The following is a 102445-nucleotide window of genomic DNA, read 5'->3' as shown; positions in this document are numbered from 1 at the left end:
GACGTCACTGCTGCTGACCGCCGCCGGCACCGCCGCCACCGGCGGTGCAGGCGGCGCCGCGTACGACCTGCTGGAGGAGGCGGAGACAACCGCGGGACGCGTACCGGCGGGACACGTCGGCGATCTGTTCACGGTCGAGGCGACCGCCGAGCAGTGCGCGCTGTACCGGATCGGCCTCGCCACCACCCTCGGCAACCCCGACGCCGGAGTGCAGCACGCCCTGGAACTCGACCCGGTACGGCTGCCGACCGGGGAACGACGTGCCCGGTACTTCACCGACACCGCCCGAATGTGGGACGCGCTGGGCGAGGACCGGCGAACGTTCGACGCACTGCTGGCGATGGAGCGGGTGGCACCCGAGGAGGTCCGCCGACCGTCCGTCCGGGCCGTCACCGCCCGCCTCGTGCACTCCCCGACGCGCCTACCCGGCCTGCGCCCCTTCGCCGCCCGCACCGGCGCCCTCGGCTCCTGACACAGCCCTCGCCCACGGCGCCCGCCCTTCTCCGCTCCCCGGCCGGGGAGCGGAGGTGAGGTCAGGCCAGGGGGTCGAGGCGGAACTTCTGGTGGTCGGCGTTGGTCCACTCCTGCTGGCGCACGGGGGCACCGTTGCGGGCGCCGTCGTTGCCGACGGCGACCTGCAGGACCCGGCCGCTGTGCCGGGCGACCAGGCGGTACCAGCCGTCGCCGACCGGCTCGGGGCGCCACTGCTGGTGCTCGCCGCCGCTCCACTCCCACTGGCGGACGGCGGTGCCGTTGTCGGTGCCGGCCTCGGTGACCTCCAGGACCTTGCCGCTGTGCCGGGCGGTGATCCGGTAGTAGCCGCCCTCCACCGCCTCCAGGTCGAAGCGCTGGTTGTCGGCGTCGCGGCGCTCCCACTGCTGGGCGCGGGCGCCGTCACCGAGGGCCTCGGCGCCGCCGGTGATCTCGACGAGCTTGCCGCTGTGCCGGGCGACCAGGCCCGCCTGCGCGGGGAGCGCGGCGCTGGCGGCGTCGTCCCAGGTGATGTCGTCGCCGTCGATGTAGATGCCCCAGAACGGCACGAAGTAGAAGTATTTGTAGCGGGAGTTGAAGGGCAGCTGCGGGTACCAGATGTAGGTCACGGCGATACCCCCGAACTGGCCGGAGCTGCCCCGGCCGTAGTGGCCCTGGACGACGTCGGTGGTCTCCGGAAGCCGCTCGCCGGGCTGGAAGTTGGGGCTGTAGACGTTCTCGACCATCTGGCCCGACTCGACGCGGTGGAAGTAGGCGGGCGCGCTCTTCCTGATCACGCCGACCGTGCGGGCGGGCCGCTCGGGCACCGGGGTCCGGAAACGGGTCGGCGCGGCCGCCGTCACCGCCGCGCACTTGAAGCCCGAGGTCTCGACCCGCTGGTGCTCCCACCGGCCGTCGCCGGCGGGAGTGGCGATGACGAACCCCCCGAAGGTGGCCAGGCACAGCGCGCCGTCGGGTCCGCCGGCCATCGCCCTGACCGGCATTCCCGATTTCCCTCCCTTCGGGGCCAGCGGGAACTCCCCGAGCCGTTCCAGGGTCCGGGCCGCCAGGACGACGCCCTCGGAGTCGTGGTCCGAGCGTCGGACGATGTGGACGCGCTGCCCGTCCCCGTCCGGCCACACCGCCTCGATGTCCCCCTTCCGTCGAGCCGTGACCGTCAGGGTGGCGGTATCGACCGCGGTCAGGGCCTTGTGGTAGCGGTTGAAGGTGTAGAGCAGCGCCCCGTCCTCACTCAGTGTCACCCCGATCCCGGGCGGACCGTACTCGAACCCCGCCACCTCGACGGTGGCGGTCACCGTGCCGTCGGCCAGGTCCAGCACCTTCACCGTGGGGGCGCCCCGGGAGCTGCCGGTGTACAGCCGGGTACCGTCCAGGGAGACCGCGATGCCCGCGTAGGTCTCGCCGGTCTCCAGGCGGCGCAGCACGGTGTTGGTGGTGGTATCGATCTCGACGACGCCGCCCTTGCCGACCGCGACGTAGAGGCGCTCGTGCCGGTGGTCGATGACAGCGTCCCAGACCGGCTCGGTCAGGATCCGACCGAAGTCCGCACCCTCCACCCACACCTCGGTGAGGGTGCTCGTCTCCACCAGGTGGATGCCGTCGTTCAGCCCCACGTACAGGTGGGTACCCCCGGAGCCCGCGCACAGGAAGCCCCGCCCCAACCCGCCCGAGGCCGGTTCCTCACTGATCACCTCGCCAAGGACTTCGCCCGACTCCGGGGACACCGCCGTCACCGCCCAGTGCCGTCCCATCTGCAGGTCCGTTTCGTGCAGGGCGTAGTAGTGGTACGTCCGCAGATCCGTCATCGGAGTTCCCCTCTCTCGTGGAATCGGCCTCGCTCGGATGATGCTCACCCGTGTGTAGGGAGATCCCGCTGTTTCGAACGCCAGCTTCACTCGGACGAGTGAAGTCGGCACTGAAAGGGCAGCCGTAGCAGCCTCGGGGGACCGCCGATTCGTGGTCCGTCCGGTTCGATTAGCCTGTCGACATGGTTGCCAATCAGCATGAAAATGAAGAAGTGGCCACGAACGACGCGGAGTTCATCTGTGCCCCCGCACTGATCCTCCGGTCCCTCTCCCGCGATCCCGAGCGGCCGGCCGTCACCACCGCCGACGGGGTCCTGATCACCGCAGGCGAGTTCGCCGCCGCCGCCTACCGACTCGCCCACGAACTCATCGCCCGGGGTGTCACCCGGGGCACCACCGTCGCCCTGCTCACCGGCAACACCCCCGAGGCGCTCAGCGCCCGCTACGCCGCGGGCATCGCTGGCGCCCGGGTGGTCAACCTGTACGACGGCATGAGCGCGCCCGTCCTCGCCGAGATCGTCACCAGCGTGGACACCGCCGTCCTGCTCGTGGACGCCGAACGGTACGCGACCGCGCCCGAGTTGCTCGCGCTGGTCGACGTGCCGACGGTCCTGGCACTGGGGCCGGGGGCGGACGCGATCGGCGAGGACGTGATCGCGGCCGCCGCACACCGGCCCGCCGAGCCGCCGGACGTGCGGATCGGCCCCGACGACGACCTGGGCATCCGGCACACCGGCGGCACCACCGGCATCCCCAAGGGCATCCTCAGTCTGCACGGCCCCTACCGCAGCGCCTTCGACTTCCCGTTCGGCCCGGACGACCTGCGGGACGGCGCGCCCCGATTCCTCGCCGCCACCTCGCTCGCCCACCTCGCGGGGGTGATCTCCGATCTGACCCTGCATCATGGCGGTTCGGTGGTCATCCAGCGCTCCTTCGACCCCGGCGAGGTGCTCGCCGCCGTCGAGCGGGAGCGCATCACCGACCTGTGGGTCCTCCCGCCGCTGCTGCACCGGCTGCTGGACCACCCGGCGGTCGCCGCCACCGACCTCTCCAGCCTGCAGCGCATCCTGTACGGCGGGTGCGCCGCCTCGCCGACCCGACTGCGCGAGGCGATCAAGGTGTTCGGGCCGATCCTGGCGAGCGGCTACGGAATGTCGGAGGCGCAGAACGTCGCCGTCCTCCAGCCGCACGACCACGACCGGGTCGGGCACGGCGGCCAGATCTCCGTCGGCCGCCCGCTGCCCGGCGTCGAGGTGGTGATCCGCGCCGCCGACGGCAGCGAACTGCCCACCGGCGAGCAGGGCCAGATCCACGTCCGATCACACACCCTGATGGCCGGGTACTGGAAGCGGCCCGACCTCACCGAGGCCGTCCTGCGCGACGGTTGGCTGAACACCGGCGACGTCGGGTACTTCGACGGGGACGGCTACCTGTATCTGGCCGACCGGCTCTCGGACAAGATCATCGTGGTCGGCGGACACGTCTACCCCTCCGAGGTGGAGGACCTGCTCGTCACCCACCCCGATATCGCCCAGTGCGCCGTCTTCGGCGTCCGCGACGCCCAGCAGGCCGAGCACGTCCACGTCGCGGTCGTGCCGGCAGCGGGGCGTCGGCCGGAGCTGGACGAGGTCCGTGCCTTCGTCACCGCCGGGAAGGGCCGGATCTACGCCCCGGAGGCGCTGCACCTGGTGACCGAGCTGCCGCTCACCTCGGTGGGCAAGCCGGACAAGAAGCGGCTGCGGGACACCTTCGCGAGCTGAGTCCGGTGGTGTCGCGGGGCGTGCCGGCTATGGCAGAGCGGGCACGCCCCGGCGTCGCGCGGGCGCTCCGTAGCGCCCGCGCGGTTCACGTCACGTCACGTCAGTCGAGCGCTGGGCCGCTGAGGCGGTGCACCGTCGCGTCGATGCCCTCGCCGTTCTGCTCCGTCTCCTCCAGGTAGAGGTGCCCCCAGGTCGCCTCTCCGGCGTGGATGCCCATGACGGTCACCCCTCGCATGTCGAACGGGGACCCGTCGAGCCGGGTGCCGTGCCAGTGCCACTCGGCCCACTCGACGTCCCCGGCCACCGCCGTCGCCAGCAGCTCCGCCCGGAGGTCGGGCACCTGGCGGAACAGCGCGGACCAGTTCCTCCCGACCTGCTCCCGTCCGGTGAACGCCCGCGCCAGGTGCGCGGGCTGCGCGCTCCGGTAGTCGGGGGCGAAGCACCCGGTGAACGCTTCCAGGTCGTGCGCGTCGATCGCCTGACGCAGTCGCTCGGCCAGCACTGCTGTCTCCCTTGCCTGTTTTGTCCGTGCTGTCGAGTGTCGGCGCCGCCAGGGCGACCCGCCATCGCAGTGCGCCGTCGACGGGACGGAAACGGCCTCTGACCGGCGTCTATCAGTTGTATACCGGCGGTCCCTAGGTTCGGCAGGTCCGCGCTCGCCGAGTGCGGGCCTGACCAGCACGCCTGCACGAAGGTGAGGTCGCCGCCGCTCATGCGCCGCGATTTCTTCAGATCCAGATTCCGCCCCCTCCGGTCCTTGGCGACCCTGTTGACGGCGGGGGTGATGGTCGTCCCGTTGGTGGGCGCCGTCGCCCCGCCGGCCCACGCTGCCGATGCGCCCGTGAACCCCGTTCTCCACCCTTGCTTCAACGTTCAGCGGGCCGTCCCCGACGTGGTCTACCGCGGGGCGTCGGAGTGGGTGGAACCTGCTCGGTTGATCCAGGACGAAAACGGCAAGTGGGACTATCAGAAGGACAAGGATGGCAATCCCATCGTCGGCAGGAGGATCGAGGGCCGGGGGATCGATCAGACTTTTGCCAACGGGTTCTCCGCGGCGGGCACCAATTACCACGTCAGAGAGCTGTTGGACCAGCGGAAGGGCGCGCTGCCGACCGGCTATGTGAGCACCACGACCAACCCGGTCGTGGCGCTCAAGTTCGCGTTCCAGAGCCCGGCGCAGGTCAGAACGAACGCGGTCAAGGAGATGGAGTACGTCTTCGAGGGCACGATCTACGAGATCAACGGCAGCTCCAAGAACATGTTCTACGTGGACGATCAGCTGCGCACGATCCCGCCGGACCCATGGCACAGCTTCGCGCCGCAGGAGGAGTGGGCGGCGATCAAGAAGATCAATCCGAACAGCGTCATCTCCGCTCGGTCGTACCGGTGGGTTCTCTATCGCAAGTCGGGTGGCAGTCCCTTCTTCACCGTCAAGGGCACCGAGCTGAGGTACCCGGATGACCGGTCGGAGGTCATGCCCTTCGCGCTCGGGCTGAACGAGACCAAGCTCACCATGGAGCAGTTGCACGACTGGGACCTCCCCACGGGTGACGTGAAGTTCAACCCGAACAGCACGAGGGCCCAGAACTACGACCCGTTCACCGACCCGCTCTCGGGCTGGAGCCGGAACGCGATGGTCGGCACCCGCGCCGACCTGCCGGCCGAGCCGCAGAACTGCGGGCGCAACGGTGAGGACCCCGAGAAGTTCCCCAAGGCCTGCGACCTGCCGCCGACCACCCCCGCCACCGTCCGGCGGACGGCACTGGCGGCGCCGACGCCCGCGCCCGCGGCGGCAGCCACCACGGGGCCGGCTGACGGCAACACCTACCAGCTGAGCGCGACCGCCGCCGCCGGCGGCCCCGTCCACGACCTCGACGTCCGTGGCGGGAAGTCCGGGAACGGCACGGTCGTCCAGGCCTACGGGCGCAACTGCACGCCGTCGCAGAACTGGACGCTGCGCGCGTCGGACAACGGGACGTTCATCCTGGAGAGCGCCCTGGCGATGGACATGGTCCTGCAGCAGGACGCCTACTCCCACGCCACGGTCCTCTGGCCGGTCCAGAAGGACGGCGCCGACCGTCCGACCGGCAGCGCCAACCAGCGCTGGACCCTGCGGGACAGCGGTGGCGGCACGTACAACCTGGTGAGCGCCGCGGACCAGCGCTGTCTCACCATGGCGGGCACTCAGGAGGCCGGACTCTCCGCACAGCCGTGCGACGGCGGCACGGCCCAGCGCTGGCAGCTGTCGGTGCCCTGCACCCCCGCGCAGCCGGGCGCGAAGCCGGTCCCCGGCTTCCCGGGCCTGACCTGGCCGACGATACCCCGCTACCCCGAGGTCACGTGGCCGTCGGTCCCCGGCCAGCCCGGGATCCCGTGGCCGTCCATCCCGGGTCAGCCCGGGATCCCGTGGCCGGGCGCCGAGGGCGTCCCCACGCTCCCGTGGGTGGGCTACCCGAAGCTGCCCAGCCCGCCGACCGTGGCCGGGCACCCCGATCTCCCGTGGCCGCGACTGCCCGGTGACGCCGGCATCCCCTGGCCGGAGATGCCGGGTGCACCGGGCGTGCCCTGGCCGGCCCTGCCCGCCGCCGGTTCCGAGGGCCCCTCGGCCGTCGTTTCCGTACCCGGGCTTCCGGCCGTCACCTGGCCGGTGATCGGCAAGCACCCGGAGGTCCGCTGGCCGGCCGTTCCCGGCCACCCCGATGTCCCGTGGCCCGCACTGCCCGGGCACCCGGACATCCCCTGGCCGGGCCTGCCCGGTCTGCCGGACGCCCAGTGGCCTGGCGCTCCCGCGATTCCGGCCTTCGACTGGCCGGCACTGGGCGGTGGCAAGGGCACCTGGCCGTCGGTCCCGGGTCGTTCCGACATCCCGTGGCCGTCGATGCCCGGATTCAACGACGTGCCCTGGCCGTCGGCCACGGACGTGCCGGGCACACCCGCGCCCGAGCAGCCGCGCCCGGCCGACAAGTGCGGACTGGAGCCGAAGCCGACCGACCCCACCAAGCCGACTGACCCGACCAAGCCCACCGACCCGACCGATCCTGGCACCAAGCCGACCGACCCCGGGACGCCCGGGGGCGGGGGCGGGGGGACCACCCCGACCGGGCCGGTGCCCGCGTTGCCCGGGATTCCGTTCCCCGGCTTCCCGTTCCTGCCGCTGTTCCCGCCGTTCGGCTGGAACCCCGGTGGGCCCGGTGGGCCGAGCCTGCCGGGTGGGGGTGGTGGCGGCTCGGGCGGTCAGAAGCCCGACCCGGCGCTGGGTGTCGGCGTCGTCTCGGCCGCTGATCCCCAGCTCGTGCCGGACGTGCGCGACGGGGTCGCGACCGCCGGGGCGGCCGTCCAGGCCTGGAGCCCGAACAGCACCGAGTCTCAGCGCTGGGCGTTCTGGGACCGGGGCAACGGCAACTGGCTGATCGAGACCCGGCTCACCTACGGCCGCAGCAAGGCGGAGGAGCGGCTCGTACTCGGCCACGACACCGCCACCCACCGCACGGCGCTCCAGCCGGTCGCGGACGGCCGGAAGGACCTGCTCTGGCGGTTCGCCGACGCGGGCGACGGCCGGACGACGATCAGCAACGGTGACGGCGGCGGCTGTCTCACCCTCGCCGCCAAGGGCCAGCCGCTGACCGTCGCGACCTGTGACGGCTCCGACCGCCAGAAGTGGCGGCTGAACGGCAAGGTCGCGGACGGTGGCGGGAACAACGGCGGCTCCGACGCGGGCGCGATGCCCGTGTACTCCGCCTTCCCCGGCAAGTGCCTGGACGTCGCCGGCGGCCTCACCGCCGACAACACCCCGACCGACCTCTACGACTGCAACGGCAACCCCTCCCAGCGGTGGACCCCGTCCGCGAGCAGCGGCGTGTTCACCCTGAAGGCGTTCGGCAAGTGCCTGGACGTGGCCGGTGGCAAGACCGCCGGCGGCACCCGGGTCAACCTGTACACCTGCAACGCGAGCCCCGCGCAGAACTGGCAGCAAGGCGCCGACCACTCGCTGGTCAACCCCGCCTCCGGCCGCTGCCTGGACGTGACCGGCGGCATCAGCACCAGCGGGACCGCCCTCCAGATCTGGGACTGCAACAAGAGCGACTCCCAGCGCTGGGGCCTGAACATCGTCCCGCCCCGCGAGCAAAAGCCGCCGGCCCCGCAGCCCGGCACCACGCCCGTGGTGAGCCCCGGCATCGCGTCCTCGCAGGTCGCCACCCTGCGCTCGGGGAACGCCGGCCTGGTCGCGGACCTGGACCGCTCGAACACCGCCGACGGCACGTCGATCAAGGCGCTCGCCGCCAACGGCAACGACGCGCAGCGCTGGGCGTTCTGGCCGACGGCCAACGGGCGCTGGATCATCGAGACCCTGCTCACCGACGGCAAGACGGCGGCAGGCCAGGGCATGGTCATGGACCACGACCCGGGCAACCACCGCACCCACCTCATCCGGACCGCGGACGGCAACGCCAACCAGCACTGGGGGTTCCGCGACGCGGGCGGCGGCTGGTTCTGGATCACCAGCGACACCGACAACGGCTGCCTGACCGCCGCCAACAGCGGTGAGCAGTTGGGCGTCTGGGCCTGCGACGGCTCGGACCGGCAGAAGTGGCGGCTCGACGACATCCGGAACGGGCCGACCCAGGGCGGGGGCAGCGGCTCCGGCGGCTCCACCGGCGGGGGCGGCAGCACGGGAGGTGGCAACACCGGTGGTGGCTCCACCGGCGGCGGGGGCGCCGTACCGGGCAGCAATGTGGGCCGCCCCGGCTCCCCGCAGGCCCCCGGCGGCAAGGCCCCCCAGCACGGGTTGTCCAGCACCCTCATCTCCGGCAACAACTGGATGGTCGCCGACCTCGACCGCGGCTCCAACGCCTCCGGCACCCGCATCAAGTCGCTCGACGCCAACGGCGGCACCGCCCAGCAGTGGACGGTCTGGCAAAAGCCGAACGACCAGTGGATCATCGAGACCAAGGTCGGCGGCACCATGGTCATGGACCACAACCCCACCACCCACCGCAGCCACCTCACCCGCGCGCAGGACGGCAACGTCAACCAGCTCTGGCGGTTCCAGCAGGGTGCGAGCGGCTGGTACCGGATCATCTCCGGCACCGACGGCGGCTGCCTCACCTCCGTCGCCAACGACCAGGACCTCGCCATCTGGCAGTGCACCGACACCACCGCTCAGTGGTGGAAACTGGAGGACTTCCCCGTCCCCCCCGTCCCCGGCGGCGGCACGGGCGGCGGGGGCGGCTCGACCGGTGGCGGCACGGGCGGCGGCTCGACCGGCGGCGGCACCGGCGGTGGGGGCCCCATCCCCGGTGGCAGCGCCGGCAACCCCGGTACGCCGCAGGCCCCCGGTGGCAGCGACGTCCGGCACGGCGTGACCACCACCCTGATGACCGGCAACAACTGGATGGTCGCGGACCTCGACCGGGGCTCCAACGCCTCCGGCACCCGGATCAAGTCGCTCGGTGCCAACGGCGCCCTCGCCCAGCAGTGGACGCTCTGGCAGAAGCCGAACAACCAGTGGCTGATCGAGACCAAGGTCGGCGGCACCATGGTGATGGACCACAACCCCACCACCCACCGCACCCACCTCACCGGCGCGCAGGACGGCAACGTCAACCAGCTCTGGCGCTTCCAGGAGGGCCCGCGCGGCTGGTACCGGATCATCTCCGCCACGGACGGCGGCTGCCTGACCGGTGTCGGCAACGACCAGGACCTCGCGATCTGGCAGTGCAAGGACACCACCGCCCAGTGGTGGAAGCTCGACGACTGGCCCGTCCCCGGTGGTGGCACCGGCGGTGGCGGCAGTGGGGGTGGCGGCACCGGCGGCGGTGGCACGGGAGGCGGCGGTACCGGCGGTGGCAACACCGGCGGTGGCGGCAACACCGGTGGTGGCGGGACTCCCCCGCCGACCTGCAACGGCCGGAAGTCCGCCGAGGGCTGGATGTGGCACGGGGACACCCTGTGCAAGGGTGACAGCCTCCAGTCCTCGGGTGCCGAGCAGTCCACCCGCCTCGTGATGCAGGACGACGGCAACCTGGTCGCCTACTACACCGAGGAGGGTGAGATCAACGTCCGCACCTGGGCCGTCTGGTCCACCAAGACCGAGGGCTGCGGGTTCAAGGCCGTCATGCAGGACGACGGGAACCTCGTCGTCTACGACGCCAAGGGCAACGACTGCTGGTCCTCCAGGACGAACGGCAAGGACGGTGCCTGGCTGATGGTCAGCCCGCGCGGTGACATCCAGATCTGGCAGAGCGGCGACGCCAACGGCGCCGCCATCGACGCGGCCCGCGCGGCGGCGGCAGCGGCGAAGGGCGACTACCTGGACGCGTTCATCTACGCGCTGCAGGCGATCATCAAGGCCGTCCCGAAGATGCAGTGGAACACGGGCACCGGCCACCCGCGCCTCCGCCCGCCGACCTGCAACGTGTCGGGCCGGCAGATCCCCTGTACCTGATCCCTCGTCCGATCCCTCCCTCGCAGGGAGCCGACCAGATGGCCTCCGTCCCGTTCCCGGGGCGGAGGCCACTGCCGTTTCCGGCGGGCCGGCGCGGCCGGAGCGGTCCGGGCCCGGATCCGTCCGGCGGTGAACGCTTCGCGGTGTCCTGCACGAGATCCACGACGACCCCGACGGCGGGCACGGCAACGCCGTCCCCGGCGTCGGCGGCAACATCACCAGCGTCGACTCCGACGCCCGACGGTTCATCGGGTCCGGGCCGCAAGGCCGCACCGGCCGGCCGCGCTCAAGGGAGCGGGCGGCCGGTGCGGGTGTCGAGGAGGGGACGGGCGGCGAGCGGGGCGCGCAGGTGGGCGGTGATCCTGGCGGAACCCACGCTGTCGGGTGGGCACTGGTAGTCCGGCCCCCTGAAGGCCTTGCGGCGCAGGACCACGTCCACCTCGTCGGCACTCTCGTGGGCCACGAGTTCGGGCCGCTGCTCGCAGGTCCAGCTGACGGTGAGGGTGAGGGTCCGGCCGTCCTCGCTCACTTGGGGCCGGAGCGGCACGGCCGCCTCGTAGGTGCGCCACTTCGAGGGGAGCCACCAGGTCTCCAGGGCCAGCTCGGTGGCCGCGACGCACAGCACCGCGAGGCCGAGGACGAGCAGGCGGGCGCGCCGCGATGACAGGCGGTGCGGTGGGCGGGTGGTGGGCCGCACGGTCGTCCTCTCCCCCTCCGGATCGGTCGGGGCAGTCTAGGGCCTGGTCCGGCCGGGGAAAGTGCGTTGCCGGCGGTGGGGCGGGTGGATAGCGTCGGCGGTCATGACGAGCTCGATTCTGCGCACCCGGCGGCTGGTTCTGGAGCCCTACGTCCCCGAGGACGAGGACTCCTTCGTCTCCCTGTTCCAGGACGGGCGGGTGTCGCGGTGGATGGGGGACGGCCTCAACCCCGAGGAGGAGGACCGGGCCATGTTCGGGCGGATCTTCAGCAAGGTCTACGCCCGGGACCTGTTCGACATCTGGGCGGTGCGCCGGGACGGGGTGTACGTCGGGCACGGCGAGATCAAGCCGGCCGAGCTCGTCGAGGGCCATGAGATCGTCTACGCGCTGGCCGAGCCCGCCTGGGGTGCGGGGCTGGGGACGGAGCTGGCCGAGGCGCTGGTCGACTACGGGTTCGGGACCCTCGGGCTGGCCGAGGTGCACGCCACGGTGGCCGCACCGAACGGTGCCTCGCTGCGGCTGCTGGCGCGGATCGGCTTCGCGCACGTCCGCGACGTCGGTGAGGAGGACGGGAGCGTCACCCGCGTCCTGACGGTGCGGCGGGGCGGCCGGGACGGTCGGGGAGCTGGTGGGTGAGGACGGCCTCGGTGGTGTGGCAGAGGGTGATGACGGCGCGGCGGAGGGCGCGGTGGGCGGCGAGGGCGAGGAGGAGGCCGACGGCGGCGGCCGGCCACCAGCGGAGGCCGACCAGGGTGAACGCCGCGCTCCAGACCAGGGCCTCGCACGCCGCGTCGTAGCCGTCCCGGGCGGCCGACAGGGCCTCGCGGGCGGCGTCGGGGGCGGTGAGCAGCAGCGCCGTCCAGCCCATGGCGACGTCCGTGCCGGTGGTCGCGCGGATCCGGTCCTCGGTGGCGCGCAGGCGGTCGCCCGACCAGGTCGGGCCGGTGGGCGGGACGGCGTCGGCGCGGGCGCGGCGGGCGTCCAGGCGGGCGGCGCGCAGTTCCCGGCCGGCCGCGCGGGCCCGGACCGCCTCGCGGGCGAACTCCTCCGGCGGCACCCAGCGGCGCTCCCGCCACCGGGTCAGCCGGCGGGCCGGCGGCGTCAGCCACCACGGCCAGGCGCCGGCGGCCAGCGCGCCGACCGCGCCCGCCGCGAACGGCAGCGCGAGCGCGGCCGCCACTGCCGCCAGCAGGACGAGGACCAGCCCGGCGGCGGCCGCCGGGGCCGGTTCCGCGCCCAGCGGCAGGGCGGCGGCGATCAGTTGCCGGGCCCGGGCGAGGTCGGACCAGTGGGCCCAGCCCAGGCGCCAACCGACGGCGGCCACCGCGACCAGCAGCAGGGCCGGGAGCAGCCGGCGCAGGAACCAGCCGTCGGGGACGCGCTGGCGGAGTTCGTCGAGGAGCAGGCCCATGCGGCGGCTCAGTCCACCCGGCGCAGCGGGTCGCCCGTCAGCGCGCAGCTGCCGCCGCCGCGGCCGGCCTCCTCGGGCAGGTCGACCCGGGCGCAGCGGCCGGTCGGGCAGACCCAGCCGGTCGAGCGCGGGGGCGGCCCGGCGGGCCAGTCGCCGACGCCCATCGTGGTGCGCAGGCCGATGCCGCCGGGGATCCCGGCCTCCTCCGCCGCCTCGTGCAGCGTCCGGACGGCCTCGCGCCAGGCGTCGCCGGCCGGCTCGGCGTCCCGGACGACGGCGAAGGGCCCGTCCCAGCGGGCGGCGCCGACCAGTTCGCGCAGCGCGGCGGTGTTGCGGCACAGGTACTCGACGGCGTCCTCGTAGACCCGCTGCGCCTTGGCTCCGCTCCCCACGGCCGCTCTCCTCTCCCCCGTGGATTCCGGTTCTCCCTGGTGGCCCCGGTGATCGACTTCATTCCCTTGAATTCACGATGTGTTGACGATACGTCAAGATACTGTGGCCCGATGGGCGAGCTTCACGAGCGGGTGACGGCAAGGCTGTTGGCGGCTCAGAAAGCGCGGGACGCCGGACCGCTGCGGACACCGGAGGCGGCGGACGAGGCGTTCGCCCTGCTGCGGGAGGCCGCGCCGGACCCCGAGGGCACCATCGACCTGGACGCGCTGTGGGCGGTGTTCTGGACGTTCTGGCTCCGGCACACCGGCCCGTACGCCGCGGACGCGGCCCGGAACATCGCCGTCATCAACGGCACCTTCGGGTTCCTGCACCCCCGGCTGCCCGAACACGTCGTGTTCCCGGAGCCGCTGCGGGCCGCCTTCGACCCGGCCGACCCGCTGCACGACGTGCGCTTCGCCTACCTGATCGCGGGGGCCCACGGCGACCTGATCGGGGAGCCCGACATCGCCGAGGCCGAACGCTTCGCCGCCTTGGAGCGCGCGCTCGCCTGGTCCGCCTGCGCGATCGGCTCGCTGCCGCCGGAGCACGCGGGGGACGTCGACCTCACCCTGCAGGCCGTCGGCCTCCAGCTGGCCCGGTACCAGCTCGCGGCCGACCCGGACGGGCTGATCGCCGCCGCCGAACACGGCCTGGTGGTGTGCGAGGCGCTGACCGGGGTCGACCCGGCGGACCTGGACCAGACCGCCGCCGAGGCGGCCGTGCTCGCCTTCGGTGCCGTGCTGGACGCGGCCCGGCTGCTCGGGGTGCCGTCGATCGCCAAGGCCGAGCGGCTGCTCGCGCTCGCCCCGGCGGGCCTGCTGCCGCCCGAGGCCGCGCAGGCGCTGCGGGGCGTGCGGGAGCTCCAGGAACGGGCGACGTCCTGGCCGGGGCAGTTCGGTCTGCTGATCGGGACCACGATCGCCGAGGCGGGGGTGGCGGAGCACGACGCGGCGCGGATCGCCTGCGCCGTCCGGCGGCTGCGGGCGGCCCTGGCCGCCACCCCGGCCGACCACCCGGCGCGTCCCGCCGTCGTCGCGGCGCTGGCCGGGGCGCTGGACGCGTTCGCGCGGGAGCGCGGCGAGGCGGCCGAGGCGGAGGGGGCAGCGGCGGAGGCGGCGGAGCTGCGGGCGGCGGGGGCCGGGGAGGTCGCCGAGGTCGAGCAGCAGAACCTCGCCCTGCAGCAGGCGGCGTGGGTGGCGACGTTGTCGCCCGTCCGGGCCGAGGCGTTCGCTCTGGCGACCGAGTTCCCCGACAACGAGATCACCGACGAGCGGATCGCCCGGTTCCGCGGCCTCCTCGCCGACGTCCCGCCGGAGGACCCCGGCCGGTACCTCCATGTCGCCCTGCTGGCCGCGCTCCTGGGGACGCGGGCCGCCGAGCTGCGGGCTTCCGACCCCGCCAGGGCCGCCGGACCGGCCGCGGAGAGCGCGGCGCTGGGCGAGCAGGCGGCCGCCCTCGCGGCAGGGGCGGGGACGGCGGTCACGGCGGTCGCGTCCGGCCTGTTCACGGTGCTGGCGGAGGGCCGCTACGACATGGCCCTGCCGCTCGCCGCCACCCTGGCCGCGTTCACCGAACCGGACGGCGGCTTCGCGGACCCGGAGATGACCCGGATGATCTCCATGCTGTCCCGGATGGCCGATGTCCGGGTGGACGGGCAGGGCAGCTACGACGGGGACATCACGATCATGCGGGACCTGATGGGGGAGCTCACGGAGGACGAGACCGTCGAGCGGGCCTACCTGTCCGCCGCCCTCGGCAGCGCCCTGTCGGCCCGGGGCTCCTCCACCGCCGACCCGAGCTCCCTCGACGAGGTCGTGTCCCTGCTGCGCTTCGCCCGCACCCACGCGCCCGAGGACTCCGCGGCCACCGACCGGATCCTCGCCCAGGCCCTCACCATCCTCTCGGCGCTGCGTTTCGACCCGGAGGCCGCTCGCGAGGCCGCGGCGGTCCTCGCCGAATCGGCGCGGGACGGGGACGGCGGGGGCGGCGGGGGCGCGGGCGGGGACGGCGAGGGCGGCCCGACCGGGATCGCGCACGTGGCCTTCGCCGCCCACACCGAACTCCACAGCGCCCTGCAGAACTACATACTCGGCCACGACCAGGAGCAGCTCGACCGGGCCCGGCAGGTGGCGCTGCGGCTCAAGGCGCTCGCCGCCGAACCGGGTGTCCGGGAAGAGGCGCCCGAGCTGGACCTCGACCTGCTGGCCGACAACTACCTCAACCTGCTGGACGGCCTGGGCCCAGGCGGCGGACTGCTGACCGGAATCACCGGGGAGCAGCTCGACCGGTGCCGCGCCGCCTTCGCGAGGTGTCCGCCCGGCCACCCCGGGCGCGTGAACGCCGCGATGACCCTCGTCCGCGTCCTCACCATGCACGCCCTGGAGCTCCGCGAGACCGACCGCGAGCAGGCGTTGCGGCTGGTCGGCGAGGCCGGTCACTGCGTCGACGCCATGACGCCGGACGTCACCCAGGACTGGACCGACCTCATGCGCTACCAGGTCACCCTGGTCGCCGCCCGGGTCCTCGGCCTCCCGCAGCTTCCGGCCCCGCCCGCACACCTGGCCGGCGACACCGGGCAGGACCCGGCGGACCCGGCGGACGCGATGGGCGCCATGGCGGCGCGCATGATCTCCGGCCTGTTCGGGGCGGCGGACCTCTCGGCGATCGGCGGCATCACGAACGCCGACGGCCTCACCGTGTCGCCGTGGTACCAGGCGCACCACGAGATCGGGCGGGCGGCCGGCGCGCTCAAGGGGCCGGAGCCCCGGGTCGACGTCGCGCTCGACCACCTCGAAGCGGCCGTCGAACTGCTGCCCCGGGTCACCGACCGGGGCAGCGACCAGCAGTCCGCCGAGCACGGGCTGACGTCCTTCGACGGCGACCTGCGCGGGATCACCGAACTGGTCCTGCTGCGGATCGCGCTCCGGGACACGGCGCGGCGCGCGGAGGAGTTCCGGTCGGTGCTGAAGGCCGGTGGCGAGCCGCCCGCGCTCCCGGCCGGGCTCACCCCCGAGGGCTTCAGGATCGCCGCCGGGCCCGACGTCGACCGGGCCGCCGAGGTGCTGGAGCGCGGGCGCGGGCTGCTGCTGTCTCGGCGGATCGAGGCCCGGGCGGACCTCGGCGGGCTGCGGGCCGTCCACCCGGAGGCGGCGGACGAGTTCGAGCGGCTCACCGACCTGCTCGCGGGGGCGGGGGCGGAAAGCATCGGCGCCGTGCCCGAGCGGGCCCGGCTGGAGCGGTTGCACGCCTCGCGGGCGCTCGACGAGCTGATCGGGCGGATCCGCGAACTGCCGGAGTTCGGCGACTTCCTGCGCCCGCTCACCGCCGGGCAGTTGCGCGGGCTGGCCGCCGACGGGCCGGTCGTGCTGCTCCACCAAGGACCGCACTACTGTCACGCCCTCGTCGTCACCGGGGAGTCGATCACCGCGCTGTTCCTCGAACCCGAGACGGCGGAACTCGCCGCCACGGCCCGCGAACTGCGCGGGGCCGTCGACGCGATCAACGCCCGGGGCGCCGACCGGCCGTCCCCGGTGGGCCTGGTCGCCGCCGCGGCCACCGCGCGTCGCAGCCTGTCCTGGACCTGGCACCGGATCGTCCGCCCCGTCCTCGACCACCTGGGGATCGACGGGACGACGCCCGCCGAGGGCCGGGCGGGGTGGCCGCGGATCTGGTGGGTGCCGACCAGGGCGTTCAACTCCCTGCCGCTGCACGCCGCCCAGTGCACGGGGGCCGACTGCGCCGCCGTGAGCTCCGGTGACGGTTCCCCGGAGCACCCCGACCGCTGCGGGGCGGCGCTCGACCTGGTCGTGTCCTCGTACGCCCCCGGGTTCCAGACCCTGGCGTATGCGCGCAGCCGCGCCGAGCACCGGGGGTCCGGGGCCTCGGACGGCGCCGCGCTGCTGGTCGCCGCCCCCGAGGAGGAGCTGCCCGGCGTCGCCGGGGCCGCCCGCTACGCCGCCGAACTGCTCCGCGCCCCCGCACCGCTGATCGGCGCGGCGGCCACCCGCGCCGTCGTCCTCGACGCGCTCGCCGGCACCCCGTGGGCCCACTTCGGCTGCCACGCCGCCGCCGACCCGGCGGAACCGTCCGGCGCCCGGCTCCACCTGCCCAGCGGCGAGCAGCTGTCCGTGCTGGAGATCTGCCGGGCCCGCCCGGACGCCGCCCGGCTCGCCTTCCTGGCCGCCTGCGGCACGGCGCGCAGTTCGGAGCGGCTCAGCGACGAGGCGATCCACATCACCGGCGCCTTCCTGCTCGCGGGCTTCCCGGCCGCCGTCGGCACGCTCTGGGAGATCGGCAGCGACCACGCGGACCACGTCACCCGCGACTTCTACCGCCGGGTGACCGCGGTGACCGCCGCCGACACCGGCCCCGGCGCGAGCGCGCTCGCCCTGCACCACACCGTCCGCGCCCTGCGCCGCCGGATCCCCGACGGCCCGCACGTCTGGGCGGCGTACGTCCACGCCGGTGCCTGAGCAGTCGGTGCCTGAGCAGCCGGGGAGCCGACTCGGGCTCAGGCCTCCGGGACGCCCGGCAGGCCCGGGGTGAAGTCGTCGAGGGCGTGGCCGCAGGCGCAGTCGCGGGTCACCGGCAGTGCTTCCAGGGCCTTGAACAGAACGGTGCGCAGCCTGTCGACGTTGCGGCCGAAGACCTCCAGGACCTCGGCGTGGGTGACGCCCTCGCCGCTCTCCACGCCCGCGTCCAGGTCGGTGACCAGGTTCAACGAGGTGTAGCAGAGGCCGAGTTCGCGGGCCAGGACGGCCTCCGGGTGACCGGTCATGCCGACCACCGACCAGCCGTTCGCCGTGAACCAGCGGGACTCGGCGCGGGTGGAGAAGCGCGGGCCCTGGATCACCACCAGGGTGCCGCCGTCCACCGGCTCCCAGGCCGCCTCCCGGGCCGCCCCCAGCACCGCCCGGCGCCCGGCCGGGCAGTACGGGTCCGCCATCGACACGTGCACCACGCCCGGCACCGAGCCGTCCGGGAGCGGCACGCCGTCGTAGAAGGTCTCCACCCGGCCGGAGGTGCGGTCGACGAACTGGTCCGGCACCAGCAGCGTGCCCGGCCCGTACTCCGGCCGCAGCCCGCCCACCGCGCACGGCCCCAGCACCTGCCGCACGCCCAGCGAGTGCAACGCCCAGAGGTTCGCGCGGTAGTTGATCGCGTGCGGCGGCACCCCGTGCCCCCGCCCGTGCCGGGGCAGGAAGGCGACCCGGCGGCCGCCCACCTCGCCGACGAACACCGAGTCGCTCGGCGCCCCGTACGGCGTCTCCACCGCCACCTCGACGACGTCGTCGAGCAGCGCGTACAGGCCCGACCCCCCGATCACGCCGAGCTCCGCGCGCACCTCTGACCGACTGCCCGTCATCTCCACGACCTCTCGACGAAGAAACGAAGATCCGCAAGAGCGGTCAGTCTACCCGCGTCAACCGATCAACGGCAGGGCGCCGAACCCGCTGACTGGACGGCATCGTTCGCAACCGGCCAACCGATTTCCGGGCGGTCGCCGTCCGACTGCCGCTAGGGTGACGGCTCTGTCCGCGCCCCGAGCCGAGGAGCACCATGGCAACTCCTCCCCACGAAGCGTTCACCTGGCACCGGCTACCGCCCTTCTTCCAGGACGCCGACGCCGAGTCGATCCGGTCGAAGCGGCGCTACTTCGGCCAACTCCGGCTGAATCTGGTCATCCTGTTCCTCGCCGCGGCCGTCGGCGTGGTCACCCTCCGGACGCACGACGACGGCCTCGACTGGGCGGGGTTCGCCGCCGCGCTCGCCTTCGTCTCCTCCATCCTGCTCCGGCTCTACATCGTCGAGCAGCGCGACGAGCGCCGCTGGTACGAGTGCCGGGCGGCGGCCGAGTCCTGCAAGACGCTCGCCTGGCGCTACGCGGTGTGCGGCGACCCGTTCCCCGAGTCGATGCCGGCCGACGAGGCGCGGCGGCTGTTCATCGCCCGACTCCGGGAGATCAGCCTGGGCCTGGACATCGTCGACGTGTCCGCCGGGCTCGACATCAACGAGGCGATGGAGCGCTGCCGGGCCGGCAGCCTGAGCGAGCGGATCGCGACGTACCGGGACAACCGGCTCGCCGAGCAGGTCGACTGGTACGCGCGGATGGCCAAGCTGCGCGACCGGCAGTCCCGGATCTGGCGGCGGCTCGCCTTGCTCGGGGAGATGATCGGGATCGTCGCCGGTGTCCTGAAGGCGTACAACGTGCTCGCCATCGACCTGCTCGGCGTGGTGAGCGCCGGGGTCGCCGGGATCACCGCCTGGGCCCAGTCGCAGCGGCTCGAAACCGAGGCCTCCGCTTACAGCCTGACGGCTCGGGAGATCCGGCACATCTACTCGCTCACCGACGACGGTGCCGACCCGGAGGGGTGGGCGGGGTTCGTCGACCAGGCCGAGGCGGCGATATCCCGCGAGCACACCATGTGGGCCTCGGGGCGGACCGGGAAGGTCGGGTCGGTCGACTGAGCACGGGCCGGCGTCAACAGCTCATGTCCCAGTGGTGGAGGGAGTGGAGGGCGGTGGTGCGGGCGGCCGGGGTGGGGGTGGTGGTGGGGGTCGCGAGGAGGTAGTCGGCGACGGGGGTGAGGAGGAGGACGGCGTCCGCGGTCGGGAGCAGGCGGGCCTCGTCCCAGGTGTGCCGGAGGACGGTGCGGCGCAGCAGGGTGCCGTGCCGGACGGGCAGGCGCGGGGCGGTGGCGGCCTCGGTGCGGCGGCGGTGTTCGGGGGCGAGTTCCGGGGTGAGGGCGGTACGGACGGCGGCGAGGGTGCCGAGCGGGAGGCGGGGGGCGGCGAGGTCGAGCAGGGCGGCGGCCTCGGGCGCGAGGCGGTAGGCGGCGAGGACGGCGGCGGTCTCGGCGGGCTCGAAGGGCTGGTCGGCGAGGGCGGCCAGGTCGAGCAGGGCGAGCGGGTCGCAGGGGGCTTCGGGGGCTCCCGGGGCGAGGAGGTGGGACTCGGCGAGGGCGATCAGGCACTCGACGTGGTCGTCCGCCACCAGGTACGGCCGGACCGGGACGGTCGCGCCGTCACCGGGCAGGGCGGCCGTGGTGAGGTGGACCCGGAACCAGGGGTCGAGCAGCGGGTCCTCGGCGGGCCAGCGGACCGTGACGGCGGTGTGGTGCGGGCGGTCGCCGAGCAGGGTGACGTCGATTGCCTCCACCGGGTGGTCGGTGACCAGCCGGACGACGGCCTGCCAGAGCGCGGCCTCGTCCGGGGCGACCAGGTCGAGGGAGTCCTGCGGCCGGAGCAGCCCGTCCGGGTAGTAGCCGGCCAGCGGCAGGCCGCGGATCGCGCGGACCCCGGTGGAGCGGGCGAGTTCGCGGGCGAGGCGGGTGTAGTGGTCGGCGCGGGCGCGGGCCCGGCGGAGTTCGGCGCGGGCCGGTTCGCCCATCCGGACCTGGTCGTCGGCGAGGGCGGAGAGCACGAGATGGGGCAGGTGACGGCTGCCGCGGGCGCGGTGGAGCAGTTCGGCCGGCCCGTCGGCCGGGTCGACGTCGAGCAGGTGGTACAGCAGAGCGGTGTTCACGGACGTCCGCCTCCGAAGGTATGGTCATGGCGCCCGACGCCTTCGGCCGAAGGCGGGGGCTGGCACGACCGGGCACAGGGGGTACCCGGTCGCGGGAGGTGAAGGGGGCGGACCGGACCGTCTCCGGCGAGCCCCGGCACGGTCATTCTCTCCGGTGGGGGTCAACGCCCGGTCACCACAGGCTCAACGGAGTCTCGACACCGGGAGGGCCCCTGTGGTTAAAAAGTGACACATCATCTGACATGTGCACGGGCGGGGCGGGCACTGTCCTGGGGCAGCTGGGGGCAGGTTTGGGCGATCTCCGTTTTTCCGTACTGGGTCTGATGCGGGCTCACCGCGGCGCGACGGCGCTCAAGGTGGGAAGCCCGCAGCAGCAGGCGATGCTGGCCGTGCTGCTCCTGCGGCCCGGCCACTCGGCGAGCGCCACCGATCTGATCGCCGCGTTGTGGGGGGAGGAGCCGCCCAGCGCGGCGATGACCACCGTACGGACCTACGCGTGGCGATGGCGCAAGGTGCTGGACGTGGCCGGCGTGGACAAATCCGCGGGCAGCGTGTTGATGTCGATGGGAGACGGGTACCGGCTGGTCCTGCCGAAACTCGCGGTCGACGCGGCCGAGGCGGAGTCGCTGGCCGCCGAGGCGGAGCGGACCGCCCGCGCGGAACCGCTGCGCGCCCGCGACCTGCTCAACCAGGCACTGGAGCTCTGGCAGGGCGAACCCTTGGCCGGCATCCCCGGGCCGTTCGCGGAGCGGCACCGGCAGCGGTTGGAGGAGCTGCGGCTGACCCTGCTGGAGGAGCGGATCGGCCTGGACCTGGCGCTCGGCCGCCACTCCCGCTGCATCCCGGAGCTGACCGCGCTCACCACCGAGCACCCGCTGCACGAGCGCGCGTACGGGCTGCTGATGCGGGCGCTGTACCAGGCCGGGCGGCAGGCGGACGCGCTGGCGGTGTTCCGGGGCGTCCGGCAGCTGTTCCTGGCGGAGCTGGGGGTCGGGCCGGGCGCGGAGCTGGAGCAGCTGCACCGGCGGATCCTGGAGGGTGACCCGGCGCTGGCCGCGCCGCAGCCGGCGGGCGGGGTGGGGGCGCTCCCGGCACCGGCGGTGGGGGTGCCGGGGAGAGACGCGAGGGGCGGGAGACCGGGGACGGGGCCGGAGACCGACCCGGAGGCGGGTTCAGGCGGGGACGAGGAGGGGGCAGGGTCGGCCGGACGGGCCGTCGCGGCGGGCGGGTCCGGGACGACTGCCGGTGGAGGTGCGGCCGAGGGCACGGCCGGTGACGGGGCGGAGGCGCCCGGCCGGGCGGCCCGTCCGGTCGCCGCGCCGCCGCGCCCCGCGCAGCTCCCGCCGGACGCCGCCGACTTCACCGGCCGGACGGCGCCGCTCCGGACGCTGTACGAGGCACTGGGCGCGGCGTCGGGTGACGAGGCGCCGGCCCAGCCCCCGGCGCGGGCGCTGGTGATCGCGACCGTGGTCGGGATGGGCGGGGTCGGCAAGACGGCGCTGGCGCTGCACGTCGCGCACCGCGTCCGGGACGCCTACCCCGACGGCCAGCTGTACGTGGACCTGCGCGGTTCGGACCCCGTCCCGGCCGATCCCGAGGCGGTGCTGAGCGGGTTCCTGGTGGCACTCGGCGTCGCGGCGGACGCGGTGCCGGACGGCCTGGACGCGCGGTCGGCGCTGTTCCGGTCGGTGGTGGACGGGCGGCGGCTGCTGCTCGTCCTCGACAACGCCAAGGACGCCGCCCAGATCCGGCCGCTGCTCCCCGGCGCGGTCGGCTGCGCGGTGCTGACCACCGGCCGCACCCGCCCGGCCGGCCTGCCCGCGACCGTCCAGGTCGACCTGGACGTGTTCCAGCCCGCCGAGGCGCTGGACCTGCTCGGCCGCACGATCGGCGCCGACCGGCTCGCCGCCGAACCGGAGGCCGCCCGGGAACTGGTGGTCGCCTGCGGGCACCTGCCGCTCGCGGTCCGGATCGTCGCCGCCCGGCTGGCCGCCCGCCCCGGGTGGACGGTGGAGACGCTCAGCCGCCGCCTCCAGGTGGAGCGGCGGCGGATCGACGAGCTGCGGATCGGGGACCTCGCGGTGGCGGCGGCGTTCGAACTGAGCTACCGCCAGCTCACCGCCGACCAGGCCCGGGCGTTCCGGCTGGTCGCCTCGGTGGACGGCCCGGACATCGGTCTGCCGGCCGCCGCCGCGCTGCTGGACCTCGACGAGTACGACGCCGAGGACCTGCTGGAGGCGCTGGTGGACGTGGCGATGGTCGAGTCGCCGTTCCCCGGCCGGTACCGGTACCACGACCTGCTGCGGGCGTTCGCGCGTCGGCGCCCGGCGGAGGGGAGCGGCGGGGGTGGTTCCGGCGCGGAAACGGACAGCGCGGACGGCGGGGAGGCGATGGCCGCGCGGGACCGGCTGCTGGACCACCTGCTGGCCACCGCGTGCACCGCGTTCCAGCACGCCGTGCCGGGTGACCCGGCGGCGGGCGCGCTCGGTCCGGCGCACTCCCCCGGTGTGCCGCTGACCGGCCGGGACGCGGCGCGCGAGTGGGCGACGGCGGAGCGGGCGGGCGCGGTCGCCCTGGCGGCGCAGGTCGCGGCCGAGGCCGGGGGTGGGAGCAGCGGCGTACCCGGGTCGGTACGGTGCGGCGCGGCGCTGGGGTCGGCGATCGACCTGCTGATCGCGCTGACCCCGTTCGTGCTCACCCCGCCGAGCCGGCAGCTCGCCGCGACCGCCGACGCGCTGGCCGAGGCGGCGGCCCGGTACGGGGACGGCCGGGCGGAGGGACGGGCGCACTTCCTGCGCGGGAACGTCGCGCTGGCCGGCACCCGGCTGGACGCCGCCGAGGCGGCCGCCCGGCAGGCGGTGGCGGCGGCGCGGACCGCCGGGGACACCGTGATCCTGCGCCAGGCGCTCAACGACCTCGGGCTGATCTGCCAGTTCCTCAGCCGCTACGACGAGGCGGTGGACCACTACGACGAGGCGCTGGTGCTGGCCAACGAGCTGGGCCACCGGTCCGGCGCGCTGGTGACCACGGTCAACGCCGCGCTGGCGCGGGTCCGCAGCGGGCGGGCGGAGGAGTCGGTGACGATCTGCCACGACGTGCTGGCGGAGCTGCGCACCCGGCAGGACGACCCGGGGCGGGCGTACACCCTGTACGTGCTGGGGCTGGCGCTGCACGCGCTGGGGCGGCACGAGGAGGCGGTGACCTGGTTCGGCGAGTGCCTGGCGGTCTCGGTGGGGGCCGGTCTGCGGGACCGGGCGGCGCACGCGCGCTACCGGCTGGCGGACAGTCTGCGCGAGCTGGGCCGGGCGGACGAGGCACTCGATCACGCGGGCCAGGCGCTGGTGCTCTGCGAGGAGCTGGGGGCCGAGCGGGACCAGGCGCAGGCGCTGGTGGTGCTGGGCCGTTCACTGGCGGACCTCGGGCGCGGGGCCGAGGCGGGGGCCAGGCTGCGGGAGGCGCACGAGATCTTCGCGCGGTTGGGGCTCCCGGAGGCCGCCGAGGTGGCGGGGCTGCTCACGGAGCCGGCGTTCGCGCTGGTCGATCCATGAGAGGCGGGCGGGGCGGCCGTGGCAGAAACGGTTCTGCTCGGTCTGGGCGGCGGGTGAGACCCGCTGCGGGGGCGGGCGGAGCTCAGGAGCCGGTGCTGTTCCAGTCCCCGTGACCACCGTCGGTCGGGGTGGCGGTCGGGGTCGGGGTGCTGGTGGGGGCGGTGGTGGTGCCGGTGCCGGTGGTGGCGCCGTCCGCCATCGCCGTCCCGGCCGCGCCGAGGGCCAGCAGGGCACCGAGGCCGAGGCCCGCGACGGCCAGCCGGATCCGGACGGTGGCGGTGCGGGCGACGGGGGCGGTGCGGGCGGTGGTGCGGGCGGCGGGGGTGGCGGCGGTGCGGGTGGTGGCGGGCTTCGTCATGGCTGCTCCCTGGGGGTGTCTTCCGGGGCTTCCCGGGCTGATGGGATCAGCATGGCAAGGCGCGTTCAACGGCAGATCGACGCACAAGCACCGTGCGTCGATCGCCGCCGTTGATCGTCTTGTTGATGCACCGTCATAACGTTGCCGCGGGCCGGCTACGGGCGGATTTCGAGGGTGCAGCACTTCACGCTGCCACCGCCCTTGAACAGCTCGGACAGGTCCATCCCGATCGGCCGGAAGCCGCGCTCGCGCAGCCGGGCCGCGACCCCGGTGGCCGCCTCCGGCAGCACCACGTTCAGCCCGTCGCTCATCACGTTGAGCCCGAACACCTCCGCGTCCGCCTCCTCCACCAGCACCGCATCCGGGAACAGCCGGCGCAGCACCGCCCGGCTGCCGGCCGAGAACGCGCCCGGGTAGTACATGATCAGATCGCCGTCGAGCACGCTGAGCGCGGTGTCCAGGTGGTAGAAGCGCGGGTCGACGAGGTCCAGGCCGATCACCGGGCGCCCCAGCACCTCCTGCGCCTCGGCGTGCCCGGCGGAGACGCTGCGGAAGCCCCGGCCGGCCAGCAGGTAGCGGTCGGTCAGCAGCAGGTCGCCCTCGCCCTCGTTGACGTGGACCGGGTCGTGGGTGGCGAAGCCGTTCGCCCGGAACCACTCCAGGTAGGCCGGGCCCTCCGCCGCCCGCTCGGCGTTGCGGAAGCGGGCGCCCAGCACCCGGCCGTCGACGACGGTCGCGCCGTTCGCCGCGTAGACCATGTCGGGCAGGCCGGGCAGCGGGTCGATCAGGTCGACGCGGTGGCCGAGCTCGCCGTACAGCCTGTAGAGGCGCTCCCACTGGGCGACGGCGAGGTCGGTGTCCACCGGCTTCGCCGGGTCCATCCACGGGTTGATCGCGTAGCTGACCTCGAAGTGGGTCGGACGGCACATCAGGTAGCGGCGGGGACGGGCGGTGCGGATCATGTCAGGCTCCAATGATGTCGAGGGTGTCGAGCGTTTGTGAGAGCTTCTAACGTTCGCGAGGAGGCGCAACTACTGCGAGACCCTCAGGAAGCCGGGCGGTCCGGGAAGTTGCGCAGGCCGCGCAGCGGGCTGGCCAGCAGCACCGCACCGGCCGAGAGCAGCACGCTCGCCATGATCCAGATGGTGGTCCGGGCGCCGAGCACCTCGCCCAGCCAGCCGCCGAGCAGGGCGCCGACCGGGATGGCGCTGAAGTTGACCGTCGAGGCGCTGGCCCGGATCCGGCCGATCATCGCGGGCGGGCAGTACCCCTGGTAGAAGCTGCCGGCGATCACGTTGCCCGCGATCACCCCGCAGACCGCGACCGACCACGCCACCGCGCTGACCGCGAGCGGCAGCCTCGTCCCGGCGAGCGGGAGCAGCAGGATGAACGGCGCCGCGACCAGTTCGCAGAGCAGCAGCCCGCGCGCCGTCCCGAACCGGCGGGCGATCCGCCCGGCCAGCGCCGCCCCGGCGAGACCGCCGACCGACACCACCGCGAACACCGCGCCGATGCCCCCGGGCGTCACCCCCACGCTGCGGACCAGGAACACCGTCTGCACCGCCTGGATGCCGTTGAGGCCGAGGTTGCCGACCGCCGCGAACGAGGCCAGCGTCCGCAGGTACGGGTCGTGGACCAGGAACCGGACGCCCTCGCCGATCTCGCGCAGGATCCCGCGCCGCTCGGACCGCGCCGGCGGCTTCTCCTCGGCCCGGATGCCACCCAGGCAGAACGCCGACACCAGGTAGGTGACCGCGTCCGCGAGCAGCCCGCTCGCGGCCCCGAACGCCTGGGAGAGCAGACCCGCCAGGCCGGGACCGGCGATCTCCGCCGCCGAGTCCCCGGAGCGCAGCTTGACGTTGGCCTCCAACAGGTCCGGCTTGGCGACCAGGGTGGGCAGCACGGCGCTGTACGCGGTGGAGAAGAACACCTTCACCGCCCCGGCCAGCAGGGCCACCACGATCAGCTGGGCCATCGTCAGCGCGTCGAACCAGCCGGCCACCGGCACGCTGCCGAACAGCACCAGCAGCAGCAGGTCGCAGACCAGCATGACCTTCAGCCGGGGCCAGCGGTCCACCCAGGCGCCGGCCAGCAGGCCGAGGAACAGCCACGGCACCCAGGCGGAGGCGGTGAGCACGCCGACCATGAACGGCGAGGCGTCCAGGGTGACGACGGCCACCAGGGCGAGGGCGACGTTCCCGACGGCGGTGCCGAGGCCGCTGGTCGTCTCACCGATCCACAGCTTGCGGAAGTTGCCCTGGGCCCAGAGGCCCCAGCGGCTCCGGGGAGGCGGACTGGACTGGTCCGCCGGGGCGGTACTCGTGGTCTCGGTACTGGTGGTCTCGGTACTCGTGGTCATGGCGGGTCACTCTCCAAGCTTCTCGGCCAGCACGGCGGCGATCCGTGCGAGGGGCGCGGGCTGGGTCAGGGCGCCGTGCGCGCAGGCGACGCGGTGAGCAGCGACCGGGCCGGTGATGTGCGGCGCCCAGGCGGCCTCGAAGGGCCAGTCGGCGGGCTTGTCGAGGGTGGCGCCGAAGAAGACGGCCTCCCCCCGGTAGCGGTCCGGCACGTGTTCGGCCATCAGCTTGCGGTGCTGTTCGAAGACGTCGGGCAGGACGGCGGCGGCCTCGCCGAGCAGGGCTTCCAGGTCGGCCTGACCGCGCCCGTCGGCCGGGTCGTAGCCGAGCGAGGCGAGCAGCTCGGCGAGGGTGTCGACGGGGTCGTCGGACGGCGGGGCGTCGGCGTACCGGGCCGGGTCGGCCGGCAGGCCGTCCAGCAGGGCCAGCAGCGCGACCTCCTGCCCCTCGGCCTGGAGCCGGACGGCCATCGCCTGGGCGACCACCGCGCCGAACGACCAGCCCAGCAGGTGGTAGGGCCCCTCCGGCCGGACGGCGCGGATCTGCCGCACGTAGTCCTCGGCGATCTCCGTGACGGCGGCCGGGGAGCCGCCGCGCAGGCCGCGGGCCTGGAGGCCGTACACCGGGCGGTCCCGGTCGAGGTGGCGCAGCAGGCCCGAGTAGACCCAGCTGATGCCGGCCGCGGGGTGGACGCAGAACAGCGGGGCCTTGGCGCCCTCCGCGCGCAGCGGGAGGAGGACGTCCAGGGCGTCGGCGCCGTTCCGGCCGGGGGTGGGTTCGCCGAAGCGGTCCGGGCTGCGGTCCAGACGGCGGGCCAGGCCCGCGACGGTGGGCGCCTCGAACAGGGCCCGCATCCCGAGGTCGGCGCGCTCGCCCAGCTCGGCGCCGAGCGCGGCGCGGATCCGGCCGAGCAGCTTCATGGCGAGCAGCGAGTGACCGCCGAGGTCGAAGAAGCCGTCGTCGATGGAGACCGGCTCCGGCAGGCCGAGGACCTCGGCGAACAGGCCGCAGAGGGTCTCCTCGTGCGGGGTGCGCGGCGGGCGGCCGGTCGTCGCGGCGGAGAGGTCGGGGGCGGGCAGGGCGCGCCGGTCGACCTTGCCGCTGGCGGTCAGCGGCAGCGCGTCGAGCGGGACGACGGCGGCCGGGACCATGTAGGCGGGCAGTGACTCGGCGACGAAGGCGCGCAGTTCGGCCGGGTCGAGCGCGTCGCTGCCGACGGCGTAGGCGACCAGGCGGGTGCCGCCGGCGCCGTCCTCGCGGGCGATCACGGTCGCGGCGAGGACCCGCGGGTGGCGGGTGAGCACGTGCTCGATCTCGCCGAGTTCGATCCGGAAGCCGCGGATCTTCACCTGGTGGTCGGTGCGGCCCAGGTAGTCGATGCCGCCGTCGCGGGTCCGGCGGACCAGGTCTCCGGTGCGGTACATCCGCTCCCCCGCCGCGAACGGATTGGCGACGAAGCGTTCGGCGGTGAGGGCCGGGCGGCCGAGGTAGCCGCGGGCCAGCCCGGCCCCGGCCAGGTAGAGCTCACCGGGGACGCCGGCCGGCACGGGGTTGAGCCGCTCGTCCAGGACGTAGGCCCGGGTGCCGAGCACGGTCCGGCCGAGGGTCGGGCGATCGGTGGCGGCGAAGGGGTGGGTGAGGGCGTCGACGGTGGCCTCGGTGGGGCCGTAGAGGTTGTGGCCGGTGGTGTGCGGGGCCTCGCGCAGGCGGGTCCAGAGCGCCTGGCCGACGGCCTCGCCGCCGAGCAGGACGACCTGCGGCGCGGAGGCGCCCGCCGGCGCACCCTCGTCCAGCAGGCCCTCGTCCAGCAGGCCCTCGTCGAGGAGCTGCTCGGCGTAGGAGGGGGTGACCTCCAGGACGCCGATCCGTTCCGTCCGCAGGTGGCGGACGAGCGCGGCGGCGTCGCGGCGGACCTCGTCGGCGACCAGGTGCAGCTCGTGGCCGGCGATCAGCCAGAGCAGGCCGTCCCAGGAGGCGTCGAAGCAGAGCGAGGCGGTGAGGGCGACGCGCCGGCGGCCGTGGGTCCGCTCGGTCGCGCCGATCGGGCCGGTGGCCGAGCGGTGCGAGGCGAGCAGGGCGGCGATCGAGCCGTGGCTCACCACGACGCCCTTGGGGCGGCCGGTGGAGCCGGAGGTGTAGATCACGTAGGCGGCGTCGGCGGGCTGCGGCGCGGCCGGGAGCGTCCCGGTCGGTGCGGGGTCGGTCGGCGAGTCGGCCGACAGGACCGACAGCGCCGGGAGCCCGTCGAGCAGTTCGGGCAGCGGCCAGCGGTCGTCGGTCAGGACGAGGGCGGGCGCGGCGTCGGCCAGCATCGCGGCGGTGCGGTCGGCGGGGTACTCGGCGTCCAGCGGGAGCGAGGCCGCGCCGGACTTGAGCACCGCGAGCAGGGCGACCACCGTCTCGGCGGAGCGCGGCAGGGCCAGGGCGACCACCGCGTCCGGTCCGGCTCCGGCTGAGCGCAGCCGGTCCGCAAGGCGGTCGGCGTGCGCGTCCAGCTCCGCGAAGGTCAGCCGGGTAGCGCCGAAGACCAGCGCGGTGGCGTCCGGGGTGCGGGCCGCCTGGGCCGCGAAGGCGGCCGGCAGCAGCGGGACGTCGATCGGCAACTCGTCACCGGAGTACAGGAGTTCGGCCCGCTCGGCGGGGTCCAGCAGGTCCGCCTCGCCGATCGGACGCTCGGGGTCGGCGGCCGCCGCGGTGAGCAGCCGGCCGAGGCGGACGGCGATCGACTCGACGGTCTCCCGGTCGAACAGGTCGGTCGCGTAGTCGATCGCGCACTCCAGCCCGGCCGGCGCGCCGTCGGCGTCGAAGGACTCGCCCATGCCGACGGAGAGGTCGAACTTGGCCACGTACCCGCCGACCGGTTCGACGGCGGCCGGCAGTCCGGCCAGGTCGAGCGAGCCGTCGGAACCGGCCCCGGCCCCGGCACCGGACCCCGGAGTACCGCCCTGGAGCAGCAGCATCACCTGGAACAGCGGGTGGCGGGCCAGCGAGCGCACCGGGTTGAGCTCCTCGACCAGGCGCTCGAACGGCACGTCCTGGTGGGCGTGGGCGTCGAGCTGGGTCTCCCGGACGCGGTGGAGCAGTTCGGCGAAGGTCGGGTCGCCGGAGGTGTCGGTGCGCAGCACCAGGGTGTTGACGAAGAAGCCGACCAGGTCGTCCAGCGCCTCGTCGGTCCGGCCGGCGACCACCGAGCCGATCGGCACGTCGGTGCCGGCGCCGAGCCGGGTGAGCAGCGCGGCGAGCCCGGCCTGCAGGGTCATGAACATCGTGACCCGGTTGCGGCGCGACAACTCGACCAGCGAGCGGTGCAGTTCGGCGCCGAGCGGGAGGACGACGCGGTCGCCGCGGTGGCCGCTGTCGGCGCGCCGGGGGCGGTCGACCGGGAGCGAGATCTCCTCGGGCAGACCGGCCAGGGCCTCGCGCCAGTAGCCGAGTTGGCGGGCGAGCAGGCTCTCCGGGTCGGTCTCGTCGCCGAGCAGTTCGCGCTGCCAGAGCGCGTAGTCGGCGTACTGGACGGTCAGTTGCTCCCAGGCGGGCGCGCTCGCGTCGTCGCGGCGGGCGGCGTAGGCGGTGGCGAGGTCGCGCAGCAGCGGCTCCATGGACCAGCCGTCGCCCGCGATGTGGTGCAGGACGAGGACCAGCAGGCTCCGCGCGCCGGGGTCGCCGGCGCCGGCCGGGTCGAGCGGGAGCAGGTGGGCGCGGATCGGGAGGTCGGTGGCGAGGTCGAAGGGGATCGCCGTGCAGGCGGCCAGGGCGGCGGCCGGGTCGGCGGGCACGGTGGTGTGGTGGTCGAGCCGGACGCGGGCCCGGTCGGCCGGGACGATCCGCTGGTACGGCTCGCCGTCCTGCTCGCCGATCAGGGTGCGCAGGCTCTCGTGCCGGGCGACCAGGTCACCGAGGGCGGCGGCCAGCAGTTCGGGGCCGAGCGGCCCGTCGATCCGCAGCGCGAGCGGGAGGTTGTAGAGGGCGCTGGGGCCCTCCATCCGGTCGATCAGCCAGAGCCGCCACTGGGCGGAGGAGAGCGGCAGCCGCTCGGGGCGCGGGCCGGCGGTCAGGGCGAGCCGGGCGCCGGTGCCGCCGTCGAGCCGTTCGGTGAGCCCGGCGACGGTCGGGGCCTCGAAGACGTCCCGGATGCCGAGTTCGGCGCCGAACACCGAGCGGACCCGGCCGGCCAGCTTCATGGCGAGCAGCGAGTGGCCGCCGAGGGCGAAGAAGTCGTCGTCGATGGAGACCGGCTCCGGCAGGCCGAGGACCTCGGCGAACAGGCCGCAGAACAGTTCCTCCCGGGCGGTGCGGGCGGTCCGGCCGCCGCCGAAGAGGGTGAAGTCGGGGGCGGGGAGGGCGCGGCGGTCGACCTTGCCACTGCCGGTCAGCGGCAGCGCGGCGAGCGGGACGACGGCCGCCGGGACCATGTAGGCGGGCAGCGACTCGGCGGCGAACCGACGGATCTCCAGGGCGAGTTCGGTGCTCGGCTCGACGGCGGTGGCGCAGTGCGCGACCAGTCGGCGGTCGCCCTCGGCGCCCTCGTGCAGGGTGACCACGGTGTGCCGGACGGCCTCGTGCCGGGTCAGCACCTGCTCGATCTCGCCGAGTTCGATCCGGAAGCCGCGGATCTTGACCTGGTGGTCGGTGCGGCCCAGGTAGTCGAGGTCGCCGTCGCGGTTGCGGCGGACCAGGTCGCCGGTGCGGTACATGCGCTCGCCCGGGGCAAAGGGGTCGGCGACGAAGCGTTCGGCGGTGAGGCCCGGGCGGCCGAGGTAGCCGCGGGCCAGGCTGTCGCCGGCCAGGTAGAGCTCACCGGGGACGCCGGCCGGCACCGGGCTGAGCCGCTCGTCCAGGACGTAGGCGCGGGTGCCGAGCACGGTGTGGCCCAGGGACGGGCGCTCGGAGTCGGCGTACGCCTGGACCAGGGTGTCGACGGTGGCCTCGGTGGGGCCGTAGAGGTTGTGGCCGGTGGTGTGCGGGGCCTCGCGCAGGCGGGTCCAGAGCGCCTGGCCGATCGCCTCGCCGCCGAGCAGGACGACGCGCGGCGGGGCGCCCAGGTCCGGGTGGGCGTCGTCCAGCAGGCCCTCGGCGATGAGCTGTTCGGCGTAACTGGGGGTGAGGTTGAGGGCGTCGATCCGGGTGGTGCGGACGTGCCGCACCAGCGCGACCGGGTCGCGGCGCAGGTCGTCGCCGATCAGGTGCAGCTCGTGGCCGGCGATCAGCCAGAGCAGGCCGTTCCAGGAGGCGTCGAAGCAGAGCGAGGCGGTGAGCGCGGCGCGCAGCCGGCCGTGCCGGCGGGCCGGCTCGCCGAAGGCCTCGGCCTGCTGGACGGCGAGCAGCCCGGCGATCGAGCCGTGGCTGACCACGACGCCCTTGGGGCGGCCGGTGGAGCCGGAGGTGTAGATCACGTAGGCGGCGTTGGCGGGGCCGACCCGGACGGGCGGCTGCTCGGCGGGGCGGTCGGCCCAGGCGGCGGCCTCGGCGGGCAGCACGGTGAGGCCGTCCAGGGCCTCGGGCAGCGGCCAGCCGTCCGTGCTGAGGACGGCCGCCGGGCGGGCGTCGGCCAGCATGTGGGCGGTCCGCTCCAGCGGGTACTCGGCGTCCAACGGCAGGAAGGCGGCGCCCGCCTTGAGCACGGCCAGCTGGGAGACGACGGTCTCCGCCGAGCGGGGCAGGGCGAGCGCGACCACGTCCTCCGGGCCGATGCCGGCGGCGGTCAGGCCGTGTGCGAGCCGGTTGGCGCGGGCGTCCAGCTCGGCGTAGCTCAGCCGGGTGTCGCCGGACACCAGCGCCGTGAGGTCGGGCGTCCGGGCGGCCTGCTCGGCGAAGGCGGCCGGGATCAGCGGCAGGCCGGCGGGCAACGGGCGGTGGCCGCCCAGGAGTTCGGCGAGTTCGCCGTCGGCCAGCAGGTCGGCCCGGCCGATCCGCTGCTCGGGGCGCGCGGTCACGGCGGTGAGCAGGCGGCCGAAGCGGGCGGCGATGGACTCGACGGTGTCCCGGTCGAACAGGTCGGTGGCGAAGTCGATCGCGCAGTCCATCCCGGCGGGCGCGCCGTCGGGGGTGCGGAACTCCTCCAGGGTGACGTTGAGGTCGAACTTGGCGACCCCGGTGTCGGAGGGCAGCGCCTCGACCACGAGGCCGGGAAGCTCCAACTCCCCGCCGCCGTTGGACTGGAGGACCATGGCGACCTGGAACAGCGGGTGCCGGGCCAGCGAGCGGGCCGGGTTGAGCTCCTCGACCAGGCGCTCGAACGGCACGTCCTGGTGGGCGTAGGCGCCGAGGCCGGTCTCCCGGACCCGGGCGAGGAGTTCGGCGAAGGTCGGGTCGCCGGAGGTGTCGGTGCGCAGCACCAGGGTGTTGACGAAGAAGCCGACCAGGTCGTCCAGGGCCTCGTCGGAGCGGCCCGCGACGACGGAGCCGATCGGCACGTCGGTGCCGGCGCCGAGCCGGGTGAGCAGCGCGGCCAGCGCGGCCTGGCAGGTCATGAACAGGGTCACCCGGTGCTCGCGGGACAACTCGACCAGTGCCCGGTGCAGTTCGGCGTCGATCGGCAGGGCCACCCGGTCGCCCCGGTGGCCGGAGCGGGCGCCGCGCGGGCGGTCGGCCGGCAGCGTCAGCTCCTCCGGCAGGTCGGCCAGGGTCTCGCGCCAGTAGGCGAGTTGGCCGGCGACCAGGCTCTCCGGGTCGGTCTCGTCGCCGAGCAGTTCGCGCTGCCAGAGCGCGTAGTCGGCGTACTGGACGGTGAGCGGGGCGCGGACCGGCCGTTCGCCGCCGAGGCGGAGGGTGTAGGCCTCGGCGAGGTCGCGCAGCAGCGGGCCCATCGACCAGCCGTCGCCGACGATGTGGTGCAGGGCGACGACCAGGACGTGGTCGTCCGGCGCGACCCGGAGCAGGGTGACCCGGACCGGCGGTTCGGCGGCCAGGTCGAACGGGCGGCGGGCCGCGCGGTCGACCTCCGTCTCGACGGACTCCGGTGCGCAGTCGAGGAGTTCGACCGGGACGGGGGCTTCGGCGGGTGCCAGGATCCGCTGGTGGGGCTCGCCGTCGTGCTCGGCGATCACGGTGCGCAGGCTCTCGTGCCGGGTGACCAGGTCGGCGAGGGCGGCGGTGAGCGCGTCCCGGTCGAGCTCGCCGGTGAGGCGCAGCGCGAGCGGCATGTTGTAGAGGGCGCTCGGGCCCTCCATCCGGTCGATCAGCCAGAGCCGCCGCTGGGCGGAGGAGAGCGGCACCCGCTCGGGCCGGCGGACCGCGGTCAGGGCGGGCCGGGTGCCCGCGCCGTCCAGGCGGCCGGCCAGGCCGGCCACGGTCGGGGCCTCGAAGACGTCCCGGATGCCGAGTTCGGCGCCGATCACCGCGCGGACCCGGCTGAGCAGCTTGGTGGCGAGCAGCGAGTGGCCGCCCAGGGCGAAGAAGTCGTCGTCGATCGAGACCGGCTCCGGCAGGCCGAGGACCTCGGCGAACAGGCCGCAGAGGATCTCCTCGCGGGCCGTACGGGCGGCGCGGCCGCCGGTGGTCGCGGCGAAGTCCGGGGCGGGCAGGGCGGCCCGGTCGAGCTTGCCGTTGACGTTCAGCGGCAGCGCGTCGAGGGTCACGAAGGCGGCCGGGACCATGTAGTCGGGGAGCGCGGCGGCCGCGTGGGCGCGCAGCTCGGCGAGGTCGAGGGCGGGGGCGGCGCCGCCGGGGGCGCCGACCAGGTAGGCGACCAGGCGGGTGCCGGCCGTGCCGTCCTGGTGCGGCAGCACGGCGGCCTGCAGCACCCCGGGATGGGCGGCGAGCACGGTCTCGATCTCGCCGAGCTCGATCCGGAAGCCGCGCACCTTGACCTGGTGGTCGGTGCGGCCCAGGTACTCGATCCGGCCGTCGGCGCGGCGCCGGGCGAGGTCGCCGGTGCGGTACATGCGCTCCCCGGCCGCGAAGGGGTCGGCGACGAAGCGTTCGGCGGTGAGCGCCGGGCGGCCGAGGTAGCCGCGGGCCAGGCCGGCGCCGCTCAGGTACAGCTCGCCGGGGACGCCGACCGGGACGGGCCGCAGCCGCGCGTCGAGCAGGTGGGCGCGCAGGTTGGGCAGCGGGCGGCCGATCAGCGGGCGGGTCTCGGTGCCGTCGATGCGGTGGAACAGGGCGTCGACGGTGCACTCGGTCGGCCCGTACATGTTGAGGACGACGGTGTCGTGGGCGGTGGTCAGCGCGGCCCACAGGGTCTGGCCGATCGCCTCGCCGCCGACCATCAGCAGGGCGGGCGGGCAGTCGGTCAACAGCCCTTCCTCGACCAGGCGTTCGGCGTGGCCGGGGGTGACGTCGTAGACGTCGGTACCGGACCGCCCGGCGTAGCGGACGATGGCGGCGGCGTCGCGGCGCAGGTCGTCGTCGAGCAGGTGCAGCTCGTGGCCGGCGACCATCCAGAGCAGCGATTCGAGCGCGGTGTCGAAGGACAGCGAGGCGGTCTGCGCGAACTTGAACCGCCGCCCGGGGTGAGCGTGTCCGGCGGCGGCGATGGTCTCGGCGCGGTGGAAGGAGAGCAGGTTGGCGAGGCCGCCGTGGCGGACCACGACGCCCTTGGGGCGGCCGGTGGAGCCGGAGGTGTAGATGACGTAGGCGGCGTTCGCCGGGCCGACCCGGACGGGTGGCTCGTCGGCGGGGCGGTCGGCCCACGCGGCGGTGTCGGCGGGCAGCACGGTGAGGCCGTCGAGGACCTCGGGCAGCGGCCAGCCTGCGGTGCTGAGCACGGCCGCCGGGCGGGCGTCGGCCAGCATGTGGGCGAGCCGGTCGCGCGGGTAGTCGGCGTCCAGCGGCAGGAAGGCGGCGCCCGCCTTGAGGACGGCGAGGACGGCGACCACCGACTCGGCGGAGCGGGGCAGGGCGAGCGCGACCACGTCCTCCGGGCCGATGCCGGCGGCGGTCAGGCCGTGCGCGAGCCGGTTGGCCCGGGCGTCCAGCTCGGCGAAGCTCAGCTCGGTGTCGCCGAACACCAGCGCCGTCAGGTCGGGCGTCCGGGCGACCTGGGCGGCGAAGGCGGCCGGGACGAGGACGTCGCCGCCGGGGCGGGCGGTGTCGTGCCAGCGGGCGAGGTCGGCGCGGCCGTCCTCCCCCAGCACGTCCAGCTCGGCGACCGGGCGGTGCGGCCGCTCGGCCGCCTGGGCCAGCAGCCGGGCGAGGGCCGCCGCGAGCCGCTCGGCGGTGTCGCGGTCGAAGAGGTCGACGGCGAACTCCAGGCCGCCGGAGAGTCCGGCCGGGGTGCCGTCCGGGTGGTGGCGCTCGGAGAGGTTGAGGGTGAGGTCGAAGGCGGTGGTGGGCAGGCCGAGCGGCTCGTAGGCGGCGCGGGTGCCGGGGAAGGACGGGCCGCCGCCGGCGGTGTTGTCGAAGGCGATCATCACCTGGAAGAGCGGGTGCCGGGCCAGTGTGCGGGCCGGGTTCAGCTCCTCCACCAGGCGCTCGAACGGGACGTCCTGGTGGGCGTAGGCGGCCAGGTCGGCCTCCCGGACCCGGGCCAGCAGCTCGCCGAAGCTGGGCCGGCCGGAGAGGTCGGTGCGCAGCACCAGGGTGTTGGCGAAGAAGCCGACCAGCTCGTCGAGGGCCGGGTCGAGCCGGCCGGCCAGCGGGGTGCCGATCGGCAGGTCCTCGCCGGCGCCGAAGCGGTGCAGCAGGGTGGCGTACGCGGCCTGGAGCACCATGAACAGGGTCACTCCGTGCTCGGCGGCCAGCGCGGTGAGCCGGGCGTGCAGGGCGGCGTCGAGCTCCAGTTCGACGACGTCGCCGCGGTGGGTGGGGACCGGCGGGCGCGGGCGGTCCAGCGGCAGCGGGAGCTCGTCCGGCAGGCCGTCCAGGGCGCGGCGCCAGTGCGCGAGCTGGCGGCTCAGCAGGGACTCCGGGTCGGTGTCGGCGCCGAGCAGCCGGTTCTGCCAGAGGGTGTAGTCGGCGTACTGGACGGGCAGCGGCTCCCAGCCGGGCGCTTCGGCGCCGTCCCGGCGGGCGGTGTAGGCCTCGGCGAGGTCGCGGAAGAGCGGCCCCAGCGACCAGCCGTCGCTGGCGATGTGGTGCATCACCAGGGTCAGCACGTGCTCCTCGGGCCCCTCGGCGCACAGGTAGGCGTGCAGCGGGACGTCGGCGGCCAGGTCGAAGGTGTGGCCGACCAGGTCCTGGGCCGGGCGGTCGGTGACGGTGAGCAGCGGGGCGGGCGGGGCGGCCAGCACCCGCTGGTGGGGCGCGCCGTCCAGGTCGGTGAAGACGGTGCGCAGCGTCTCGTGGCGGGCGACGACGTCACCGAGGGCGAGTTCCAGGGCGGCGGCGTCGAGCGGGCCGGTCAGGCGCAGGGCGAGGGTGACGTTGTAGGTGGCGGCGGGGCCCTCGGCCTGGCCGAGGAACCAGAGCCGGCGCTGGGCGAAGGAGACCGGCAGGTCGGCGGGGCGCTGCTCGGGGCGCAGCGCGGGCCGGGCCGGGTCGGTGGACGCGGAGGCGGCCGGGTCGCCGGCCGGGCCCTCGGCGATCCGGGCGGCCAGGGCGGCGACGGTCGGGGCCTGGAACAGGTCGCCGATGGCGAGGTCGGCGCCGAGCTCGGCGCGGGCCCGGCCGACCAGCCGGGTGGCGAGCAGCGAGTGGCCGCCGAGCTCGAAGAAGTCGTCGTCGATGGTGATGTCGTCGATGCCGAGGATCTCGCCGAACAGCGCGCACAGGGCCTGCTCACGCTCGTCGCGCGGGGCGCGGCCGGCGGCGTCGGTGCCGAGGTCGGGGGCGGGCAGGGCGCGCCGGTCGACCTTGCCGTTGGCGTTCAGCGGCAGCGCGGGCAGCACGACCACGGCGGAGGGGACCATGTAGCCGGGCAGCGTCTCGGCGGCGAACCGCTTGAGCTCGGCGGCGAGTTCGACCCGCTCGTCGACGTCCTCCGTCGGCACCGCGCAGTAGCCGACCAGCCGGGTGTCGCCGGGCCGGTCCTCACGGGCGATCACGATCACCTGGCGGACGGCGGGGTGCCGGGAGAGCACCGCCTCGATCTCGCCCAGCTCGATCCGGAAGCCGCGCAGCTTGACCTGGCCGTCGATCCGGCCGAGGAACTCGATCGCGCCGTCCGCCCGGCGGCGGACCAGGTCGCCGGTGCGGTACATCCGGCCGCCGGCGCCGTGCGGGTCGTGCGGGTCGGCGACGAAGCGCTCGGCGGTCAGCGCGGCCCGGCGCCAGTAGCCGCGGGCCAGGCCGGCCCCGGCGATGTACAGCTCGCCGGGCACGCCGGGCGGCACCGGCTGGAGGCAGGCGTCCAGGACGTGGGTGCGCATGTTGTCCAGCGGGCCGCCGATCGGCGGCCGGGGACCGGCCAGGTCGGCCGGCACCAGGTGGTGGTGGGTGGCGAAGGTGGTCGCCTCGGTGGGGCCGTAGACGTGGGCGAGCAGCAGGTCCGGGCAGCGGTCGAGGACCCGGCGCATCAGCGTGCCGGAGGCGGCCTCGCCGCCGGTGCAGACCACCCGCAGCGCGCTGAAGGTCTCCGGGGCCTGCTCGGCGACCAGGTCGAACAGCGCCTTGGTGAGGAAGACCGCGGTGACGCCGTGCCGGGTCGCGACGGCGTGCAGGGCGGCCGCGTCCAGGGTGCCGGGCGGGGCGACCACGACCGTGCCGCCGGACAGCAGCGGCGTCCACAGCTCGTAGGTGGCGGCGTCGAAGGCGTGCGGGGAGTGCAGCAGGATCCGCTCGTGGCGGCCGTCCTGCCAGCGGCGGTCGGCGGCGAGGTCGACCACGTCGCGGTGGCGGACGGCGACGCCCTTGGGGGTGCCGGTGGAGCCGGAGGTGAACATCACGTAGGCGAGCGCGTCCGGGTGGACGGGGACACCGGGGTCGCCGTGCGACGCCCGGGCCTCGTCCCCGGTCTCGTCCCCGGGGCGGACCACGGCGGCGGAGTGCGCGAAGCCGGGGTCGGCGCGGTCGGTGAGCAGGACCGGGGCGCCGGTGTCGGCGAGCAGGGCGGCCATCCGCTCGGGCGGCAGGCTCGCGTGCATCGGCACGTAGCAGCCGCCCGCCTTGAGCACGGCCAGGGTGGCGACCACCAGGTCCACCGAGCGCTCCATCAACAGGGCGACCGGCGACTCCGGGCCGACCCCGGCGGCGATCAGGTGGTGCGCCAGCCGGTTGGCGCGGAGGTCGAGCTCCGCGTAGGAGACGGTGCCGCCGTCGTGGGCGAGCGCCACCGCGTCCGGGGTGCGGGCGGCCTGGGCCGCGAACAACTCGGGCAGCGAACCGGTCCGGACCGGCGCCGCGGTGGCGTTCCAGTCGTCGCGGAGGCGGGCGCGCTCCTCGGGGGCGAGGATGTCGAGGCCGCCGATCGGCGCCTCGGGGTCGGCCGCCGCGGCGGCCAGCAGCCGGCCGAGCCGCTCGAACAGGGTGACGACGGTGGCCCGGTCGTACAGGTCGGCCGCGTACTCCACCGAGCCGGTGAGCCCGTCCGGCGCGCCGTCCGCGCCGTGCCGCTCGGTGATGCCGATGTTGAGGTCGAACTTGGCGACCCGCAGGCCGAGCGGTTCGGGCGCCGACTCCAGCCCGGGCAGGCCGAGTTCGCCCTCCTCGTGGTTCTGCAGCACCAGCAGGGTCTGGAACAGCGGGTGGCGGCCGAGCGTGCGGGCCGGGTTGACCTCCTCGACCAGGCGCTCGAACGGCACGTCCTGGTGGGCGAACGCGTCCAGCTGGGACTCCCGGACCCGGCCCAGGAGTTCGGCGAAGGACGGGTCGCCGGACGTGTCGGTGCGCAGCACCAGGGTGTTGACGAAGAAGCCGACCAGGTCGTTCAGCGCCTCGTCGGAGCGGCCCGCCACACCGGTGCCGAGCGGGATGTCGGTGCCGGCGCCAAGCCGGGTGAACAGGGCGGCCAGACCGGCCTGGAGGACCGAGAACAGGGTGGCGCGGTGGCGGCGCGCCAGACCGGCGAGCGCGGCGTGCAGCTCGGGGCCGTAGGCGAACGGGACGGCGTCGGCGGCACCGGTCGGCGCGGGCGGCCGGGGGCGGTCCACCGGCAGCTCCAGCTCCTCCGGCAGACCCGACAGGACTCCTCTCCAGTAGTCGAGTTGGCGGCTCAGCAGGCTGTCCGGGTCGGACTCCTCGCCGAGCAGTTCGCGCTGCCACAGGGTGTAGTCGGCGTACTGGACCGGCAGCGGCTCCCAGTCCGGTTCCGCGCCGCCGAGGCGGGCGGCGTACGCGGCGGCCAGGTCGCGCAGCAGCGGGCCGAGCGACCAGCCGTCGCCGGCGATGTGGTGGAGCACGAGGAGCAGCACGTGCTCGGGCACTTCCTGAGCGTTCGGGGCGAGCGAGAAGACCGTGACCCGGATGGGGAGTTCGGCGCTCAGGTCGAAGGTGTGCGCGGCGGCCCGGTCCCGCAGCGCCGGGTAGTCGGCCGGCCCGCAGTCCACCGTCTCGAAGACGGGCTGCGCCTGCGCCGACGGCAGGATCCGCTGCACCGGCACGCCCCCGCCGTCCACCGGGAACACCGTCCGCAGGGCCTCGTGCCGGGCGACCACGTCCGCCGTCGCGGCGCGCAGCGCGGCGGTGTCGAGCGCGCCGCGCAGGCGGACCGCGAACGGCAGGTTGTAGAGCGCGGTCGGTCCTTCGATCTGATCGATCAGCCAGAGGCGCTGCTGTGCGTACGAAACCGGGATCACGGTGCTTCCTCTGCTCACGTCACGGGGCGTGCGGGGGTGGGGCCCTGATGGGCTAGGCGGGAACGGCGGTGGTCGGCAGGACGGACGGGCGGCAGTCCAGGACCTCGACCGGACGGCCCATCGCGACGGCGATCCGCCGGTCGCCGCGGAACGGGTCGCGGCCGTGTGCGCAGAGCACGTTGTCGACCAGCATCACGTCGCCCACCTGCCAGGTCTCCCGGACGGTGGCGGCCTCGTACGCGGCGTTGAGCGCGTCGACGTCCTCCCGGGTGAGCGGCTCGCCGTCGCCGAACCCGGTGTTGAAGGGGAAGCCGTCCGGGCCGAACTCGTCGACCATGGCCTCCCGGATGTCCGGGTCGAGCGACCACTCGCTCCAGAAGGCCAGGTGGTTGAACCAGACCTCCTCCCCGGTGTGCGGGTGGTGGATGGTGGCCGGCCGCAGCTGGCTGGTGCGCAGGTTGCCGTCCGCCAGCCACTCCCAGGAGATGCCGTTCTCCCGGCAGTAGCGCTCCACCTCGGCCTCGTCCTCGGTGCCGAACGCGGTCCGCCAGCCGAGCGAGATGTAGTCCGAGTAGCTGCGGGTGAGCGTCCAGCCGGAGCTCCGGCCGCGCTCGGCCAGGTGCGGCGGCAGGCCGGCGAGGACCTTGCGGACGTCGGCGGTCGGGGTGGCGCCGCCCGTCTCCGGGGCGATCAGGCAGGCGAACAGCAGCCGGCCGGGGAAGGTCAGGGTGTAGCTGTTCTCGTTGTGCATCCGGATCGGCTGGGCGGGCGGCAGGTCGGTCGACGAGAAGACGCCGTGGCCGAAGTCGCTGCGCGGGGTGGCCTTCTCCCGGTACGGGGTCGGCTCGGGGATCAGCACGTCGCGGACGGCGGCGACGTCCTCGGTGGCCGCGACCGGCAGGCCGCGCAGGAAGATCGTGCCGTGCTCGTGCAGGGCGGCGGTCAGTTCGGCCTCGTGCTCGCGCAGCCAGGCGCAGGCCTCGGCGAGGTCGGCGGCGGCCGGCACGTGGGCGAGGGCCGGGCGGCCGGGGTTCAGTTCCCAGGTGACCATGGCGGCACTCACCGGCGGTCGAGGGCGGCGACCAGGCCGGCCGGGCGGATGTCGGTCCAGTTGGCCTCGATCCAGTCGAGGCAGTCCTGGCGGGTGGCCTCGCCGTGGACGGTGGTCCAGCCGGCCGGCACGTCGATCCAGACCGGCCACAGCGAGTGCTGGTTCTCGTCGTTGGCGAGGACCAGGTAGCCGGCGTTGTCGTCCTCGAACGGGTTGCTCATGGCGGTCTCCTCGGTGAGGTGAGTGGGCGGTGCGGTGGTTTCGGTGTGCTTCGCGGTGGTGCTTCGCGGTGTGATTCGAAGGTAGGGGCGCGCGGCGGGCCGCAGCGGCACAAGGCCCGGCAGGTGAGCGGCAGTTCCCTGGCTGCCTGCGACGGCCGCGGCGACGACGGGGCTCAGCGCGGGGTGAGGCGGACCGGGAAGCGCTCCAGGCCGAAGTTGATGATCGAGCGGTTGTACTCCACCGGCCCGACCGGCTCGATCACCGCGGCCTTCTCCAGCGCCGCCGAGAACAGCGCGGCCAGCTCGGCCTTGGCCAGCGGCGCGCCGATGCAGTAGTGGGCGCCCAGGCCCAGCGCCAGGTGCTTGTTGGGCGAGCGGTCGAGCCGGATCTCCTCGGGCTCCTCGAAGGCCTCCGGGTCCCGGTTGGCGGACCAGACCCAGACCGCGACCCGGTCGCCCCGGCGGATCTGCCGGCCGGCCAGCTCGATGTCCCGGGTGGCGGTGCGCAGCGTGTGCAGCCCGACCGAGGTCCAGCGCAGCAGCTCGTCCACCGCGCTGTCCATGCTCACCTCGCCGCGCTGCAACTGCCGCCACAGCTCCGGGTGCTGGACCAGGGTGTGCAGGCCCATCGCGGCCGTGTGGCGGACCGTCTGGACGCCGCCGACCACGATGTTGTCCAGGTTGAGCACGACGTCCTCGATCGGCATCAGCCGGCCGCCGACCTTGTAGGTGGCCATCATCGAGATCAGGTCGTCGCGCGGGTCGGTGCGGCGCAGCATCACCTGGTGCATCAGGTAGGGGATCAACTGCTGGTGGCCGGCCCGGCGTTCCTCCGGGGTGTTGCCGAGGAAGGCCACGTCGCAGACCCGGACCACCATGTCGCGGTCCTGCTCGGGGACGTCCAGCAGGTCGCACATGACGGCCAGCGGCAGCGCGGAGACCACGTCGACGAGGTCGGCCTCGCCCTGTTCGACGGCCCGGTCGAAGAGCTCGGCGGCCCGTTCGGCGATCGAGCGGGAGGCGCCGCGCACGCCATTCTTGGAGAAGAACGGGTTTGCGGGGGCCCGGAGTTCGCGGTGCCGGGGCGGGTCGGTGAGGGCCATCATCCGGCCGGAGCCGACCGGCACGTTGCCCTCGCCCGCGCCGAGCAGCGAGCCGGACTCGGAGCTGAAGACGGCCGCGTTGCGCAGCACCTCCGCCGACTCGCGGTAGGTGAGCACCGACCAGACCTGCCCGTCGTCGACGGTGTCGGTGCGGTGGACGGGCGCCTGCCGACGCAGTTCGTCGACCAGTGCCGGGGTGTCCGGGCGGGCCCAGAGCGCGGGGTCGGTGAGGTCGACGGCGGTGGTGGTCACCATGACGGCTGCTCCTTGGTGTCGCGGGCGGGGGTGGCGGGGCCCTGGCTCGGCGCCAGGAGGGAGGTCAGGAGGTCGACCGGGCCGGGCTGGTCGACGGTGGCGAGCAGGTGCCCGCCGGGCAGGACGCGGTGGCCGAACGGCCCCCGGGTGTAGGCGGCCCAGCCGCCGAGGTCGGTGGTGGCGAGCATCGGGTCCTCGGCGCCGGCCACCGCGTACAGGGCGGAGCCGATCGGCGCGTGCGGGCGGTGCCGGAAGGTGGCGCTGACCGCGAGGTCGGTGCGGATACCGGACAGGGCGAGTTCGACGAGGTCCGGGTCGGCCTGGACCAGCTCCTCCAGGCCGGTGGTGCGCAGGAGTTCGGCCGGGTCGAGGTCCTTGGACTCGCGGTCGGCCCACTCGGCCGGGCAGGGCGCGCCGGCCACCACCACGAGTTCGGGGCGCAGGTCGGCGGGCAGCGAGCGGGCCACCTCGTAGGCCAGCAGGGCGCCGAAGCTCTGCCCGTAGAACCCGAACCTGCCTCCCCCGTCGGCCAGGTGGGGGGTGATGGCGGCGGTGACGTCGGCGGCGAGGGCGGTGAAGTCGGCGGGCATCGGGTGCCGGCTGCGGCCGCCCCGGGCCGGCGGGCGCAGCGCCCAGACCTCGGCGGCCGGGGCGATCGCCCGGGCCAGCGGGGTGTAGGCGGTGGCGTCGCCGCCGGCGTGCGGGAAGCAGAACAGCCGGAACGGGCGGTGGGCCTGGGGCGCGGGGACGAAGAACCAGTCGCCCTCGATCCGGGGCCGGGCGACGCGAACGGTCGCGGAAGGGGTCGCGGTGCTCATCGGACGGCCGCCCGGCGGGCGGTGAGGGCGGGCCGGGCGGCGGCCGGGCCGGCCGCGGCGGCGCGCTTCACGGCGTCGGTGAAGGCGGCCAGGTCGGCGGCGTCCAGCAGGTGGCGGAGCTGGAGCTCGACGTTGAGCTTGCGGCGCAGCAGGTGGACGACGCGCAGCGCGGCGAGCGAGTGGCCGCCGAGCGAGAGGAAGTCGTCGGTGGGCTCGACCTCGGGGACGCCCAGCACGGTCCGCCAGACCTCGGCGACCTGCTCCGCCACTCCCCCGCCGGTCTCCGTGGTCTCCGTGGTCTCGGCCGCCGGGGCGGGCAGGGCGCGGTGGTCGACCTTGCCGTTCGGGGTGAGCGGCATCGCGTCCAGCACGGTGAGAGTGCTCGGCACCAGGTGCGTAGGCAGGGTGCGGCGCAGCTCGGCGAGCAGCTCGGCGGGGCGGGCGGCCGTCGTGGTCGTGACGTAGCCGGCCAGCCGCAGGTCCCCGGGCGCGGCCTCGTGCACGGTCACCACGGCGGCGCCGACGGCGTCCAGCGAACCCAGCGCGTGCTCGACCTCGCCCAGCTCGATCCGGAAGCCGCGGATCTTGACCTGGCGGTCGACCCGGCCGACGTACTCCAGCAGGCCCTCGGCGGAGCGGCGGGCCTGGTCGCCGGTGCGGTACATCCGGGCGCCGGGCTCGGCCACGAACGGGTCGGCGACGAACCGGCCCGCCGTCAGCCCCGGGTGGCCCGGGTAGCCGTGCGCCAGGCCCGGCCCGCCCAGGTACAGCTCGCCGACCGCGCCGGGCTCGGTGACCGGCGCGAGCCGCTCGTCCAGCAGATAGGCGCGGACGCCGGGCAGCGGCTCGCCCAGGTGCGGGCCGGGGCCGGTGATCCGGGCGGTGATCGCGTCGACCGCGCACTCGGTGGGCCCGTACAGGTTGAACGCCTCGACGCCGGCCTCGGCCAGCTCGCGCCAGGTGCGCTCGGGCACCGCCTCGCCGCCCATGAACAGGCGCGGCACCCGGACCCCGGCCACCGGCTCGCGCAGCAGCGGGTCGCGGAGCAGCTGCCAGTGCGAGGGGGTCAGGTCGAGGTCGGTGACGGCGTGCTCGGCGAGCAGCTCGGCCAGCCGGGCCGGGTCGGCCCGCCGGGCGTCGTCGACCAGGACGAGGGTGTCGCCCCGGCAGACCCGGATCCACTGCTGGACGGAGGCGTCGAAGGAGACGCTGGCGTTCCAGGCGACCACGGCCGGCTCGGGGCGGTAGGCGTCGATCCGCTCCAGGGTGTCGGCGAGGTCGGCGACAGCGCCGTGCGGCACCTCGACGCCCTTGGGGCGGCCGGTGGAGCCGGAGGTGTAGATGACGTAGGCGGAGTCCAGCGGGTACGGGGTGACGTCCGCGTCGGCCCCGTCGGTGCCGTCGGTGGGCGTGGCGTCCGGGCGGACGACCGGGACGCCGGCCGGGACGGGCGGCGCCGGGTCGGTGCTGACCACGGCGGCGAGGCGGGCGTCGGCGGCCATGAAGGCGATCCGCTCGGCCGGGTAGGCGGGGTCGAGCGGGACGTACGCGGCGCCGGCCCGCCAGGCGGCGAGCAGCGCGACGGTCAGATCGGTGGTGCGGGCCAGGTGGACGCCGACCCGGTCGCCGCGCCGCACGCCGTGGGCCCGGAGGGCGCGGGCCAGGGCGGCGGTGCGGCGGTCCAGGGCGGCGAAGTCGAGGCTGCCGTCGACCGCGTGCACGGCGGGCCGGCCGGGGTGGGCGGCGACGGCGGCGCGGAAGCGGGCCAGGAGGTCGGCGGGGGTGGGGCTGACGGTGGGGACGACGGCGACAGGCTCGGCGAAGGTGGTCATGGGGGGGTACTCCTAAGTCGGGTCAGGTCAGGTGAAGTGGGATGAGCTGCGGTCAGAGCTCGGCGGCCAGCCGGGCCAGGGCGGCGGCGTAGGCGTCGATGAACTCCTCCGCGGTGGCGTCGTCCACCACCGCCCGCTGGTGGTCCACGGCGAGCAGCACGCGCTGCGAGACCGGGTCCTGGATCAGCGAGGCGCCGAACGCGAAGCTGTTGGGCTCGTGCCGCAGGGTGGGCTCGCTGCCGATCCGCCCGTCCTCGATCCGGGCCGAGCTGAGCCGCCCCAGGGCGTGGAACCGCAGGTAGCCGAACTGGCTGTCGAGCGCGGTGTCGGCCATCAGCCGGGCCAGCCGGGCGAACGGCACCCGGCGGTGCGGCATCATGTCCAGCTCCTCCCGGTGGACGTGCCGGACCAGTGCCGCGAGGTCCTCCCCCGGTTCGGCGACCAGCGGGACGGTGTTGAGGAACAGCCCGTACACCTCGGTGCCGCCGAGCCGTTCGAGCCGGCCGTTCATCGCCAGCCCGGTGGTGACCCGCCGCCGTCCGGTGATCCGGGCGAGCGCGTGCAGGTGGGCGGCGAGCGCCACGGACTTGATCGGGACGGCGAGCGCGTCGGCGACGGCGCGCAGCTGGCCGGGCGCGTCCGGCAGCACCCGCTCCACCGTGCGCGGCAGCTCGTGGACGTCCTCGCTGCCCGGCCAGAGCTGGCCGGTGGCGCCGTCGAGCCGCTCGCGCCAGTACGCCAGCGAGTCCGGGTCCGCGGCGGCCGCCCGTTCGACGGCGACGAAGTCGCGGAAGGCGGTGCGCGGTGGCGGGGTGGGCGCGGCGGTCGGGTCGGCGGCGAGCGCGCCGTGCCGTTCGAGGAGCTCGGTGAGCAGGGAGGTGAAGCTCCAGCCGTCCAGGATCGCGTGGTGCTCGGAGATGGTGAGCTGGAAGGCCCGGTCGGCCAGGCGCTGGACGGTGATCCGGAACAGCGGGGGTTCGGCGAGGTCGAAGGGCCGGTCCCGGTGGTCGTCGAAGACCTCCCGGATCGCCCCGTCCTGCTCCGCGCCGGTCCGTCCGCGCAGGTCGGCGAAGTCGACGGGGGCGGGCAGCGTGCCGTGGACGAGCTGGAGCGGTTCGCCGTAGCCGGAGATGTCCAGGCCGGTGCGGAGCACGGCGTGCCGGGTCATCGCCTCGTTGACGGAGCGGCGGAACGCGGTCTCGTCCAGGTCGCCGCTGATCCGGTAGGAGTTGACGTTGTGGTAGCTGTCGGTGCCGCCGGCGACCTCCATGTGGAAGACCATGGACAGCTGCATGGACACCATCGGGTAGGCGTCGACGATGCCGGGCGGCAGGTCGGCCCGGTCCTCCTCGTCGATCAGGGCGAACGGCCGGTCGGCCGCCGGGTCGTGCTCGACCGGCCGGGCGAGCGGCAGCAGGGCGGCCACCGTCGGGGCGTTGAAGACGTCCCGCAGGGTGATCTGCCAGCCCCGGTCGTGCAGCGCGCCGGCCAGTTGGACGGCCCGGATCGAGTCGCCGCCCAGGTGGAAGAAGTCGTCGTGGACGCCGATCCCGCCGACCCCGAGGACCTCCGTCCAGACGGCGGCGAACAGCTCCTCCTCCGGGGTGCGCGGTTCGACGTGCCGGCCGGCCGGGACGGGGACGGCGCGGTCGGGGGCGGGCAGCGCGGCCCGGTCGACCTTGCCGTTGACGGTGAGCGGCAGCGCCGCCAGCACGGTGACCGTCGCCGGGATCATGTACGCGGGCAGGGTGCGGCCGAGGAGTTCGCGCAGGTCCTCGGGGGCGCGCCCGGTGACGTACGCGGCGAGCCGGTCGTCGTGGACGGTGACCACGCAGGCGTCGACATCCGGGTGGGCGGCGACGGCGTTCTCGATCTCGCCGAGCTCGATCCGGAAGCCGCGCAGCTTGACCTGGAAGTCCGCCCGGCCGACGTACTCCAGGCCGCCGTCCGGCAGCCGCTTGGCGACGTCGCCGGTGCGGTAGAGCCGGGCGCCGGGCGGTCCGGACGGGTCGGCGACGAAGCGGCCGGCGGTGAGGCCGGGCCGGCCCCAGTAGCCGTGCGCCAGGCTGCCGCCGCCGATGTACAGCTCGCCGGGGACGCCGGGCGGGCAGGGGCGCAGCCAGTCGTCGAGGACGACCGCGGTGAGGTGCGGCATGGGTTCGCCGATCAGGCTGCGCTCGAAGCCGGCGCCGCCCGGCGCGACGTCGTGGGTGGTGACGTGGACGGTGGTCTCGGTGATGCCGTAGAGGTTGCAGATCCGGGCCGGCGGCAGCGGGTCGAGGTCGTGCCAGCGCTGGACGACGCCGGGGTCGAGCGCCTCGCCGCCGAGCATGATCCAGCGCAGCTCGGGCAGCGCGCGCGGGCGGCGGCGCAGGGCCGGTTCCAGCTGGCGCAGCGCGGACGGGGTCAGGCAGAGGTGGGTGACCCGCTCCTGGTCGAGCAGGCCCGCGAACTCGTCGGGCGAGCGGCTGGTCAGGTAGGGGACGACGACCAGGCGGGCGCCGTGCAGCAGGGCGCCCCAGAGCTCCCAGACCGTCCAGTCGAAGGCGTAGCTGTGGAAGAGCGTCCAGACCGTGTCGGGGCCGAAGCCGAAGTGCGGCCGGCCGGAGTCGAGGAGGCGGCTGACGTGCTCGTGGGCGACCGCGACGCCCTTGGGGCGGCCGGTGGAGCCGGAGGTGAAGATGAGGTAGGCGAGGTCGCCGGGGCGGCCGACGGCGGGCGGCCGGGTGGCCGGGTGGGCGGCGATCTCGGCCGCGTGGGCGGCGAGGTCGAGGGTCTGCCAGGGGCCGTCGGGGGCCCGGTCGGGGCGGTCGGTGAGGACGGCGGTCACCGCGGTGTCGCCGAAGACCAGGGCGGCCCGGTCGGCGGGGGCGGCGAGGTCGACCGGCACGTACGCGGCGCCGGCCTTGAGGACGGCGAGGATCGCGACGGGGACCGCGACGGTGCGTTCCAGCAGCAGGCCGACCCGGTCGCCGGGGCGGACCCCGCGGGCGCGCAGGGTGTGCGCCAAGCGGTTGGCGCGGCGGTCGAGTTCGGCGTAGTCGAGGGTCTCGTCCGGGTCGCTGACGGCGGGCCGGTCGCCGTGCCGGTCGGCGGCCTGTTCGAACAGGTGGTGCAGGCAGTGGCCGGCGTCGAGGCGGGCGGGGCGGTGCGACTGCCCGGCGGAGGTGAGCCGGAGCACGGTGGCGTCCGGCTCGGCGAGGGCGGCGTCCAGCAGGGCCGCGTAGTCGGCGGCGAGGCGGCGGACGGTGGCGGGGTCGAAGAGGTCGCTGCTGTACTCGGCCTCGCCGCGCAGCTCGCCGTCCTCGCCGGGGCCGGTGGAATCAAAAACGGACCAGGTCAGGTCGAACTTGCTGGTGCCGTTGGAGCGGACGGCGCGCACGCCGGTCGCGGCGCCGAGGACGAGCGGGGCACGGTCCTCGGTGTGGGCGCCGAACACCGCCTGGACCAGCGGCGGGTGCTGCGGGGTGCGGGCGGTGCCGAGGTGGTCGACCAGCTGGTCGAAGGGCACGTCGAGGTAGCCGAAGGCGTCGAAGGCGCCGTCCTGGATGTCGGCCACCAGCTCACGGAAGGTCGCGCCCGGGGCGAGCCGGATCCGCAGCGGCAGCAGGTTGACGAAGTAGCCGAGCAGGTCGGCGAGTTCGGGCCGGTTGCGAGTGGTGACGGGGGTGCCGACGAGCAGGTCGTCGGCGCCGGTCCAGCGGCCGAGCAGCAGGGCGAAGGCGGCGAGCTGGACGGTGAACGGGGTGGCGCCCTCCTCCTCGGCGAGGGCGCGGACCCGGGCGGCGGCGCCGGGGGTGAGGGCGAAGTGCTCGGTGGCGCCGCGCTCGCTCCGCTCGGCCGGCCGGGGCCGGTCGCCGGGCAGTTCGAGCAGGGCGGGGGCGCCGTCCAGCCGGTCCTTCCAATAGGTGAGGTGCTCCTCGTAGGAGGTGTGCCGCTCCTCCTCGGCCCAGTCGGCGTACTGAGTGGTGAGGGCGGGGAGTTCCGGCGCCCGCCGGTCGGCCAAGGCCCGGTAGTGCTCGGCGAGTTCGGTCTCGAAGAGTTCGGCGGACCAGCCGTCCCAGACGATGTGGTGGACCACGAACAGCAGGGTGGTGCGGTGGTCGGCGAGCCGGAAGGCCTCGGCGCGCAGCAGCGGGCCGGCCGCCAGGTCGAAGGGCTCGGCGGCCCGTTCGGCGATCAACTCCTCGGTGCGGTCCTCCCGTTCGGCCTCGGGCAGGTCGCGCAGGTCGGTGACGGCGAGCGGCACGGCGAGCTCGGGGTGGACGTGCTGGCGCGGGCCGTCGGGGTGCAGGGCGAAGGTGGTGCGCAGGGCCTCCTGGCGGGCGACCACCGCGGCCAGGGCCCGCCCGAGCAGGTCGAGGTCGAGCGGCCCGGTGACCTCGTAGGTCCAGGGGGTGGTGTAGGTCGCGGCCCGCGGGTTCAGGTGGTCGAGGAACCAGAGGCCGCGCTGCAGGCCGGAGACGGGCGCGATGCGGACGTGGTCGATGGTGGGGACGGCGGACGGGCTCACGGCCTCGTTCCCTTCGTGCGCGGGCAGGGTGGTCGGACGGGCCGTCATCAGGAGGCCAGCCGTTCGGCGATGGCGCCCACGGTCTTGCCGCGGAACACCACGTGCGGCGGCACCCGGGTGCCGGTCTGCTGGGAGAGCTTCATCGCGACCCGGACGGCGGCCAGCGAATTGCCGCCGATCCGGAAGAAGTTGGCCTCCGGCCCGAGGTCGTCGGCCAGCTCCAGGACGGCCCGGACGGCGTCGGCGACCAGCCGCTGGTCCGGGGTGAGCGGGTCGGCGGCGGCGCCGGCGGAGCGGTCGGCGGGACGCTCGGCGGAGCGGTCTGCGGGGCGTTCGGCGGGGGCGGGCAGGGCGCGCCGGTCGACCTTCCCGTTGGCGTTCAGCGGCAGCGCGGCCAGGACGTCGAGCGTCGCGGGCACCATGTGCTCGGGCAGCAGCCCGGCCAGGTGGTCGAACAGCGCGTCCGGCCCGGCCTCGGCCCCGTCCGCGAGGGTGACGTACCCGGCGAGCCGGTGGTCGCCGGGGCTCGGCTCGTGGACGGTGACGGAGGCCTCCCGGACGGCGGGGTGGCGGGTCAGCGCGTCCTCGATCTCGCCGGGTTCGACCCGGAAGCCGCGCACCTTCACCTGGTCGTCGATCCGGCCGGTGATCTCCAGCAGCCCGTCCGCCCGCCGGTGGCCGAGGTCGCCGGTGCGGTAGAGCCGTTCGCCGGGCGGGCCGAACGGCGAGGCGACGAAGCGTTCGGCGGTCAGCCCGGGGCGGCCGACGTACCCGTGGGCGAGCCCGCCGCCGGCCGCGTACAGCTCGCCGGTGGTGCCGTCCGGGACGGGATTGAGCAGCTCGTCGAGGACGTGCACCGCCTTGCCGTGCAGCGCCCGGCCGATCGGGATGGCGGCCCCGGCGGCGTCCTCGGCGGTGGCGCGGTGGCTGGTGGTGAGGCCGAGGCTCTCGACCGGGCCGTAGCCGTTGGCGACGACCAGCCCCGGGTACTGCTCCAGCGCCTTGCCGACGTGCGTGACGGAGGCCCGCTCACCGGCCGTGAAGGCCACCTTGAGGTCGTCGTAGGTGTCCGGGAGCTCCTCCAGCAGGAAGTTGAACAGGCTGGCGGAGAGCTGGAGCTGGGTGACGCCGTGCCGGCGGGTGAGCTCGGCGATGGCCTGCGGGTCGGGCCGCTGGCCGGGCTGGAGGACACACACCCCGCCGAACGCCAGCGCGCCGTACAGCTCCAGCGCGAAGGCGTCCCAGGAGACCGGGGAGCACTGGAGCCAGACCTCCTCGGGGCCGAAGCGGGCGTAGTCCTGGCCGAGGTAGGTGGTGGTGAGGGCGCGGTGCGGGACGGCGACGCCCTTGGGGCGGCCGGTGGAGCCGGAGGTGAACATCACGCAGGCCAGGTCGGCGCCGGTGACGGCCACGCCCGGGTCGTGCCCGGGGCGGGCGGCCACGGCGGCGGCCGCCGCGTCCAGGTCCAGCTGCCGCCCGACCGGGAACGGCGGGCCGGCGTGGCGGTGGGTGACCAGCAGGGCCGCGGCGCAGTCGGCGTACGAGCCGGCCAGCCGCTCGGCCGGGAAGTCCGGGTCCAGCAGGGTGTAGCCGGCGCCGGTCTTCAGGGCCGCGAGCAGCGCGGTCACCAGGTCCGGTCCGCGCTCGACCAGGACGGCGACGGTGTCGCCGCGGCCGATGCCCTCGGCGGCGAGGTGGTGCGCGAGCCGGTTGGCCCGGGTGTTCAGCTCCCCGTAGGAGATCCGCTGCTCGCCGGAGACCAGGGCGAGCGCCCCCGGCTCGCGGGCGGCCCGGGCCTCGAACAGCGCGTGCACGGGCGCCTCGACGGCGGTGGCGAGGGTGCCCAGCCAGGCCTCGCAGAGCTCGGCCATGGTGGCCTCGTCGAACAGGTCGGAGTCGTACTCGAAGCGCCCGGTGAAGTCGGTGCCCCGGTCGTCGACGGAGATCGACAGGTCGAAGCGGGAGACCGGGTTGGAGTACAGCTCCCGGGTCACCTCGATGGCGCCGATCGTCAGCGGACGGGTGTCCAGCGGGTGCAACTCCAGCAGCACCTGGCAGAGCGGGTTGCGGTTCTCGGCGCGGTCGTCCGGACGGTCCTCGAAGACGGTGGCGGCGATGTCGTCGAACGGCGCCTCCTGGTGGCGGTAGCCGGCGATCGCCACCTCGCGGACGTGCCGGACCAGCTCGCGGAAGTCCGCGGCCTCGTCGAGCCGGACCCGCAGCGGCAGCAGGTTGACGAAGTAGCCGATCAGGGCGTCGAGTTCGGCCCGGCCGCGGACGCTCACCGGGGAGCCGAGGACGAGGTCCCGCTGCCCGGTACGCCGGTGCAGGGTGAGCGCGAGCCCGGCCAGCAGCACCATGAACGGGGTGGCGTCCTCACTGCGGGCCAGCGCGCGGACGGCCTCGGCGACCGGGCGCGGCATCGCGAAGCGGTGGAAGGCGCCGCGGAAGGCCTGTTCCTCGGGGCGGGGGTGGTCGACCGGCAGCACCGGCTCGGTCGGGGCGCCGCGCAGGTGCTCGCGCCAGTGGGCGAGTTGGCGTTCGGCGGTGGCCTCGTCCCGGTACTGCCAGGCGCTGTAGTCGGCGTACTGGACGGCCGGCTCGGGCAGAGCGGCCGGACGGCCGGTGGCCGCCGAGTCGTAGAGCGCGGCGAGTTCGCCCTCCAGGACGGACAGCGAGCCCTCGTCCCAGACGATGTGGTGGCAGAGCAGCAGCAGGGTCGCGGTGTCGCCGGTGCGGTAGAGGTGGGCGCGGACCAGCGGGCCGGTCTCCAGGTCGAAGGGGACCAGGGCGACCTCGGCGATCAGCGCGTCCAGCCGGTCGGCGTCGGTCTCGGTGACCGTGAACGGCAGCTCCACGGACGGGTGGATCACCTGTCGGGGGCCGTCCTCGGCCAGTTCGAAGGTGGTGCGCAGGGCCTCGTGGCGGGCGACCACGCCGGCCAGCGCGCGCCGCAGCAGCTCCGGGTCGACCGGGCCGGCGAAGCGGAACACCCAGGGCACGATGTAGGTCGGCGCGCCCGGGTTCCACTGGTCGAGGAACCAGAGCCCGCGCTGGAACTTGGAGAGCGGCGCCGAGCCGGCCCCGGCCCGGGTCAGCTCGGGGCGCTCGCCGCCCGCCGAGGCGGTGACGGCGGCGGCGAACTCCGCCAGCGTGGGGGCGTCGAAGATGGTGTACGGGGAGATCATGCCGAACACGTCGAAGCAGCGGCCGACCACCCGTACGGCGGTGAGGGAGTCCCCGCCCAGGTGGAAGAAGTTGTCCTCGGCGCCGACCTCGGGCACGCCGAGGACGTCCGCCCAGACGGCGGCGATCAGCTGCTCGGCGGGGGTGCGCAGCGGGCGGCGGCCGGCCGGGGCGGTGGCGGCGGGAGCGGGGTCGGGCTGCGGTTCGGGCAGGGCGGACCGGTCGACCTTGCCGCCGGCCGTCAGCGGGAAGGCCGCCAGCGGGGTGACGGTCGCCGGGACCATGTGCTCGGGCAGCCGGTCGGCCAGGTGGGCGCGCAGCTCGGCGGGGTCGGGGGCGGAACCGTCGCCGGTGCCCGTCAGATAGGCGGCGAGCCGGCCCTCGTGGGCCACCACGACGGCCCCGGCGACCGCCGGGTGCGCGGCCAGGACCTGCTCGATCTCGCCGGGTTCGACCCGGAAGCCGCGGATCTTCAGCTGGTGGTCGGCCCGGCCGACGAACTCGATCGCGGCGTCCGGGCCGTCGGCCGGGCGGCGGACCACGTCGCCGGTGCGGTACATCCGGGCGCCGGGCTCCGGCGCGAACGGGTCGGCGACGAACCGGCCGGCGGTCAGGCCCGGGCGGCCGTGGTAGCCGGCTGCCAACAGCGGTCCGCCCAGGTAGAGTTCGCCCACCTCGCCGGGCGCCACCGGCCGCAGCCGGTCGTCCAGCAGGTAGCCGCGGCGGTCGCCGAGCGGGACGCCGATCGGCACCACCTCGCCGGTGCCCGCCGAGGGGCCGGTGAGCAGGTGGGTGGTGGCGGTGACCACGGTCTCGGTCGGACCGTAGGCGTTGAGCAGCGGCACCCCGGTGGCGGCCCACCAGCGGGCGGCGGCGTCCGGGTGGAGGCGGTCGCTGCCGGAGATCATCAGCCGCAGGGTGCGCGGCGCGCGGGGGCGGAGGGCGGCCACGACCTCCTGGAAGTAGCCGGCCGGGAGGTTGGCGACGGTGACGCCCTCCTCGTCCAGCACCTCCAGCAGGGCGTCGGGGGCCAGCAGTTGGCGCTCGGGGACGACCAGGCAGGCGCCGACGGACAGGGCGGTCAGCACCTGCTCGACGGCCACGTCGACGGTCGGTCGGGCGAGGTGCAGCACCACGTCCTCGGCGGTGAGGCCGTACCGGTCGACGGCGGCGGCGAGGTGGCCGGTCAGCGCGGCGAGCGGGACGTGCACGCCCTTGGGGCGGCCGGTGGTGCCGGAGGTGTAGATGAGGTAGCCGGCGGTCGCGCCGTCGGGCGTGCCGGTCGCCGCCCCGGGGGCGAGGTCGACGAGCTCGCCGTCCGTCCAGGCCAGGGTGGCGCCGGCGTCCTCGCGGATCCAGCGGTTGCGCTCCTCGGGGGCCTCCCGGTCCAGCGGCAGGTAGGTGGCCCCGGCGCGGAGGGCGGCGAGCAGGCCGACCACGTGGTCGAGCCGGTCGCGGCCGGTGACGGCCATCGTCCGGCCGGGGGCGAGCCGGGCGGCGAGGTCGCCGCTCAGCTCGTCCAACTCCCGGTAGCCGACGGTCCGGCCGCCGAGCCGTACGGCCGGCCGGTCCGGGAACCGGCGCGCGACGGACATGAAGGGGAAACCGCGAGATTCCATCATCCAACCCCGATGAATTAGCGACTCTGCTGGCAGTGGTCTCGACGATAGGCGCGCTTTTCGGGCCCGATCGGCAGAACCCGGGGAAGACCACCGGCAGCTTCAACTGCCGCTTGACTTACGGGAGTTGGCGAGAACGCCGCAGCCCGCCGGGGTGCACGGGGGCACCTCGGCGGGCTGCGGCGAATTTCTTATTCTTCGGTTGTCCGGGGACGAATCTCAGGAGGCCGCCGGGAATGCGGCGGACCACACGTCCTCCCGGTCCAGCGCGGCCGGCGCGTACTTGCCGAGCGCACTGATCAGCAGGCGCAGTTCGAGCGCCAGGCACTCGGTGAACCGGACCAGCCCGGCCTCCGGGTCCTCGGCCGCCGCCAGCAGGGCGGCCCGGCCCAGGCCCACCGCCCGGGCGCCCAGGGCCAGCGCCTTGACCGCCCGGCCGCCCTCCCACATCCGCCCGGAGACCAGCAGGCAGGGCGGCGGACCGGCGGCCGCCAGCCGGGCCAGGCACTCCGCCAGCGGCAGGCCGACCTGCGCCGGGAAGGCGCCCGGCGCCCAGCCGGTGCCGCCCTCGGCGCCGTCCACGGTGACCGCGTCCGCCCCCGCCTCGGCGGCCACCCGGGCGGCCTCGGCGACGTCCCGGCCCGGGTGCAGCTTCACCCAGACCCGGGCCCGGGGGAAGTTGTTGCGCATCAGCCGGACCTGCTGGCGCAGGATCTCCGCGGTGAAGGTGCCGGGCGTACTGGCCCGCAGGACCCGCCCGTCGGAGCCGAGGACCGGGTCGATGCCGTAGCGGTCGCCGAGCCGGGCCGCCGCCTCGGCGTCCAGCACCGTCATGCCGCCGAGGCCCGGTTTCGCTCCCTGTCCGACCTTCAACTCGAAGGCCAGCCGCCCGGATTCGAGCAGCGGCAGGGCGGCCGGGTCGCTGTAGGCGAGGTTCCAGACCTCGGCGTCGGCGTCCTCGGTGGACTGCTGGATGGCCACGCCGCCCAACCTGTCCGGGAGTTGCTCGCTGTAGGCGCGCAGCCGGCCGAGCAGCGCGCGGTCGGCGGCCTCGCCGAGCCGGCCGTAGCCGTTCACCGGGACGACGTTCTCACCGATCACCATCGGCAGCCCCAGCGCGCCGGCCTGCCGGCTGAGCGCCAGGCCGAGGTCCCCGCCGGCCACCCGGGTGGAGCCGGTCGCCGACACGTACACCGGCAGCGAGGAGGTGAACCCGCCGATGGCGGTGGCCAGTTCGACGTCCCGGTAGTCCGGCTCGCGGCCCAGGTCGATCAGCCGGGCCAGCCGCTGCGGCACGAACACCGGCGGGACGATCCGCAGCGCGTCCAGGGCGTCCGCCGTCCCGTAGGCGGGCTGCTCGGCGCCGAACAGCACCTGCCCGTAGCTGCCGGGCGGCGGGAAGGCGGCCGCCGTCCCGGCCCGGGCCCGCTGCCGGACCTCCTCCTCCGGGAACCCGGGTGCGCTCAGGTCACTCATGGCCCGCTCCGCTCCGCCCGCCGTTCCGCTCGCCGGGCCGGCTGCCGGGTCGGCCGCCGCGCCCGGTCACGGGGACACCACCCCCGCCAGCTTGGGGAAGGCGCTGGCCTGCCAGACCGCGTCCAGCCCGGCGACGTACCGGGTCAGCCGCTCGACGCCGATGCCGAAGCCGGCGCTGCCGGGCACGCCCTCGCGGACCAGGTCCAGGTACCAGCGGTACTTCTGCGGGTTCTCCCCGGTCTCGCGCATCCGGGTGACGATCTCGGCGTAGTCGTTGGTGCGCTGGCTGCCGCTGCACAGCTCGCCGAAGCCCTCGGCGGCGATCAGGTCGAAGTTCCGCAGCAGGCCCGGATCCTCGGGGTTCTCCCGGTCGTAGAAGCCGCGCGAGCCCTTCGGGTAGTCGGTGACGAAGAACGGCCGGTCCCGCTGGGCGGAGAGCAAGGCCTCACCGGCCCAGTCGAGTTCCGCGTCCGGGCTCTGCGGGTGGCCGAGGCCCTGGAGCTCGGCGACCGCCTCGGCGTGCCGCATCCGGCCGAAGGAGCCCTTCAGCAGCTCAGTGAACGAGTCGACGTCGCGGCCGAGTTCGGCAAAGTCCTTGGGCAGCTCGCGGACCGCGCTGGCGACCATGTGCACCACCAGCTCCTCGACCAGCCGGACGGCGTCGTCCCGAGTGGCACCGGCCACCTCGACGTCGAGCTGGTGGAACTCGGCGAGGTGGCGGCTGGTCCCGGCGGTCTCCAGCGGCTCCAGCCGCACGTTCGGGGCGATGCAGAAGATCTTGTCGAAGGCCAACAGCGAGGCCTGCTTGTAGAGGATCGCACTGGTCATCAGCTTGTAGCGGTGGCCGTAGAAGTCGATGTCCACCTGCTTGGAACCGCGCGAACCCGGGTCGGTGACCGGACCGATGATCGGCGGGAGGAGCTCGGTGAAGCCCTGGGCACGCAGGAACTCGCGGGCGGCGGAGAGCAGTTGGTGCTGGATCCGGAGCGCGCTGCGGGTGGTCGGCGCGGTCAGGTGGCGGCCGGGGTCCGGAAGGGTCGCGGGGGTGCTGGGCCCGTCGGTGGTCATGGCGTGGTGAGTCCCAACTCTCGTCGTGCGGCGGGTGATCGGTTCGTGGACGGGATGGCGGTGGCAGGGGTGTCCGGGGGCAGGGGGTCGGCGGCGGCGCGGGCGTCGTAGCTCCACTGGACGTGGGAGAGCGCGCCGAGCAGGTCGGCCGAGCCGAGGATCGGCGGACGCGGGCCGCCCGCCAGGCCGGCGATCGGCATCGAGCCGACGTCCGACCAGTGCAGCCGGCCGTCCGGACCGAGCGAACTGCGGGCCCGGCCGGCGTTGTCGGGGTGCAGGCAGTACGGCACGTCCAGGTAGCCGGCCGCGAAGGCCCGGACCAGCGCCCGGCCGAGGTCGGCGTCCAGTTCCAGCACGGCGCCGATCAGCGCCCGCGCCTCCGCCTCGATGCCGGTGTCCTGGACGCTGACCGCCGAAGCCCTGCCCTCCCCGGCGGCCACGGCGGCCGCGGTCTCCAGGGCCTGGACGTTCTCGGCGACGGTCGGGATCCGGTGCGCCTCGGCCGTCGTCTTGACGATCAGCCGGGCGGCCCCGGTCCGCACCGCCAGCCGGGCCGCGTCCGCCAGCAGCAGCCGGGCGCCGGCGGGCGTACGGGGGAACACGCCCATGTAGGCGTAGAGGACGATGTGCCGGTCGACGTCCGGGAGCAGCTCGTCGGCCAGTTGCCGCAGGACGGTGAGCGCCTCCTCGTCCTGCCGCCGGTCGGCCTGCTGGGCGTAGCTGAGCGAGATGCTGCGCAGGCCGTGCTGCCGGAAGAACAGCGCTTCCAGCACGCTCATCGCGATCAGCAGGCTGGGCGGGCAGAGCTGGCCCATCAGGCAGCCGCCGAACGTCTCCAGGTGCGGCTCGGCGCCGAACTCCCGGATCGAGGCGAGCAGTTCGCAGCTCCGCCGCCAGGCCTCGACCGCCTCGCGCAGCGGCGTCCGGCTGTACGGCAGGCAGTACGAGACCGGGCCGCCCTCGGTGGCGTCCAGGCCGACCGCGAGCAGCGCCCGGACGACGTGTTCGGGCAGCGCCGACCCGTGCCGGACCTGCACCGGGAAGCCCTCGTCGGCGACCCCGCGCAGCACCGCCCGGGTGACGTCCACCGGGTGGCCGGCGATCGGGTAGCCGTTCAGGCCCACCCCGTCGGCCAGGGCGCGGCGGGCGGCGGCGAGGTCGCCGGTGCGGGTGTAGCTGTCCAGGGTGATGGTGCCGACGGTGACGGCGGCGGCGGCCCGGGTGGCGAGCAGTCCGTCGCGCATCAGCAGCGGGTCGGCCATGCCCATCCGCGGCTGGACCACCAGGGCGCCGGCCGCGCGGGCCCGGGCGACGAACCCGCCGAAGCCACCGGAGCCGCCGGAGCGGGGCGGGGCCGGGACGGTGTCGCGCGCCGTCCGGGCGAGGCCGCTCACAGCAGCACCCCGGCGGCGGGGACGGGGACCGGGACGGAGACGGGGGCGGGAACGGCGGCGGAGCCGGTCGGCAGCGTCCGGATGAAGGACTGGAACTCGGCGACCGAGCGGCCCTCCTCGAAGACCCCGTCGAAGCCCGCCGCGAGCAGCGACTGCTGCCGGGTCGGGTCGCCGGAGCCCGCGATGCCGAGCTTGCCGCCGATCACGGTGGGCGTGCCGCCCAGCTCGGGGCAGGCGCGCAGCGCGGCGATCACCCGCAGGCCGTCATGGTAGCCGTGGCCGTTGACGCTGCTCAGCACGATCAGGTCCGGCTCGATCCGGCGGCACTCGGCGACCAGCAGGTCGTCCGGCACACAGGCGCCCAGGTTGGTGACCCGGTGGCCGAGCTCCTCCAGCAACAGCTGCAGGTAGACCAGGTTCCAGGTGTGCGAGTCCGAGGCCATGGTCGTCACGACGATGTCCAGCCCGGCCGGTTCGGCCTCTGCGCGCTGCTGCTCCAACTCGTTCACGGCGCAAACCCTCTGTGTCGGTGGTCGGTGGGTGGTGGGGAGTCCCGGCCGGCGGTGGTGACTACCCGGCACGCCCGGCCATGAGAGAACGGTAGGGAGGATCCGGCGGCCGGACCGGCAGCTCACCCGGCAAGAGACGGGCAGTATCGGCGGAGGTCGGGGCGGGTCTCGGCAGGGCGGGGCTCAGCTGGCCGTCGCCAGGACCGGGTACGCCCCGGCGGCCCCGAAGAGGCGGCGGCAGAGGTTGAGCACGGTGAACCGGACGCCGTCGCGGGCCGGGAAGCTGCGGATCAGCCCGCTGGCCAGCAGCTCGTGCACGGCGGCCAGCGACTCCTGCGGCGGCCGTCCGCTCAGCTCGACCGCGTCCTCCCCCGACCAGTCCCCCGGCTCGGCCGCCAGCCGTTCCAGCAGGTCCCGCTGGCCGAGCGTCAGCCGGTCCAGGGCCGCGCCGAGCGCCGCGCCGACGTCACCGCGTCCGCCGAACGCGGCCGGCGGCGGCGCCAGGTGGAACGGCCCGTCCGCCAGTCGGGCCACCAGCTGGCGCGGGGACAGCACCGTCGACCAGCCCGCCGCGAGCTCCAACGCGCCCGGCAGGCCGTCCAGCTGACGGCAGAGCGCGGCCACCGCCGGCGCCTCCTCGGGTTCCAGCCGGTAGCCGGGGCGCAGCCGGCGCAGGTGCGAGAGCAGCAGCCGGACGGCGCCGACCTCGGCGAGCGCGACCGGGTCGTGGTCGAGTTCGGGGCCGGGCGTGGGCAGCGGCGCGAGCGGGATCACCTGGCCGCCGGGCAGCGCCTGCGGGACCCGGGCGGTGATCAGCACGCACAGGCCGGGGCAGCGTTGGAACAGCTCGTCCAGCAGGGTGGCCTCCAGGCCGGTCTCGGCGCCGTCCAGGACCAGCAGGGTCGGGCGGGTGCCGATCGATCTGCTGAGGTCGGCGCGGCGTTCGGGACTGAGGCCCGGCAGCCGGGCCCAGTCGATCCAGCGCACCGACCAGCCGGCCGTCAGGTGCAGCCGCTGGGCCACCTCCAGGACCAGCCGGGTCTTGCCGACCCCGCCGAGGCCGGCCACCGTGATCAGCCGGTCGCCGTGCACGGCGAGGGCCTCGGCCAGGACCTCGACCTCCAGGTCACGCCCGACGATCGCGCCGCGGGCGACCGGTGGGGCGGTGGGTTCGTCGCGCGGCTCCTCGGCGAGGGTCTGGCGGCGCGCGGCCGCCTCGAAGGCCGACCGGCTGCGGCCCTCCAGCCGCAGCGCGTCGGCCAGCAGCCGGACCGTCTCCTGGCGGGGGCGCTGGACGCGCCCGCTCTCCATGTCGCGGATCGCCCGGACGCTCAGGGTCGCGTGATCGGCCAGCACCTGCTGGGTCAGGCCGATCCGCTCGCGCCGGATCCTGAGCAGCTCTCCGAAGCCCGTCGTCGACTGCAGCGACTGACCGCCGTCCATGCTTCGTCCGCCTTCCGTGGGTTGGCCAACTACCGGGGACCGGGGGTTCGGGCGGCCGTCCCGGCGCACCGAGGGCGGCGCCGACCGGTGGTGACCGTTCGAACCGTGTTCCCCCTGCCGCCGATGGTCCACGGCCCGGTTCTACGGCCGATCAACGGCCGATCACCACACGTTCACGCGGCCTCCGCATCGTCCACGAACCCTCCGGGGAGGGGGCGAGGGAGGCAGCTGGGGGCCGACGGGGAGGCGGGCGCGGGCTGGGCGGGGGGAGCTTGGGGCGGCCGATGGCCGGCGGGGAGGGGGCCGGCAGCCGCGGGCGGGGCGGAGGCAGGTGGGGCCCGACGAGGCTGGCGGGGAGGCGGGCGCGGGTCGGCCAGGCCCGCACGAAACCGGCCCGGCCGTACCGCATCGGGGGACGGTACGACCGGGCCGGTGGCTCGGGCGGGGCGGGCGGAGGGGTGTCAGGCGCGCTGCATCCCCGGGTTGTACGCCTCGGTGACGAAGGACGCCGCCGTGCTGACCGTGCCACCCGGCTTGGTGATGTGCGAGATCACCCGGTAGTCGGCCCGCGCGTGCTCCTCGTCGAGCGTGATCGCGGTGTAGCCGCGCCGCCCGTCGTAGAACTTCAGGTGCGGGTTGGCCGCCGTCAGGGTGGCCCAGTTGCCGGGCTTCTCCGCCCCGTCCCCGTCGCTGGCGATCGAGGTGCCGACGATCTCGACGCCGACCGTCCGCGAGTCCGGGTCGTCGAAGTTCCGCTTGACGTCCATCGCGTAGGCGACGTGCACGTCCCCGGTGAGGATGACGAGGTTCTCCACCCCGATGTCCTCGGCCCCGGCCAGCAGCCGCTCCCGGGCCGCCGGGTAGCCGTCCCAGGCGTCCATGGAGAGCCGGGACTTCGCCTCGGTGGTGTTCTTCCGCCGGGAGAACACCACCTGCTGCGGCACCACGTTCCAGACCGCCTTGGACTTGCGGAAGCCGTCCAGCAGCCAGCGCTCCTGGGTGGCGCCCATCAGCGTGCGGTTGGGGTCCTCGGACTCCGGGGTGGGGAACTGCCAGCCGTCGCCGTTGGCCTGGTCGGAGCGGTACTGGCGGGTGTCGAGGATGTCGAACTGGGCCAGCTTGCCGTAGTGGTGGCGGCGGTAGAGCTTGAGGTCGGTGGCGTCCGGCTTGGGCATCCGCAGCGGCATGTTCTCCCAGTACGCGCGGGTGGCGGCGGCGCGGCGGGCGACGAACGCCTCCGGCGACTGGCCCTTCTCCGGGATGCCCGCGGCGTAGTTGTTCTCCACCTCGTGGTCGTCCCAGGTGACGTACCAGGCGAAGGCGGCGTGCGCGGCCTGGAGGTCGGGGTCGGCCTTGTAGAGGGCGTACCGCAGGCGGTAGTCCTCCAGGGTGGTGGTCTCGTGGTTGAACAAGGACGGCAGGGTGCGGTCGGTGTACTTGCGGTCGCCGCCGGCCGCGTCGATGCCGTACTCGTAGATGTAGTCGCCGACGTGGAAGACGGCGTCCAGGTCCTCGTTCGCGAGGTGCTTGTAGGCGGTGAAGTAGCCGTCCTCGTAGGCCTGGCAGGAGACCAGGCCGAACCGGACCCGCTCGATGTTCCGGCCGCGGGCCGGGGAGGTGCGGGTCCGGCCGACCGGGCTGATCCAGCCGCCGACCTTGAAGCGGTACCAGTGGACGCGGTCCGCGTCGAGGCCGTCCACGTCGACGTGCACGGTGTAGTTGAACTCGGCGTGCGCCTTGGCGGTGCCGCGCCGGACGACCTTGCGGAACCGCTCGTCCCGGGCGACCTCCCAGTCCACCTTGACCAGGCCGGTCGGCGGCAGACCGTGGCCGGGCTCCAGCGGGCGGGGGGCGAGGCGGGTCCAGATCACCACGGCGTCGCTGAGCGCGTCCCCGGAGGCGACGCCGAGCGTGAACGGGTTCTCGGTCAGCGTGCGGGGGGCAAGTTCGGTGTCGGCGGCGTGGGCGCTCGGCAGGTTGGTGGTGAACGCGAGCGCCGCGGCCGCCGAGGTGACGGTCAGGAACCGGCGGCGGCCGAGGCCGAGCCGGGTCGCGGCCTCCCGGAACTGCTGGTCGTGCGGGGCCTGGTCGTCTGTGCGGGCCATGAGTCTGGACTGCCTTCCGTACGCTGGGACCGGGTGTGTACGGAGGGATTGGACTGGACCGCACCGTCCATCGGGCGTCCGAACGTCGGCATACAAGTGATCATCGGGTGATAACGCCACCCGAATCGGACAATCAGCCGATATTCCTCAGCCCGGTTCCCCCGGCGGCGGCCGTCACTCCACCACCGGGAGGTCGAGGTAGGAGCCGCGGAGGCCGCCGTGGGTGATCAGGTAGGCGGCAGTGCCGGTGGCGGGGCGGGGTTCGAAGGAGTCCGGGTTGGCGGTGGCGAGGGTGAGGCGGATCCGGTCGCCGGGGCGGAGCAGCGCGGAGGTGGGCAGCAGGTCGATGGTGACGCGCTGCGGGGTGTCCGACGGGAAGGGGGTGGCCGCGGCGGCGGTGTAGGAGCGGGGCGTGCGCAGGCGGCGCCAGTCGGGGGTGGTGGGGGTGGTGGCCCGGTCGGCGAGGGCGAGCTGGCCCTCGGTCAGGTAGGTGACGCGGCCGTCGGGGGCGACGTGCTCCAGGTAGGCGTGGATGGCGCCGTCCGCGCTGCCCGGGAGGCCGCTGCCGGGGAGACCGGTTCCGGGCAGGCCGGTGACGTCGAGGGTGACCCGGCCGAGGCCGGTGACGCGGGTGTCGCGGGTGACCGGTTCGCCGGTGTACGCGAGCAGGGCGCGGTCGGCGGCGGCCCGGTCGGGGTAACTGACCGGGTCCCCGCTCAGGTTGGTGTTCCAGCGGTCCAGCGGGCCGGTGCCGGCAGCCGGGTCGGCGGTCGGGTCGAGCCGGTCGGCGGCGGCCACGGCGGACGGCCGGGCGCCGAGGGTGTGGTCGGGCCCGAGGTGGAGCCGCCGGGTGCGGGTGCCGGGCACGGGCCATTGGGTGGTGGTGCGCCAGGTGCCCTCGTTGAAGGTGTAGTAGTGCAGCCGGCGGGTGCCGTCCGGGTGGCCGGGGTGCTTGACGTAGCGGTCGAAGAACGCGAAGGCGCGCTCGGCGAGTTGCCGGCGCTCCTCGGCGTCGAGCGGCCGGCTGGGGAGGAACGGGTCGGCGAGGTGGTGGCGGCCGTGGCTCCACGGGCCGATCCAGTCGTCCTGGGTGTTGGTGAGGCCGGTGAACTGGGAGAGCACGCCGTTCGCCGTCCCGGCGTCCAGCCAGCCGGTCTCGGTGAGGACGGGGACGCCGCCCGCCGAGATCGCGGCGGCCTGCTCGCCGACGGCGCCGGACGCCCAGCTCCGCGGGCCGTCGGCGAAGTCGCGGTGGACGCCGTCCCGGCCCTGGTCGACCAGGTTGGCGTTGCCGGCGTGCTCGGCGCGCGCGGCGGCGAGCAGGGCCGCGCCGTCGGGGCCGTCGACGGGCTTCGGCTCGGCGTCGGTGAGGCCGGTCTCGGCGCAGAGCCGGCGGGTCTCCTCGCTGCTGGCGCAGGTGGTCCCGGCGGCCCGGTCGAGGATGCGCAGCAGCAACGCGTAGGGGGCGAGCCGGGGTTCGATCAGGATGCCGCCGGGGCGGACCAGGTCCTCGTAGGGGTCGAAGTCGTAGGAGATCGGCAGCGCGGCGGTGATGTGGTGGTTGCGCAGCCCGAGGGCGAGCATCGCGGTGTCGCCGCCGTAGGAGACGCCGGTGGTGCCGACCCGGCCGTTGGACCAGGGGCGGGCGGCGATCCAGTCGCTCAGGGTGCCGCTGTCGGCGATCAGGTCGGCGGCCAGTTCGCCGCGCAGGGTGCCGAAGGAGGCGCCGGTGCCGCGCAGGTCGGCGAGGACGTAGGCGTAGCCGCGCTCGTTCCAGGCGGTCGCGCTGCCGTACCTGGGGTCGTTCTCGGGGCCGCCGGGGTGGGCGCGGGAGCGCCAGTAGCGTTCGGTCTGCAGGACGGTGGGCAGCTTGGCGCCGGCCCGGGTGCCCGGCGGGAGCCAGACGTCGACGGCGAGCCGGACGCCGTCGGGCATCGGCACGTACAGCGACTGGAGGCGGGGCAGGACGGGGCCCCGGCCCGGGCCGGCGGCGTCGGCGGCACCGGCGGCCGGGGCGAGGACGAGGCCGAGGACGGTGCCCAGGGCGGCGAGGACGGCGAGCAGGACGACCATCGGGCGGCGGGCTCTGTGGGTTCTGTGGGTTAGCCCGGCCCGGTGGGCGCGATGGGTCCGATGGGCGTGGCGGTGTGCGGGGTGCGGATGGGAAGACATCCGGGGACCTCCGGGCGGATCGCAGGCTGGGCAGCCATCGCCATGGCTGCCCAGCCCCACGGGAGTTCACGCCCCTCGGCGTGCGCCGCTTTGTTCACGCCCCACGGCGCGCTGTGCGGCGGGTGCGGGCACGGGCGCGCGCCACCGCGACCAGCGCGCCGCCCGCGAGCACCAGCCCCAGCGCCGTCACCGCCCCGGCGGCCGGCGGCATCCGCCCGCCGGTCTCCGGCAGCGGCGGCCCGGACGGGAGCCGCTCGTCGTCGACGGTGAGCAGCACGGCGTGCTCCGCCCCCTCCCGCCCGTCCAGGGTGACCTCGTGCACCGCCCGGGCCGGGATCCGGTACCCGGCGGGTGCGGCGGACTCCTGGACGTAGTACCGGCCGGCCAGCAGCGAGCCGAAGACGCACTCGCCGTCCGCGCCGGTGGTGCAGGGGTCGCCGACCCCGGTGTCGGTGTCGGACTGCAGGCCGTCGACGCCGTTGCTCTCCCGCCAGAGCCGGAAGACCGCACCGGCCAGCGCGGCCCGGCTCCGGGCGTCCCGCTTGCGGACCCGCACGGCGCCGGTCACCGGGTGGTCGACGACGCTGACACCCACCCCGGCCCGGTAGTTGTCCAGGCCCAGCCGCAGCGGACCGGCCACCGGCTGCGTGGGCAGCAGGTACCCGGCCGGGGCCGCGGTCTCCTGCCAGTAGTAGCTGCCGAACGGCACGGTCCGCGCGCAGACGCCGTCGGCGGCGGTGGTGCAGAGGGCGCCATGGATGCTGTCGGTGTCGGTCTGCAGGCCGGGCGTGCCGTTGTCGTCGTGCCAGAGCTGGAAGACCGCGCCGGCCAGCGGGCGTCCGTCGGGGTCGGTCTTGGTGACGGACACCCGTCCGGTGCCGAGCCGGTTGACGGCGGTGACGGTGACGCCGGTCGGCTGGTTCGTCCGGTCCAGGGTGAGCGCGAGGACGGGCGGATCCGGCGGCAGGTAGCCCTCGGGCGCCTTGGTCTCCTCCCAGTAGTAACTGCCGAGCGGGACGGTCCGGTCGCAGACGCCGTACTTGACGGTGGTGCAGACGTCGCTCGCCGGGGTGTCCGAGTCCTGCTGCAGTCCGGGGACGCCGTTCGTCTCGCGCCACAGCCGGAAGTCGGTGCCGGCCAGCGGGAGGCCGCTCTCGTTGTTCGCGATGACGGTGACCCGGCCGGTCAGCGGCCGGTGGACCGCGCGGACGGTGACGCCGGTCTGCTCGTTCGTCTGGTCCAGGGTGAGCGGCCCGAGGACGGCCGGGTCGGCGGGGAGGTAACCGTCGGGGGCCGCGGTCTCCTGCCAGTAGTAGCTGCCGAACGGCACGGTCCGCGCGCAGACGCCGTCGGCGGCGGTCGTGCAGAGGTCGCCGATCCCGGTGTCGGTCTCGGGCTGCAGGCCGGGGGTGCCGTTGCTCTCCCGCCAGAGCCGGAGGACGGCACCGGCCAGCGGGCGACCGTCCGGATCGGTCGCGGTGACCGAGACGGCGCCCTCGGTCTGCCGGCGGCCGGGGTCGCGGGTGCCGGTCCCGCCGGTCCCGTCCGCCCGGCCGACCGCTCCCACGGCGGTCGCCACCCCGTCGCCGCCGGGCTCCGCGCTCGCGGTTCCGGCCGACGCCACCAGCGTGCCGCCGCAGACCGCGAGCGCCGCGACGACGGCGACCAGCCGGCCCCGTCGTCCGGGCTCGCGGGCCTCGCTCCGGTGTCTCTCCGCCACGTCCTCACCTGCGCCTTTCCGTGCCGAGACTGCCCCGGGCCAACGTGGCGGACCGATCCGGCCGCGCCCGGGACGGCACGTCAGTTCCGGCGCCGTTTTCACCCCATCGGCAGATCCGGCGCGGCCCTCCGCGCCGCCGGGGCTCGGCCGGAACGCCATTCCACGGGCCCGCTCGCACCATTTCGACAAACGGCGGACGGAACTCCGATTCGTCAAACCGACTTAATGCCGCCGCAACAGCATTCGCTTTCTCGGCGACCGGCCGGATGCTAGCCTCGCCTCAATCTCGCGCCGCCTGAGCCAGCCCTTCCCCGGGGGATCCTGCCAGCGGAAATCCCGGACCGCTCCGTTCCCGTCTTCCCGTTCCCGCCGCGCCGTTTCGGTCATCGAAAAGAACCCCGGAAACGCCTGAACGGGCATCACCCGGAAATTCCCGGACGCCCGCGGGATTCACCCCGACGCCGGCACGTCGCTCCCGAACCCACCCTCCCCGCCTACCAGAACAGCCGAGGTGTCACCCCATGAAGGCGATCCGCGTGCACGCCCACGGCGGCCCCGAGCAGCTGCGCGTCGACGACGGCGTGCCGGTGACCGAGCCCGCCGCGGGCGAGATCCGCATCCGCACCGAGGTCATCGGCGTCAACTACGTCGACGTCCACCACCGGCAGGGCGTATTCCCCGTCCCGCTGCCGTTCGTCCCGGGCATGGACGCCGTCGGCACGGTGGACGCGGTCGGCCCCGGGGTCACCCAGCCGGCCGTCGGCGACCGCGTCGTCTACGGCGAAGTGCCGGGCGCCTACGCCGAGTTCGTCACCGTACCGGCCCGGCTGGCGGCCGTCGTGCCGGACCGGCTCGACTCCGGCGTGGCCGCCGCCGCGATGCTCCAGGGCCTCACCGCCCACTACCTGGCGCACGACTCGCACCGGATCATCAAGGACCAGGTGGTCGTGGTGCACGCCGCGGCGGGCGGGGTCGGACAGTTCCTGGTGCAGTTCGCCAAGCGGGCCGGCGCGCACGTCATCGGCACCGTGTCCACCGACGAGAAGGCCGAGCTGATCGCCGACCTCGGCGCCGACACCGTCGTCCGCTACGACCGGGAGGACTTCCGCGAGGCGGTCCGCCTGGTCACCGACGGCGCGGGCGCCGACGCCGTCTACGACTCGGTCGGCAAGCCCACCTTCCTCGACGGCCTCGACTCGCTGCGCCCGCGCGGCACCCTCGTCGTCTACGGCCGGGCCGGCGGCGCGCCCGACCCGATCGACCCGTTCCTGCTGGTCCGGAAGGGTTCGCTGCGCCTCACCTGGCCCAGCCTCGCCGACCACGTGCGCACCCGCGAGGAGTTCACCGCCCGCGCCGACGACATCTTCGCCGGGCTCCTCGACGGCACCCTGCGGGCCAGGATCGACCGCGAGTACGACTTCGCCGACGCCCCCGCCGCGCACACCCACCTGGAGAGCCGGGCCGGCCTCGGCAAGATCCTGCTGCGCCACCCGTAGGACTTCGCGGGATCCCCGGCGCCCCGATTGTCGGACGGTCCGTCAGTTCCCATCGGAGCGACGGCGAGTGGGAGCGGGAACGCTCCAGCCGCCGCTCACCTCCTTCACCGGCTTGTGCGGGAACCGGCGTTCGGCGTACTCCTTGGCGTGGGAGCCGGGCAGTACGTAGAGGGTCTCGCGCTTCTCCTGGAGCGGGCGCAGCACGGTGTCCATGAACTGCCGCCGGTCGTCGAGGTAGGGGCCGAGCACGTCCTCGCCGGCCGGGCAGACGGCCAGGCAGTAGGCGGCCTTGTAGCTCGGCTTGAAGGCGAGGCTCTGCCACATCGAGGCGTTCTCGCTGTCCGTCACCCGGCCGCGGAACTCGGCGGCGTCCTCGCTGTCGGCCACGGTCTGCACCCAGTCGGTGAAACCGGCCATGAACTCGCGGTAGTTGTGGGTCGCGCAGGCCAGGAAGTCGAAGTCGCCGTCCTTGGAGATCGCCCCGACCGGGCAGGCGGCGACGCACAACTTGCAGTCCACGCAGGGGTTGTAGTCGAGCGGCTCGCCGTACGCGCTCACCTCGGCGCCGAGCACGACGGTGGCCAGCAGGACGAAACTGCCGAAGCGCGGGTGGATGACGTTGCGGTGCAGCCCCATCACGCCGAGTCCGGCCGCGACCGCGACGGTCTTGTGGGCGACCACCCAGATCCGGCCGGGGAAGTTCTCCATCTCCATCGGGAAGGTCGCGGAGGGGTTGACCGCCCGGTAGCCGGCGCCCTCCAACTCCCGGACCACCGTGCGGGCCGCGTCGTTGACGAGTTCCCCCGCGCGGTGGAACTCGTGGTTGGCGACACTGCGCGCCGCCGAGCGGACGTCGTCGCGGTTCATCCGGACGACGAGCGAGACCAGGGTCCGCGCGCCGGGCAGCGCGGCCAGCACGTGTTCGCGCTCGCCCGCCAGGTCGGGGTGGTCCAGACTCACCGCCGCCGCGTCGTCCGCCCCGGCGCGCAGGCACAGCTCGCGCAACCAGTCGGCGTCGACGACCTCGGGCGGGACGGCGGGGCGACCCTCGGCCCGGGCGGCCAGCACCGCCCGCACCGAGGGGTGTTCGGCGAGCCTGCGCGGCAGCTTGGTTCCCATGAAACGGCCCCCTGAACTTTATGGTTCGATTTCCAAACCCTCGTGCGCCAGTCTACGCAGAGATGGTTTGAAAACAAGACTCACTCGTCGTGGCGGACCGTCGGGGCCGGACGCCCCACCCGTCCGTCCAGCCCCCGCCGCACCGGGCGGCACCGGTCCGCCCCGAGCGCGGGCGAACGATCCGGCCCGTCGAGCGCATGTTTCCGGCCATCTCCCGCGACCGGCCGACCGCCGTTCCCGGCCACCCCGGAGCGCCGGACGGCGGCCGCGCCGGATGGCCCCTCGCGCACCCCTCACACCCGGACCGACCACCGTCCGGAATCCGTCGTTCGCCGACCGCCCATCGGCCGCCAGCTTCGCATCCGCTCCTCCGACCATCCTTTGAAATGACCACGGAACGGATCTATCCACTTACCCGCAGTGACAACATCGTCGCGCCGGCGAACCCCCGGGGCACCCGGCCCCACGCCTCCGGCATATTCGGCCAATGTCCACGACACCCCCTGGCGCCCGCCCCCCGGACCGCCGCATTCTCTTCACCGAGCCGCACAACCTCCGGCCGCCCGCCACCACGGCCGACCGGAACACTTTCTGACGAAGCGTCATGTCACCCGTCCCGCGTGCACCGTCCCCCTGCCGCCCGACGGTCTTCCACCTGCTCGATCGCACCTCGGTTCCGATGCCACGGTTCCGATGCTTCGGTTCCGCACCTCGGTTCCGACCCCTCGGTTTCGCACCTCGGTTTCGCACCGCCGACGCGGCGTCCCGACGTCCGGACGTTCCGGCGCTCACCCGCCGTCCGTCCGACGCCGTCGCCATCGCGTCCGACGCCGGCCGGCGCGCACCACGTCACCCGCTCCACCCCGCAGGTCACGCGCCGCACGTCCGGCGCCGCCGCAGACCGCCCATCCGTGCCCGGAGGCTTCCGTTGGACACACGGTACGAGTCGCACTCCTTCGCCGATCCGCTCTTCTACGACACCCCCGTGCGCTGGGCCGCCCCGGAGGAGTTCGCGGCCACCCACGAGCCGGTGCCGGACGGCTGGGTGCGCGCCGACCGGGGCATCTGGTCCGGGCTGCACCCGAGCGGGGTGCCGCTGCCCGAGCAGGGCTGGAAGGTGCACGTCTCGGCCCGTCTGGACAACGCGGAGCGGGTGCTCGCCGCGGTCCGCGAGCACTGCCTGGCCGACCGGCTGCCGTTCAAGTTCCTGCGCGGACTGCCCGTCCTGCAGCTGCAGAACGCCAAGTACGCGCCGCGCGGCGCCAGCGGGAAGTTCTGCACGCTCTACCCGCTCGACGACGCGCAGTTGGAGCGATGTCTCGACGTCCTCGGGGAACGGCTGGCGGGCGAGCCGGGACCGTACGTGCTCAGCGACCTGCGCTGGCAGGACGGACCGCTCTACCTGCGGTACGGGGCGTTCGTCGAACGCTGGCTGGTGGCCGACGACGGCACCCGGCAGACCGCCTTCACCGACCCCGAGGGCAACCTGGTGCCGGACGTCCGGGCCCCGGTGTTCGAGGTCCCGGCCTGGGCGCCGGTGCCGGACGTGCTCCGGCCCGCGCTCGAACAGCGCCGCGCCGCCCGCGGTGGCGGGGGCGGCGCCGGGGGCGGCCTGCCCTACCGGGTGGAGAAGGCGCTGCACTTCTCCAACGCCGGCGGGATCTACCTGGCGGCCGACCCGGAGAGCGGACGCCGGCTGGTCCTCAAGGAGGCCCGCCCGCACGCCGGCCTCGACCAGCGCGGCACCGACGCCGTCACCCGGCTCCGGCACGAGCGGGCGATGCTGGAACTGCTCGCCGAGGTGCCCGAAGTGCCGGAGCTCGTCGGCACGTTCACCGCCTGGGAGCACGAGTTCCTGGTGCAGGAGTACATCGAGGGCGAGACCCTCAACGCCTGGCTCGCCCGCGAGTACCCGCTCGTCCACCCCGACGCCGGTGAGCGGGAGGTCGCCGAGTACACCCGGAAGGCGCTGGACCTGCTGGAACGGATCGAACGCGGCCTGGCCCGGATCCACGCCCGCGGCGTCGTCTTCGGCGACCTCCACCCGCACAACCTGATGGTCCACACGGACGGCTCGGTCGCCTTCCTGGACTTCGAACTCGCCAGTCCGACGAACGAGTTCGTCCGGCCCGCGCTCGGCGCGGCCGGCTTCGCGGCCCCCGGCCTGAACGGCCCCGACATCGACCTGCACGCGCTCGCCGCGCTCCGGCTCTGGTTCTTCCTGCCGCTGCAGCAGCTCCTGGTGCTGGACGCGGGCAAGGCCGAGGAACTCGCCGAGGCCGTCGCCCACCGGTTCCCGGTGCCCCCCGGCCACACCGCGGCCATCCGTCAGGGGCTCGGCCTCGCCCCCGCGGTGTCCGCACCCGGCGCCGACCCCGGTGCCGACCGGGCCGCCGCACCGCGTCGGACCGCCGCCACGCCCGCCCGGCGCGCCCGGCTCAAGGCGCTGCTGACCTCGGACGAACCCGACTGGCCCGCGCTGCGCGACTCGCTGGCCGCCGGCATCCTGGCGAGCGCCACGCCCGAGCGCACCGACCGGCTGTTCCCCGGCGACGTCGCCCAGTTCGACGTGGACGCGCTCTCGCTCTCGTACGGCGCGGCCGGCGTCCTGTACGCCCTGCACGCCACCGGCGCCGACGTCGACCCGGCGCACGTCGACTGGCTCCTCGCGGCCGAACGGCGCCGGGGCCCGCGCCCCGGGCTCTACACCGGGAGCCACGGCGTCGCCCTGGCCCTCGACCTGGTCGGGCGGCGGACGGAGGGGCGCGAGCTCCTCGACGCGCTGCTCACCGGGGCGGACGGCGGGACGTTCGGCGGGCACGGCGCCGGCCCCTTCGGTGCTCCGTTCGCCGGCCAGGGCACCGATCTGGCCTCCGGCCTGCCGGGCACCGTCCTCACCCTGCTGCACTTCGCGCGAGCCGGCGCCGAACCCGGGCTGCTGGCGACCGCCCGGGAGGCCGCCGAGGCGCTTGCCGCCCTGGTCGACAAGAACCCGCCCGCCCCCGGCGACCCGATCGGCCTGCTGCGCGGCGCGAGCGGAGCGGCCCTCGCCTTCCTCCGGCTGCACGAACGCACCGGCGACCCGGCCCTGTTGGACCGCGCGGAACAGCTCCTCGACCGGGACCTCGCCCGCTGCGTCACCACCGCCGACGGCACCCTGCAGGTCCCCGACGGACTCCGCGTCCTCCCCTACCTGGAACAGGGCGGCACCGGCATCGGCCTCGTCCTCGACCAACTCCTGCGCCACCGACCGGATTCGGCCCTGGCCACCGCCCAGCCGGCCATCCTGCGCTCGGCGGCCACCGAGTTCGTCATCCAGCCCAACCTGTTCAACGGGCGCGCCGGGCTGATGGCCTACCTCGACCGGCTGCGCCGCGGCGACCACACCGGCCCGATCGAACGGACCGCGATCGACGAGCTGATCGACCGTCACCGTCGACTGCTGGTCTGGCATCTGGTCCCGCTGGACGGCGAGATCGCCTTCCCCGGTGAGCAGTTGCTGCGCCTGTCGACGGACCTGGCCACCGGTTCGGCCGGCGTCCTGCTCGCACTGGGCACCGCCCTGGCCGACGCGCCGGGCCTGCCGTTCACCGCGCCCGACCCCGCCGAGGGCCGGCCCGCGCCGCAGGGCTGAGGCCGCGGCCCCACCGGCCCGCCTCGGCACACCCCCCGGGCACCCACCCGTGCCCCCACCGACGCCCGGCACCCCGCCGGGAGCACCACCGATCGCACGAACGAGAGGAGAACTGCCATGGAGATCCTGGAGCTGCAGGCCCTGGAGGCGCCGGCCGAGGAGGTCCGCCCGACCGACCCGAGCAGCCTGTCCGTCGTCAACTGCGGGAACAGCACCGTCAGCACCATCCTGTGCCTCTGATCCCGCCGCGGCACGCAACCACCAACGGCGAGGTCTGAGCACCGCCGAGACCGTGTGAGCACGGCTCGGAACGGCTGACACAGCCGGGCGGCCCGGGGACGCGATCCGCTCCCGGGCCGCCGCCACGCCGCCACGCCGTGGCACCGCCCAACCCGCCACGCCGCAGCCCGACCTACCGGGCCCGACCAGCGAGGGAGCCCATCGGATGGACCACGGCAGCGGCGAGGCCGCCGGCCCCGGAAGCGCCACCGCCACGGCCGGCGACCCCGCGCGCGTCCTGCTCCTCGGCCTGCTGCGCCGGGGCACCGGACGCTCCGCCGTCCTCCTGCTCACCGTCCTCACCGGCACCGCCTGCGCGCTGCTACTGCCCGCCGCCCTCGCCCGCGCCGTCGACGCCGCCCTCACCGGCGGCTCCACCTCCCACCTGGTCCCGTTCCTGCTCCTGCTGCTGGTCGGCACGGCCGCCGACGCGCTCGCCCAGTTCGCCGACCCCTGGGCCACCACCCACGCCACCGCCGACCTCAGCCGCCGCCTGATCACCCGGATCATCGGCCTCGGCACCCGGGCAACCGCCCGGTTCCAGCCCGGCGACCTGGTCACCAGGCTGGTCGCCGGCACCGCCGAAGCCGCGCTCGCCCCGGCCGCCGTCATCCACACCGGCGCCGAACTGCTCTGCTCCACCGGGGCGTTGATCGCGCTCGCGCTGATCGACCCGTGGTCCGCCGCCGCCCTGCTGCTGGGCGCCCCGCTCGGCGCCGCCGCCGTCCGCCGGTTCCTCCGGCAGGTCGCGCACGGCGCCACCGCCTACCTCACCGCCCAGGCCGCGCTCGCCGAACGCCTGGTGGAGGCCCTCGGCGGCCTGCGCACCATCCGGGCCGGCGGACTCCGCGACGCCGAGGCCGCCCGCGTCCTCACCCCGCTGCCCGAACTCAACCGGGCCGGGCGGGCGATCTGGCAGAGCCAGCGCCAGGTGCAGTGGCGCACCTCGCTGCTCGCCCCCGCCCTCCAGGTCGCCGTGCTCGCCGTGGCCGGCCAGGGCGCGGCGGCCGGCCGGATCACGCCGGGCGAGGTGCTCGCCGTCCTCGCGTACAGCACCACCGCGCTCGGCCTGCTCAGCGCGGCCCAGAGCCTGCTCGCCCTCGCCCGCGCCCGAGCCGGGGCGGCCCGCACCGCCGAGGTCCTCGCCGTCCCCGCACCCGCCCCCGGCACCCGGCCGCTGCCGCCAGGCCCGGGCGAGCTGCTGCTCGACGCGGTCACCGTCCGCCGGGGCGGGCGCACCGTCCTCGACCGGCTCACCCTGCGGGTCCCGGCCGGGGCCACGGTCGCGCTGGTCGGCCGCTCCGGCTCGGGGAAGTCGACGGTCGCGGCCCTCGCCGGCGGACTCACCGAGCCCGACGAGGGCCGCGTCACCCTCGACGGCATCCCCCTCCCCGAGGCCCGCCCCGCCGACCTCCGCCGCGCCGTCGGCTACGCCTTCGCCCGGCCGGTGCTGCTCGGCACCACGATCGCGGACGCCGTCGCCTACACCGACCCCGTCGACCGGGGCCCCGGCGGCCCGGGCCGGCAGGCATCCGCCGAGACCTTCGTCGACCGCCTCCCCACCGACCCACACAGTCCACACCTCGGCCGACCAGGCGCAGCCGGACCGGATGTCAGCGGGTCGAGCGCCAGCGGGCCAGACCCCGACGCCCCCGTCCCCGGCTCGATCCGGCGGGCCCTCCAGCAGCCGCCCGCCGAGGCCCTCATCGACCGCACGCCCCTCGGCCCGGCCGGCCCACGCCTCGACCGACGCCGCGCCAGGCCAGGCACCGACGACCAGGACTCCAACGGACCAAGCACTGGCAAGCGCAGCACCAACGAACCGCACGTCAACGCCCCGGCCCCCGACGCCACCGTCCCCGCCCCTGTCCCCGACCCGGTCCGGTGGGCCCTCCGGCAGGCGTCCGCCGAGGCCTTCGTCGACCGCCTCCCCGCCGGCCCGCACACGCCCCTCGCCGACGCGCCGCTGTCCGGCGGCGAGCGCCAGCGCCTCGGCCTGGCCCGGGCCATCGCCCACGGCGGCCGCCTCACCGTCCTCGACGACGCCACCTCCAGCCTGGACACCGCCACCGAGGCCGAGGTCACCCGCGCCCTGGCCGACGCCCTGCGCGGCCGCACCCGCCTGCTGGTCGCCCACCGCGCCACCGCCGCCGCCGGCGCCGATCTGGTCGCCTGGCTCGACGCGGGCCGCGTCCGCGCCCTCGCCCCGCACCGCGAGCTGTGGTCGGACCCGGCCTACCGCGCCCTGTTCGCCCCTCCCCCGCCTCAGCCCGCGCCCACCGTCGAGGCTCCGGCTCCCGCCGCGGCGCACCCCGTGGACGCCCCGTGAGCCGCGCCGGGTGGCGGCTCCTGCGCGAACTGCTGCGGCCGCGCCGCGCCGCCCTCCTCGGCATGGCGCTCTGGACGCTGCCCGAGGCCCTGCCCGCCGCGCTCTCCGGACGGCTGATCGCCCAGGCCCTCGACGGCGGCTTCCTCGCCGGGCGCCCGCTGGTCGGCCTCGGCTGGCTGCTGGTCTTCGGGGCCGTCGCCGCGATCGGGGCGTTCGGCTCGCGCCAGGTCTACCCGCACCTCGCCGAGGTGATCGAACCGCTCCGCGACGACCTCACCCGGCGGGTGGTGCTGGCCGCGCTGGACGAACCGGCCGGCCGGGCGGGCGGGCCGGACACGGCGGCGGTCGCCCGGCTGGTCCGGCAGATCGAGACGGTCCGCGAGTGCCTGGCCGGTCAGCTGCTGATCGTCCGCCACTTCGTCGTCACCCTCCTGTTCGTCCTGCTCGGCGCCGCCTCCCTCGACCCCCTCCTGCTGCCCCTGATCGCTCTGCCGCTCGCCCTCGCGCTGACCGTCTTCGCCCTCCTCCTGCCCCGGATGGCCGCTCGCCAGCGGGAGGTGCTGCGCGCCGAGGAGGAGCTGGCCCGGCTGGCCGCCGACACCTTCGGCGCGCTGCGCGACGTGGTCGCCTGCGGCGCGGTGCGGCGGGCGGACGGCGACCTGTCCGCCGCCGTCGACGCGCAGAGCGCCGCCCGCAACCGGGTCGCCGCGCTGGCCGCACTGCGCCGCACCACCGTCGCGGCCGGGGTGCACCTGCCGGCGGTGCTGATCCTGCTCGGCGCGCCGGGGCTGGTGCGCGAGCACGGACTGTCACCGGGTGCGGTGGTCGGCGCGCTCGGTTATCTGACGATCAGCCTGGAGCCCGCGCTGCGCACGCTCGTCCAGGGCCTCAGCGGTTCCGGCCTCCGCCTCGCCGTCGCCGCCGACCGCCTCGCCCGCCGGACCGTACCGCCCCCCTCCACCCCTCCCCTGCCCTCACCGTCGTCCCCCGCCCCCGCCTCCCCGCCCCTCACCCTCAGCGACCTCACCTTCCGCTACCACCCCGACGCCGCTCCCGTCCTCGACGGGCTGTCACTGCTGGTCCGGCCCGGCGAACACCTCGCCGTCGTCGGCCCCAGCGGCGTCGGCAAGTCCACTCTCGCCGACCTCCTCGCCGGCCTCGCCACCCCGGAACGCGGCACCGTCCACCTGCCCGGCACCACACCCCGCCACCGGGTGCTGATCCCGCAGGAGGCCTACGTCTTCACCGGCACCCTGCGCGCCAACCTCGCCCTGCTCGCACCGCCCGGCACGCCGGACGCCCAACTCCTGGACGCCGCCCGCCGGTTCGGCCTGGACGACCTGCTCGACCTCACCGGCGGCCTCGACCGCACCCTCCACCCGGCCGAACTCTCCGCCGGTGAGAGCCAGTTGATCGCCCTCACCCGGGCTTACCTGGCCCCGGCCCCGCTCGCCATCCTCGACGAGGCGACCAGCGAACTCGACCCCGCCGCCGAGGCCCGCGCCGAACTCGCCTTCCGCCGACGACCCGGCACCACCCTCCTCGTCGTCGCCCACCGCATCAGCTCCGCCGAACGCGCCGACCGCGTCCTCCTCCTCACCCCGGACGGCCCCCACCTCGGCACCCACCCCACCCTCCTCACCAGCTCCCCCACCTACCGCGCCCTCCACACCCACTGGACCGCCCACCCCCCCCCCCACAATGACCCCATGCCACCGAAGCGCCGCCCCCACCCCCCGACCCTCGCCGAACTGACCGCCGACCTCCCACCACCCGGCACCCACCACGGCCCCGGCATCCCCTCCCCCGCCGGCCGCCCGGAGTTCGTCGACGACCGGGGCCGGCGCTGGCGCAAGGTCCGCGGCCCCCTCGACCCCCGCCTCACCAAGCGCCTGCTGACCGGCGCCGACGAGGTGATCATCGGCAGGTCCGCCGGCTTCGACCTCCACCACCTCACCCCCACGGACCGCCCCACCACCTGGCCCGCCATCAAGCGACTCCTCAACAGCACCACCGAACGCCCGAGTTACCACCCCTACGAGTTCACCTCCGCCGACGGCCGGACCCTCCTCTACATCGAGGAGAGCTGCTAAGGGTCGCCTTCGAACTGATCAAGTGCCGGGAAGGCGTGTCGGCCGTGGCCCAGGGCTACAGCTCCCACCGGATCCGCGCCTACCTACGGCGCGGCATCCCGCACACTCCCCCGAACTCGGGCGCCTCACCTGAAGACGTCCTCCAGCGTCCGGCGGCCTGCCGCACCGGGAGGGAAGCCGCCTCGATACGATCACCGGTCCAGGGTGTGAAGATCGGAGTGTGACGATGGAGATGCCGCGGATACGCCTCGGCTGCGATGCCTCGTGGCTGGAGCTGGTGCAGACCGGCGAGGACAGGTGGCGAGTCGCCGCCGACTGGTGCTCGATGCTCTCAGCCGATTTCACCGCCCACCTCACCGGGGAGGAGGTCGCGGACTTCGCCGAGCGGATGCTGTCCCACCTCCGCGCCCCGGTGGCCTCCCGGTTCTCGGTGGCGGTGACCCCCGGCCGCAACAACCCGCTGACGCTGAGCGCCGAACCCGTCCAGGGCGGCTTCGCCTTCTACGCGTTCCTCACTCCCAACGGTGACGACCTGACCTGTCACCTGCAGACGGAGATCGGTCCCATCGACGCCGATGAACTCCGCGACATGTGCGAGGCGTTGCTCGCTTCACTGGCGCTCTGACCGCGCCGACCTCCCCGACCGTCAGCGGGAGAGGCCGGCGCGGTGGGCGAGGATGGTGAGGCGGACGCGGTCGCGGGCGGCGAGTTTGTGGAGCAGACGGCCGATGTGGGTCTTGGTGGTGCCCTCGGTGATGTGCAGGCGGGCGGCGATCTCCGGGTTGGTGAGGCCGTCGCCGACCAGCGCCAGGACCTCGCGTTCGCGGGCGGTGAGGGCGGTGACGGCGGCGCGGGCCCGGGCGCGGGCCGGGTCGTCGGGGGTGGGTGCGGGCGTGGCGATGGTGGTGGCGATCAGGCGGCGGGTGATGCTCGGCGCGAGGGCGGCCCCGCCGGCGGCCACCGCGCGGGTGGCGGCGAGGAGTTCGGCCGGTTCGGCGTCCTTGAGCAGGAAGCCGGCCGCCCCGGCACGCAGCGCGTCCCGGACGTACGCGTCGAGTTCGTAGGTGGTGAGGATCAGGACCCGGCTGCCGGACGGCCCGGCGGTGATCCGGCGGGTGGCCTCGATACCGTCCAGGCCGGGCATCCGGATGTCCATCAGGACGACGTCCGGCCGTTCCCGGTGGGCGAGTTCGACCGCCTGCGCGCCGTCGGCCGCCTCGCCGACCACGGTGAAGCCCGGGGCGAGCCGGAGGATGCCCGCGAACCCGGCGCGGACCAGGGCCTGGTCGTCGGCGACCAGGACGCGGACGGTCACGGCCGGGCCGCTGAGTCGCGGGGGCCCGGGGCCGCGCCGAACGGGAGCCCCGCCGTCACCCGGAAGCCGCCGGCCGGCAGCGGCCCGGCGACGCACCAACCCCCGTACGGCGCAAGGCGTTCGCGCATCCCGGCCAGGCCGGAGCCGCCGACGCGTTCCGCCCCGGCGCCGCCGCGGCCGTCGTCCGTGACCTCCACCCACACCTCGCCGTCCCGGTACTCCACCTCCACCCGGGCGGCGCTCGCGCCCGAGTGGCGGACCACGTTGGCGAGCGCCTCCTGGACGATCCGGTAGCCCGACAGCCCCACCCCGGGCAGCAGTTCGCGTTCCCGGCCGTGGATCCGGACCGTCACCGCGATGCCGGCGGACGACGTCCGGGCCGCCAGCCGTTCCAGGTCGGCGGCGGTCAGGCCGGGGGCGGGCGCCGGCGACGGGGGTTCGGCGTCCTCGCGGAGCACCGCGAGCAGGGCGCGCGTCTCGCGCAGCGCCTCGCCGCTGACCGCGCGGATCGCGGCGAGGGCGGCCCCGGCCTCCGCCGGGTGGCGCTCCAGCGCGTACTGGCCGTAGCCCGCCTGGACGCTCACCACGCCCAGACTGTGCGCGACGATGTCGTGCAACTCCCGGGCCAGGTCGAGCCGTTCGTCCGCCCGGGCGGCCCGGGCCAGCGCCGCCGAGTGCGCGCGGTGCCGGCGGACGGCGTCGCCGAGCACCCAGCCGGCCGTCTGCCCGACCAGCGCGAGCGGAAGGTTGCCGCGCACCTCGGCGGGCGCGGCCAGGGTGACCGCCCAGCCGAGGACGGCCGCGCCCAGCGCCGTCCGACCGGCCCGCCCGTCCCGGGCCGCCGCCGTGTACGCCACCAGCGCGCCGACCAGGACCGCCCAGAACCCCGCGACCAGCCCGATCGCCGGCTGCCGACAGCCCACCACCAGCACCGCCCAGGCGCACGCGGCCAGCCCGCACGCCCCGGCCGGCCGCCGGCGGCGCAGCGCGAGCGCCATCCCGAGGGCCGCCACCGCGAACAGCGCGAGGGCGAGGGCGGCCGGCCCGTCCGGGGGCGGGTTGCCGCGTCCGTGCGGGTCGAAGTCGCGGGCGGCCGCGACCACCCGGACCGCCGTCACGGCGGTGCCGACGAGCGCGACGACCGGGTCCGTCCACGCCCGGTGCACCGGCGCCCACCGCGCGGTCCAGGGGACGGGCGCTGGCCCCGGCGCTGGCCCCGGCGGGGGCGGCTGGTCGGTCTGCACGTGGTCAGGGTAGCCACGGGCGGGGGGAGCGGCATCCGACCACGGTCGTATGCCCACGGCCCGACGCGCCGGGCGCGGCAGGGCGGCGAGGGTGGTGGCGGCACCGATCGCACCGTCCCGTCGTGGAGGACCCGTATGTCCGTTCCCGCTCGCCTGGCCGCCGCCGTGCTCGCCGGGCTGCTCGCCGCCGGCGGCCCCGCCGTACCCATCGCTTCCGCTGCTCCCGTGCCCGGCGCGTCGGCGGCGGCGCCCATCCGGCTCGCCCTCCCCGCCCCCACCGGTCCGCAGCCCGTCGGCACCACCACGCTGCACCTCGTCGACCCGCAACGCCCCGACCGGTGGGCGCCCACCCCGCGCCCCCGCGAGCTGATGGCGCAGCTCTGGTACCCCGCCGCCGCCTGCGGCTCGCCCGCCCACCGGCTCGCACCGTGGATCGACCCGGCCGCGCGGGCCCACCTGGAGGCCGACTACCTCGGCGTCGCCCCGGGCCGGCTGACCTGGCCGCTCACCCACTCCCGGCAGGACGCGCCCGCCGACCGCGGCGCCCGCCACCCGGTGGTGCTCTACTCCCCCGGTTCGCGCGCCGACCGCTCCTTCGGCACCCTCGCCGCCGAGGACCTCGCCTCGCGCGGGTATGTGGTCGTCGTCCTCGACCACACCTTCGACGCCGGTGAAGTCGTCTTCCCCGACGGCCGGTTGGAGGTCCGCAACAAGCCGGCCGTGTTCGCCATGACCGACGCGGAGATCGTCGCCTACCGCGCCGCCGACACCCGCTTCGTCCTGGACCAGCTCACCGACCTGGCGGCCGGCGGCAATCCGGACGCCGAACGGCGCCCGCTGCCGTCCGGCCTCGGCGCCGCCCTCGACCTCGGCGCCGTCGGCGTGGTCGGCCACTCGATGGGCGGCGCCACCGCCGTCCAGGCCCTGCACGACGACCCACGCGTCCTGGCCGGCGCCACCCTCGACGGTCCGGTCTTCGGCACCGTCGCCGCCGACGGCCTCGACCGCCCGCTGCTCCTGTTCGGCGCCGCCGACTCCCGGCCGGACCGCGACGCGATGTGGGACGCGCTCTGGCCCCGCCTCACCTCCTGGCGCCGCCAGCTCACCCTCACCGGCTCCGGCCACGGCTCCTTCACCGACCTCGAAATCCTCCTCCCCACCGCCCGCCCTGCCCTCCCCTGGCCTGCCGAACAACTGGACCACCTCCTCGGCACCATCGACGGCCCCCGCGCCATCGCCGCCCAACGCACCTACCTCGCCGCCCACCTCGACCTCCACCTCCGCCACCACCCCACCACCCTCTTCACCACCCCCTCCCCCACCCACCCCGAAGTCCACCTGACCCGCTGACCACCCCGGAGCAGGAAGTCGGCGAATCCGATTCCCCACACCCGGAACCTCCGGCCCGGAGTGGGAAGTCGACGGAACCGACTTCCCACACCGCCGCTGGCGGCAGCCCGGTGGTTCCGGACCAGGCCTCCAACCGCCCCGCCGACTGCCAGCCCCACACAGGAAGTCGGCCGATCCGACTTCCTGTGCCCCGCCCCACCCCCGAAAGCGCCGCCCCCGCACGGGAAGTCGACGGAACCGACTGCCAGCGCCGCCAGTACCACCACCGACGCCCACGCCACACACCCCGAAGTCCCGCCCCCCGGCCGCCCGCATTCGGAACTGTCGGTCCGGCGTAGGAAGTCGGCGCCTCCGACTTCCTACGCCGCCCGCACCACCCCTTCCCGGCCCGCAGGCCGCACCCGGGGCCGCCGATACAGGGTGGGGAGCCGGCCGAACCGACTCGCCACGCCCGGCACCACCCCCAGCCGAAGCCCGCCCCACCGCGCCCGAAAGCGCCGGCCCCGCACAGGAAGTCGGCCGATCCGACTTCCTATGCAGCCCGCACCACCACCGACGCCCACACCGCCCACCAAGAAGTCCTGCCGACCGGCGAACCGAAGCCGGAGCTGCTGGTCCGGATCAGGAAGTCAGCGCCTCCGACTTCCTACGCCGCCCGCACCACCCCCCTCCCGACTCCCGGACTGCGGCCGGGGCCGCCGGTCAAAGTGGAAAGGCAGCCGATCCGACTCGCCACGCCCTGCACCACCACCAACCGGAACCGGCCCACCACACCCAAGAGCTCCGACCCCGCACAGGAAGTCGGCCGATCCGACTTCCTGTGCCGCCGCCACACGACCACCCCCTCAGCCGGACGACGGACCGCGACCGGGAAGGCACCAGCATCGGTGGAAGGGACCTCTCGGGCTCCTGCACCGCCCCCAGCCAACCCACCTCCCACCAACCACACCCGAGACCTCCGGCCCGGCATAGGAAGTCGACGGAACCGACTTCCTACGCAGCCCGCACCACCACGAGCCGGCCCGGCGGCCGCGGCCAGGGCCACCGATCCAGGGTGGGAAGTCGGCCGATCCGACTTGCCACGCACCCGGCACCCACCCGAGGACGCCAACTCGGAGCAGGAAGTCGGCGGAACCGAGTTCCCACGCCGCCCGCACCACCACCGACGCCCACACCGCCCACCAAAAAGTCCTGCCGACCGGCGAACCGCAGCCGGAGCTGCTGATCCGGATCAGGAAGTCAGCGCCTCCGACTGCCTGATCCGCCCGCACCACCCCCTCCCGACTCCCGGACTGCGGCTGGGGCCGCCGGTCAAAGTGGTAAGTCGGCCGAACCGACTCGCCACGCCGTGCACCACCACCAGCCGGAGCCCGCCCACCGCACAGGAAGTCGGCCGATCCGACTTCCTGCGCCGCCGCCGGACGACCGCCCCCGCCGGACGACGGACCGCGACCGGGAAGGCACAGCGTCGGTGGAAGGGACCTCGGGCTCCTGCACCACCCCCAGCCAACCCGCCATCCACACCCGCGACCTCCGTCCCAGCGTAGGATGTCGACGGAACCGACTTCCTACGCAGCCCGCACCACCACGAGCCGGCCCGGCGGCCGCGGCCAGGGCCACCGGTCCAGGGTGGGAAGTCGGCCGATCCGACTTGCCACGCACCCGGCACCCACCCGAGGACGCCAACTCGGAGCAGGAAGTCGGCGGAACCGAGTTCCCACGCCGCCCGCACCACCACCGACGCCCACACCGCCCACCAGGAAGTCCTGCCGACCGGCGAACCGCAGCCGGAGCTGCTGATCCGGAGTAGGAAGTCGGCGCCTCCGACTTCCTACTCCCGGACTGTGGCCGGGGCCGCCGGTCAAAGTGGGAAGGCAGCCGTTCCGAGCAACTACGCCCAGGCAGCGCTCGGCTGCCATGGCTGGGAGCGCACCGCGTCGGCGTAGGAAGTCGGCCTGTCCGACTTTCTACGCCCAGTCGGCCCCCCATCCGCCGTGCCGGGGTGGGAAGGCGGCCGATCCGAGCCCCTACGCCGGGCGGCGCCCGGCTGCCATGGTCGGGAGCGCGGCATGCCGGAGTAGGAAGTCGGCCGGTCCGACTTCCTACTCCCGACCGGCCCCGGAGGGTGCCGGGCTGGGGCGGTGCGGCGTTGCGGGGGCGGCAGGATCGGGGCATGGCGATGGATTCCTTGCTGGTGAGTGCACGTGAGCTGTGGGAGGGGCTGGCTTCGGTGCCGGTGGAGTTCCCGGTGGGGGGAGGTGTGCGTGTCGCCGTCTCGCCCGAGTCGCGGCTGTGTCCGGCCGGGTGGGTGGGGGTGGTGTCCCTGGGTGGGGCGGCGATCGCCACCGCGCCGGATGAGCGTGTCGGGGCGACCGTTCGGGCGGCGTTGGCGGGGCTGCCGGGGGCGGCGGTCACCGATCCCGGGACGGTGCGCGCGGCGCTGCCGGTCGGCCGGGTGCTCGGTCCGGCGGTGTTGGCGTACGTCGGGGACGACGGGTTCCGCCCCGCCGCGCCGGGGGCGTCGGCGGTGGGACGGCTTCCGGGTGGGCACCCGGAGCTGCGGGGCCTGGAGGGGCTGGCGGGCGAGGAGGAGGCCGGGGAGGCGAGCCTGTCGGAGATCACCTCGCCGGCGTTCGTGGTCCGCGACGAGCGGGGCGCGCTGGTCGCCGCCGCCGGGTACCGGTCCTGGCCCGGCCGGACCGCGCACCTCGGTGTGCTGACCGCGCCCGCGCACCGGGGCCGCGGGCTGGCCCGGGTGACGGGTTCGGCGGCGACCGCCCATGCGCTCGCCGCCGGTCTGCTGCCGCAGTGGCGGGCGCGCCCGGCCGCGTCCCGGCGGGTCGCGGGCGCCCTGGGGTTCCGGGAGTTGGGGGCCCAGCTCAGCTTCGAGCCGGCGTAGGCGCCCGGGAGCGCCGGGGGCGGTCAGGGACCGGCGGGGAGGGCGGCGTGAGGTTCCGGGAGTTGGGGGCTCAGCTCAGCTTCGAGCCGGCGTAGGCGCGTGGGAGCGCCGGGGGCGGTCAGGGACCGGCGGGGAGGGCGGCGTGAGGTTCCGGGAGTTGGGGGCTCACCTCAGGCGCCCGGGAACGGTGCGGCGCCCCGGGGCGGGTCAGGGTCCCAGGGAACGGAACGCGGCGAGGAGGTGGCGGAGGAGCTGCGTCGGCGGGCCGGCGGGGAGGGTGACGTGGGGTTGCTGGAGTCGAGGCCCAGCTCAAGCGCCCCCGGGCGGGTCAGGGCTCCAGGGAGCGGAACGCGGCGAGGAGGTGGCCGAGGAGCTGCGTCGGCGGGCCGCCAGGGAGGGCGGCGTGGGGTTGCGGGAGTCGAGGCCCAGCTCAAGCGCCCCGGGGCGGGTCACCGTTCCAGGGAGCGGAATGCGGCGAGGAGGTGGCGGAGGAGCTGCGTCGGGGGGCCGGCGGGGAGGGCGACGTGGGTGAGGTCGCGCCAGACCGGGACCAGGATGAGGTCCGGGTGTTCGGTGACTCCGCGGAGCAGGACGGCGTCGAGGCGGCCGGCCCGGAGGGCGTCCAGTTGCTCGGCCGGCGGGCCCTGGTGCAGGCGGACGCGGAGGCCGGGGGCGCGGGCGGCGAGGCGGGCGAGGGCGGCGTCGAGGCGGTCGTCCGGGGGCTGGACGGTGCCGAGGCGGAGCACCCGGTCGGTGCCGTCGCGCAGGTCGGCGGCGGTGTGCCGGATCCGTTCGGCGGCGGCGAGGACGGCGCGGGCCTGCGGGAGGAGCCGGGCGCCGGCGGTGGACAGCCGGGTGCCGCGGGTGGAGCGGTCGAAGAGCACCACGCCGAGTTCGCGTTCGAGCCGGCGGACCTGCTGGCTGACGGCGGACTGCACGATGGTCAGCCGCTCGGCGGCGCGCCCGAAGGTGCCCTCCTCGGCCACCGCGACGAAGTACTGGAGCTGTCTGAGTTCCACCGTACCGGCCTCCGCTCGTCTCGTTCGGGGATCACGGCGCGCACCGACCACCTCCGGCCCGCTGCCGCGCCCCCGATCCGAATGGTGCCGCATCGACGGACGGAGCGGTGCGGCGGGAGCCCTGACGGACCGACGGACGGCTCCGGTAACCCGGCCCGGGAACGGCGGAGCGGTGCGAGGTGCTCTTCGGGGCGAGTGCCGTCCGGGATTTCCGCTTTCCCCGGGGACGGCGCGGTGTCGACGGGTGGCGGGGTGCACGATCCGTCGGAATTCCGCCGCCGGCCGGTCCGGAGCCGCGAACTGCGCGAACGGCGGCTCCGTCGCGGAACCCGGGAATGCGCCGGGGATTCGACCGAACCGGCCGCACGCCGAATTCCGGTCATCGGCAGGCGAATTGGATCGTCCACCTACACCTCGCGCCGCGAGTCGGAGGATTGCCACCCAGCGTGATCGGGAGACCGCGCAACGGAGTCACTCGGGCCACAGGAGACCGCCCAGGTAGACCGCGCCCCGTTCACATGTCAACCACACATCCTTGAAGCGACATCCTCAACAACCATTGTGGCTCCGCATGTCCGGCGAGTAGAGTCCCGGTCCGCCGGGCACCGAACACGTGCTCGCACGGCATTCTTTGGGGCGGGCATGACAAATAACCGCAACATCCACAGGGCCACCTCCGACTTGATTGACGCGTTCACGGAAACCGTGCGCCGATATCCCGCGCGACCGGCGATCGTCCACCACGGACACGCCGTGACTTATCGTCAACTCCAACAGTTGACAAGCACTTTGGCCGAGCGAATCGGTGCCGCACCGGGCGTGGTCGCGGTACCGGCGGTCCACGCTCCCGGCACGGTCGTGGGGCTGCTCGGCACGCTCACGGCCGGGGGCACCTACTGCCCGGTCGACCCAACCCACCCGCCGCAGCGGCGCGAGGCGATGCTCTCCGCGGTGGGGTGCCGGACCGTCCTCGGCGACGAACTCGTGCTGGACCTCGCCCACTTACCACGATTAGAGCCTTCCACGGACACGGACGGCGATCCGCCGACCACACCCGCACGCCGGGTCGACCCTGAACAGCCGGCCTACATCCTCTCCACGTCGGGTTCGACCGGGCAGCCGAAACCCGTCGTGACACCGCGCCGGGCGATCTCCGCCGCGGTCGGCTCACTGCGCGACCTGTTCGACCTCACCCCCGAGGACCGCGTGCTCCAGTTCGCCTCGCTGAACTGGGACACCTGCTTCGAGGAGATCCTCCCGACGCTCACCACCGGCGCCGCCCTCGTCCTCGACGCGGACGCGCACTCGGGATCCTTCCCCCGCTTCCTGCGGATGCTCGAACGGGAACGGGTCACCGTCCTCGACCTGCCCACCGCCTTCTGGCACGAACTGGTCCGCCACCTCGCCGAGGAGGAGGGCACGCTGCCGGCCTCGGTCCGGCTGGTGATCATCGGCGGCGAGGCGGCCAACCCGGTCCGGCTCGCCGACTGGACCGCCCTCGACACGGGCCGGATCCGGCTGCTCAACACCTACGGGTCGACCGAGACCACGCTGATCACCCACGCCGTCGACCTGCACGGGCCGCAGGCCCCGCCGCGCGAACGGCCGTGGGCGGCGGGCGACCGGGTGCCGATCGGCCGAGCCCTCCCACACGTACGCGAACGGATCGGCGAGCGGGACGAGTTGCTGATCGGCGGACCGGCGGTCGCGCTCGGCTACCACGGACTGCCGGACGCCACCGAGGCCCGCTTCACGGCCGCCGACGACGAGCGCTGGTTCCGCACCGGCGACCGGGTGAGCAGCGCTCCGGACGGCGTGCTGACCCACCAGGGACGGCTGGACGGCGAGTTCAAGGTGCGCGGCATCCGGGTCGACCCGGCCGAGGTCGAGGCGCACATCGCCGGCCACCCGGGCGTCGACGCCGTGGCGGTGACCGGGGCGACCTTGGCCGGCCGGTCCGCGCTGGTCGCGTACGTGGTCCCGCGCGCCGGGGCGACGGCCGGGACGCTGGGCGCCGACGTCCGCGGCTACCTGCGCGAACGGGTGCCCGGCCACCTCGTGCCGAGCCGCATCACCGTCGTGCCCGAACTGGTCCGCACGGCGAGCGGCAAGATCGACCGGGCCGGCTCGCACCGCCGCCACACGGAGGCCGACCGCACAACGGCCATCGGGCAGCCCCGCCGGTAACCCCGGTCCGGGCCGCCTCCGGCCGACGTCCTCGCACCGACCCGATCTCACCACCCACCACCGGGTGCCCCACCGGCGCACCCGCAGGTCAAAGGAGAGCCTCGTTGAGCAGCGCCGACACCAGCACGGACACCAGCACGGACACCACCACCACCGACGCCATCGGAACGATCTTCCGCCGCGTCCTGGAGCTGGACCCCGAGGACGCCGTGACGGCCGACTCGGACTTCTTCGCCCTCGGCGGGGACTCCCTCATCGCCACCCGCGTCCTGAGCGCCGTCGCCCGCGCCTACGGCGTCGAGCTGTCCTTCGAGGACTTCGTGCTCGCGCCGACGCCGGCCCGCCTCGCCGAGCTGATCGCCGCTGCCCGATGAGCGGTTACGGGACCCGGCCCGAGCGGGTGCGCTCCGCCGTCGTGGTCGGCGCCGGGCTCGCCGGACTCACCGCCGCCGCCGGGCTGGCGGCGCGCGGGGTGGACGTCACCGTGCTGGAGGCGCGCGACCGGGTCGGCGGCCGGACCCACGGCATCGAGGTCGCCCCCGGCGCCTGGGTCGACGCGGGCGCCGCCTACCTCGGCGACCGGCACACCGAACTGCTGGCGCTGATCAAGGAGCTGGACCTCGGCACCGTGCCGACCACGATGCTCGGCGCCAGCCGCTTCGCGCTCGGCGCCGGGGAGGCCCGCGAACACGCCACCCGGGACGGCCGGTTCCCGCCGCTCAATGCGGTGGCGCTCGGCGACCTGTTCGACCGGCTCGCCGAACTGACCGCCGCCGTCCGGCCGGAGGCGCCCTGGCTCACCCCGGACGCGGAGCGGCTGGACACCCTGACCGCCGCCGAGTGGGCCGAACGGAACCTCGCCCACCCGGACGCCCGGCTGTTCTTCCCGCTCTTCCTGGGTGAGATGATGGCCGCCGACCCGGCCGAGGTCTCCGTCCTGCACATGGCGTTCTACCTGCGCTCCGGCGGCGGACTGCGCTATCTGAACGCCTTCGAGGGCGGCGCCCAGCAGGACCGGATCGCGGGCGGCGCGCACCTGCTCTGCGAACGGCTCGCCGCCCGGCTCACGGCGCGGCGGGCCGGGTCGGTCCGGCTCGGCGAACCGGTCCTGGCCGTCGCGCAGGACGCGGACGGGGTCACCGTCGAGACCGCCGGCCGGACGTACCGGGCCGAGGTCGCGGTGGTCGCGCTGCCGCCGCTGCTCGCCGACGCCCTCGGCCAGCGGCCCGCGCTCCCGGCGCCCCGGGCGGGCGAACGGACCGGGCGCGGCTGCGCGGTGAAGCTCAACCTGGTCTACCCGACGCCGGTCTGGCGCGAGCACGGGCTCTCCGGCTGGTCGGTCAACGCCGAGGGACCGCTGCTCTCCACGGTGGACGACTCCCCGTCCGCCGACGGCGTCGGCGTGCTGACCGGCTTCGTCACCGGCGCCGAGGCGCACCGGTTCGCCGCGCTCGACCCGCGCGAGCAGCGCGCATCCGCCGTGGCACAGGCCGCCCGGCTGTTCCCGATGCTCCCCGAACCGATCGGCTTCCACGTCACCGACTGGGTCAACGAGCCGCACAGCAAGGGCTGTTACGCCGCGCTGTTCGGGCCCGGCGACTGGCTGCGGCTCGGCCCGACGCTGACCGCCCCGCACGGCCGGGTGCACTGGGCCGGGACCGAGACCAGCACCGAGTTCTTCGGGCTGCTGGAGGGCGCGATCCGCTCCGGCCACCGCGTGGTCGCGGAGATCCTCGACCGCCTCGGCTGAGCACGCCCGTTCTCCCACACCACTCAGCCCGCGCGCGTTCCACGAGAACGGCGGGCGGGCCACCTCTCAGGAGACACCATGAGCGACCAGAGCACCGCACCCAACCCCGTCGCACCCAGCCCCGTCGCGCCGCTCGCCGCCCGCGAACGGCTGATGGCCGAACCCGAGCTCGGGGCCGGCAACTTCCTCGACCACGCCATCGCGGTGAACCCCAACCGCGCCGTGCCGTACGCGTACAGCCACCACACCGACCACCGGGGCGCGGTCGTGCTGCGCGGGCACAGCCTGCTCGACCTGGCCGCCCTGCGCGACCGGTACGCCGCCTGGTACCACGCCAACGGCGTGCGCCCCGGTGAGCCGGTGGCCGTGGTGATCGGCGAGGGCCTGGAGCCGCTGCTGCACTTCCTCGCGCTCACCGCGCTGGGCGCCGTGCCTGCCCTGGTCAACGACGCCATGCGGCACGACGTGATGGTCCGCTACCTCAACCACGTCGGCGTGGTCGGCGTGGTCGCCGACGACACCACCCGGCTGGCCGCCGCCTACCGGCAGGACCCGCAGCGCCGGCCCCGGTTCCTCGCGCTCGCCGCCGAGGTGCAGGCCTTCGACGCCGACGCGTCCGGCGGCCTGCCCGCCGAGTACCCGTACCGGCACGCGGCGGACGACGTGGTCGCGCTGATCCACTCCTCCGGCACCACCGGCACGCCCAAGTCGACGATGCTGGCGCACCGGCAGTTCTGGGACGGCAAGCAGCCGCGGATGGTGCGCTTCCCGGCGGAGCCGTACGACCGGCTGATGTCGCTGATGCCGCACACCCACGCGGGCGGTCTGAGCTACTTCCTCACCGCGACGCTGCTCGGCCTGCCGACCGTCGTGATGGCGGACTGGCGGCGCGCGGTGGTCGAGCCGGTGATGGAGGCGTTCCAGCCGACCATGGTCGCCTCCTTCCCGCGCACCTTCGTCGAACTCGCCACCGGGGACCTGCCGGTGCGGGGCGCCGCCAAGGTGCACTCCTGGTTCAACACCGGGGACAGCGCGCACTACGGGCACATCCGCCGGCTGGTCCAGCTGGGCGAGCGGCCGGCCGGGCTGATCCGGCCCTGGCTGCTGCCGCAGGAGAAGGCCGGGCAACCCGCCCTCCCCGGTTCGCAGTTCGTCGACGGGCTGGGTTCCTCCGAGATGGGCATGGCGCTGTTCGGCCAGGTGACCACCCCGGAGAGCGTCCGGGACGACCGCTGCGTCGGCAAGCCGCTCGAAGTGGTCCGCCGGGCCGCCGTGCTGGACCAGGACGGCAACGAAGTCCCGGACGGGACGGTCGGGTTGCTGGCGGTGGACTCGCCGTCCCGGACGCCCGGCTACTGGAACAACGCCCGGCTCACCGCGAGCTTCGAGCTGGCCGGCTACTGGCTGACCGGCGACGTCGCGCGGCGGGACGCCGAGGGGCGGTTCCACCACCTCGACCGCACGGTGGACGTGATCGACACCGTGGCCGGTCCGGTCTACAGCCTGCCGATCGAGGAGGTGCTGCTGGCCGACTGCGCCGACCTGGTCCGGGACTGCTCGGTGGTCGGGGTGCCGGGCGCGGCCGGGGAGGGCCAACGGCCCATCGCCGTCGTCCAGTTGCAGCACTCCGCCGGGGACGCGACCGCCGAGGAGGTGCTGGCGGCCGCCAACAAGGCGCTGGCCGGCACCGAATTGGCCGCTCTCGCCGCCGTCCGGATCGCCCGCACCGCCGAGGAGTTCCCGCTGGGGCCGACCGGCAAGGTGCTCAAGCGCGAACTGCGCACCCGGTTCGCCTCCCTCTTCACCGGCCAGTAGCCGCGCGGATGGACGACCACCCCGTGCCCCCGCCGCAACGCCCGGGCCACCCGGAGCACCCGCGGCCGTACCAGTACGTCCGGACCCCGCTGGTCGAGCCGGACTGGCGCCGGCTGCCCGGCTGGCGCGACGTGACCGAGGCCCAGTGGCGCGACGCCCAGTGGCAGCGCGCGCACTGCGTCAAGAACGCGCGGCAACTGCGGTCCGTCGTCGGCGAGTTGCTCACACCCGAGTTCTACCGGCAACTCGACGACGACCAGGCCGAGTTCGCGACCATGCCGATGCTGCTGCCGCCGCAGATGCTCAACACCATGGCCGCGCAGGCCCCGACCGGGGATCCGCGCGCGTTCACCGAGGCGTTCCTGGCCGACCCGGTCCGCCGCTACATGCTGCCGGTGCACGCCGACCGGCACCCGCACTGGCCCAGCCACCCGAAGGCCGAACGCGACTCCCTCCACGAGGCGGAGATGTGGGTGGTCGAGGGGCTCACCCACCGCTACCCCACCAAGGTGCTGGCCGAGCTGGTCTCCACCTGCCCGCAGTACTGCGGCCACTGCACCCGGATGGACCTGGTCGGCACCTCCACGCCGCAGGTCAGCAAGGCCCGGCTGGTGCTGCGGCCGGCCCACCGGCAGGAGCAGATGCTCGACTACCTCAAGCGCACCCCGACCGTGCGCGACGTGGTGGTCTCCGGCGGCGACCTCGCCAACGTGCCCTGGCCGCAGCTGGAGTCGTTCCTGCTGCGGCTGCTGGAACTGGAGTCGGTCCGCGACATCCGGCTCGCCAGCAAGGCGGTGGTCGGCCTGCCGCAGCACTGGCTGCAGCCCCAGGTCCTCGACGGGGTGCACCGGGTGGCGAAGCTCGCCGCCCGCCGCGCCGTCAACCTCGCCGTGCACACCCACGCCAACCACGTCCGGTCGGTGACCCCGCTGGTCGCCGAGGCGGCCCGGGCGCTGCTGGACGCGGGGGTGCGCGACGTCCGCAACCAGGGCGTGCTGATGCGGCGGGTCAACGACACCCCCGGCGACCTGCTGGACCTCTGCTTCGCCCTCCAGGGCGAGGCCAACATCCTGCCGTACTACTTCTACCTCTGCGACATGATCCCCAACGCCGAGCACTGGCGGACCAGCGTCCACCAGGCGCAGCAGCTCCAGGAGGCGATCATGGGCTACCTGCCCGGCTACGCCACCCCGCGGCTGGTCTGCGACGTGCCGCGGCTCGGCAAGCGCTGGGTGCACCAGGCGGTGGCGTACGACCGCGAGCGCGGCGTCTCGTACTGGACGGACGACGACGGCCGCCACCTCTACTACGACCCGGTCGACACCCTCCCGGAGGCCGGCCGCCACTGGTGGGCGCGACGCACCGACCACCCGACACCCACGGAAGGAGCACGGTGAACACCACCGGACCCGACGACCGCGGCCCGCTGCGCCGGATGTGCTGGATCTTCCCCGACCGCGAGTCGACCCGGATGACCGAGACCTGGCACCACTTCTTCTGGGACCTCTACGCCGAGGCCGCCGAGGAGCTGGGCCTCACCTGGTGCCGGCACGCGCCCGAGGCGGTCACCGTGGACGCCACCGACCCGGCCCACCCGGTGGTCTACCTGGACGAGGAGCCGGTCACCCCGCAGGACACCCTGTTCATCACCGCGCTCTACTCGCTGCCCTACCAGTCGATGGACGTGTTCAACCAGTACGCGCTGTACGCGGTGCTCGAACAGGCCGGCTTCTACCTGCCGTTCCCGCCGCAGGTCTCGCTGATCGGCAACGACAAGCTGGCCACCGTCCTGTTCCTCGCCGACTCCCCCGTGCCGCCGATCCCGTCGATCCGGATCGGCACCGGCCGCGACATCGCCAAGCACCGGTACGAGGTCGCGCTCGGCGGCCTGACCTACCCGGCGATCGTCAAGCCGTCCGGCTGGTGCGGCGGCGGCGGGATCAACCTGGCGCGCGGACCGGAGGACGTCCGCGGCCTGGCCAGCCTCGCCCAGGGCGGCGACACCACGCTGATCGCCCAGCCCTACCTCGGCGACGGCACCGTCGACTACCGGGTCTACGTGGTGGACGGCGAACCGTACGCGGTGATGAAGCGGATCCCGGAGCCCGGCTCGCCGGTGGCCAACGCCAGCCGCGGCGGGGCGATGGAGTTCCCGCCGGTGCCGCCGGAACTCGCCGAAGCCACCGCGTACTTCGCGGAGAAGCTGGCGATCCCGTTCTTCTGCGTCGACTTCCTGTACGACGGCGAGCGGTACTGGTTCTCGGAGTTGGAGCCGGACGGGGTGATCGCCCCGGACTTCACCGACCCGGACCGCGTCCTGCAACGGGACATCACCCGCGCCCGGTTCACCGCCTACCGGGACGCGCACGCCAAGTGGCTCGCCAACCCCGCCCCGGCGACCGCCCGGACCGTCACCCCGGCCCCCTTCCCGAGCCCCACCCCGATCACCGCCCCGACCGCCGCCCCGTCCACCGCCCCGTCCCTCCGATCGGAAGCCCGATGACCGACGCCTTCTCCCTGCCGGCCGAGGAGGCCGAGCCGCAACTCGCCGTCGCCGACGCCACCTTGGCGCGACTGCGGACCGTGCCCGGACTCGCCGCGCGGTACACCGGGCACCCCCGCGCGGTCCACACCCTGGACGAGCTGGCCGCCCTCCCGCCGCTGCTCAAGGACGACCTGAACACCGCGCTGGCCCACCTGGAGCCGCGCTCGGCCACCGCCGCCACCTGGCTGTTCCAGAGCGGCGGCTCCACCGGCGCCCCCAAGATCGGCTACGCGCCGACCGGCTTCTACATGGCCGGTGTGCACGCGCACTGGCAGGTGCTGGACCGCGACGACGTCTTCGCCAACGCCTGGGGCGCGGGCCGGATGTGGGGCGCGCACTTCCTCGCCGCCGGGCTGGCCGACCTGGCCGGCTGCCGGGTGATCGCGCTCGGCTCGATCACCCGGGAGGAGTACCCGGACTGGCTGGCCTTCCTCGCCGACCGCGGGGTCACCGCGATCGGCGGCACCCCGAGCGTGCTGCGGCTCTGGTTCGCGCACGCCCGCGCCGCCGGGCTGAAGCTGCCCACCCTGCGCAAGGTGCTCTGGCTCGGCGAGGCCTGGCAGCCGCAGCTGGAGGAGGACCTGGCGGCGGTCGCGCCGCAGGCCCGCCGCTGGGGGATGTTCGGCTCGACGGAGACCTGGGTGGTCGGCACCAACACCCCGGACTGCCCCGCCGACACCTTCCACCCGCTGCCCGAGCAGCTGGTGCACGCCGGCCCGGACGGGCTGCTGGACTTCACCACCCTCAACCCGGCGATGCTCAACCCGGTGCTGCGCTACCGCACCGGCGACGCGGGCGAGTTGACGAGCTGCCCGTGCGGCCGGCCGGGCCGGGCGATGCGGGTGCTGGGCCGGCGGGACAACGTGGTCCAGGTGCGCGGGCTCGGCCTGCACGTGGACGAGCTGGTGGCGCGGGCCGAACGGGAGCCCGGCGTGTCGCGGGCCCAGGTGGTGATCACCGAGAACGGCGGCCGGGCCACCGGCGTCGACGTCCTGCTGCTGACCGACCGGCCGCTCGACACCGCCGCGCTGCGGACGGAGCTGCTGGCCGCGACCTTCACGCTCAGCACCGCCTTCCAGCACGACCCGGAGAACTTCACCGTCCGCGCCGTCGACGAACTGGTCAGCAACGACCGCACCGGCAAGACGGCCGGCTTCGTCGTCCGCGCGGCCGACGAGGAGGCCCGGTGAAGCCCGGATCCGACCGGAAGCCGACGGGCCTGGGGCGCGGCTTCGACCTGTTCTGGGCCGGCCAGACGATCAGCGTGGTCGGCGACCGGATCACCGTCTTCGTCGTCCCGACCCTGATGATCTTCGTCCTGCACGCCTCCGCGCTCCAGGTCGGCGTGGTGGCGATGGCCCAGTACCTGGGCATCCCGCTGCTCGGCCCGGTGGCCGGCGTGCTGGTCGACCGGTGGAACAAGCGCCGGACGATGCTCGTCTGCGACCTGATCCGGCTGGTCGCGGTGGCGGTGATCCCGGCCGCGTACTGGCTGGACCTGCTGTCCACGCCGCTGCTGTTCGGCTGCGTCGCGGTGATCAGCGGCGCGACCATCTTCTTCAACGTCGGCTATCTGATCGCCGTCCCCGCCGTGGTGGAGGAGGACCAGATGGTCCGCGCCTACTCCCGGCTGGAGGGCAGCAACTCGGTGGCCGAGGTGGCCGGGCCGTCCATCGCGGCGGCCCTGTACAGCGCGCTCGGCGTGGGCGCGCTGCTGGTCGACGCGGCGAGCTACCTGGCCTCCGCCACCTGCTTCCGGTACATGAGCCCGTGGGGCGAACGGACCGTCGTCCAGGGCACCGTGTGGGAGCGGCTGACCGCCGGGTTCCGGATGAACTGGGCCGACCCGGTGCTGCGCCGGGTGGTACTGGCGGCCGTCACGCTCAACTCGGGCGGGCCGATCTTCGTCACCGTGCTGCCCGTGCTCGCCTACCGCGGGCTGGACGTGTCGGTCGGGGTGTTCGGCGCGGCCATGTCGGTCGGCGCGGTCGGCGCGCTGACCGGCGCCGTGGTGGCGCCGCGGATCAGCCGGCGGTTCGGCCTGGGGCGGACGCTGGCCTGGTCGCTGCTGCTGCACTGCCTGGTCGGGCTGGGGGTGCTGGCCGCGCCCGCGCTGCCCGCCGGTCCGGTGATCGCGGTGACGATGGGCTGCTACGGCTTCTTCATGTCCTGCATCAACGTGTGCAGCGCGCCCACCCGGCAGTCCCGGATGTCCGCCGAGCACCAGGGCGTGATGCACGCGGCGTTCCGCACCGTCACCTGGGGCGTGATCCCGCTCGCCGCGCTGGTCGGCGGCCTGGCCGTGTCGGCGCTCACCGACCCGCTGGGCATCCGGGACGCGGCGCGCTGGGTGATGGCCGGCGGCACCCTGCTGGCCGCCTGCTCCTTCCTGCCCGCGCTCGGCATCCAGCCCCGGCTGGACGCGGCCGCCCGGGAGAAGGAGCAACCGGCCGACGCGGCAGTGGAGTTGACGGAGACGGCGTCATGACAGCGGAGGAACCGCCCACGCCCCGGCAGGACGACCCGCCCACGCCCCGGCCCGAGGAGCCGTCCGACGCGACGCGCCGGGACGGGCCGCCGCACCGCGACGAGACGCACCGGCCCGCGCGACGCACCGGCGCGCCCCGCGACGAACCCGGCGTCCTGCTCATCACCGGCTGCTCCTCCGGCATCGGCCTCGCCACCGCCGTCGCCGCCGCCCGCGCCGGGTTCAGCACGGTGGCCACGATGCGCGAACCGGCCCGCGCCGAGCCCCTGCTGCGGGCGGCCGAGCAGGCCGGCGTCACCCTGGACGTGCGCCGGCTCGACGTCACCGACGCCGACTCGGTCGCCGCCTGCGTGGACGGCGTCGCCGCGACCTACGGGCGGCTGGACGCGGTGGTCAACAACGCCGGGGTCTCCAACTCCGACCCCACCCTGGAGATGTCCACCGACGCCGCGCTGCGGGCCAACCTGGAGGTGAACCTCTTCGGCGTCATCACGGTCAGCCGCACCGCCCTGCCCCTGCTGCGCGCCTCCGGCGGCCGGCTGGTCACCATCGGCAGCGTGCACGGCGTCGTCGGCCAGCCCTTCAACGAGGCCTACTGCGCGGCCAAGTTCGCCGTCGAGGGGTTCATGGAGAGCCTCGCCCCGGTGGCCGGCGCGCACGGGGTGCGGGTCTCCGTCATCGTGCCCGGCTTCGTGCCGGACACCCGGTTCGGGATCTTCCCGGACATCAACCGGCGGACCATCGAGGCCGCCTCCGGCCCGTACGCGCCGACCTTCGCCGACTACCTCGCCTGGGTCGGCGGCCAGGGCTGGGAGGCGGCCGGGCAGCCCGCCCGGGAGGTGGCCGAGGTGGTCGTGCGCACGCTGCGCGCCGACCGGCCCGCCTTCCGCGTCCCCACCAACGCCTGGGCGGCGGCCTACCTGGCGCAGAAGCTCGCCGACCCGGACGGCTCCGCCGTCCAGACCCTCGCCCGCACCTGGATCGGCCGCCCCGACCCGCGGTGACCGGCAGCGCCTCATACCGACCGGTCCCGCCCCACTCTCAGGAGCCCCGCCATGCCCGCCAAACCACTCCCCGAGCTGGTCGACTTCGCCCGGCGCAACTCCCCGTTCTACGCCGAGCTGTACCGCGACCTGCCGCCGCGCGTCGAGCACCTCACCCAGCTGCCCGTGATCGAGCAGACCGCGTTCTGGGCCGCCAACTCCTGGCCGGACAACCGCCTGCTCACCGGTCCGCTGCTGGACGCCGGCGTCTACAAGACCGGCGGCACCACCGGCGTCCCCAAGTTCTCGCCCTGGTCGCGCACCGAGCACGCCGACTCGGTGACCGCCTTCGGCGCGGGCCTGGTGCAGGCCGGCCTCAAGCCCGGGCACCGGGTCGCCAACCTGTTCTGGGCCGGTGAGCTCTACGGCGGCTTCCTCTACATCGAGAACGCCCTGCACCACGCGCCGGTGGACAACGTCCGGCTGCCGGTCGGCGCCGCGCCCGACGCGTACGTGGCCAATTTGATCGACGACTTCGGCGTCGATGTGCTGGCCGGCGAGCCGATGAAGCTCAGCTCGGTCGCCGAGTACCTGGTCAAGCACGGCCGGGTCGCCGACCGGATCGAGCTGCTGCTGTTCGGCGGCGACCTGCTCTTCGCCGACCTGCGGCCGATCCTCTCCCGGGCCTTCCCCAAGGCGGCGATCGCCTCGATCGGCTACGCCTCGGTGGACGCCGGCCTGGTGGGCGCGCCGGTGCCGGGCGACGACGTCCGGGTGCACGAGGCCTTCGCCAACCGCACCGTGGTCGAGCTGATCGACGACGTGACCGGCGAGCCGATCACCGCGCCCGGGGTACCGGGCCGGGTCGTGGTCACCAACCTGTTCCGCACCCTGATGCCGATCCTGCGCTACCCGACCGGTGACCGCGCCGAGTGGGTGGACGTGGAGCGCGGGCGGTTCCGGCTGGTCGGCCGGTCCGTCGAGGGCGCCCGGATCGGCACCGTCGCGATGCCGACCGAGGAGATCCGCGCCGTCCTGGTCGCCGCCGACCCGGACCAGGTCATCTCCGGCATCCAGCTGGTGCAGCGCCGCTGGGACGGCAAGGACGGCCTGATCCTGCGGCTCGGCTGCACCGAGGAGCCGCCGGCGGGCCTGAGCGAGCGGCTGATCGAGGCGGTGTACGCGGCCCGGCCGCTCTACCCGTCCGACGTCGCGCTCGGGGCGATCCACCACCTGACGGTGGAGTGGGTGCCGCGCTCGGAACTGGTCACCAACCCGCGCACCGGCAAGCTCCAGCAGGTCGTGGACGAGCGCCCGCCCGCCTGACACCCGCCGTCCGACGCGCGCCCGGCCCGGCGCGCGTCGGACCCGCTCTCAGCCCGCCTGCTGCGGTCCGACGTGCGGCGCCCCGGCCAGCATCACGCTCTGGCCCCGGAATTCCGCGATCACCTTTTCCGCCGCATTCCGCACCGTCACGTCATAAACCCCGGTACGCCCGGACCGGGTCCGCTCCACCGCCTCGGCGACCAGTTCGTCCCCGACCGCCGCCGGTGCCAGGAAGGTCACCTGCGCGGCCTGCGCCACGGTCACCGGACCGTAGCTGTTGCAGGCGTAGGAGAACGCCGCGTCGGCGAGCAGGAAGAGGAAGCCGCCGTGCGCGATGCCGTGCCCGTTCACCATGGTCGGAGCCACCGTCATCCGCATCCGGGCCCGCCCGGAGGACACCTCGTCCAGCGCGATGCCCAGGCCCTGGCAGGCCCGGTCCCGCTGGTAGAGCGCGGCCATCCGGGAATTCAGCCCGACGGAATCCGCCGTCTCCGCGACATTCACGCCCATGACGCCCTGCTTTCCCCGGGAACAGCCCGAAACGGTCGGTCGGTGTGCCGCGCGTTCACATTGCCCCCGCATTACACCGAGGCCCGCGACGCACTGTCAACGGTCCACAGCGTGAACGGAAAACGCGAACCGGGAAGTCCGCCGGGGCGCCCGCCTCACAGCAGGCGCTTGATGTCCCCGCGCGCCCGGTAGAAGGAGCCGCTGCCGGACTCCAGCACCTCCGCCACCAGGTACCGCGCGCCCGGCACCCGGATGTCCTTGGGGAACTGCACCCGGCGCGTCGCGTCGAAGCCCGGCGACACCACCCGCACCCGCAGCCGGCCGCCGTCCTGCACGCACTCCACCTCGATGCCACCCGCCGCACCCGCCGAACCGGCGGTCACCGCCTCGATCTCGGCGCCCGCCACCGAGGCCGCCCACCCGCTGCCGTCCACCTCGGCGGCCTGCGGCAGCCGGCCCTCCTCGGCCGCGCGCACCGCCGTCTCGCTCGCGTCCAGGCAGACCAGCGAGCCGTCCGTGGTCACCAGGTAGAGCCGCCCGTCGCGGTACTGCATGCTGTACGCCGAGCCGCAGCCGGTGCCGAGCTTCCACAGCCGGGTGCCGTCGGCCGCGAAGCAGTACACCGAGGAGTGGTTGTCGCCCGCGAAGACGTACCGGCCGTCCGGCGAGGCGGCGCAGGAGAACACCGCCGCGTCGCAGCGGTAGCGGGCCGCCTCCGAGCCGTCCGCCTTGCGCAGCCGGTACACCGAGCCGCGCGAGGTGCCGGCGAACACCTCCTCGCGCTCCTGCCAGCCGAACAGCACCGCGCCGTCGGTGCGGGTGTGCCAGACCGGGGCGCCGCCGCGGGCCGCGTACCGGGCCACGCCGCGCGAGTGCCCGTGGTAGACGCCGTCGCTGTCGCAGCGCACCATCCAGCCGTCGGTGCCCTCGGCGGAGCGCCGCCACTGGAACTCGTCCTCGTGGTCGACGGTGGTGATCCCGCCGCGCGCGTCGGCCACGCCGAGCACGCCGTCATGGATGTCCAGCCAGTAGATGTCGACGTCCTCGGCGATCTCGTACGCCACCCGCGGCACCTTGCCGCCCAGGTCGTAGACCTTGCCGTCGTCGCAGCCCGCGTAGATCCACCAGTCGTCGGCGACGATGCACTTGACGCCGTCGGGGAGGCCGTAGCGGCCGGTCACCTCGCCGTCGTGGGTGAGGGTGTAGACGTCGCCGCGCTCGTTGCCGACCCAGGCGTGCTCCTCGCCGATGAAGATGCCGAACGCCGCCGCCCCGGACCGGAACCGCCACAGCACCGGCGCCTGGCGGGCCGTCGAACGGCTGCTGACGATCGCCCGACGCGTCACCGCCCGCCGCTGCCGCACCCCGCGCACCGCCGGGGCGTAGCCCTTGCGGACCTTCTCGCCCAGCTTCTTGGCGGCGGCGGCCGCGGCCTTCTCCGGCGTGGCGTAGGCGGTGGTCTTGGTCTGGCCGCTCTCGCCGATCCGCCCGTAGGTGACGGTGACGTCCTGGCCGGCGACCCGGACCTGGTAGAACTTGTGCGCGCCACCGCCGTCCTCGGACAACTCCAGGTAGGTCGTCTGCTCGTCGGTGGCGGTGGCAGCGGCGGTGGCTGACATGGTGTGGGCCCCTTCCGGGCGGGCGCGATGCGGGTGCGGGCGTCGCCCGGGGCCCGCGCTGCGGCGGCCCGGCGACACCTCAGAACCTAGACGGGGGTACCGACAACGCCGGCCGGCGGGTGGCCCTGCGGCCTGCGTGCCCAGGCGGCGACCGGACGGCCGGGCACGCTGCCCGAACGGACCTTCCGTCCGCTCCGCCCGGCCTGACATGATCGTCCGCTATCCGGTCGGCAGGCGCCGGAGTCGGTGAGCGGAGAGGAACGGCCGGATGCGGAGCGGAAGTCTGTCGGCGCCTCCCTCCTCCGTCATGGCGGAGGCCCGCGCCGAGCACCGGCCGGCGCGCTGGGTGCGCAGCCGGTTGCGGTCGGCCCCGTTCGCGGCGCTGCTGAACGCCGTCCTGGTGTTCGTCACCGTGCTGCTGGCGGCCGGGCTGCCGCGGGCCGTCGACCGGGGCGAGGACGCGGCGCTGCGCGACTTCCTGCGCGACCGCGGCCTCACCGCGACCAGCCTGGTCACCACCTCGGAGCTGCGCGAGGACGACGGTTCGGCGGAGCTCGACGCGGTCGCCGCCGCGCTGGTCGCCCGCACCGGCGGGGAGTTCCGAGTGGCCGCGAGCGGGCCGGTGTACGGGGTGTTCGGGGCCAAGGGGCAGTCGCTCGGCAACCCGCACCTGTCCCGCCCCGACGGCGCCTCCCCCACTCTGCGGCTGCGCCACCTGGCCCGGCTGGCCGAGCACGCCACCCTGACCGGTGGCGCCTGGCCGGCCGCCGTCCCGGCCGACCGGCCGCTGCCGATCGTGGTGTCCGGGCGGTCCGCCGAGAAGCTGAACATCCGTCTCGGCGACGTGTTGATGAACGAGTACGGCCCGCGCGACGCGCCGCCGTCCACCGGTGTCCAGGTGGTCGGCATCTTCACGCCCGACGACGAGGCCGACCCGTTCTGGAACGAGCTGCTCTGCCTCACCTCCCCCTGCCTGAACATCCCGGACACCTTCGAGTGGAAGCGCTCCTGGGAGACGGTCGGCCTGGTCGGCGGCGACGACCTTCCCCGGCTGCTGGACTGGGCCCGCGGCGGCCACGGCTACTGGAAGCTGCCCGTCGACCCCGACTCGCTGCGCGCCGACCGGCTACCCGCCGCCGAACGCGCGCTCGCCTCCTACCTCACCGGCCCCACCGCCACCGAGCTGGTGACCGCCACCGACCGCTCCGACCTGCGCACCACCTCCGCCCTGCCCGAGCTGTTCGCCCTCGCCACCGCCCGCCGGGACGCCGCCGCGCCGCTCGCCGCGATCGGCCCGGCCGGGCTCGCCGGGGTCGTCGCCGTGGTGCTCTGCCTGGCCGCCGCGCTCGCCGCCGACCGGCGCGGCCCCGAACTGCTGCTGCTCCGGGCCCGCGGCGGCTCCCGCGCGGGCGTGCTGCGCAGGCTGCTCGCCGAGGCGGCGGTGACGGTCCTGCCGGGCGCCGCCGCCGGGACGGCGCTCGCCCTCCTGCTGCTGCCCACCCCGCGCCGGGGCGCC

At 74.9% G+C, this 102445-nt stretch carries 56 protein-coding genes and 2 pseudogenes; 26 read left to right on the top strand and 32 right to left on the bottom strand.

Annotation, left to right across the window (positions count from 1 at the left end; translation table 11 throughout):
• Nucleotides 1–472: pseudogene (locus tag AB0N76_RS12120) on the top strand (XRE family transcriptional regulator); the annotation flags it as partial.
• A 61-nt stretch (nucleotides 473–533) separates the two neighbouring features.
• Here AB0N76_RS12120 and AB0N76_RS12115 read toward each other — a convergent pair.
• Entirely contained in the window at nucleotides 534–2297 is a 1764-nt protein-coding gene (locus AB0N76_RS12115; RefSeq protein WP_363555945.1) for an RICIN domain-containing protein, read from the bottom strand.
• A 212-nt stretch (nucleotides 2298–2509) separates the two neighbouring features.
• On the opposite strand from AB0N76_RS12115, the gene AB0N76_RS12110 reads away from it, so the two are divergent.
• Nucleotides 2510–4057, top strand: a complete 1548-nt coding sequence (locus tag AB0N76_RS12110) for an AMP-binding protein (protein WP_363555943.1) — start codon at nucleotides 2510–2512, stop codon at nucleotides 4055–4057.
• Nucleotides 4058–4157: 100 nt separating this feature from the next.
• Here AB0N76_RS12110 and AB0N76_RS12105 read toward each other — a convergent pair whose 3' ends face one another.
• Entirely contained in the window at nucleotides 4158–4559 is a 402-nt protein-coding gene (locus AB0N76_RS12105; protein WP_363555941.1) for a nuclear transport factor 2 family protein, read from the bottom strand.
• 582 nt (nucleotides 4560–5141) lie between these two features.
• Here AB0N76_RS12105 and AB0N76_RS12100 point away from each other — a divergent pair.
• A complete protein-coding gene (locus AB0N76_RS12100; RefSeq protein WP_363555939.1) occupies nucleotides 5142–10502 on the top strand; it encodes an RICIN domain-containing protein in 5361 nt (1786 codons plus the stop codon).
• A gap of 286 nt (nucleotides 10503–10788) precedes the next feature.
• Here AB0N76_RS12100 and AB0N76_RS12095 read toward each other — a convergent pair whose 3' ends face one another.
• Nucleotides 10789–11199, bottom strand: coding sequence for a hypothetical protein (locus tag AB0N76_RS12095; protein WP_363555937.1), 411 nt, complete (start codon nucleotides 11197–11199; stop codon nucleotides 10789–10791).
• Nucleotides 11200–11302: 103 nt separating this feature from the next.
• Here AB0N76_RS12095 and AB0N76_RS12090 point away from each other — a divergent pair, with 103 nt between their 5' ends.
• Nucleotides 11303–11836, top strand: coding sequence for a GNAT family N-acetyltransferase (locus AB0N76_RS12090; protein ID WP_363555935.1), 534 nt, complete (start codon nucleotides 11303–11305; stop codon nucleotides 11834–11836).
• Here the strand turns inward: AB0N76_RS12090 and AB0N76_RS12085 are convergent.
• Nucleotides 11778–12611 carry a hypothetical protein gene (locus tag AB0N76_RS12085; RefSeq protein WP_363555933.1) on the bottom strand — a complete coding sequence of 278 codons (834 nt, stop codon included), beginning with the start codon at nucleotides 12609–12611 and terminating at the stop codon, nucleotides 11778–11780. The two genes, AB0N76_RS12090 and AB0N76_RS12085, sit on opposite strands and share 59 nt — an antisense overlap.
• Nucleotides 12612–12619: 8 nt before the next feature.
• Nucleotides 12620–13003, bottom strand: a complete 384-nt coding sequence (locus AB0N76_RS12080) for a hypothetical protein (RefSeq protein WP_363555931.1) — start codon at nucleotides 13001–13003, stop codon at nucleotides 12620–12622.
• Nucleotides 13004–13114: 111 nt separating this feature from the next.
• Here AB0N76_RS12080 and AB0N76_RS12075 point away from each other — a divergent pair, with 111 nt between their 5' ends.
• Complete coding sequence (locus tag AB0N76_RS12075) at nucleotides 13115–17515, top strand: CHAT domain-containing protein (RefSeq protein ID WP_363555929.1); 4401 nt, start codon at nucleotides 13115–13117, stop codon at nucleotides 17513–17515.
• A gap of 38 nt (nucleotides 17516–17553) precedes the next feature.
• Here AB0N76_RS12075 and AB0N76_RS12070 read toward each other — a convergent pair whose 3' ends face one another.
• Nucleotides 17554–18408 (bottom strand): S-methyl-5'-thioadenosine phosphorylase, encoded by an 855-nt coding sequence (locus AB0N76_RS12070; protein ID WP_363555928.1) that lies wholly within the window; start codon nucleotides 18406–18408, stop codon nucleotides 17554–17556.
• A gap of 194 nt (nucleotides 18409–18602) precedes the next feature.
• Here AB0N76_RS12070 and AB0N76_RS12065 point away from each other — a divergent pair, with 194 nt between their 5' ends.
• Entirely contained in the window at nucleotides 18603–19511 is a 909-nt protein-coding gene (locus AB0N76_RS12065; RefSeq protein ID WP_363555926.1) for a DUF4231 domain-containing protein, read from the top strand.
• A gap of 13 nt (nucleotides 19512–19524) precedes the next feature.
• Here the strand turns inward: AB0N76_RS12065 and AB0N76_RS12060 are convergent, their stop codons facing one another.
• Complete coding sequence (locus AB0N76_RS12060) at nucleotides 19525–20568, bottom strand: hypothetical protein (RefSeq protein ID WP_363555924.1); 1044 nt, start codon at nucleotides 20566–20568, stop codon at nucleotides 19525–19527.
• 323 nt (nucleotides 20569–20891) lie between these two features.
• Between AB0N76_RS12060 and AB0N76_RS12055 the strand changes: the two genes are divergently transcribed.
• On the top strand, nucleotides 20892–24116 hold the full coding sequence (locus AB0N76_RS12055; RefSeq protein WP_363555922.1) for a BTAD domain-containing putative transcriptional regulator: 3225 nt from the start codon (nucleotides 20892–20894) through the stop codon (nucleotides 24114–24116).
• Between the two features lie 82 nt (nucleotides 24117–24198).
• Here the strand turns inward: AB0N76_RS12055 and AB0N76_RS12050 are convergent, their stop codons facing one another.
• From AB0N76_RS12050 to AB0N76_RS11960, 19 genes are all read right to left on the bottom strand, one after another.
• Complete coding sequence (locus AB0N76_RS12050; protein ID WP_363555920.1) at nucleotides 24199–24474, bottom strand: hypothetical protein; 276 nt, start codon at nucleotides 24472–24474, stop codon at nucleotides 24199–24201.
• Nucleotides 24475–24629: 155 nt separating this feature from the next.
• Nucleotides 24630–25448 (bottom strand): dimethylargininase, encoded by an 819-nt coding sequence (gene ddaH / locus AB0N76_RS12045; RefSeq protein ID WP_363555919.1) that lies wholly within the window; start codon nucleotides 25446–25448, stop codon nucleotides 24630–24632.
• A gap of 71 nt (nucleotides 25449–25519) precedes the next feature.
• Complete coding sequence (locus tag AB0N76_RS12040) at nucleotides 25520–26833, bottom strand: MFS transporter (RefSeq protein ID WP_363555917.1); 1314 nt, start codon at nucleotides 26831–26833, stop codon at nucleotides 25520–25522.
• Nucleotides 26834–26839: 6 nt separating this feature from the next.
• Nucleotides 26840–40444, bottom strand: coding sequence for an amino acid adenylation domain-containing protein (locus AB0N76_RS12035; RefSeq protein WP_363555915.1), 13605 nt, complete (start codon nucleotides 40442–40444; stop codon nucleotides 26840–26842).
• 52 nt (nucleotides 40445–40496) lie between these two features.
• Nucleotides 40497–41495 (bottom strand): TauD/TfdA family dioxygenase, encoded by a 999-nt coding sequence (locus AB0N76_RS12030; RefSeq protein WP_363555913.1) that lies wholly within the window; start codon nucleotides 41493–41495, stop codon nucleotides 40497–40499.
• Between the two features lie 8 nt (nucleotides 41496–41503).
• The gene (locus AB0N76_RS12025; RefSeq protein WP_363555912.1) at nucleotides 41504–41716 is read right to left on the bottom strand and encodes an MbtH family protein; all 213 of its coding nucleotides are present in this window, start codon (nucleotides 41714–41716) and stop codon (nucleotides 41504–41506) included.
• A 173-nt stretch (nucleotides 41717–41889) separates the two neighbouring features.
• Complete coding sequence (locus AB0N76_RS12020) at nucleotides 41890–43074, bottom strand: cytochrome P450 (protein WP_363555910.1); 1185 nt, start codon at nucleotides 43072–43074, stop codon at nucleotides 41890–41892.
• Nucleotides 43068–43892, bottom strand: coding sequence for a thioesterase domain-containing protein (locus AB0N76_RS12015; RefSeq protein ID WP_363555908.1), 825 nt, complete (start codon nucleotides 43890–43892; stop codon nucleotides 43068–43070). Before AB0N76_RS12015 ends, AB0N76_RS12020 begins: the two co-directional genes overlap by 7 nt.
• Nucleotides 43889–45724, bottom strand: coding sequence for a non-ribosomal peptide synthetase (locus tag AB0N76_RS12010; protein WP_363555906.1), 1836 nt, complete (start codon nucleotides 45722–45724; stop codon nucleotides 43889–43891). The genes AB0N76_RS12015 and AB0N76_RS12010 overlap by 4 nt, the downstream gene beginning before the upstream one ends.
• A 52-nt stretch (nucleotides 45725–45776) precedes the next feature.
• A complete protein-coding gene (locus AB0N76_RS12005; protein WP_363555904.1) occupies nucleotides 45777–50237 on the bottom strand; it encodes an amino acid adenylation domain-containing protein in 4461 nt (1486 codons plus the stop codon).
• A 47-nt stretch (nucleotides 50238–50284) separates the two neighbouring features.
• Nucleotides 50285–55018, bottom strand: a complete 4734-nt coding sequence (locus AB0N76_RS12000; RefSeq protein WP_363555902.1) for an amino acid adenylation domain-containing protein — start codon at nucleotides 55016–55018, stop codon at nucleotides 50285–50287.
• 243 nt (nucleotides 55019–55261) lie between these two features.
• Complete coding sequence (locus AB0N76_RS11995; RefSeq protein ID WP_363555900.1) at nucleotides 55262–56518, bottom strand: glutamate synthase-related protein; 1257 nt, start codon at nucleotides 56516–56518, stop codon at nucleotides 55262–55264.
• Between the two features lie 66 nt (nucleotides 56519–56584).
• Complete coding sequence (locus AB0N76_RS11990; protein WP_363555898.1) at nucleotides 56585–57586, bottom strand: asparagine synthetase A; 1002 nt, start codon at nucleotides 57584–57586, stop codon at nucleotides 56585–56587.
• Nucleotides 57583–58869 (bottom strand): methylaspartate mutase, encoded by a 1287-nt coding sequence (locus AB0N76_RS11985; RefSeq protein WP_363555947.1) that lies wholly within the window; start codon nucleotides 58867–58869, stop codon nucleotides 57583–57585. The genes AB0N76_RS11990 and AB0N76_RS11985 overlap by 4 nt, the downstream gene beginning before the upstream one ends.
• Before the next feature lie 107 nt (nucleotides 58870–58976).
• Nucleotides 58977–59489: a cobalamin B12-binding domain-containing protein gene (locus tag AB0N76_RS11980; protein ID WP_363555896.1), complete on the bottom strand. Its 513-nt coding sequence runs from the start codon at nucleotides 59487–59489 to the stop codon at nucleotides 58977–58979.
• A 183-nt stretch (nucleotides 59490–59672) separates the two neighbouring features.
• Nucleotides 59673–60932, bottom strand: coding sequence for a helix-turn-helix domain-containing protein (locus tag AB0N76_RS11975; RefSeq protein WP_363555894.1), 1260 nt, complete (start codon nucleotides 60930–60932; stop codon nucleotides 59673–59675).
• 461 nt (nucleotides 60933–61393) lie between these two features.
• On the bottom strand, nucleotides 61394–63037 hold the full coding sequence (locus tag AB0N76_RS11970; protein ID WP_363555892.1) for an alkaline phosphatase D family protein: 1644 nt from the start codon (nucleotides 63035–63037) through the stop codon (nucleotides 61394–61396).
• A 174-nt stretch (nucleotides 63038–63211) separates the two neighbouring features.
• Nucleotides 63212–65110 (bottom strand): CocE/NonD family hydrolase, encoded by a 1899-nt coding sequence (locus AB0N76_RS11965; RefSeq protein ID WP_363555890.1) that lies wholly within the window; start codon nucleotides 65108–65110, stop codon nucleotides 63212–63214.
• Between the two features lie 193 nt (nucleotides 65111–65303).
• Complete coding sequence (locus tag AB0N76_RS11960; protein WP_363555888.1) at nucleotides 65304–66929, bottom strand: SpaA isopeptide-forming pilin-related protein; 1626 nt, start codon at nucleotides 66927–66929, stop codon at nucleotides 65304–65306.
• A gap of 521 nt (nucleotides 66930–67450) precedes the next feature.
• Here AB0N76_RS11960 and AB0N76_RS11955 point away from each other — a divergent pair.
• Nucleotides 67451–68425 (top strand): quinone oxidoreductase, encoded by a 975-nt coding sequence (locus AB0N76_RS11955; protein WP_363555886.1) that lies wholly within the window; start codon nucleotides 67451–67453, stop codon nucleotides 68423–68425.
• 42 nt (nucleotides 68426–68467) lie between these two features.
• Here AB0N76_RS11955 and AB0N76_RS11950 read toward each other — a convergent pair whose 3' ends face one another.
• Nucleotides 68468–69544: a 4Fe-4S binding protein gene (locus AB0N76_RS11950; protein WP_363555884.1), complete on the bottom strand. Its 1077-nt coding sequence runs from the start codon at nucleotides 69542–69544 to the stop codon at nucleotides 68468–68470.
• A gap of 928 nt (nucleotides 69545–70472) precedes the next feature.
• Between AB0N76_RS11950 and lanKC the strand changes: the two genes are divergently transcribed.
• From lanKC to AB0N76_RS11925, 5 genes are all read left to right on the top strand, one after another.
• The gene (gene lanKC / locus AB0N76_RS11945; RefSeq protein ID WP_363555882.1) at nucleotides 70473–73178 is read left to right on the top strand and encodes a class III lanthionine synthetase LanKC; all 2706 of its coding nucleotides are present in this window, start codon (nucleotides 70473–70475) and stop codon (nucleotides 73176–73178) included.
• Between the two features lie 117 nt (nucleotides 73179–73295).
• Entirely contained in the window at nucleotides 73296–73418 is a 123-nt protein-coding gene (locus AB0N76_RS11940) for a SapB/AmfS family lanthipeptide (protein ID WP_363555880.1), read from the top strand.
• A gap of 205 nt (nucleotides 73419–73623) precedes the next feature.
• Nucleotides 73624–75786 carry an ABC transporter ATP-binding protein gene (locus AB0N76_RS11935; RefSeq protein WP_363555878.1) on the top strand — a complete coding sequence of 721 codons (2163 nt, stop codon included), beginning with the start codon at nucleotides 73624–73626 and terminating at the stop codon, nucleotides 75784–75786.
• Nucleotides 75783–77879, top strand: a complete 2097-nt coding sequence (locus AB0N76_RS11930) for an ABC transporter ATP-binding protein (protein ID WP_363555876.1) — start codon at nucleotides 75783–75785, stop codon at nucleotides 77877–77879. The genes AB0N76_RS11935 and AB0N76_RS11930 overlap by 4 nt, the downstream gene beginning before the upstream one ends.
• Nucleotides 77880–78099: 220 nt before the next feature.
• Entirely contained in the window at nucleotides 78100–78504 is a 405-nt protein-coding gene (locus tag AB0N76_RS11925; RefSeq protein WP_363555874.1) for a hypothetical protein, read from the top strand.
• Between the two features lie 21 nt (nucleotides 78505–78525).
• Here the strand turns inward: AB0N76_RS11925 and AB0N76_RS11920 are convergent, their stop codons facing one another.
• Together AB0N76_RS11920 and AB0N76_RS11915 are read right to left on the bottom strand one after the other, a co-directional pair.
• A complete protein-coding gene (locus tag AB0N76_RS11920) occupies nucleotides 78526–79194 on the bottom strand; it encodes a response regulator transcription factor (protein ID WP_363555872.1) in 669 nt (222 codons plus the stop codon).
• The gene (locus tag AB0N76_RS11915) at nucleotides 79191–80360 is read right to left on the bottom strand and encodes a histidine kinase (RefSeq protein ID WP_363555870.1); all 1170 of its coding nucleotides are present in this window, start codon (nucleotides 80358–80360) and stop codon (nucleotides 79191–79193) included. Before AB0N76_RS11915 ends, AB0N76_RS11920 begins: the two co-directional genes overlap by 4 nt.
• Nucleotides 80361–80573: 213 nt before the next feature.
• On the opposite strand from AB0N76_RS11915, the gene AB0N76_RS11910 reads away from it, so the two are divergent.
• Both AB0N76_RS11910 and AB0N76_RS11905 read left to right on the top strand, forming a co-directional pair.
• Nucleotides 80574–81788: a lipase gene (locus AB0N76_RS11910; protein WP_363555868.1), complete on the top strand. Its 1215-nt coding sequence runs from the start codon at nucleotides 80574–80576 to the stop codon at nucleotides 81786–81788.
• A 2386-nt stretch (nucleotides 81789–84174) separates the two neighbouring features.
• The gene (locus tag AB0N76_RS11905; protein WP_363555866.1) at nucleotides 84175–84687 is read left to right on the top strand and encodes a GNAT family N-acetyltransferase; all 513 of its coding nucleotides are present in this window, start codon (nucleotides 84175–84177) and stop codon (nucleotides 84685–84687) included.
• Between the two features lie 449 nt (nucleotides 84688–85136).
• Here the strand turns inward: AB0N76_RS11905 and AB0N76_RS11900 are convergent, their stop codons facing one another.
• Nucleotides 85137–85706: a LysR family transcriptional regulator gene (locus AB0N76_RS11900; protein WP_363555864.1), complete on the bottom strand. Its 570-nt coding sequence runs from the start codon at nucleotides 85704–85706 to the stop codon at nucleotides 85137–85139.
• A 642-nt stretch (nucleotides 85707–86348) separates the two neighbouring features.
• Here AB0N76_RS11900 and AB0N76_RS11895 point away from each other — a divergent pair.
• The 10 genes from AB0N76_RS11895 to AB0N76_RS11850 all read left to right on the top strand — a co-directional run bounded on the left by AB0N76_RS11895 (nucleotide 86349) and on the right by AB0N76_RS11850 (nucleotide 98800).
• Nucleotides 86349–87893, top strand: coding sequence for an amino acid adenylation domain-containing protein (locus AB0N76_RS11895; protein WP_363555862.1), 1545 nt, complete (start codon nucleotides 86349–86351; stop codon nucleotides 87891–87893).
• 104 nt (nucleotides 87894–87997) lie between these two features.
• Complete coding sequence (locus tag AB0N76_RS11890; RefSeq protein ID WP_363555860.1) at nucleotides 87998–88267, top strand: acyl carrier protein; 270 nt, start codon at nucleotides 87998–88000, stop codon at nucleotides 88265–88267.
• Nucleotides 88264–89643: an FAD-dependent oxidoreductase gene (locus tag AB0N76_RS11885; RefSeq protein ID WP_363555858.1), complete on the top strand. Its 1380-nt coding sequence runs from the start codon at nucleotides 88264–88266 to the stop codon at nucleotides 89641–89643. Before AB0N76_RS11890 ends, AB0N76_RS11885 begins: the two co-directional genes overlap by 4 nt.
• Nucleotides 89644–89721: 78 nt before the next feature.
• Nucleotides 89722–91458: a class I adenylate-forming enzyme family protein gene (locus tag AB0N76_RS11880; protein ID WP_363555856.1), complete on the top strand. Its 1737-nt coding sequence runs from the start codon at nucleotides 89722–89724 to the stop codon at nucleotides 91456–91458.
• An 8-nt stretch (nucleotides 91459–91466) separates the two neighbouring features.
• On the top strand, nucleotides 91467–92855 hold the full coding sequence (locus AB0N76_RS11875) for a lysine 2,3-aminomutase (RefSeq protein ID WP_363555854.1): 1389 nt from the start codon (nucleotides 91467–91469) through the stop codon (nucleotides 92853–92855).
• The gene (locus AB0N76_RS11870) at nucleotides 92852–93961 is read left to right on the top strand and encodes a hypothetical protein (protein WP_363555852.1); all 1110 of its coding nucleotides are present in this window, start codon (nucleotides 92852–92854) and stop codon (nucleotides 93959–93961) included. The genes AB0N76_RS11875 and AB0N76_RS11870 overlap by 4 nt, the downstream gene beginning before the upstream one ends.
• Nucleotides 93958–95193, top strand: a complete 1236-nt coding sequence (locus AB0N76_RS11865; protein WP_363555850.1) for an AMP-binding protein — start codon at nucleotides 93958–93960, stop codon at nucleotides 95191–95193. Before AB0N76_RS11870 ends, AB0N76_RS11865 begins: the two co-directional genes overlap by 4 nt.
• Nucleotides 95190–96491 (top strand): MFS transporter, encoded by a 1302-nt coding sequence (locus AB0N76_RS11860; RefSeq protein ID WP_363555848.1) that lies wholly within the window; start codon nucleotides 95190–95192, stop codon nucleotides 96489–96491. The genes AB0N76_RS11865 and AB0N76_RS11860 overlap by 4 nt, the downstream gene beginning before the upstream one ends.
• Nucleotides 96488–97495 (top strand): SDR family NAD(P)-dependent oxidoreductase, encoded by a 1008-nt coding sequence (locus AB0N76_RS11855; protein WP_363555846.1) that lies wholly within the window; start codon nucleotides 96488–96490, stop codon nucleotides 97493–97495. The genes AB0N76_RS11860 and AB0N76_RS11855 overlap by 4 nt, the downstream gene beginning before the upstream one ends.
• A gap of 51 nt (nucleotides 97496–97546) precedes the next feature.
• Nucleotides 97547–98800, top strand: coding sequence for a phenylacetate--CoA ligase family protein (locus tag AB0N76_RS11850; protein ID WP_363555844.1), 1254 nt, complete (start codon nucleotides 97547–97549; stop codon nucleotides 98798–98800).
• Between the two features lie 48 nt (nucleotides 98801–98848).
• On the opposite strand, the gene paaI is transcribed toward AB0N76_RS11850, so the two are convergent.
• Together paaI and AB0N76_RS11840 are read right to left on the bottom strand one after the other, a co-directional pair.
• On the bottom strand, nucleotides 98849–99310 hold the full coding sequence (gene paaI / locus AB0N76_RS11845; RefSeq protein ID WP_363555842.1) for a hydroxyphenylacetyl-CoA thioesterase PaaI: 462 nt from the start codon (nucleotides 99308–99310) through the stop codon (nucleotides 98849–98851).
• A gap of 155 nt (nucleotides 99311–99465) precedes the next feature.
• Nucleotides 99466–100929 (bottom strand): WGR domain-containing protein, encoded by a 1464-nt coding sequence (locus tag AB0N76_RS11840; protein ID WP_363555840.1) that lies wholly within the window; start codon nucleotides 100927–100929, stop codon nucleotides 99466–99468.
• A 268-nt stretch (nucleotides 100930–101197) separates the two neighbouring features.
• Here AB0N76_RS11840 and AB0N76_RS11835 point away from each other — a divergent pair.
• Nucleotides 101198–102445: pseudogene (locus tag AB0N76_RS11835) on the top strand (hypothetical protein); the annotation flags it as partial.

Source organism: Kitasatospora sp. NPDC093806 (genome assembly GCF_040683335.1).
In the GTDB taxonomy this organism is placed as follows: domain Bacteria; phylum Actinomycetota; class Actinomycetes; order Streptomycetales; family Streptomycetaceae; genus Kitasatospora.
The sequence above is the reverse complement of the archived record's forward strand: the minus strand, read 5'-3'. Positions and strand labels throughout refer to the sequence as shown.

Bases quoted from the DNA above. Each gene is read 5' to 3' on its own strand.
- AB0N76_RS11880 (WP_363555856.1), top strand. From the start codon at position 89,722: ATGAGCGACCAGAGCACCGCACCCAACCCCGTCGCACCCAGCCCCGTC.
- AB0N76_RS11895 (WP_363555862.1), top strand. From the start codon at position 86,349: ATGACAAATAACCGCAACATCCACAGGGCCACCTCCGACTTGATTGAC.
- paaI (WP_363555842.1), bottom strand. From the start codon at position 99,310: ATGGGCGTGAATGTCGCGGAGACGGCGGATTCCGTCGGGCTGAATTCC.
- AB0N76_RS11990 (WP_363555898.1), bottom strand. From the start codon at position 57,586: ATGACCACCGACGGGCCCAGCACCCCCGCGACCCTTCCGGACCCCGGC.
- AB0N76_RS11965 (WP_363555890.1), bottom strand. From the start codon at position 65,110: ATGGTCGTCCTGCTCGCCGTCCTCGCCGCCCTGGGCACCGTCCTCGGC.
- AB0N76_RS12115 (WP_363555945.1), bottom strand. From the start codon at position 2,297: ATGACGGATCTGCGGACGTACCACTACTACGCCCTGCACGAAACGGAC.
- AB0N76_RS12000 (WP_363555902.1), bottom strand. From the start codon at position 55,018: ATGTCCGTCGCGCGCCGGTTCCCGGACCGGCCGGCCGTACGGCTCGGC.
- AB0N76_RS12010 (WP_363555906.1), bottom strand. From the start codon at position 45,724: ATGACCACCTTCGCCGAGCCTGTCGCCGTCGTCCCCACCGTCAGCCCC.
- AB0N76_RS11955 (WP_363555886.1), top strand. From the start codon at position 67,451: ATGAAGGCGATCCGCGTGCACGCCCACGGCGGCCCCGAGCAGCTGCGC.
- AB0N76_RS12040 (WP_363555917.1), bottom strand. From the start codon at position 26,833: ATGACCACGAGTACCGAGACCACCAGTACCGAGACCACGAGTACCGCC.
- AB0N76_RS12065 (WP_363555926.1), top strand. From the start codon at position 18,603: ATGGCAACTCCTCCCCACGAAGCGTTCACCTGGCACCGGCTACCGCCC.
- AB0N76_RS12055 (WP_363555922.1), top strand. From the start codon at position 20,892: ATGCGGGCTCACCGCGGCGCGACGGCGCTCAAGGTGGGAAGCCCGCAG.
- AB0N76_RS12015 (WP_363555908.1), bottom strand. From the start codon at position 43,892: ATGAGCACCGCGACCCCTTCCGCGACCGTTCGCGTCGCCCGGCCCCGG.
- AB0N76_RS11975 (WP_363555894.1), bottom strand. From the start codon at position 60,932: ATGGACGGCGGTCAGTCGCTGCAGTCGACGACGGGCTTCGGAGAGCTG.
- AB0N76_RS11875 (WP_363555854.1), top strand. From the start codon at position 91,467: ATGGACGACCACCCCGTGCCCCCGCCGCAACGCCCGGGCCACCCGGAG.
- AB0N76_RS11855 (WP_363555846.1), top strand. From the start codon at position 96,488: ATGACAGCGGAGGAACCGCCCACGCCCCGGCAGGACGACCCGCCCACG.
- AB0N76_RS12030 (WP_363555913.1), bottom strand. From the start codon at position 41,495: ATGGTCACCTGGGAACTGAACCCCGGCCGCCCGGCCCTCGCCCACGTG.
- AB0N76_RS11910 (WP_363555868.1), top strand. From the start codon at position 80,574: ATGTCCGTTCCCGCTCGCCTGGCCGCCGCCGTGCTCGCCGGGCTGCTC.
- AB0N76_RS11970 (WP_363555892.1), bottom strand. From the start codon at position 63,037: ATGGCCCGCACAGACGACCAGGCCCCGCACGACCAGCAGTTCCGGGAG.
- AB0N76_RS12025 (WP_363555912.1), bottom strand. From the start codon at position 41,716: ATGAGCAACCCGTTCGAGGACGACAACGCCGGCTACCTGGTCCTCGCC.
- AB0N76_RS11885 (WP_363555858.1), top strand. From the start codon at position 88,264: ATGAGCGGTTACGGGACCCGGCCCGAGCGGGTGCGCTCCGCCGTCGTG.
- AB0N76_RS11940 (WP_363555880.1), top strand. From the start codon at position 73,296: ATGGAGATCCTGGAGCTGCAGGCCCTGGAGGCGCCGGCCGAGGAGGTC.
- AB0N76_RS11935 (WP_363555878.1), top strand. From the start codon at position 73,624: ATGGACCACGGCAGCGGCGAGGCCGCCGGCCCCGGAAGCGCCACCGCC.
- AB0N76_RS11950 (WP_363555884.1), bottom strand. From the start codon at position 69,544: ATGGGAACCAAGCTGCCGCGCAGGCTCGCCGAACACCCCTCGGTGCGG.
- AB0N76_RS12090 (WP_363555935.1), top strand. From the start codon at position 11,303: ATGACGAGCTCGATTCTGCGCACCCGGCGGCTGGTTCTGGAGCCCTAC.
- AB0N76_RS12020 (WP_363555910.1), bottom strand. From the start codon at position 43,074: ATGGTGACCACCACCGCCGTCGACCTCACCGACCCCGCGCTCTGGGCC.
- AB0N76_RS12070 (WP_363555928.1), bottom strand. From the start codon at position 18,408: ATGACGGGCAGTCGGTCAGAGGTGCGCGCGGAGCTCGGCGTGATCGGG.
- AB0N76_RS11850 (WP_363555844.1), top strand. From the start codon at position 97,547: ATGCCCGCCAAACCACTCCCCGAGCTGGTCGACTTCGCCCGGCGCAAC.
- AB0N76_RS12050 (WP_363555920.1), bottom strand. From the start codon at position 24,474: ATGACGAAGCCCGCCACCACCCGCACCGCCGCCACCCCCGCCGCCCGC.
- AB0N76_RS11995 (WP_363555900.1), bottom strand. From the start codon at position 56,518: ATGAGTGACCTGAGCGCACCCGGGTTCCCGGAGGAGGAGGTCCGGCAG.
- AB0N76_RS12075 (WP_363555929.1), top strand. From the start codon at position 13,115: ATGGGCGAGCTTCACGAGCGGGTGACGGCAAGGCTGTTGGCGGCTCAG.
- AB0N76_RS11840 (WP_363555840.1), bottom strand. From the start codon at position 100,929: ATGTCAGCCACCGCCGCTGCCACCGCCACCGACGAGCAGACGACCTAC.
- AB0N76_RS11865 (WP_363555850.1), top strand. From the start codon at position 93,958: ATGACCGACGCCTTCTCCCTGCCGGCCGAGGAGGCCGAGCCGCAACTC.
- AB0N76_RS12085 (WP_363555933.1), bottom strand. From the start codon at position 12,611: ATGGGCCTGCTCCTCGACGAACTCCGCCAGCGCGTCCCCGACGGCTGG.